The organism is Pseudomonas sp. zjy_15, assembly GCF_043101865.1.
In the GTDB taxonomy this organism is placed as follows: Bacteria; Pseudomonadota; Gammaproteobacteria; order Pseudomonadales; family Pseudomonadaceae; genus Aquipseudomonas; species Aquipseudomonas putida_Y.
The window spans coordinates 56100-163605 of record NZ_JBICII010000083.1 but is presented as its reverse complement, the minus strand read 5'-3'; the positions used below and the strand labels follow the sequence as shown (position 1 = coordinate 163605).

At 60.0% G+C, this 107506-nt stretch carries 128 protein-coding genes, 1 tRNA gene and 1 pseudogene (2 of these 130 only partly in view); 70 read left to right on the top strand and 60 right to left on the bottom strand.

What is annotated here, in order from left to right; genetic code table 11:
• The 9 genes from thrS to ACF8EF_RS15565 form a co-directional block, all read left to right on the top strand.
• Positions 1 to 1248 carry the 3' portion of a threonine--tRNA ligase gene (gene thrS / locus ACF8EF_RS15605; RefSeq protein WP_176683835.1) on the top strand. The gene continues 675 nt to the left of window position 1, outside the view, so the window shows 1248 of its 1923 coding nt (coding positions 676-1923); the start codon falls outside the window, past its left edge; it ends in the stop codon at positions 1246 to 1248.
• Positions 1248 to 1799 carry a translation initiation factor IF-3 gene (gene infC, locus ACF8EF_RS15600; protein WP_012052879.1) on the top strand — a complete coding sequence of 184 codons (552 nt, stop codon included), beginning with the start codon at positions 1248 to 1250 and terminating at the stop codon, positions 1797 to 1799. The genes thrS and infC overlap by 1 nt, the downstream gene beginning before the upstream one ends.
• Positions 1800 to 1859: 60 nt before the next feature.
• The gene (gene rpmI, locus ACF8EF_RS15595; protein WP_003250667.1) at positions 1860 to 2054 is read left to right on the top strand and encodes a 50S ribosomal protein L35; all 195 of its coding nucleotides are present in this window, start codon (positions 1860 to 1862) and stop codon (positions 2052 to 2054) included.
• 27 nt (positions 2055 to 2081) lie between these two features.
• Positions 2082 to 2438, top strand: coding sequence for a 50S ribosomal protein L20 (gene rplT / locus ACF8EF_RS15590; RefSeq protein ID WP_003250671.1), 357 nt, complete (start codon positions 2082 to 2084; stop codon positions 2436 to 2438).
• A 109-nt stretch (positions 2439 to 2547) separates the two neighbouring features.
• Entirely contained in the window at positions 2548 to 3564 is a 1017-nt protein-coding gene (gene pheS / locus ACF8EF_RS15585) for a phenylalanine--tRNA ligase subunit alpha (protein ID WP_176683834.1), read from the top strand.
• A gap of 31 nt (positions 3565 to 3595) precedes the next feature.
• On the top strand, positions 3596 to 5977 hold the full coding sequence (gene pheT, locus ACF8EF_RS15580; RefSeq protein WP_021782769.1) for a phenylalanine--tRNA ligase subunit beta: 2382 nt from the start codon (positions 3596 to 3598) through the stop codon (positions 5975 to 5977).
• A 4-nt stretch (positions 5978 to 5981) separates the two neighbouring features.
• Positions 5982 to 6284 (top strand): integration host factor subunit alpha, encoded by a 303-nt coding sequence (gene ihfA / locus ACF8EF_RS15575; RefSeq protein ID WP_003250679.1) that lies wholly within the window; start codon positions 5982 to 5984, stop codon positions 6282 to 6284.
• Positions 6265 to 6621: a MerR family transcriptional regulator gene (locus ACF8EF_RS15570; protein WP_003250681.1), complete on the top strand. Its 357-nt coding sequence runs from the start codon at positions 6265 to 6267 to the stop codon at positions 6619 to 6621. Before ihfA ends, ACF8EF_RS15570 begins: the two co-directional genes overlap by 20 nt.
• Before the next feature lie 114 nt (positions 6622 to 6735).
• Positions 6736 to 6812: transfer RNA gene (locus ACF8EF_RS15565), tRNA-Pro, on the top strand.
• Positions 6813 to 6893: 81 nt separating this feature from the next.
• On the opposite strand, the gene ACF8EF_RS15560 is transcribed toward ACF8EF_RS15565, so the two are convergent.
• The 8 genes from ACF8EF_RS15560 to ACF8EF_RS15525 all read right to left on the bottom strand — a co-directional run bounded on the left by ACF8EF_RS15560 (position 6894) and on the right by ACF8EF_RS15525 (position 10514).
• On the bottom strand, positions 6894 to 8042 hold the full coding sequence (locus ACF8EF_RS15560) for a tyrosine-type recombinase/integrase (protein WP_230685727.1): 1149 nt from the start codon (positions 8040 to 8042) through the stop codon (positions 6894 to 6896).
• Positions 7943 to 8359, bottom strand: coding sequence for a hypothetical protein (locus tag ACF8EF_RS15555; RefSeq protein ID WP_232905549.1), 417 nt, complete (start codon positions 8357 to 8359; stop codon positions 7943 to 7945). The genes ACF8EF_RS15560 and ACF8EF_RS15555 overlap by 100 nt, the downstream gene beginning before the upstream one ends.
• 10 nt (positions 8360 to 8369) lie before the next feature.
• Positions 8370 to 8546: a hypothetical protein gene (locus ACF8EF_RS15550; RefSeq protein WP_392488651.1), complete on the bottom strand. Its 177-nt coding sequence runs from the start codon at positions 8544 to 8546 to the stop codon at positions 8370 to 8372.
• Between the two features lie 38 nt (positions 8547 to 8584).
• Positions 8585 to 8941, bottom strand: coding sequence for a hypothetical protein (locus ACF8EF_RS15545; protein ID WP_173890456.1), 357 nt, complete (start codon positions 8939 to 8941; stop codon positions 8585 to 8587).
• A gap of 77 nt (positions 8942 to 9018) precedes the next feature.
• On the bottom strand, positions 9019 to 9576 hold the full coding sequence (locus ACF8EF_RS15540) for a hypothetical protein (RefSeq protein WP_392513862.1): 558 nt from the start codon (positions 9574 to 9576) through the stop codon (positions 9019 to 9021).
• Entirely contained in the window at positions 9573 to 9833 is a 261-nt protein-coding gene (locus ACF8EF_RS15535) for a hypothetical protein (protein WP_392488649.1), read from the bottom strand. The genes ACF8EF_RS15540 and ACF8EF_RS15535 overlap by 4 nt, the downstream gene beginning before the upstream one ends.
• Positions 9830 to 10204, bottom strand: a complete 375-nt coding sequence (locus ACF8EF_RS15530) for a hypothetical protein (RefSeq protein WP_392488648.1) — start codon at positions 10202 to 10204, stop codon at positions 9830 to 9832. The genes ACF8EF_RS15535 and ACF8EF_RS15530 overlap by 4 nt, the downstream gene beginning before the upstream one ends.
• Before the next feature lie 76 nt (positions 10205 to 10280).
• The gene (locus ACF8EF_RS15525; protein ID WP_392488647.1) at positions 10281 to 10514 is read right to left on the bottom strand and encodes a hypothetical protein; all 234 of its coding nucleotides are present in this window, start codon (positions 10512 to 10514) and stop codon (positions 10281 to 10283) included.
• Between ACF8EF_RS15525 and ACF8EF_RS15520 the strand changes: the two genes are divergently transcribed.
• Positions 10493 to 10762: a hypothetical protein gene (locus ACF8EF_RS15520; protein ID WP_392529172.1), complete on the top strand. Its 270-nt coding sequence runs from the start codon at positions 10493 to 10495 to the stop codon at positions 10760 to 10762. The two genes, ACF8EF_RS15525 and ACF8EF_RS15520, sit on opposite strands and share 22 nt — an antisense overlap.
• On the opposite strand, the gene ACF8EF_RS15515 is transcribed toward ACF8EF_RS15520, so the two are convergent.
• Positions 10755 to 11078, bottom strand: a complete 324-nt coding sequence (locus ACF8EF_RS15515; protein WP_392529170.1) for a hypothetical protein — start codon at positions 11076 to 11078, stop codon at positions 10755 to 10757. The genes ACF8EF_RS15520 and ACF8EF_RS15515 overlap by 8 nt on opposite strands.
• 88 nt (positions 11079 to 11166) lie before the next feature.
• Between ACF8EF_RS15515 and ACF8EF_RS15510 the strand changes: the two genes are divergently transcribed.
• Positions 11167 to 11346 carry a hypothetical protein gene (locus tag ACF8EF_RS15510; RefSeq protein WP_180689905.1) on the top strand — a complete coding sequence of 60 codons (180 nt, stop codon included), beginning with the start codon at positions 11167 to 11169 and terminating at the stop codon, positions 11344 to 11346.
• Positions 11347 to 11694: 348 nt separating this feature from the next.
• Here ACF8EF_RS15510 and ACF8EF_RS15505 read toward each other — a convergent pair whose 3' ends face one another.
• Positions 11695 to 12294: a hypothetical protein gene (locus ACF8EF_RS15505; protein WP_392488644.1), complete on the bottom strand. Its 600-nt coding sequence runs from the start codon at positions 12292 to 12294 to the stop codon at positions 11695 to 11697.
• 114 nt (positions 12295 to 12408) lie between these two features.
• On the opposite strand from ACF8EF_RS15505, the gene ACF8EF_RS15500 reads away from it, so the two are divergent.
• Together ACF8EF_RS15500 and ACF8EF_RS15495 are read left to right on the top strand one after the other, a co-directional pair.
• Positions 12409 to 12627, top strand: a complete 219-nt coding sequence (locus ACF8EF_RS15500; RefSeq protein ID WP_014756154.1) for a hypothetical protein — start codon at positions 12409 to 12411, stop codon at positions 12625 to 12627.
• Between the two features lie 70 nt (positions 12628 to 12697).
• Positions 12698 to 13036 carry a hypothetical protein gene (locus ACF8EF_RS15495; RefSeq protein WP_392488642.1) on the top strand — a complete coding sequence of 113 codons (339 nt, stop codon included), beginning with the start codon at positions 12698 to 12700 and terminating at the stop codon, positions 13034 to 13036.
• Between the two features lie 36 nt (positions 13037 to 13072).
• Here the strand turns inward: ACF8EF_RS15495 and ACF8EF_RS15490 are convergent, their stop codons facing one another.
• The 5 genes from ACF8EF_RS15490 to ACF8EF_RS15470 all read right to left on the bottom strand — a co-directional run bounded on the left by ACF8EF_RS15490 (position 13073) and on the right by ACF8EF_RS15470 (position 16050).
• On the bottom strand, positions 13073 to 13453 hold the full coding sequence (locus tag ACF8EF_RS15490) for a hypothetical protein (protein ID WP_392488641.1): 381 nt from the start codon (positions 13451 to 13453) through the stop codon (positions 13073 to 13075).
• A gap of 249 nt (positions 13454 to 13702) precedes the next feature.
• Positions 13703 to 14215 carry a hypothetical protein gene (locus ACF8EF_RS15485; RefSeq protein ID WP_392488640.1) on the bottom strand — a complete coding sequence of 171 codons (513 nt, stop codon included), beginning with the start codon at positions 14213 to 14215 and terminating at the stop codon, positions 13703 to 13705.
• A 7-nt stretch (positions 14216 to 14222) separates the two neighbouring features.
• On the bottom strand, positions 14223 to 14786 hold the full coding sequence (locus tag ACF8EF_RS15480; protein WP_014859721.1) for a siphovirus Gp157 family protein: 564 nt from the start codon (positions 14784 to 14786) through the stop codon (positions 14223 to 14225).
• Positions 14783 to 15514: a hypothetical protein gene (locus tag ACF8EF_RS15475; protein WP_012053029.1), complete on the bottom strand. Its 732-nt coding sequence runs from the start codon at positions 15512 to 15514 to the stop codon at positions 14783 to 14785. Before ACF8EF_RS15475 ends, ACF8EF_RS15480 begins: the two co-directional genes overlap by 4 nt.
• Before the next feature lie 290 nt (positions 15515 to 15804).
• On the bottom strand, positions 15805 to 16050 hold the full coding sequence (locus ACF8EF_RS15470; RefSeq protein WP_392529174.1) for a hypothetical protein: 246 nt from the start codon (positions 16048 to 16050) through the stop codon (positions 15805 to 15807).
• Here ACF8EF_RS15470 and ACF8EF_RS15465 point away from each other — a divergent pair.
• The 4 genes from ACF8EF_RS15465 to ACF8EF_RS15450 all read left to right on the top strand — a co-directional run bounded on the left by ACF8EF_RS15465 (position 16049) and on the right by ACF8EF_RS15450 (position 18113).
• The gene (locus tag ACF8EF_RS15465) at positions 16049 to 16678 is read left to right on the top strand and encodes a hypothetical protein (protein WP_392529167.1); all 630 of its coding nucleotides are present in this window, start codon (positions 16049 to 16051) and stop codon (positions 16676 to 16678) included. The genes ACF8EF_RS15470 and ACF8EF_RS15465 overlap by 2 nt on opposite strands.
• Positions 16679 to 16746: 68 nt before the next feature.
• Positions 16747 to 17406, top strand: a complete 660-nt coding sequence (locus ACF8EF_RS15460; protein WP_392529166.1) for a phage tail protein — start codon at positions 16747 to 16749, stop codon at positions 17404 to 17406.
• Between the two features lie 9 nt (positions 17407 to 17415).
• On the top strand, positions 17416 to 17799 hold the full coding sequence (locus ACF8EF_RS15455; protein WP_392529164.1) for a phage tail assembly chaperone: 384 nt from the start codon (positions 17416 to 17418) through the stop codon (positions 17797 to 17799).
• A gap of 17 nt (positions 17800 to 17816) precedes the next feature.
• Entirely contained in the window at positions 17817 to 18113 is a 297-nt protein-coding gene (locus tag ACF8EF_RS15450) for a DUF1799 domain-containing protein (RefSeq protein WP_392529162.1), read from the top strand.
• A gap of 250 nt (positions 18114 to 18363) precedes the next feature.
• On the opposite strand, the gene ACF8EF_RS15445 is transcribed toward ACF8EF_RS15450, so the two are convergent.
• Positions 18364 to 18591: a hypothetical protein gene (locus ACF8EF_RS15445; protein WP_392529161.1), complete on the bottom strand. Its 228-nt coding sequence runs from the start codon at positions 18589 to 18591 to the stop codon at positions 18364 to 18366.
• A 175-nt stretch (positions 18592 to 18766) separates the two neighbouring features.
• On the opposite strand from ACF8EF_RS15445, the gene ACF8EF_RS15440 reads away from it, so the two are divergent.
• A complete protein-coding gene (locus ACF8EF_RS15440; protein WP_392529159.1) occupies positions 18767 to 19141 on the top strand; it encodes a DUF2513 domain-containing protein in 375 nt (124 codons plus the stop codon).
• 95 nt (positions 19142 to 19236) lie between these two features.
• Positions 19237 to 19665 (top strand): hypothetical protein, encoded by a 429-nt coding sequence (locus ACF8EF_RS15435; RefSeq protein ID WP_392529157.1) that lies wholly within the window; start codon positions 19237 to 19239, stop codon positions 19663 to 19665.
• A 171-nt stretch (positions 19666 to 19836) separates the two neighbouring features.
• On the opposite strand, the gene ACF8EF_RS15430 is transcribed toward ACF8EF_RS15435, so the two are convergent.
• From ACF8EF_RS15430 to ACF8EF_RS15415, 4 genes are all read right to left on the bottom strand, one after another.
• On the bottom strand, positions 19837 to 20598 hold the full coding sequence (locus tag ACF8EF_RS15430) for a hypothetical protein (RefSeq protein ID WP_392529155.1): 762 nt from the start codon (positions 20596 to 20598) through the stop codon (positions 19837 to 19839).
• 366 nt (positions 20599 to 20964) lie between these two features.
• Positions 20965 to 21444 (bottom strand): hypothetical protein, encoded by a 480-nt coding sequence (locus tag ACF8EF_RS15425; protein WP_392529153.1) that lies wholly within the window; start codon positions 21442 to 21444, stop codon positions 20965 to 20967.
• Between the two features lie 95 nt (positions 21445 to 21539).
• Positions 21540 to 21980: a hypothetical protein gene (locus ACF8EF_RS15420; RefSeq protein WP_392529151.1), complete on the bottom strand. Its 441-nt coding sequence runs from the start codon at positions 21978 to 21980 to the stop codon at positions 21540 to 21542.
• A 53-nt stretch (positions 21981 to 22033) separates the two neighbouring features.
• Positions 22034 to 22477 carry a helix-turn-helix domain-containing protein gene (locus ACF8EF_RS15415; protein ID WP_392529149.1) on the bottom strand — a complete coding sequence of 148 codons (444 nt, stop codon included), beginning with the start codon at positions 22475 to 22477 and terminating at the stop codon, positions 22034 to 22036.
• Between the two features lie 219 nt (positions 22478 to 22696).
• Here ACF8EF_RS15415 and ACF8EF_RS15410 point away from each other — a divergent pair, with 219 nt between their 5' ends.
• The 11 genes from ACF8EF_RS15410 (at position 22697) to ACF8EF_RS15360 (ending at position 30090) form a co-directional block, all read left to right on the top strand.
• On the top strand, positions 22697 to 22870 hold the full coding sequence (locus ACF8EF_RS15410) for an Arc family DNA-binding protein (RefSeq protein WP_392529147.1): 174 nt from the start codon (positions 22697 to 22699) through the stop codon (positions 22868 to 22870).
• Positions 22848 to 23819 (top strand): phage antirepressor N-terminal domain-containing protein, encoded by a 972-nt coding sequence (locus ACF8EF_RS15405; RefSeq protein ID WP_392529146.1) that lies wholly within the window; start codon positions 22848 to 22850, stop codon positions 23817 to 23819. The genes ACF8EF_RS15410 and ACF8EF_RS15405 overlap by 23 nt, the downstream gene beginning before the upstream one ends.
• 140 nt (positions 23820 to 23959) lie before the next feature.
• Positions 23960 to 24226: a hypothetical protein gene (locus tag ACF8EF_RS15400; protein WP_392529145.1), complete on the top strand. Its 267-nt coding sequence runs from the start codon at positions 23960 to 23962 to the stop codon at positions 24224 to 24226.
• Entirely contained in the window at positions 24219 to 24620 is a 402-nt protein-coding gene (locus ACF8EF_RS15395) for a hypothetical protein (protein WP_392462292.1), read from the top strand. Before ACF8EF_RS15400 ends, ACF8EF_RS15395 begins: the two co-directional genes overlap by 8 nt.
• The gene (locus ACF8EF_RS15390; RefSeq protein WP_392529144.1) at positions 24592 to 25362 is read left to right on the top strand and encodes a hypothetical protein; all 771 of its coding nucleotides are present in this window, start codon (positions 24592 to 24594) and stop codon (positions 25360 to 25362) included. Before ACF8EF_RS15395 ends, ACF8EF_RS15390 begins: the two co-directional genes overlap by 29 nt.
• On the top strand, positions 25332 to 27020 hold the full coding sequence (locus tag ACF8EF_RS15385) for a hypothetical protein (protein ID WP_392529142.1): 1689 nt from the start codon (positions 25332 to 25334) through the stop codon (positions 27018 to 27020). The genes ACF8EF_RS15390 and ACF8EF_RS15385 overlap by 31 nt, the downstream gene beginning before the upstream one ends.
• A 10-nt stretch (positions 27021 to 27030) precedes the next feature.
• A complete protein-coding gene (locus tag ACF8EF_RS15380) occupies positions 27031 to 27771 on the top strand; it encodes a hypothetical protein (RefSeq protein WP_392529141.1) in 741 nt (246 codons plus the stop codon).
• Between the two features lie 95 nt (positions 27772 to 27866).
• Entirely contained in the window at positions 27867 to 28316 is a 450-nt protein-coding gene (locus ACF8EF_RS15375) for a structural protein P5 (RefSeq protein WP_392529140.1), read from the top strand.
• Entirely contained in the window at positions 28313 to 28831 is a 519-nt protein-coding gene (locus ACF8EF_RS15370) for a DUF2514 domain-containing protein (protein WP_392529139.1), read from the top strand. The genes ACF8EF_RS15375 and ACF8EF_RS15370 overlap by 4 nt, the downstream gene beginning before the upstream one ends.
• A gap of 167 nt (positions 28832 to 28998) precedes the next feature.
• Positions 28999 to 29793, top strand: coding sequence for a DNA adenine methylase (locus ACF8EF_RS15365; RefSeq protein ID WP_392462287.1), 795 nt, complete (start codon positions 28999 to 29001; stop codon positions 29791 to 29793).
• Between the two features lie 78 nt (positions 29794 to 29871).
• Positions 29872 to 30090, top strand: coding sequence for a hypothetical protein (locus ACF8EF_RS15360; RefSeq protein WP_392462285.1), 219 nt, complete (start codon positions 29872 to 29874; stop codon positions 30088 to 30090).
• A gap of 378 nt (positions 30091 to 30468) precedes the next feature.
• Here ACF8EF_RS15360 and ACF8EF_RS15355 read toward each other — a convergent pair whose 3' ends face one another.
• Positions 30469 to 30975: an AAA family ATPase gene (locus ACF8EF_RS15355; RefSeq protein WP_392462283.1), complete on the bottom strand. Its 507-nt coding sequence runs from the start codon at positions 30973 to 30975 to the stop codon at positions 30469 to 30471.
• Positions 30976 to 31414: 439 nt separating this feature from the next.
• On the opposite strand from ACF8EF_RS15355, the gene ACF8EF_RS15350 reads away from it, so the two are divergent.
• From ACF8EF_RS15350 to ACF8EF_RS15340, 3 genes are read left to right on the top strand one after another with little or no spacing between them, the layout of a single operon-like run.
• Positions 31415 to 31843 carry a LexA family protein gene (locus tag ACF8EF_RS15350; protein WP_392462281.1) on the top strand — a complete coding sequence of 143 codons (429 nt, stop codon included), beginning with the start codon at positions 31415 to 31417 and terminating at the stop codon, positions 31841 to 31843.
• Entirely contained in the window at positions 31833 to 33107 is a 1275-nt protein-coding gene (locus tag ACF8EF_RS15345; RefSeq protein ID WP_110160055.1) for a Y-family DNA polymerase, read from the top strand. The genes ACF8EF_RS15350 and ACF8EF_RS15345 overlap by 11 nt, the downstream gene beginning before the upstream one ends.
• Positions 33101 to 33310, top strand: coding sequence for a hypothetical protein (locus ACF8EF_RS15340; RefSeq protein WP_392462279.1), 210 nt, complete (start codon positions 33101 to 33103; stop codon positions 33308 to 33310). Before ACF8EF_RS15345 ends, ACF8EF_RS15340 begins: the two co-directional genes overlap by 7 nt.
• 331 nt (positions 33311 to 33641) lie before the next feature.
• Here the strand turns inward: ACF8EF_RS15340 and ACF8EF_RS15335 are convergent, their stop codons facing one another.
• Both ACF8EF_RS15335 and ACF8EF_RS15330 read right to left on the bottom strand, forming a co-directional pair.
• Complete coding sequence (locus tag ACF8EF_RS15335) at positions 33642 to 34391, bottom strand: class I SAM-dependent methyltransferase (RefSeq protein ID WP_392529138.1); 750 nt, start codon at positions 34389 to 34391, stop codon at positions 33642 to 33644.
• Between the two features lie 527 nt (positions 34392 to 34918).
• The gene (locus tag ACF8EF_RS15330) at positions 34919 to 35383 is read right to left on the bottom strand and encodes a topoisomerase DNA-binding C4 zinc finger domain-containing protein (RefSeq protein WP_392529137.1); all 465 of its coding nucleotides are present in this window, start codon (positions 35381 to 35383) and stop codon (positions 34919 to 34921) included.
• A 612-nt stretch (positions 35384 to 35995) separates the two neighbouring features.
• Between ACF8EF_RS15330 and ACF8EF_RS15325 the strand changes: the two genes are divergently transcribed.
• Positions 35996 to 36127, top strand: a complete 132-nt coding sequence (locus tag ACF8EF_RS15325; RefSeq protein ID WP_196178041.1) for a YHYH domain-containing protein — start codon at positions 35996 to 35998, stop codon at positions 36125 to 36127.
• Positions 36128 to 36514: 387 nt separating this feature from the next.
• Here ACF8EF_RS15325 and ACF8EF_RS15320 read toward each other — a convergent pair whose 3' ends face one another.
• A complete protein-coding gene (locus ACF8EF_RS15320) occupies positions 36515 to 36715 on the bottom strand; it encodes a hypothetical protein (protein WP_392462275.1) in 201 nt (66 codons plus the stop codon).
• Between the two features lie 54 nt (positions 36716 to 36769).
• On the opposite strand from ACF8EF_RS15320, the gene ACF8EF_RS15315 reads away from it, so the two are divergent.
• Together ACF8EF_RS15315 and ACF8EF_RS15310 are read left to right on the top strand one after the other, a co-directional pair.
• Positions 36770 to 37783 carry a MerR family transcriptional regulator gene (locus ACF8EF_RS15315; RefSeq protein WP_392462273.1) on the top strand — a complete coding sequence of 338 codons (1014 nt, stop codon included), beginning with the start codon at positions 36770 to 36772 and terminating at the stop codon, positions 37781 to 37783.
• 58 nt (positions 37784 to 37841) lie between these two features.
• Positions 37842 to 38696, top strand: coding sequence for a class I SAM-dependent methyltransferase (locus tag ACF8EF_RS15310; protein ID WP_392462271.1), 855 nt, complete (start codon positions 37842 to 37844; stop codon positions 38694 to 38696).
• Positions 38697 to 39012: 316 nt separating this feature from the next.
• On the opposite strand, the gene ACF8EF_RS15305 is transcribed toward ACF8EF_RS15310, so the two are convergent.
• The 3 genes from ACF8EF_RS15305 to ACF8EF_RS15295 form a co-directional block, all read right to left on the bottom strand.
• Positions 39013 to 39276, bottom strand: a complete 264-nt coding sequence (locus tag ACF8EF_RS15305; RefSeq protein WP_392462269.1) for a hypothetical protein — start codon at positions 39274 to 39276, stop codon at positions 39013 to 39015.
• A gap of 256 nt (positions 39277 to 39532) precedes the next feature.
• A complete protein-coding gene (locus ACF8EF_RS15300) occupies positions 39533 to 40003 on the bottom strand; it encodes a DUF6998 domain-containing protein (protein ID WP_392462267.1) in 471 nt (156 codons plus the stop codon).
• A gap of 609 nt (positions 40004 to 40612) precedes the next feature.
• Positions 40613 to 41539: a LysR family transcriptional regulator gene (locus ACF8EF_RS15295; protein WP_392462265.1), complete on the bottom strand. Its 927-nt coding sequence runs from the start codon at positions 41537 to 41539 to the stop codon at positions 40613 to 40615.
• Between the two features lie 113 nt (positions 41540 to 41652).
• Here ACF8EF_RS15295 and ACF8EF_RS15290 point away from each other — a divergent pair, with 113 nt between their 5' ends.
• The 3 genes from ACF8EF_RS15290 to ACF8EF_RS15280 all read left to right on the top strand — a co-directional run bounded on the left by ACF8EF_RS15290 (position 41653) and on the right by ACF8EF_RS15280 (position 43532).
• A complete protein-coding gene (locus ACF8EF_RS15290) occupies positions 41653 to 42384 on the top strand; it encodes an SDR family NAD(P)-dependent oxidoreductase (protein ID WP_392462263.1) in 732 nt (243 codons plus the stop codon).
• Between the two features lie 69 nt (positions 42385 to 42453).
• Positions 42454 to 42663, top strand: a complete 210-nt coding sequence (locus ACF8EF_RS15285; RefSeq protein ID WP_010953438.1) for a 4-oxalocrotonate tautomerase family protein — start codon at positions 42454 to 42456, stop codon at positions 42661 to 42663.
• Between the two features lie 350 nt (positions 42664 to 43013).
• The gene (locus ACF8EF_RS15280; RefSeq protein WP_392462261.1) at positions 43014 to 43532 is read left to right on the top strand and encodes a DUF1993 family protein; all 519 of its coding nucleotides are present in this window, start codon (positions 43014 to 43016) and stop codon (positions 43530 to 43532) included.
• 120 nt (positions 43533 to 43652) lie between these two features.
• Here the strand turns inward: ACF8EF_RS15280 and ACF8EF_RS15275 are convergent, their stop codons facing one another.
• Both ACF8EF_RS15275 and ACF8EF_RS15270 read right to left on the bottom strand, forming a co-directional pair.
• On the bottom strand, positions 43653 to 44060 hold the full coding sequence (locus ACF8EF_RS15275; RefSeq protein WP_129931923.1) for a DUF3224 domain-containing protein: 408 nt from the start codon (positions 44058 to 44060) through the stop codon (positions 43653 to 43655).
• A gap of 167 nt (positions 44061 to 44227) precedes the next feature.
• Positions 44228 to 45265 (bottom strand): diguanylate cyclase, encoded by a 1038-nt coding sequence (locus tag ACF8EF_RS15270; RefSeq protein WP_392462259.1) that lies wholly within the window; start codon positions 45263 to 45265, stop codon positions 44228 to 44230.
• Positions 45266 to 45636: 371 nt separating this feature from the next.
• On the opposite strand from ACF8EF_RS15270, the gene ACF8EF_RS15265 reads away from it, so the two are divergent.
• From ACF8EF_RS15265 to ACF8EF_RS15250, 4 genes are all read left to right on the top strand, one after another.
• Positions 45637 to 46122: a DUF2165 domain-containing protein gene (locus tag ACF8EF_RS15265; protein WP_392462257.1), complete on the top strand. Its 486-nt coding sequence runs from the start codon at positions 45637 to 45639 to the stop codon at positions 46120 to 46122.
• A 45-nt stretch (positions 46123 to 46167) separates the two neighbouring features.
• Positions 46168 to 46884 (top strand): SDR family oxidoreductase, encoded by a 717-nt coding sequence (locus tag ACF8EF_RS15260; protein WP_176684700.1) that lies wholly within the window; start codon positions 46168 to 46170, stop codon positions 46882 to 46884.
• Between the two features lie 399 nt (positions 46885 to 47283).
• Positions 47284 to 48090, top strand: coding sequence for an HNH endonuclease (locus ACF8EF_RS15255; protein ID WP_392462255.1), 807 nt, complete (start codon positions 47284 to 47286; stop codon positions 48088 to 48090).
• 116 nt (positions 48091 to 48206) lie between these two features.
• On the top strand, positions 48207 to 48737 hold the full coding sequence (locus ACF8EF_RS15250; protein ID WP_392462253.1) for a GNAT family N-acetyltransferase: 531 nt from the start codon (positions 48207 to 48209) through the stop codon (positions 48735 to 48737).
• A 68-nt stretch (positions 48738 to 48805) separates the two neighbouring features.
• Here the strand turns inward: ACF8EF_RS15250 and ACF8EF_RS15245 are convergent, their stop codons facing one another.
• The 3 genes from ACF8EF_RS15245 to ACF8EF_RS15235 all read right to left on the bottom strand — a co-directional run bounded on the left by ACF8EF_RS15245 (position 48806) and on the right by ACF8EF_RS15235 (position 50128).
• Positions 48806 to 49069: a DUF3077 domain-containing protein gene (locus ACF8EF_RS15245; protein WP_003250694.1), complete on the bottom strand. Its 264-nt coding sequence runs from the start codon at positions 49067 to 49069 to the stop codon at positions 48806 to 48808.
• 150 nt (positions 49070 to 49219) lie between these two features.
• On the bottom strand, positions 49220 to 49462 hold the full coding sequence (locus ACF8EF_RS15240) for a hypothetical protein (RefSeq protein WP_041167026.1): 243 nt from the start codon (positions 49460 to 49462) through the stop codon (positions 49220 to 49222).
• 486 nt (positions 49463 to 49948) lie between these two features.
• Positions 49949 to 50128, bottom strand: a complete 180-nt coding sequence (locus tag ACF8EF_RS15235; protein WP_209969782.1) for a hypothetical protein — start codon at positions 50126 to 50128, stop codon at positions 49949 to 49951.
• Positions 50129 to 50391: 263 nt separating this feature from the next.
• On the opposite strand from ACF8EF_RS15235, the gene ACF8EF_RS15230 reads away from it, so the two are divergent.
• From ACF8EF_RS15230 to ACF8EF_RS15220, 3 genes are read left to right on the top strand one after another with little or no spacing between them, the layout of a single operon-like run.
• Positions 50392 to 50805: a thiol-disulfide oxidoreductase DCC family protein gene (locus ACF8EF_RS15230; RefSeq protein WP_176684697.1), complete on the top strand. Its 414-nt coding sequence runs from the start codon at positions 50392 to 50394 to the stop codon at positions 50803 to 50805.
• Entirely contained in the window at positions 50790 to 51350 is a 561-nt protein-coding gene (gene folE, locus ACF8EF_RS15225) for a GTP cyclohydrolase I FolE (RefSeq protein WP_176684696.1), read from the top strand. Before ACF8EF_RS15230 ends, folE begins: the two co-directional genes overlap by 16 nt.
• Before the next feature lie 35 nt (positions 51351 to 51385).
• Positions 51386 to 51844, top strand: a complete 459-nt coding sequence (locus tag ACF8EF_RS15220; protein ID WP_392462251.1) for a DUF3429 domain-containing protein — start codon at positions 51386 to 51388, stop codon at positions 51842 to 51844.
• Positions 51845 to 51962: 118 nt separating this feature from the next.
• Here ACF8EF_RS15220 and ACF8EF_RS15215 read toward each other — a convergent pair whose 3' ends face one another.
• Together ACF8EF_RS15215 and ACF8EF_RS15210 are read right to left on the bottom strand one after the other, a co-directional pair.
• Positions 51963 to 52277: a hypothetical protein gene (locus tag ACF8EF_RS15215; RefSeq protein WP_256122374.1), complete on the bottom strand. Its 315-nt coding sequence runs from the start codon at positions 52275 to 52277 to the stop codon at positions 51963 to 51965.
• Between the two features lie 138 nt (positions 52278 to 52415).
• Positions 52416 to 52691, bottom strand: a complete 276-nt coding sequence (locus ACF8EF_RS15210; RefSeq protein WP_392462250.1) for a Fic family protein — start codon at positions 52689 to 52691, stop codon at positions 52416 to 52418.
• A 46-nt stretch (positions 52692 to 52737) separates the two neighbouring features.
• Here ACF8EF_RS15210 and glsB point away from each other — a divergent pair, with 46 nt between their 5' ends.
• Entirely contained in the window at positions 52738 to 53646 is a 909-nt protein-coding gene (glsB, locus tag ACF8EF_RS15205) for a glutaminase B (RefSeq protein ID WP_014591518.1), read from the top strand.
• A gap of 66 nt (positions 53647 to 53712) precedes the next feature.
• Entirely contained in the window at positions 53713 to 54369 is a 657-nt protein-coding gene (locus tag ACF8EF_RS15200) for an HD domain-containing protein (protein WP_392462249.1), read from the top strand.
• Between the two features lie 29 nt (positions 54370 to 54398).
• On the opposite strand, the gene ACF8EF_RS15195 is transcribed toward ACF8EF_RS15200, so the two are convergent.
• Entirely contained in the window at positions 54399 to 55562 is a 1164-nt protein-coding gene (locus tag ACF8EF_RS15195) for an AAA family ATPase (RefSeq protein ID WP_176684693.1), read from the bottom strand.
• 145 nt (positions 55563 to 55707) lie between these two features.
• Here ACF8EF_RS15195 and ACF8EF_RS15190 point away from each other — a divergent pair, with 145 nt between their 5' ends.
• Entirely contained in the window at positions 55708 to 56181 is a 474-nt protein-coding gene (locus ACF8EF_RS15190) for an anti-virulence regulator CigR family protein (RefSeq protein ID WP_176684692.1), read from the top strand.
• An 80-nt stretch (positions 56182 to 56261) separates the two neighbouring features.
• Here ACF8EF_RS15190 and ACF8EF_RS15185 read toward each other — a convergent pair whose 3' ends face one another.
• The 3 genes from ACF8EF_RS15185 to ACF8EF_RS15175 form a co-directional block, all read right to left on the bottom strand.
• The gene (locus ACF8EF_RS15185; protein WP_339444008.1) at positions 56262 to 57026 is read right to left on the bottom strand and encodes a hypothetical protein; all 765 of its coding nucleotides are present in this window, start codon (positions 57024 to 57026) and stop codon (positions 56262 to 56264) included.
• 64 nt (positions 57027 to 57090) lie between these two features.
• The gene (locus tag ACF8EF_RS15180) at positions 57091 to 58368 is read right to left on the bottom strand and encodes a bifunctional O-acetylhomoserine aminocarboxypropyltransferase/cysteine synthase (protein ID WP_004575388.1); all 1278 of its coding nucleotides are present in this window, start codon (positions 58366 to 58368) and stop codon (positions 57091 to 57093) included.
• 89 nt (positions 58369 to 58457) lie between these two features.
• The gene (locus tag ACF8EF_RS15175) at positions 58458 to 59429 is read right to left on the bottom strand and encodes a GlxA family transcriptional regulator (RefSeq protein WP_392462247.1); all 972 of its coding nucleotides are present in this window, start codon (positions 59427 to 59429) and stop codon (positions 58458 to 58460) included.
• 131 nt (positions 59430 to 59560) lie between these two features.
• Between ACF8EF_RS15175 and ACF8EF_RS15170 the strand changes: the two genes are divergently transcribed.
• A complete protein-coding gene (locus ACF8EF_RS15170; RefSeq protein WP_392462246.1) occupies positions 59561 to 60202 on the top strand; it encodes an HD domain-containing protein in 642 nt (213 codons plus the stop codon).
• Between the two features lie 45 nt (positions 60203 to 60247).
• Here the strand turns inward: ACF8EF_RS15170 and ACF8EF_RS15165 are convergent, their stop codons facing one another.
• Positions 60248 to 61243 carry a 5'-nucleotidase gene (locus ACF8EF_RS15165; protein ID WP_392462244.1) on the bottom strand — a complete coding sequence of 332 codons (996 nt, stop codon included), beginning with the start codon at positions 61241 to 61243 and terminating at the stop codon, positions 60248 to 60250.
• Between the two features lie 142 nt (positions 61244 to 61385).
• Here ACF8EF_RS15165 and ACF8EF_RS15160 point away from each other — a divergent pair, with 142 nt between their 5' ends.
• Positions 61386 to 61871, top strand: a complete 486-nt coding sequence (locus ACF8EF_RS15160; RefSeq protein ID WP_392462242.1) for a hypothetical protein — start codon at positions 61386 to 61388, stop codon at positions 61869 to 61871.
• 75 nt (positions 61872 to 61946) lie between these two features.
• Here ACF8EF_RS15160 and ACF8EF_RS15155 read toward each other — a convergent pair whose 3' ends face one another.
• The gene (locus ACF8EF_RS15155) at positions 61947 to 63116 is read right to left on the bottom strand and encodes an MFS transporter (protein WP_392462240.1); all 1170 of its coding nucleotides are present in this window, start codon (positions 63114 to 63116) and stop codon (positions 61947 to 61949) included.
• A 14-nt stretch (positions 63117 to 63130) separates the two neighbouring features.
• A complete protein-coding gene (locus tag ACF8EF_RS15150) occupies positions 63131 to 64813 on the bottom strand; it encodes an amidohydrolase (protein WP_392462239.1) in 1683 nt (560 codons plus the stop codon).
• A gap of 129 nt (positions 64814 to 64942) precedes the next feature.
• On the opposite strand from ACF8EF_RS15150, the gene ACF8EF_RS15145 reads away from it, so the two are divergent.
• The gene (locus ACF8EF_RS15145) at positions 64943 to 65563 is read left to right on the top strand and encodes a TetR/AcrR family transcriptional regulator (protein ID WP_019438822.1); all 621 of its coding nucleotides are present in this window, start codon (positions 64943 to 64945) and stop codon (positions 65561 to 65563) included.
• Between the two features lie 52 nt (positions 65564 to 65615).
• On the opposite strand, the gene ACF8EF_RS15140 is transcribed toward ACF8EF_RS15145, so the two are convergent.
• On the bottom strand, positions 65616 to 66515 hold the full coding sequence (locus ACF8EF_RS15140) for a LysR family transcriptional regulator (RefSeq protein ID WP_392462237.1): 900 nt from the start codon (positions 66513 to 66515) through the stop codon (positions 65616 to 65618).
• Positions 66516 to 66609: 94 nt separating this feature from the next.
• Here ACF8EF_RS15140 and ACF8EF_RS15135 point away from each other — a divergent pair, with 94 nt between their 5' ends.
• Positions 66610 to 67785: an MFS transporter gene (locus ACF8EF_RS15135; RefSeq protein WP_392462235.1), complete on the top strand. Its 1176-nt coding sequence runs from the start codon at positions 66610 to 66612 to the stop codon at positions 67783 to 67785.
• 51 nt (positions 67786 to 67836) lie between these two features.
• Here the strand turns inward: ACF8EF_RS15135 and ACF8EF_RS15130 are convergent, their stop codons facing one another.
• A complete protein-coding gene (locus ACF8EF_RS15130) occupies positions 67837 to 68460 on the bottom strand; it encodes a glutathione S-transferase family protein (RefSeq protein WP_176684683.1) in 624 nt (207 codons plus the stop codon).
• A gap of 199 nt (positions 68461 to 68659) precedes the next feature.
• On the opposite strand from ACF8EF_RS15130, the gene ACF8EF_RS15125 reads away from it, so the two are divergent.
• A complete protein-coding gene (locus ACF8EF_RS15125) occupies positions 68660 to 68962 on the top strand; it encodes a DUF3077 domain-containing protein (RefSeq protein WP_392462233.1) in 303 nt (100 codons plus the stop codon).
• Between the two features lie 79 nt (positions 68963 to 69041).
• Positions 69042 to 69764, top strand: a complete 723-nt coding sequence (locus tag ACF8EF_RS15120) for a hypothetical protein (protein ID WP_209965283.1) — start codon at positions 69042 to 69044, stop codon at positions 69762 to 69764.
• Between the two features lie 75 nt (positions 69765 to 69839).
• On the opposite strand, the gene ACF8EF_RS15115 is transcribed toward ACF8EF_RS15120, so the two are convergent.
• The 5 genes from ACF8EF_RS15115 to ACF8EF_RS15095 all read right to left on the bottom strand — a co-directional run bounded on the left by ACF8EF_RS15115 (position 69840) and on the right by ACF8EF_RS15095 (position 74390).
• Positions 69840 to 70391: a WYL domain-containing protein gene (locus tag ACF8EF_RS15115; protein WP_392462231.1), complete on the bottom strand. Its 552-nt coding sequence runs from the start codon at positions 70389 to 70391 to the stop codon at positions 69840 to 69842.
• Positions 70392 to 70750: 359 nt separating this feature from the next.
• Complete coding sequence (locus ACF8EF_RS15110) at positions 70751 to 71383, bottom strand: BRCT domain-containing protein (protein WP_176684679.1); 633 nt, start codon at positions 71381 to 71383, stop codon at positions 70751 to 70753.
• 16 nt (positions 71384 to 71399) lie between these two features.
• Positions 71400 to 71795: a hypothetical protein gene (locus tag ACF8EF_RS15105; RefSeq protein ID WP_176684678.1), complete on the bottom strand. Its 396-nt coding sequence runs from the start codon at positions 71793 to 71795 to the stop codon at positions 71400 to 71402.
• A gap of 135 nt (positions 71796 to 71930) precedes the next feature.
• Positions 71931 to 72875 (bottom strand): RHS repeat-associated core domain-containing protein, encoded by a 945-nt coding sequence (locus tag ACF8EF_RS15100; protein WP_392462230.1) that lies wholly within the window; start codon positions 72873 to 72875, stop codon positions 71931 to 71933.
• Positions 72876 to 72965: 90 nt separating this feature from the next.
• On the bottom strand, positions 72966 to 74390 hold the full coding sequence (locus tag ACF8EF_RS15095; protein ID WP_176684677.1) for a PLP-dependent aminotransferase family protein: 1425 nt from the start codon (positions 74388 to 74390) through the stop codon (positions 72966 to 72968).
• A gap of 325 nt (positions 74391 to 74715) precedes the next feature.
• Between ACF8EF_RS15095 and ACF8EF_RS15090 the strand changes: the two genes are divergently transcribed.
• Positions 74716 to 76128, top strand: coding sequence for an amino acid permease (locus tag ACF8EF_RS15090; RefSeq protein WP_004575400.1), 1413 nt, complete (start codon positions 74716 to 74718; stop codon positions 76126 to 76128).
• 3 nt (positions 76129 to 76131) lie between these two features.
• Here ACF8EF_RS15090 and ACF8EF_RS15085 read toward each other — a convergent pair whose 3' ends face one another.
• Positions 76132 to 76311 carry a hypothetical protein gene (locus ACF8EF_RS15085; RefSeq protein WP_392462228.1) on the bottom strand — a complete coding sequence of 60 codons (180 nt, stop codon included), beginning with the start codon at positions 76309 to 76311 and terminating at the stop codon, positions 76132 to 76134.
• A 114-nt stretch (positions 76312 to 76425) separates the two neighbouring features.
• Between ACF8EF_RS15085 and tam the strand changes: the two genes are divergently transcribed.
• Positions 76426 to 77202, top strand: coding sequence for a trans-aconitate 2-methyltransferase (gene tam / locus ACF8EF_RS15080; protein WP_021783153.1), 777 nt, complete (start codon positions 76426 to 76428; stop codon positions 77200 to 77202).
• On the opposite strand, the gene ACF8EF_RS15075 is transcribed toward tam, so the two are convergent.
• Both ACF8EF_RS15075 and ACF8EF_RS15070 read right to left on the bottom strand, forming a co-directional pair.
• Positions 77192 to 77563, bottom strand: coding sequence for a DUF2784 domain-containing protein (locus ACF8EF_RS15075; protein ID WP_209965292.1), 372 nt, complete (start codon positions 77561 to 77563; stop codon positions 77192 to 77194). The genes tam and ACF8EF_RS15075 overlap by 11 nt on opposite strands.
• Positions 77564 to 77715: 152 nt before the next feature.
• Positions 77716 to 78585: a LysR substrate-binding domain-containing protein gene (locus ACF8EF_RS15070; protein WP_020193277.1), complete on the bottom strand. Its 870-nt coding sequence runs from the start codon at positions 78583 to 78585 to the stop codon at positions 77716 to 77718.
• 243 nt (positions 78586 to 78828) lie between these two features.
• Here ACF8EF_RS15070 and ACF8EF_RS15065 point away from each other — a divergent pair, with 243 nt between their 5' ends.
• The 5 genes from ACF8EF_RS15065 to ACF8EF_RS15045 all read left to right on the top strand — a co-directional run bounded on the left by ACF8EF_RS15065 (position 78829) and on the right by ACF8EF_RS15045 (position 85007).
• Positions 78829 to 80145, top strand: a complete 1317-nt coding sequence (locus ACF8EF_RS15065) for an MFS transporter (protein WP_392462226.1) — start codon at positions 78829 to 78831, stop codon at positions 80143 to 80145.
• 14 nt (positions 80146 to 80159) lie between these two features.
• A complete protein-coding gene (locus ACF8EF_RS15060; RefSeq protein WP_176684674.1) occupies positions 80160 to 81551 on the top strand; it encodes an FAD-dependent oxidoreductase in 1392 nt (463 codons plus the stop codon).
• A gap of 97 nt (positions 81552 to 81648) precedes the next feature.
• Positions 81649 to 82362 carry a YebC/PmpR family DNA-binding transcriptional regulator gene (locus ACF8EF_RS15055; protein WP_004575404.1) on the top strand — a complete coding sequence of 238 codons (714 nt, stop codon included), beginning with the start codon at positions 81649 to 81651 and terminating at the stop codon, positions 82360 to 82362.
• Between the two features lie 137 nt (positions 82363 to 82499).
• Positions 82500 to 83444 (top strand): LysR family transcriptional regulator, encoded by a 945-nt coding sequence (locus tag ACF8EF_RS15050; protein ID WP_129931941.1) that lies wholly within the window; start codon positions 82500 to 82502, stop codon positions 83442 to 83444.
• A 150-nt stretch (positions 83445 to 83594) separates the two neighbouring features.
• Positions 83595 to 85007 (top strand): DOPA decarboxylase, encoded by a 1413-nt coding sequence (locus ACF8EF_RS15045; protein WP_176684673.1) that lies wholly within the window; start codon positions 83595 to 83597, stop codon positions 85005 to 85007.
• Positions 85008 to 85074: 67 nt separating this feature from the next.
• On the opposite strand, the gene ACF8EF_RS15040 is transcribed toward ACF8EF_RS15045, so the two are convergent.
• Positions 85075 to 86448, bottom strand: a complete 1374-nt coding sequence (locus ACF8EF_RS15040) for an MFS transporter (protein ID WP_176684672.1) — start codon at positions 86446 to 86448, stop codon at positions 85075 to 85077.
• 289 nt (positions 86449 to 86737) lie between these two features.
• Between ACF8EF_RS15040 and quiC the strand changes: the two genes are divergently transcribed.
• Positions 86738 to 88645 carry a 3-dehydroshikimate dehydratase QuiC gene (gene quiC, locus ACF8EF_RS15035; RefSeq protein ID WP_252459962.1) on the top strand — a complete coding sequence of 636 codons (1908 nt, stop codon included), beginning with the start codon at positions 86738 to 86740 and terminating at the stop codon, positions 88643 to 88645.
• A 65-nt stretch (positions 88646 to 88710) separates the two neighbouring features.
• On the opposite strand, the gene ACF8EF_RS15030 is transcribed toward quiC, so the two are convergent.
• Genes ACF8EF_RS15030 through ACF8EF_RS15020 form a run of 3 tightly spaced genes read right to left on the bottom strand, consistent with a single transcriptional unit; the run spans position 88711 to position 91624 of the window.
• Positions 88711 to 89379 (bottom strand): bifunctional 2-polyprenyl-6-hydroxyphenol methylase/3-demethylubiquinol 3-O-methyltransferase UbiG, encoded by a 669-nt coding sequence (locus ACF8EF_RS15030; protein ID WP_176684670.1) that lies wholly within the window; start codon positions 89377 to 89379, stop codon positions 88711 to 88713.
• Positions 89380 to 89390: 11 nt separating this feature from the next.
• Positions 89391 to 90743 (bottom strand): chromate efflux transporter, encoded by a 1353-nt coding sequence (gene chrA, locus ACF8EF_RS15025; protein ID WP_176684669.1) that lies wholly within the window; start codon positions 90741 to 90743, stop codon positions 89391 to 89393.
• A 17-nt stretch (positions 90744 to 90760) separates the two neighbouring features.
• Complete coding sequence (locus ACF8EF_RS15020; protein WP_176684668.1) at positions 90761 to 91624, bottom strand: sensor domain-containing diguanylate cyclase; 864 nt, start codon at positions 91622 to 91624, stop codon at positions 90761 to 90763.
• Positions 91625 to 91824: 200 nt separating this feature from the next.
• Between ACF8EF_RS15020 and ACF8EF_RS15015 the strand changes: the two genes are divergently transcribed.
• Positions 91825 to 92310 (top strand): isochorismatase family protein, encoded by a 486-nt coding sequence (locus ACF8EF_RS15015; RefSeq protein WP_020190308.1) that lies wholly within the window; start codon positions 91825 to 91827, stop codon positions 92308 to 92310.
• A gap of 26 nt (positions 92311 to 92336) precedes the next feature.
• On the opposite strand, the pseudogene ACF8EF_RS15010 reads toward ACF8EF_RS15015, so the two are convergent.
• A pseudogene (locus ACF8EF_RS15010) lies at positions 92337 to 94105 on the bottom strand (AMP-binding protein).
• Positions 94106 to 94311: 206 nt separating this feature from the next.
• A complete protein-coding gene (locus ACF8EF_RS15005) occupies positions 94312 to 95010 on the bottom strand; it encodes a pirin family protein (RefSeq protein ID WP_392462224.1) in 699 nt (232 codons plus the stop codon).
• 185 nt (positions 95011 to 95195) lie between these two features.
• Between ACF8EF_RS15005 and ACF8EF_RS15000 the strand changes: the two genes are divergently transcribed.
• On the top strand, positions 95196 to 97700 hold the full coding sequence (locus ACF8EF_RS15000; RefSeq protein WP_339443994.1) for a UvrD-helicase domain-containing protein: 2505 nt from the start codon (positions 95196 to 95198) through the stop codon (positions 97698 to 97700).
• Positions 97701 to 97707: 7 nt separating this feature from the next.
• Here the strand turns inward: ACF8EF_RS15000 and ACF8EF_RS14995 are convergent, their stop codons facing one another.
• Entirely contained in the window at positions 97708 to 102597 is a 4890-nt protein-coding gene (locus ACF8EF_RS14995) for an NEL-type E3 ubiquitin ligase domain-containing protein (protein ID WP_392462222.1), read from the bottom strand.
• Positions 102598 to 102779: 182 nt separating this feature from the next.
• On the opposite strand from ACF8EF_RS14995, the gene ACF8EF_RS14990 reads away from it, so the two are divergent.
• Entirely contained in the window at positions 102780 to 103706 is a 927-nt protein-coding gene (locus ACF8EF_RS14990) for an alpha/beta fold hydrolase (protein ID WP_176684665.1), read from the top strand.
• Positions 103707 to 103782: 76 nt separating this feature from the next.
• Positions 103783 to 104202: a VOC family protein gene (locus tag ACF8EF_RS14985; protein ID WP_176684664.1), complete on the top strand. Its 420-nt coding sequence runs from the start codon at positions 103783 to 103785 to the stop codon at positions 104200 to 104202.
• Positions 104203 to 104353: 151 nt separating this feature from the next.
• Here ACF8EF_RS14985 and ACF8EF_RS14980 read toward each other — a convergent pair whose 3' ends face one another.
• Positions 104354 to 104923: a hypothetical protein gene (locus ACF8EF_RS14980; RefSeq protein ID WP_176684663.1), complete on the bottom strand. Its 570-nt coding sequence runs from the start codon at positions 104921 to 104923 to the stop codon at positions 104354 to 104356.
• 369 nt (positions 104924 to 105292) lie between these two features.
• Here ACF8EF_RS14980 and ACF8EF_RS14975 point away from each other — a divergent pair, with 369 nt between their 5' ends.
• Entirely contained in the window at positions 105293 to 106204 is a 912-nt protein-coding gene (locus tag ACF8EF_RS14975) for a LysR family transcriptional regulator (protein WP_176684662.1), read from the top strand.
• A 45-nt stretch (positions 106205 to 106249) separates the two neighbouring features.
• On the opposite strand, the gene ACF8EF_RS14970 is transcribed toward ACF8EF_RS14975, so the two are convergent.
• Positions 106250 to 106723, bottom strand: a complete 474-nt coding sequence (locus ACF8EF_RS14970; RefSeq protein WP_176684661.1) for a YMGG-like glycine zipper-containing protein — start codon at positions 106721 to 106723, stop codon at positions 106250 to 106252.
• A 150-nt stretch (positions 106724 to 106873) separates the two neighbouring features.
• On the opposite strand from ACF8EF_RS14970, the gene ACF8EF_RS14965 reads away from it, so the two are divergent.
• Both ACF8EF_RS14965 and ACF8EF_RS14960 read left to right on the top strand, forming a co-directional pair.
• On the top strand, positions 106874 to 107470 hold the full coding sequence (locus ACF8EF_RS14965) for a paraquat-inducible protein A (protein WP_014860839.1): 597 nt from the start codon (positions 106874 to 106876) through the stop codon (positions 107468 to 107470).
• On the top strand, positions 107467 to 107506 hold the start of the coding sequence (locus tag ACF8EF_RS14960; protein ID WP_176684660.1) for a paraquat-inducible protein A. It continues 590 nt past the right edge of the window; only the first 40 of its 630 coding nucleotides appear in the window; the start codon lies at positions 107467 to 107469; the stop codon falls past the right edge of the window. Before ACF8EF_RS14965 ends, ACF8EF_RS14960 begins: the two co-directional genes overlap by 4 nt.

Below are 107506 nucleotides of genomic sequence, written 5' to 3'. Positions count from 1 at the left end.
AAGCAGCTGGCTGCGTACATCCAGCGCATCGAAGAAGCCGAAAAACGCGATCACCGCAAGATCGGCAAGCAACTCGACCTGTTCCACCTGCAGGAAGAAGCCCCGGGCATGGTGTTCTGGCACGCCAACGGCTGGACCGTCTACCAGGTACTCGAGCAGTACATGCGTGGCGTGCAGCGCGAAAACGGCTACCAGGAAATCAAGACCCCGCAGGTTGTCGACCGCATCCTGTGGGAGCGTTCCGGCCACTGGTCCAACTATGCCGAAAACATGTTCACCACTTCGTCGGAAAGCCGTGACTACGCGGTAAAGCCGATGAACTGCCCGTGCCACGTGCAGGTGTTCAACCAGGGCCTGAAAAGCTACCGCGACCTGCCGCTGCGTCTGGCCGAGTTCGGTGCCTGCCACCGTAACGAGCCGTCCGGCGCACTGCACGGCATCATGCGCGTGCGTGGCTTCGTACAGGACGATGCGCACATTTTCTGCACCGAAGATCAGGTGAAGAAAGAAGCCGCCGACTTCATCAAGCTGACCCTGGACGTGTACAAGGACTTCGGTTTCAGCGACATCGCCATGAAACTGTCCACTCGTCCGGCCAAGCGTGTCGGTTCCGAAGAGTTGTGGGACCGTGCTGAAACTGCGCTGGCCGACGCCCTGAACGAATCCGGCCTCGAGTGGGAGTACCAGCCAGGCGAGGGCGCCTTCTACGGCCCGAAAATCGAGTTCACCCTGCGCGACTGCCTCGGCCGTAACTGGCAGTGCGGTACCCTGCAGTACGACCCGAACCTGCCAGAGCGTCTGGATGCCAGCTATATTGCCGAAGATAACAGCCGAGTACGCCCGGTCATGCTGCACCGCGCCATCCTCGGTTCGTTCGAGCGCTTCATCGGCATGCTGATCGAGCACTACGCTGGCGTGTTCCCGGCGTGGCTGGCCCCAACCCAGGCGGTGATCATGAACATCACCGACAAACAGGCCGATTTTGCCCTCGAGGTTGAGAAATCTCTGAACGGAAGCGGTTTCCGTGCCAAGTCGGACTTGAGAAATGAGAAGATCGGCTTTAAAATCCGCGAGCATACTTTGCTCAAGGTCCCGTACCTTTTGGTTATAGGGGACCGCGAAGTCGAAACGCAAACCGTCGCTGTGCGTACTCGCGAAGGTGCAGACCTGGGCTCCATGCCCGTCGCCCAATTCGCTGAGCTGCTGACACAAGCGGTTTCCCGGCGTGGTCGCCAAGAATCGGAGTAATGACTATTAAGCGTGAAATGAGAAACGATAAGCGTGCTGTACCGAAGGCCCCGATCAACGAGAATATCTCGGCCCGCGAGGTTCGGTTAATTGGCGCAGACGGCGAGCAGGTTGGCATCGTCTCGATTGATGAAGCGCTGCGTATCGCTGATGAAGCGAAGCTGGACCTGGTAGAAATCTCTGCAGACGCGGTACCGCCCGTCTGCAAGGTCATGGACTACGGCAAGCACCTCTTCGAGAAGAAGAAGCAGGCTAACGAAGCCAAGAAAAACCAGAAGCAGATCCAGATCAAAGAAATCAAGTTTCGTCCAGGGACGGAGGATGGGGATTACCAGGTAAAACTACGCAACCTGGTACGTTTCCTTACCGATGGGGACAAGGCCAAGATCTCTCTGAGATTCCGTGGTCGTGAGATGGCCCACCAGGAGCTGGGCATGGAGCTGTTGAAGCGGGTCGAAGCCGACCTCGCCGAATACGGCACCGTTGAGCAGCATCCGAAGATGGAAGGACGCCAGCTTATGATGGTCATCGCCCCCAAGAAAAAGAAGTAATCTCCCGGGCACGGCAGGCCTGATGATTATGTGTAATTTTATCGAATGCGGAGTTCCAACATGCCAAAAATGAAAACCAAGAGCGGTGCTGCGAAGCGCTTCCTGAAGACAGCTTCGGGCTTCAAGCACAAGCACGCTTTCAAGAGCCACATCCTGACCAAAATGTCGACCAAGCGTAAGCGTCAACTGCGCGGTGCCAGCTTGCTGCACCCGTCCGACGTCGCAAAAGTCGAGCGCATGCTGCGCGTTCGTTAATTCTGGTTAAGATAGAGGAAGTTACTCATGGCTCGTGTTAAGCGCGGCGTTATCGCTCGTAAGCGTCACAAAAAAATTCTGAAACTGGCTAAAGGTTACTACGGTGCACGTTCGCGCGTATTCCGTGTAGCCAAGCAAGCGGTCATCAAGGCAGGCCAATACGCCTACCGCGACCGTCGCCAGAAGAAGCGTCAGTTCCGCGCACTGTGGATCGCTCGTATCAACGCCGGTGCCCGCACCAACGGTCTGTCCTACAGCCGTCTGATTGCTGGCCTGAAAAAGGCTTCGATCGAAATCGACCGTAAGGTTCTGGCTGATCTGGCAGTGAACGAAAAAGCGGCGTTTGCTGCGATTGTCGAGAAAGCTAAAGCCGTTCTGGCTTAAGTACCCGCGACAATCACCCGGCGGTGCTAGCGCTGCCGGGCATTGAACGTCATCGATAGGGGAAGAGCCTTCAAAGCTCTTCCCCTATTTTCGTATCTGGAGTCTGTACATGGAAAACCTGGATGCGCTGGTCTCCCAAGCCCTAGAGGCCGTGGAACGCGCTGAAGACATCAACGCCCTGGAACAGATCCGGGTTAATTATCTCGGCAAGAAGGGCGAGCTGACCCAGGTGATGAAGACCCTGGGCAACCTGCCAGCCGAAGAGCGGCCGAAAGTCGGCGCGCTGATCAATGACGCCAAAGAGCGCGTCACCGTTGTGCTCAATGCCCGCAAGGCAGCCTTTGAAGAAGCGGAGCTCAGCGCTCGCCTGGCTGCCGAATGCATTGACGTCACCCTGCCAGGCCGCGGCCAGGCCACCGGTGGCCTGCACCCGATCACCCGTACACTCGAGCGCATCGAGCAGTTCTTCACCCACATTGGCTACGGCATTGCCGAAGGCCCAGAGGTGGAAGACGACTACCACAACTTCGAAGCGCTCAACATCCCTGGCCACCACCCGGCGCGGGCGATGCACGACACCTTCTACTTCAATGCCAACATGCTGCTGCGTACCCACACCTCGCCGGTGCAGGTGCGGACCATGGAGTCCACCCAGCCGCCCATCCGCATTGTGTGTCCGGGCCGCGTATACCGCTGCGACTCGGATATCACCCACTCGCCGATGTTCCACCAGGTCGAAGGCCTGCTGGTCGATCGCGATATCAACTTCGCCGACCTCAAGGGCACCATCGAAGAATTCCTGCGCGTATTCTTCGAGAAAGAACTGGCGGTCCGTTTCCGCCCATCGTTCTTCCCCTTCACCGAGCCGTCTGCAGAAGTCGACATCCAGTGCGTGATGTGTTCCGGCAACGGCTGCCGCGTGTGCAAGCAAACCGGCTGGCTGGAAGTGATGGGCTGCGGCATGGTGCACCCGAACGTGTTGCGCATGTCCGGCATCGACCCAGAAGAGTTCCAGGGCTTCGCCTTCGGCATGGGTGCCGAGCGCCTGGCCATGCTGCGTTATGGCGTCAACGATTTGCGTCTGTTCTTCGACAACGACCTGCGGTTCCTAGCCCAATTCCGCTAGGCCCAATCGACGCAACTTTCAGGAGAACAGCATGAAATTCAGTGAACAGTGGCTGCGCGGTTGGGTCAACCCGCAAGTCTCCCGTGACGAACTGGTCGCCCGCCTGTCCATGGCCGGCCTCGAAGTTGACAGCGTTACCCCCGCTGCCGGCCAGTTCAGCGGCATCGTCGTGGGCGAAATTCTCGCCACCGAGCAACACCCGGACGCCGACAAGCTGCGCGTGTGCCAGGTAAGCAGCGGCCAGGAAACCTTCCAGGTTGTGTGCGGCGCCCCTAACGCCCGCCCAGGCATCAAGATCCCGTTCGCCATGATCGGTGCCGAACTGCCAGGCGACTTCAAGATCAAGAAGGCCAAGCTGCGCGGTGTCGAGTCCTTCGGCATGCTGTGCTCGGCTGCCGAACTGCAGATCAGCGAAGAAAACGACGGCCTGCTGGAACTGGCTGCCGACGCTCCGGTTGGCGAAGACATTCGCACGTACCTGAGCCTGGATGATGCCAGCATCGAAATCGGCCTGACCCCGAACCGCGGCGACTGCCTGTCCATCGCCGGCCTGGCCCGCGACGTCAGCGCCCTCTACGACACCCCGGTCACCCGCCCGGTGGTGCCAGCCGTAGCGGCCGCCCATGACGAAGTGCGCCCGGTCGAAGTCAGCGCCCCGGCTGCCTGCCCGCGCTACCTGGGCCGCGTTATCCGTAACGTCGACCTGAGCAAGCCAACCCCACTGTGGATGGTGGAGCGCCTGCGCCGCAGCGACGTTCGCAGCATCGACGCCGCCGTCGACGTCACCAACTACGTGATGCTCGAACTCGGCCAGCCGATGCACGCCTTCGACCTGGCAGAAATCAACGGCGGCATCCGCGTGCGCATGGCCGAAGAGGGCGAAAAGCTCGTCCTGCTCGACGGCCAGGAAGTTGCCCTGCGTGCCGACACCCTGGTCATCGCCGACCACACCCGCGCCTTGGCCATCGCCGGCGTCATGGGTGGCGAGCACAGCGGTGTGAATACCGAAAAAACCCGCGACCTGTTCCTGGAAAGCGCCTTCTTCGAGCCGATTTCCGTTGCCGGCAAAGCCCGTTCCTACGGCCTGCACACCGATGCCTCGCACCGCTACGAGCGCGGCGTCGACTCGCAACTGGCCCGCGAAGCCATGGAGCGCGCCACGCAGTTGCTGCTGGACATCGTTGGCGGCGAAGCCGGCCCTGTGGTCGAAGCGGTCAGCGAACAGCACCTGCCACAAGTAGCCCCGGTTACCCTGCGCGCCGAACGCATCACCCAGATGCTTGGCATGGAAATGGACCCAGCCCAGGTCGAGCAGTTGCTCAACGCCCTCGAGCTGACCACGACCAAGAGCGGGGAAGGGCAGTGGACCGTCAGCGTACCAAGCCACCGCTTCGACATCAGCCTGGAAGTGGACCTGATCGAAGAGCTGGCCCGCCTGTACGGCTACAACAACCTGCCGGTTCGTTACCCGCAAGCCCGCCTGGCCCCACAGGGTAAGCCGGAAACCCGCGGTGACCTGCCGACCCTGCGCCGCCTGCTGGTTGCCCGCGGCTACCAGGAAGCCATCACCTACAGCTTCATCGACCCGAAACTGTTCGAACTGTTCAGCCCGGGCGTAGAGCCGCTGCTGCTGGCCAACCCCATCTCCAGCGACATGGCCGCCATGCGCGCCTCGCTGTGGCCGGGTCTGGTCAAGGCACTGCAGCACAACCTGAACCGCCAGCAAGACCGCGTGCGCCTGTTCGAAAGCGGCCTGCGCTTCGTCGGCCAGCTGGGTGACCTGCAGCAGCAGCCAATGATTGCCGGCGTCATCACCGGCAGCCGCCTGCCAGAAGGCTGGGCCAACGGCCGCGACGGCGTCGATTTCTTCGACGTGAAAGCCGACGTGGAAGCCCTGCTGGGTTACTCCGGCGCCCTGAGCGACTTCACCTTCAGCGCCGGCAAACACCCAGCCCTGCACCCGGGCCAGACCGCTGCCATCGAGCGCGACGGCAAGCTGGTCGGCTACCTCGGCGCCATCCACCCGGAGCTGGCCAAAGCCCTGGGCCTTGACCGCCCGGTGTTCCTGTTCGAGCTGGTGCTGGGCGACGTGGTCGAAGGCCGCCTGCCGAAATTCAGCGAACTGTCCAAGTTCCCGGAAACCCGTCGTGACCTGGCTTTGATCGCAGGACGTGATGTGGCTTCTAGCGCGGTGCTTGAATTAATTCGTGACAATGCAGGCGAATGGCTCACAGACCTCAGGCTGTTTGATGTGTACCAAGGTAAAGGCATTGATCCTGATAGAAAAAGCCTTGCCGTCGGCTTGACCTGGCAGCATCCATCGCGCACTCTTAACGACGATGAGGTGAACACTACCCTGCAAAACATCCTCACCTCGCTCGAACAAAGGTTGAACACCACGTTAAGGAAATAACGGCATGGGTGCTCTGACGAAAGCTGAGATGGCCGAAAGGCTGTACGAGGAGCTGGGGCTTAACAAGCGTGAGGCCAAGGAGCTGGTCGAGCTGTTTTTCGAAGAAATTCGGCACGCACTTGAAGAGAACGAGCAGGTCAAGCTGTCCGGTTTCGGCAACTTCGACCTTCGCGACAAACGCCAGCGGCCGGGCCGTAACCCCAAGACAGGGGAAGAGATCCCGATCACCGCACGGCGCGTCGTCACCTTTCGTCCAGGGCAGAAGTTGAAGGCCCGGGTTGAGGCCTATGCTGGAACCAAGCCATAACGACGAACTGCCCCCCATACCGGGCAAACGCTACTTCACCATTGGTGAAGTGAGCGAGTTGTGTGCCGTAAAGCCACACGTGCTGCGGTATTGGGAGCAGGAGTTCGACCAGTTGAACCCTGTGAAGCGGCGGGGGAACCGGCGGTATTACCAGCGCCAGGATGTGCTGATGATCCGCCAGATTCGTGCGCTGCTGTATGATCAGGGGTTCACCATTGGCGGGGCTCGGTTGAGGCTCTCCAGTGATGAGGCTAAGGATGAATCCAGCCAGTACAAGCAACTGATTCGGCAGATGATTGTTGAGTTGGAGGATGTGTTGGTGGTGTTGAAGAAGTAAGCCGGGTTTCTGATGAATGGAAAATTTTTTGAGAAAAAGCTTTCATTTATCAGAGGGTTAGGGTACATTCTTCAACGTTCTCGGCAAGATTGAGAACATGCTTCAAAGCCCAGTCGGGGCGTAGCGCAGCCCGGTAGCGCACTTGCATGGGGTGCAAGGGGTCGAGTGTTCGAATCACTCCGTCCCGACCATATATTTCAACGACTTAGCCACCTTCGGGTGGCTTTTTCGTTTCTGGGCATAGTGACTTTTCGAGTGACTTCGCCTTTTCATCACCCAATTCTCCTCTTCAGTATTGTCAGCACAGGTCCGCGTGAATCTGTGGCCGATACCTTGTTTGCTGCCTCGATCAGTTGACCGATCTCCGCGCCGGAGTAGTGACTGGTCACGCTGCCGTTCTTGTGACCCAGAAGCGACTTGCGATCTTCTTCTGAAACACCGGCTGCCTTCAGGCGCCTGCCGAAGGTATGCTTAAGGTCGTGAATCCTGATAGAAGCGAACCCAGGGTGTGCCGGCCGTAGATGCTGCTCCTGCCAGAGCTTTGCCGCGCGCACCCGCGCTTTCTTCCAGGCCGAATCGTTCATCCTGTGCATCGCGGTGCCGTTGTAGGGGAACACCCATTCCCGTGAAAGCCCGCGCTGCTTCTCTATGATCGACCTGGCCACGTCGTTCAGCACTACCAGACGCTCGTCCCGGTTCTTGACCCCGGAGTTCTCATGCCTGCCGCCGAACTCGGCCGGTATGAGGAACACACTGGTGCCCAGCTCTGGCACCGAGATCTCCCAATCCCACCTCAGTTTGCAGACCTCCTGCTCGCGGCAGCCCGTGTTTACCTTGAACAGGGCCATCCGCTGCAAATGGTCTGGCAATTCACCGAAGAGAACCGATTGCTCCTCCCATGACATGGGGTAGGGCTTTCGGCTCGCCTTCTTCTCTTCCAGCTTGGTTAGCAGCGGCACGCTGTCCAGCCACGGCCGGCGCTCCTCGTCCCGCCATTTCCTGCACGCCAGCGATAGAACACGGATCGCTCGCTCGATTGCGATGTTAACTGTCCTGTTGCTCACTCCCTTTTTCACCTTCCCATCCGGTAGCACTACATCGGCCTTCCTGTCGCGAATGAACGGGGCCAGGGCCTCATCATCGATATGCGTCAGCGGCAGGTGGCCGATATAGTCGTCCAGCTGGTTCAGGTACAGCGCAGTGATCCTGAATGAGGGCTGATCCTTGTGCTCGACCAAGTATTTGGCCGCTGCGGCGCTGAACGTCTTGATCTCGCGCACGCCATAGACTTTGCGCAGGCGCATCTTCTCCAGTAAATGGATCAGGTATTGCTCTGCTTCTTCCCGGTCACAAGTGCCAGTGCTCTCTTGAATTCGCTCTCCCCTGTAGATTTTGTCGATTTTCCAGATGCCGCTCGGCATTTTCTGGAGGCCTGTGATTGCCTTTTTGGCCATGGATTCTCCTTGGAGGTCACGGCCAGACGCTCGCTGCGAGGCCGATTGTTGTCTTGATCGGCGGCCTTTTCAACGGCCATCGCCTCGATGTACGCGTCGACCCAGGCGTCCAGCTCAAGTCGATCAAACCCAATGCCTTGCTTTCCAATCGGAAATTCGCGCACGAATGGGCGGACGGTGTTCTTGAATTCGTCTCTGCACATGCCGAGATATCCGGGCGCATCACCGGCCCGGATGATTCTCGGCAGCAAGCCTGGCTGCACTGCAGCAGTGGCGTTTGCCATGTGGGCCTCCTCAGGCCGTGAAGTGGTGCCCGAGCTTCGCCGCCCGGGCGGCTTCCTCGGTGCGGAACATAAGCTGGGTTCTGCTGGTGCTGCCCCAGCTGTCGTATTCAACGTCGACCCACCAGTGGCCGAACTTGCGGTACGGCTCGCCGAGGATCTTCGTGACGTAGCAGTCGATCAGGTTCATGGAAGGTCTCCACGCCGCCGATGGCGGCTGGTTGGTGGTCAGGCTGCTTTCTGTGAGTGCGCAGCGTCACGCCGGCGGCAGATTTGCACCTGCAGTCGATAGGCTCGGAAACGGCGGCCGTCACCTGGTGAAACCTCCGGAGCCAGGTTGGCCAAATCCTCTTCCAGCATGCCGAAGTAGTACAGGTGCTCTCCGTCACCCATCCACTCTGGTTGGGCTGTCGCCCAATCGCGGGCCTGAACGCACGGAAGGCAGGTCTTGAAGCTTTCCATCGAGCCTTCCCAGCAGCCAGCCACCAGCTGGTACCGTTGCCCAGGATCGATGTGCCCGCGGCATTCGCAGCAGGTATGGCGCTTCCGGGCCACGGGCTCGGTCGTGGTCTGAAAATCAGACATGGTTGCTCCTCGCCCGCGCATGTCGGCGGGCTTGAGTAGTAGGGGGAGGGGTTAGGGCATGTACATCAGGGGCAGGATCATGGCTCCACCTGCTTGCGGTAGCCGGCGTCGTACAGCGTCAATCCCATTTTGATCTGCCCGGGAGTTGGGGATTCATGCCCGGCGTCCAGGCACATTTGTCGCGCAGCCCGCTGACGCTCTTCCTCCGCCCGTTGCTCAGGAGAGCTGAGCGGCCGGAAATCGTACTCGCTGAGATGGCCGCAGTTTTCTTCGCCGCCCTCGCGATAAGTGACCAAAAACAGCTGTGCGCCCATGGCGGTGATGGTCACTTCCTGAAATCCAGGCCGAGCCCAATCTTCTGTGGAGCGCTTGTTCTTCATTTCGATCTTCTGGCCAATAGGCGGAAGACCTTCGCCATCCCAGCGCGCCGGCCGCGGCGTGATGTACTGGACCTGGCCCTGCGTGAAGTTATGCCGGTGATCGCCGGTGCCGCCGCTGTAGGGATAAGCGCGATCCTCGGCGCCGACCACGGCGTACTGGTCCATGTTGATCCACACCTCGGTGATGCCGTGATGGGCAACCAGGCCGTGGCCGTCTGCCCACTCAGGCGCATTGCTCCAATCGATCTTGCTCACAGCTGATACCTCTCATCAATCCAGCGCCCAGGCGCCAGTGCGGGTGTAGGTTCGGGTTGTGTTTCGTGCGGGGAGAGCTGGCGCTGCTGGTCGGCAACTTGCGGCATCCAGACCTTCACGCAGCTGATGGCCAGGCCGTTCAGTTCGTAACAGACGACGCCGCGCGGCTTGTCTTCGAAGGAGCGAACATTGGCTGGCAGATCCCCCGCGCTGGCGCCGGTGGCCAGCAGCAGGAGGCAGAGGGCGAGGCGGGTCATGACCTGCCCCCAATGGATGCAGCCGCCTCTACGATCGCCCGTCGGGTGGCGCGGAAAGAATCATCGCCGTGGTAGATATCGAATTCGCCGAAGCGCTCGGCATCCACGACCGTGTACGGGTCGGTGTCGCCGTCGAACGGCTCGACGATGTGGATCTGGATACCCAGGCGATCGGCACGGCCCATGATTACGGCCAAGCGCAGTGCATCGCCATCGTTGATCAGCGGGTTCCAGTGAGCACGCACACCCGACTGACCCTTCAGGCGGAAAGGCCACTTTGGATCGCGGCAGGTGCATGGCTCGATTTCAAGGCGTGCTGCCTTGGCGGCCAGCTTGAGCAGTTCGAGGTCGCGTTCGTCTACTTCGGACACGGTCGTTCCTTGGCCGCCATATCGCGGCAGTGAATAGAGGGGAGAGGGGTTACAGCGTAGGAGTACAGATGTTCTCTTACGAGGCGGAGTCTACCGAGCGCATGTAGGCAGCCATGTCGCCCATCTGCTCGACGATGGCGTGTTCCTCGGCCGCTATGGCCTTGGTTATGCTGCTCTGGCGCTTATGGCACCTCCGGCAATCGACCTTGGCCCAGTCGCCTGACAGCTCGGAGGATTCCCCTAGCCAGGTTCCGCAGGGCGCTTGCTCAACGTCTTCCAGGTCGGTGGATGGTGCGAAGTGCGTTTTCACGGCGCTGGCTCCGGCTCTGCGCTGGCGGATATGGCGCAGCATTCAGCCTCAAGCGCTTCATGCTCTGGGGCGGTAAGCGCGCCGCTGCGCACGACCTTGATGAGCTGGTCGCGCAGGCTTTCAATCTCTGCACGCTGATCGCATACCACCTTCCAGTGCTTGGCGATGCCTTGGCGCAGCCGCTCAACCTCGCCAGGATCGGCGCGGACATAGAGTGGGGAAACTTCATATTCGAAACCGTCAACTAGGCAACCGCTGGCATCGGGGCTCGCCGTTGCGGCTGGCTGTCTCGAAGTCGACGATCTTGTACCAAGGCGCGTCTTCCGGCTGGCCGTACACCCGGCACCACTCCATCCAAACGATATTGACGCCCCAGTGCTTGGCCATGGCGTCGATGAAGACCAGCGTCTCCTCGCGCTCCTTGCCGGTATTTTGGAAGAAGGCGTGCACATCTGCCGGGAGCTTGCCGCCGTGGGCCTCAAGGATTTTCCAGAGCATGTGCCCGCTGGTGCGGCCACCACTGACGCCGATCTGCGCCGGGCCAGTTATCTGGTAGGGGTTCATGGCAATCTCCATTGCAGGCGACGCCCTCGCCGGGGTGGCGTTACAGGGCGAAGTGGTTTATTGATTCAACCTCAATTCAGGAGGCTGTATGGATACAAACAAGCTGCTCAAATTGCTGATCGTCACCAACTTGGTCACGCTGTTGCTCGCTGGGGCGTCCGCATACTTCGCCATGGAGGCAAGGGACTCGGCAGATGACGCCTACTCGGCGGCCGAGTCGGCAAGCAACTACGCAAGCAATGTGGAAGACATCCTCAACAGCCGCTGAGTCAGCAGTGACACGCTGGGTAGGCGTCATCGTTGAATAGGGGAAGGCGCTGGCGGGCGGCGCCGTCTGGGTGAATGTGGCAGGCAGGTGATATGCTTCGCCGCTTACCAAACAAGGAGAGTGGTATGCGGTTTAGAGAAAGGTTCGGAACCATGCAGGAATGGCTCACACCGAAGCGTTTGCGCCGTATCGGCTTTGCGCTGTTGGCGATATGGGGTGGCCTATCTGCGATGTATCCAGGCCAGCACCTTGCCTGGCTGGTTGTGCTCGCGTCATGCATTTTGGCGTCGGCGTACATCCCAAACCCTATCAGGAAGCGCTGAGGCTCTGGCGGGCAGCGCCGGAGGGTCAGGCGGCGTATCGAGTCCGTAGTGCGGCGGCGATACGAGGATCCGACTGCGTCTCGGCGTAGGCAATTGCAATCCGGTGCTTGTGCTCTCGCCACGCCTGGTGCGCTTCGGAGGCGCTGGCGTGATAGCCGAGAAACTCGTGACGACCGGTGAAGGGGTTCCTGCACTGAGCCACGAACCTCTGTCGCGCCTTGTGCCAGGAAACTCCGATTGGCAGGTCGCCCCGTATCGCCTGGCTATCGACCATGAATCGGTTCAGGTCAGGCGGGATAAATGCACAAGTGTTCGGTGAATACACCTTGTTGCCTGGCACAAGCAGATCTTTGTCCAGGTGCTTGCCTTCATGATCTTGCGTGGACATCCATGCCTTGAATGACGAAAAGATGAACCAGTCGCTGGACGCCGAGCAGTCGTGATAGGTGGGGTTTCTGATCTGAAACTTCTCGCTGTAGCAGCGCTCCAGCATTCCAGTCCATGCCTTGTAGAACGGGCAGGTCCATACGGATCGTCGACGTCCGCCTACCGTTTCGGTAAGGCAGACCTGGTAGTCGGCATCGTTTGCTCCGACACCATAAACCAGCTTCAGAGCTTTGCTCATCGCGATCTCCTGATTTGTGTCGGCAGCGTCATGCCTCCGAGGAGCCGGATGCGGCATGGTGTCAAAATGGGGCGATAGGGTAGGATTGCAGGGTCTTTTCAAGGATGAATCGCAGTGAAGAAGCTCAAAGACCTAGAGGCCGCAGCAACCCGCTACCTGAGCAGATATTCCCGCAAGCAGTTTTTCTCAGTGTTCGTTGTTATCACTGCGGCCAACTACTGGCTTGCCTACAACGTCGACGGGTACAAGTCGATATGGCTGGCAATGATCGGAGGTTGGTTTTTCGGCATGACCTTTGCGCCGTTCCACTCCCAAAACAACTCGCCAAACTGACCCTTTGCCATGGTGGCAATTTGGTTTGGGATGGGGTATTACGGGTGACCGGCATGGGGCCGGATGCGAGGTGAGTATGGAAATCTATAGGCAGGGAGCTAATCGGAAGTCTGGCTGGAGCGTAATTCGCTCAAAAAAACCTGCATCCATCGCCATCAACACTGATGCAAAGGACGTATTTTTCGCAGGGCTCAATATCAGGAAGACGAGGGGCTTTGATGGTGATGGTGAATATGATCACGAGATACGGCTTTCAATCCAAGAGGTCGCGATATTCTTGGAGGCCCTTGCTAGCCGAGGTATCGAGAATCACCAGGGCGAATTAAGGGAAGGTCTCAAGAGTTCAGCCGGAGCCCTAAATCGACTGTTGATGGTTGCCAGTGGCCTTGAAATCAAAATCGCGAAGTAGCCAGCCCGCTAGAGTATTTTGGTCAAATCCCCTCACTTACGTTTCAGAGCCTCTCAAGGTGTCGCACACCAGTAATAGAACGCCAGCGTCGTCAGGGTCGTCGCCCAGCATCAGGTCTGGCGCGCGCAGCTCGCGGCTGATGCGGAACTGATCGAGCCGCCGCGCCACAAAATCCGACACAACGATTTCGTGGCGCGGCGCACTGAGGAAGTGGAGGGCCGCTTCAGGCCCTAATTCATGGATGCGGTGGATGAGCAGGGTCATGGCTTCGCCGTTTTCCTCGACGCTGGCCCAGGCCTTTATCTCGGCTAGTGCCTGTCTAGTCCCTGGTCGAACCTTCAAGCGCAGGTCTTCTTCCTGCAACCGTGCGGATTTGGCGCGGCGCTTCTCGTCGCGCTCCTTGGGTGACATCGCCATACGGCACCTCCATGATTCCGCTGGGCGGGATGTGTATGTGCAGCTGGCGGCGACGCTGCTGCGTTAGCTTCTGGATGCGTCTCATGGGTGGCACACCTCAATGGGCGTTTTCTTCGTCGAGCCAGACGGCATAACCACCAGTAGACGCTTGTTTCCTCGGTATACGCCCCAAGGCTGACCAGTGGATCTGGCCATGGCCGCCGCGTACTTCACGGCGGGCACAGGCTGAGACATGGTGGCGATCATGGCCTACCCCCGATTCCGCTGGAGCGGGAAGTCAATGTCGAACTCGGCAATGATGCGCGCGAACCTGCAGTTACCGATGCCCAGCTCCAAAGTCACGCCCCACCGGGACATGCCGGTATCACGCAGGGCAACGATCTTGTCGGCGAGATCACGATCCTCCTGGCTCGGTTCGGCTTTTGCCTTCGCCGGTGTGGCCGGCTTCGGCGGGCTGAAGAACCTGAATCCTCCCCGCGCCGCTACGCCCCAGAGAGCGGTCTTGGTTTCGCCCAGGAGCTTTGCAACCTCGCCACAGGTCATGGTCTTGGCGAGCTCTTCTACCTGAGCTGTGCGTGCCTTGGCGCGGCTTTTACGCTCGCCGCCGCGCTCCTGCTTGACTGGGGTGACCCGCTTTGGCGTCGGCTCAGGGTGATGGCGCTGCCGGAAGGGCACGTACTGGAAGCCCTCAAGCACAATGATCTGCCCGCCAGACGCGAAGAAGGCCGCTTTGGCGGCCTCCAGGTCGATTGATTGGTTCATGCTGACCTCACTTGATGCGGATTGAGCTCTCGCCGCGCTCCAAATGCGCCCAGGCTGGCTCAGGTATCAGTTCGTGTTCGCAGTCTTCGCCGGCGGCCATGCGCTTGCGGACGGCTTCGTTGTGCTCGCGATCGGCCTTGAGCTTTGCGGCGATGGCGTTCTTGTCCGGCGCGATCTTGGTTTGCACTGACGTCAGGTCGTCCGGCACCGCCTGCTCGTTGTCGACGATGACCCGCTCCTTGCCGGCGACCAGACTGATGGTGAACAGCGGGCGCTTGATCGACTTGATGTTGGCTGCATCCATATTGCGCCGCAGGTAGTCGGTGATCGCGGTCACGCTGTTGGCCTTGATGCGCTTTAGCTCGCTCAGGCGTTCGATTTCAGCGTCGATCGCACCGATGTCACCCTCGATGTTCCGACGCAGCATGACGATGTTGTCGGCCTTCACCTCGAACTCGCCCTGGATGCCGGCCATGGTGTCCTGAATGGCTTGCTTGAGGCCTTCGTCGTCGGTGTCACACATGGCTGCCAGTTCGGCCATCTGGCCGGTGAGTGCGTAGAGTTGAGTCATGCTGCAGCCTCCTGCGGATTCCCTGCTTCGAGTTTCTTCAGTTCAAGCGAGATCCGTGCGGCTCCTTTCTCGTCCTTGCGGCCGATGAGCTTGCGCACGGCATGGTCGTGGATTTTCTTGCGTTCATGCGGCGTTACCGCCTTCTGCATGGTCTCGATCGTTTCCTTGATGAAGTCCAGGCGCTCCTGTTGCTGGCGTTCAATCTCGGCCTGGCGGTCTTCGGCCTGCTCGATCGCCTGCTCGGCCTGCAGCTGCTGCACGTAGTTCACATCGTCGAACATGCCCAGGAACACGTCAGCGCTGAAGCCGAGCATGGAGAGGGCTTTCTTGATGGCGTCGGTCAGCGACTTCTTCGGCGCCTCGCCGTCGGTGGTGGTGCCGTACTTCGACTTGTAGAGATACTGCGTGCAGCCGTACTGCTCGATCTCGCCGCGCTGGCCATCCAGAACGAACCAGAACTTGATCTTGATCGTGTGGTTCAGTTCGAAGCCGAGGCTGATGCGCTTATCGCCTTCGCCGCTGAACATCTCGGCGCCCTTGTCGAAGCGCTCTTCAACCACGTTCCAGCCAAAGCCGATGCCAGCCGGACCGAAAACCTCGGTGGCCTTCATGATCATCGCGGTGCCGTTCAGGCTAGTGATCTGCTGGCCGCCGACCTTGGCGTCCTTGGTGAATCGGGTGTCGGTCGTTTGGACCTTCTCCCAGATGCTCATGTTGGTAGTGGACATTAGAAAACCTCGCGCCAGGCCGGCGCCGTCAGTTGGGATAGGGAAATGCCAGGTCACCCAGGCACGGAGGTACGCTCCAGGCCCTGGCTGCGGTGGATGGTTGCGCGCTCTCGCCGCTTACGCTCCGGGTAGGTCCGGTTATCCCCTGAGGGCCCGCCGGGCTCGGGTGCGTGTGATTCAGGAAGTGATGCTGCCGGCCAGGGCGCTGGCAAGCATGAAGAAGGTGCAGGCGAAGAGCATGGAGAAGGAGCCGCGCCAAGCTGCGATGCGGCGGGCCCGCTGGTAGGAGGTCACGCCCGAACCTCATAGCCGAAGGTGACGCCCTGCTTGGGCCGCATCCGGCGCTGGAACACTACATCGCGGCGCGCCATCAGCTCAGCGATGCCGTCGTCGATCCAAGTGGATTCCGCGTCGGCTACTTCGCTCACCGCCGGCGGCATCCGGTTGTCGTACTCAAACTGTGCTGCTCGAAGTGCGCCCAACCGACCCGCGCCACAAAATGCAAACCACGATTTCGTGGCGCGATCGATTTCCATGTCCAGCCTGGAGCTTGTCGACTTCATCAATTCGCAGCGCGAGGAAGGGGAGGCTGTTCTTGACCATGCCGACCTGATGAAGAAGGTGTCTAAGGTGCTGAAAAAAGATGCCGGAAGATTTTCCGACATCTACCTCGACTCAATGAATCGTCGCCAGAAGTGCTACCGCTTCCCGAAGCGGGAGGCGTGCTTGATGGCGATGTCCTACAGCTACGAGCTGCAGGCCAATGCGACCCCCTTTGAAACACGCGTGCGTGACCTCTACCGGCGCCATGCGGACGAGTTCACGCCGACAATGACAGCCCTGGTCAAGATGAAGACCAGAGGTGGTGAGCAAGAGGTGCGGGTTTTCAGTCTTCGTGGCGCTCACCTACTTGGGATGTTCGCCCGCACCGAGCGTGCGAAGGCCTTCAGGCGCAAAGTGCTCGATGTTCTGGACGAGCAATCTCGTCAAGGGCAGTCGCTTGGTGCCGAGTTCCAGCGAACATTGCTCGAATACAGCGGCAAGCAGGCTGTGGCAAGCCTTTGCGGAAAAGGCCTGCGCCAATGGCAGCGACAGAAGCCTCCACTTGAAGCAAAGCTGAGCGACTTGGCGTCGCAGTTGCAGCCATCACTTCCACTTCACTGACACCACCCTGACGAACGAAAGCCCGCCCAGTGCGGGCTTCGTCGTTTCTAACCAAGAGGAAACACACCATGGCCGCACGCTTCCCGCTGCCAAACGGCGCAGTGCTGGAGATCGCACGCGTCATCGGCGCTGCCGTCCCATTCACCGCGCTGACCAACGCCAAGCCACCGGTGGCCACCGCTGCAGGTCACAGCATCCAGAACGGCGATGTTCTGCTGGTCAACTCTGGCTGGGCGCTGATCAACGACCGCGCCGTAAAAGCAGCCAGTGTCGCCGCCGATACCTTCTCGCTGGGCGGCCTGGACACCAGTAACGTGGAGCGCTTCACCGCTGGCGCCGGCGTTGGCTCCGTGCTTCCCGTCTCTGACTGGGTGCAGATCTCCAAGGTCACCTCGTTCACCTCCTCGGGTGGTGAGCAGCAATATGCGACCGTTGGCTACTTGGAAGATGACGATGACAAGCAGTTTCCGACTAACCGGAACCCAACCAGCTTGTCGATTGTGGTCGAGGACCAGCCCACTGCTGCGTACGTTGAGGCCGTGGAAGGTTACGACGCGTCGAAGGAACTGGCGGTGATCCGCATGAAGCTCCGCAACGGTGACCAGATCCTGTACCCGGGCTATGTCAGCATCACCCCCGACCCGACCATGGAGCGGAACAACGTCATGACCCGAACCATCAGCGTCGGCCTCTCGGCTCGTTCGCTGCGTTACCTGGCCGGCGCGTAAGGAGCACTCATGGCAAAGATCAAAATTGCTCAGAACCCAACGTTTAGCGCCGAGGTGAAGATCCCACGCGTGGGCAGCGACCCGGTTGCGGTGGAGTTCACGTTCCGCTACTTCGATCGCACCACCCTGGCCAAGCTGTACGACGGCTGGAACCAAGCCTTCGAAGCGCACGCCGAAAAGTGCAAGACCGAAGGCGCAAGCCTCGAGCAGTTCACTGCCGGCCAGGTACAGCTGCAGGCCGATCAGATCAAGGCCGTCACCGCTGGCTGGGGCTTTGACGACAAGTTTACGGATCAGGCCATTCTCAACTTGGTGACCACTTGTGTTGGCGCCCCGCAGGCGGTGCTGGACGCCTACCAGGAAGCCTACAACCCGGCCCGCCTGGGAAACTGAAGGCGGCGGCACGGGCTTTGTACGAGCAGGGCCCGTCCGCCGAGCAGTTGGCTTTCCTCGGCCTGACCTTGGACGACATGGAAACCGAGGCGGTGGAGGTCTGGCCTGACGCATGGCCTGCCTTCTGCCTGTTCGAAGCGCTCGGCACGCAATGGCGCCTGGGGCCGGGCGGGCCCTCTGGGCTCGATTACGCTGCCATTCCTGGGACCGCCAAGATGATTGGTCTGACGAGCCGCGAGCTGTCCGAAACCTTTGATGACGTGCGCGTCATGGAGAGCGAAGCGCTGACGGTGATGGCCGAGGCAGCGGACTAGTGGAGACCATCAGGAATCAACGTGTTCGGCGGGCCTGGCTCGACCGGACGCGCCTTGTGTTGCGTCATGGGGACGCGAAGTGAAGCGGCAAGCCCGCAGGAGGAAATAATGAAAACAAAGCTGATCAATAAGCCGGTGGTTACGGAGGCTCAGGTTTACGTTTTGGCGGGCGAAGGTCGTGGTTTGAGCGATCGCCCAGTCCAATGATCGTAGGACTGAGCATTCTTCAGTCCTACGATCTACTTCTCAATTATCTATGCTGATCAAACACCCGAGTAATGCGGTCAATATCTGGCTTTGTTGGGCCGTGCTGAGGCATTGACTTAGCTACTTCGATAGCCACAGCCTTGGCGGCTTCAACCGCAGCAGTCCCCTGCGATGCCTTTAACTGTTGCAGCAAGCCAGCCAATACGCAGCTGATAGTCTGCAGGTCGTTGCCATGGGCGTTGATGGCGTCAATAACTCTTTGATCTGTCATGTAGCTTCCTTGGTAGCGGCAGCCCGGTCCGTAGGCTTTCCGGCAACGGACCGGGGCGGTTCGTTGGAGGCACAACGCTACTACGGCGAGGACTTGGCTGGTTACTGGCTTTTCGTCCAGGGTGGAGGGGGGACAGTTTGACTGTTACAGTCACGCGTTTTGAGGTCGCTTTTCAATGAAGCTGGATAAGGAGCTTGTGCGAGACGTTCTTCTGGCTGTGGAGGCTCACGACGAACCGGATCGCTGGTTGGCGATTAAGATTCCTGGGAAATCAGACATCGAGGTTTCCTACCACATCATGTTGCTGGCTGAAGCCGGCATGCTGAAGGCGGACGATGTAGGTAGCCATGATGGTTTCGAGTGGGTACCCACTCGCCTAACCTACAAAGGTCATGAATTCCTTGAGACCGTTCGTGATCCGGAAATTTGGCGTAGGACTAAGGAAGGGGCTGAGAAAGCGGGAATAGCTGGCCTTGGAATGCTCGTCGAACTCGGTAAGGCCTATGGCAAACAGCTGCTTAAAGAGCGCCTTGGCATCGATCTTCCTTGAACGACGAGACTAGCCACGCGCTGGGCTTTTTGCATCTGACAGCCAGTGGTTGGTGCTTGTGATATCGTTTTGCCTCTAAGCAGTGGAGGCGTTCGATGAAAGTCAAAAATTGGGACGGCTGGGAGCCCGAGTGGCTGAAGCTCGTAGATCATTATCAGAGCGCTCCGGCAGTACCTGGTGTATACATCATCTGTGCAGACCGTGCTATCGCGCGAGCGGTGGGCATTGACGATAACGGTATTTTGACCGTCGGAGAGTCGGACAACCTCAAGCGCCGTCTTGCAGCATTCATTCGATGTGCTCGTACGAAAGGCGCTACCGGCCACATGGCGGGATGGCGGTTCAGCTTCGCGTCGTTCGAAAAAATGTTCCCACTGGACACGCTTTGGGTCAGCTGGTATCCCACCGTCGACAAAGCAGCGGCTTACGCGAAGGAAGGCGAGATGCTGGGCCTGTATCTGGCAGAGCACTATGAACTACCCCCGTTGAACTACAAGTTCAACTGGTCTCCTCAGGAACAGTGATTTATAAGCCCAGCCCGCGCTGGGCTTTTGCATCTAATTGTATTCTATAAGTCCGAGCCATCATCCTGACTATTTAGCCGGACCTTCGCATCACTGGGGGCATGAAGTGTTCCAGCGTGATGTTTGAAATGTCGAATTGAGTATCAGTTTCAGTCGCTATGGAAGAAACTTTCACTTATCGTCATTGGACGCTGGAAAGTCGGCGGACTGGCTTGCTGGCGGCAGTTGAAGGCTTTTAGAAAGATTTGCGCTAGATTCGATCTGTAGACTGATGCTCTTAACTGTTACTTTATCGCTTTCGTGTTTTGTGGAAAATGCTGCGTATGCGCATAGCCCGATGAAGCATGCGGAAATAAACACAATGCCTGTTATTGTTATTATGGTGGCTATTTTCCTTATTTTCTGGTATCCGGGCTCGCCCTTCTTTACTAAGTCCCAAGTGGTTTTCAATAAAGGTGCGGCAGCCTCCTTGACCTTTTGAGAATGGTCCATTGCTGCTCTGTATTTTCTTTTATTGAACAGTTTTTTGGCTTTTGTAAGTGCCGCCATGAGCTTGGCTTCGTCGGAGTTTGGGTGGTCTGATATGTGTTTCGGGTTAAGCCTCAATTGTATTTTTGAAAGGTTCTCGGCGACGCGTGCATACGCATCTTTAGTTTCTTTGAACCATTCTCTCCCTAGGTCTTCTTCAGATTTCTCATCTGATTCATGCTTGTCAAACAATCGAGAACCCTGAACTCGTGAAAGTTCTTGTACTGCGGAGGTGTACTCGGAAATTTCGTCTCTTAGGCCGTTTATCCAGTCCAGGCGGAATTCGGATACTTTGTTTTCTTTTGAGCTTACTAAGTTTAAATAAGAGAAAAATCCTGCGATAAAGGCGGCGGTTATCACTCCAAAGGCTACAAATACTGTTGGTGGTATAGAGGTTATATCCATTTAGCGACCCGAAAGATTGTTCAATGATAGCGGCTAGCTGCGCGCCATCATTATGCCATCTTTTGCGCAAGGCCGAAGACTGTAAATTTATCCAATAGAAGCCTGGCGCTTGGCCGAGTTTCAAATAGGCTGACGCAGCTCAAGGAGCATCTCATCGTGCAGCTCTCTCGTGGCTGGGTAGACCATGCAGCGTTCAAGAAAGATTTTTTCATGCTTCTGAATGAGGCAAGGTGCCTAGGCTCGACCGATATTGTCACGGTCCTACCGCTCTGAGTGTCAGTCACTTCCAAGTGGTAACGCCGAATCAACCTGTCGTCTCGCTTGGTGACTCCGAGGCATTTGAAGGTGATGGTGGGGTCGGTCATGTTATTCCAGTGGAAGCAGGTGTTTCAGTAGGTCGGCAAAGGCCCAAAGCAACGTCCCGATTGAGGCAATAAAAAACTGGTGTTTTTTAATTTTTTCAGACGTTGTTTTTTTTGCTAGCTCTTTAACTTCTTTAACTCGTCGCCTAAGCTCCTTGAGTGTGACTTCATCGATTTGGTCTTCGTTGAGGTTGGGGTGAATTCCATACTTGTACGGTTTTTTTCTGACTTGGCTTGATACGGTTTCTAAATTTATTGATTCAGCAATTGCCATGGCTTTGTTTATAATGTTTTCTGGTAGGCCAGTTAACTCAAATAGCATGGCAAGGCAGACTAGAAAGGCTCCAAATCTGGCAAGCCACAGCCAGTCCTTATACCAGATGCTAAGTGCGGTACCGCTTAAAAGCACAGCAATTAGAATCGAGTAGGTAGCTACTAACTGACTTCTAGGGATTTTAAATGCTTTCTTTGCTATTTTATCCATTGATAGGGTTATTTCGCTTTTAATCTGGGGTTCTACGATTGTGTTAAGGTCCGTCGCAAGGCATGGCTCAGGCTCTTTACTTGGTTTCGGGCATGCTACTGCCAGGCATCATGCTCTTCGCACCAGTCGTGGAGGATGATGATCTGCTCCAGCTCGTACGAAGCGCGGAAGAGGTCACCCGCCTGTCCCTTGCCTGAGAAGTCTCCCAGTGAGTTCATGACGGCGCAGTTCAGCAGGAACTCGTGCGCCATATCGTTTCGATAGGCAACAACACTCTCCAGCAGAGCAATGAAGTCTTTCCTCACACCTTTAGCATCAAGCTCATTTTTCGTACGTCCGAGAGTCCAGCGCTCCATGGCTTCAAGTGGTGCCTGATACCGTCGATGGAGCAGTCCTTTGAGGCCAAACTCAAGCAGCTGCGCTTTGCCCATGTACATCGCATATTGCTCAAGGAAACTGAGTCCTTTCTGTTCATCCAGTTTTGCGAACACCTTCTCTTGAATTTCTTTTTTCGATAGCGGTTGGGGATCGCTCATGATCGTCCTTGGAGATGCATGAAATTATGGACCGGAGTTTGGTTGGGCTGGGCTTACTCGCCGTCATCCGGCTCCCGGCTGTCCTTGATCTGGCGCTTCAGGCTGGCGGCGAATTCGGGGCTTTCTTTGATCATTCGCAGCCCCCAAGCGATGGTTTCAGACAGAATCTCGCCCACAGGTTTACCTGATTCGCGGGCCGCCTCCTGCATTTGATCGAATGTTTTGCGGTCGAGCGAAATCGGCATCTCATCGCCGTCGGGGCTCTCGAGAATGATGGGGACGCTATCTGGTTCGGGTTCGTGTCCCTGCAGCTCATCGACGCTCACGTCCAGTGCCTTTGCGAGGCGCATGAGTATCTTCAGACGCGGAGAGGACTGTCCCGATTCATACTTGGAGATCATGGACCACGCTACTCCAGCCGAAGAGCCGAGCTGACGCTGTGTCAGACCCCTCTTAGCACGCAGGTGCGCGAGGGTTTCTGCGAATGTGCCTTTCATTCATTCCAGCCTTACTAGTGCCTTACGTATGCGTTTCTTACGGTCTTGCTGCCTTACGGTCTTGCTGCCTTACGGTCTTGCTATGTCCGAGGATGTTTCATCCTCGGACAAGAGGGTACGCCGCTAGAAACGTACAATGCAACAAACGAAACATTGTTGTTGACAGACGACACAAATGAATCGAAACTACACAAACGACACATCAGCAAGGAGCTTGGGATGCACGCTATAAAAGAGAAGAAAGTGGTGGGTGTGCGGCTACTGGATCAGATGCGCGAGACCCTTGTGCGCAGCGCTGAGCATAACGGCCGGAGCCTGAGCGGAGAGATTGTCTTCCGGCTCAGAAAATCTCTGGAGCAGGAGATGCAGGATGAGCAAAAGCAGCGGGCATGAAAAAGCCCCAAGCGTTGCAGCGCTTAGGGCTTCGAGAAACGAGATCAACTTCGAGGAAGAAATCGTCATGGGCGATATTAGCACAGCTGCATCCAGTGTCATCCCGTTCCGCTCAGCAAAGCTTCTGCTCGTTGAGCGCGACGGTCAGCCATTCATTCCAATGAAGCCAGTGGTGGAAGGCATGGGCCTGGATTGGAAGAGCCAGCATGCAAAGCTTCAAGGCGGCCGGTTCAATTCAGTTATGGTGATGATCACCACAACTGGTGCCGATGGTAAGCAATACGAAATGGCATGCCTCCCTCTGCGTAAGCTCGCTGGCTGGTTGATGTCGATTCATGCAAGCAAGGTTCGCCCCGAGCTGCGTGATGGCGTGATCGACTACCAGAACGAATGCGACGACGCACTATGGTCCTACTGGAATGAAGGTCGCGCGGTGAATCATCGCGAGAAGAACCAACGGATGACCCTGCTCGGTCAGACCATTGGCACCGATGGATTCCACATGCTCGGCGCAATTGTTAAGGGCAAGGTAGCGGCCCTGCCTGTCCCCATTCAGCGGCGCGCTACAGCAAAGATCTGGTCCCAGGTGCATGCTGCCTTCGGCGTTCGATCAGCCGCAGACATTCCTGCCGAGCACCTGGATGGCGCTCGAAACTTCATTGCCGCTTATGCGGTGGTTGAAGGTGAGTTCGTACCGAGGCGCGAACAGGTCCAAATCGTGGGCGGCCCGCAAAAGCGCTATCTGGTCTCGTTCGATCACAAGGGCGAGCAGCGTGTCGAAGAGGTAGCTGACGATGCCTGCGTGCTGTCGACACGCGACCTCATCAAGGGCATGGTCATGTCACCAGGCGATATCCCCGTATCGACCCCGGATATGTTCGAGTTTCTGATGGCGGCAGTTGTGAACCTTCGCGGTCGATTCGAGTACATGGCACGTAAGGTTGGTTAGTGGTCGCGCCTATGGTGCGATATGGATCTTAGCGGCATCGAGAGGGCACCTTCGGGTGCCTTTTCTTTTGGCCGGCGCTACTCAGTTTTGCGCTGAAACGACGCGATGGTAGATTGCCCTCATCAACAAGGAGGGTGGGCATGAAGCGTTTGGCATTGGTGGCGCTGGCTGGGCTGGTCCTGGTTGGCGGAGGGCAGAAAGTACTGGCAGTAACGATCAATGATTCGATCGATAGATTTTCTGGAGTGAGGACAATTTCTTGGGAGCCAATTCCCTCGAGAGCGGAAGAATTCGTGCTGACGAGCTCTCTGTACAAGGGCAAGGAGGCTAAGGTGTCCAGGCTTAGCGTCGAACTCCTAACCTACGCCCACTCGCAGCAGTACGAATCCTGTACGTGTGATGTTTGACAGCTACTTGGCCGCCACCTACGAGGATGGCGGGCGCGGTCCTGCGCGCTTCGATTGCTGGGGAATGGCCAGAGCGGTGCGTCATGAGGTGTACGGCCTGCGGCTGCTACCGAGCTGGGGCTATGTCCGAAACACCATGCCCATGGAGTTCACCCGAGCGGTCAACCATGAAGCCGCTGGCATGGAGCGGTGCGAGCCGGAGGTCGGCGCTATCGCCTGCGTCTGGCGGGGCGATATCTGCATCCACGTTGCGCTGATCGTTGAGGCCGAAGGCCGGCTGCATGGCCTGGAGATGAAGCCCTCCGGGGCGACCATCAAGCCGCTTCGGCGATTTAAAGACCAGTACCTGAAAGTGAGTTATCACCGTGATCGAATTCTACCCGAGCAAGCTTGAGGGCTCTCCGCTGGAGCGCCACAGAACCGACAGGGTGATGACGATCGAGGGGTGGCTGCAGAGCAACGTGCCAGGGTATGCGCCGCGCTCGGCACCGCCCATCAGCATTGAGGTGAACGGAGTTTTCATTTCACCTGACCATTGGGGCAAGGTCGAGTTTTCCCCGATGGACACGGTCCGCATCTACCCAGAGCCCAAGGGCACAGGCCTTGAGGTGGCTGTGTGGGCTGTGGTGGCTGCCGTGGTGGCGGTCGGCGTCATCATGCTCACGCAGAAGCCGCTAGCCACCCCTACGAACAAGTCGCAAAAGGGACAGAGCCTGAACTTGGCGAAGACCACCGGCAACCAGGTGAAGGTGGGGGACATAATCCGGGAGGTCGCCGGCCGCACGCGGATCTTCCCTGACTACCTGGTGCCCCCTCGGCACTACTTCGTCAACGAAACGGAGCAGTGGGTGGAGATGCTGCTGTGCGTTGGCGTGGGTGAGTTTGAGATCAACCCGACTGACGTGAAGATCGGCGACACCCCGATCGCATCGCTCGGGAGCACCGCGCGATACCGGATCTATGGCCCAGGCGAGTCGTTGGCTGATGAGCCGGCTCGGCTCTGGTGGCACAACTCCACCGAGGTTGGGTCAACCAGCACCGGCGGGGCATCTACACCAGCACTGCGCTTGGTCTCGCTGGCACGGTGTCCGGAGGGTATTTCAGCGTGTTGGCCGCTGACGCCACGGACTACCTGATCCTCTATCGAAACGAGGCCGGGGTCGCTGTAGAGAAGAAGCGCTACCCCTCATCGCAGGCGCTGTCAGAGGTGCAGGACGTGATCCGGCAGATCGAGGCGGAAGAATCCGATGCCTTCAGCTTCGAGGATGAGTTCCGGTACATCCTGATGCGCTTGCTTCGGGACGGCACACTGGATTTGCACGGCGGCCAGCTGAGGAACAATGGCGATGGCCTGGAAGTCAGCGACCCTAACGGCTTCATCGTGGCTCGTTTCGGCTCCCTGAGCAGCTTCGTGAACGGCCTGACGTTCCAGCCCACGGAAGAGGATGGTATCGAGTTCTCTGACGAGAACCGCTTCATTGTCGGTCGGATTGCGCCCGGTACCGCCTACTTTGGCTTGCCTGCGGCTCAGGGCACGCTGACACCGATTGCTGAGGCATTGCTGGATCAACAGATCCGGACCTACTTCAAGCAGGTGCTGGGCTATGGTCAGTCGCTCGCGCGCGGGTATTTTGCAAAGCCTGCCATCTCGACTGTTCAGGAATATCAGAACGTCATGATGGCCAGCGGTGTGAAATCAAGACCTGGTGACTCTGGCTATACCCCTGACACCTTTGCTCCGTTGGTTGAATCGGACTTTGGTGATGAGGGCGAAACGCCTGTGTCAGCCCTGTGTAACGGCCTGGTCCGCCGTGCCGTAGCTGATGGTGAATCAGAGGCTGACTGGATCATGGTTGGGGCCGCAACCGGCCGCGGCGGCCGGTCGGTTGAGCAGTTGTCAGCCGCCCCCCTTGGCGAAGGCTATTACGAGAAAACCATCCAAACGGTTCGCGATGGCCTGGCCGCTGCAACGAAGCTGGGTAAGACCTACTCGGTGTGGGCGTACACCTGGGATCAGGGTGAAAGCAACTACACCACCACAGTCTCCACCAAGTCCGCGTACCAATACGCCGAGTACATGATGGCGATCTTCGACGGGCTGACCCGAGAAATCGTCGGCATTACCGGCCAGAAGTTTCGCCCCTACCTCTTCACCTACCAGGTAGCGGCACACCGAAAATACGACCTCGACAACATGAGCATCGCCCTGTCGCAGTGGCGGCTGAGCAGAAAGCGGCCTGATGTTGTTCTCGCAGCGCCGGCTTACATCTTCCCGACTGTCGAGGACGTGCTGCATCTCACCAATGAGGCCTCCTGGCTGCTTGGCGAGTATCGATCGCGCGCCATGTACGAAACGATGGTTCGCCGCTCTGGAAAGTGGCGGCCGTTGGAGCCTGTTAGTGTCGATTGGAAATCTCAGGCTATCGACATCAAGTTCCATGTTCCCCGTGGGGAGCTGGTCCTGGATAACGCTCTGGCCGCGTTGACGGCGAACTTCGGCTTCGACATTCGCGAGAACGGTAGCCTGGTCACCGATCTCATCAGCTCGGTCAGCGTTACGGCTTTCGATACTGTTCGCATCTCGCTTTCGCGCGCCGCCGCCCCGGACAGCACATTGAGCTACGGGCGAGGCCGACCTACCGATCCAAAGGCATCCGGCCCAGCCACCGGTGCCCGGGGCAACCTGCGGGACACACACGGCCTGTACGACCAGGTTCAGTCCCCGCTTGGCAACACGTTCGCATTGCACAACGCCTGTGTGATGTTCGAGTTCAACCGTAGTACTGGGTTTTAAGGAGTTAACAATGGGTGTCCGATTGGTCGCAAAGGGCGTTGATGCCGAGAGCGTGGCAACTGAATACGCCGCTCCGGTTCGTCGCGGGCTTGAAGCGGTGCATTTCTTGAATACTAGCCTGACCAAGGCTGGTCGAAATTTCGCTCCCGGCAAGGGGCAAAGCAAGGTGGTGGGAGCGCCGGTACCTCAAGCGGCTTACTTGAGCTGCAAGGGCACGGTGAATCTCATCGAAACTGCCATGGCCGAATCCGAGTCCATGACCATGTTCGTCATCGCCAGAACGGCGGCCGACGGATCGGTTGCGGCCGATCGGCCCATGTTCCTGGGCAACTATCAGGGTCAGGCTGGTGATGGCGGCGCCGCCTACGGTGTGAGCATCTACCTCTCGGCACTGAACCGCATCACCGCAACTGCAGGTTATGGCTCGGACGCCGGAACCAACACCAACGTCCTGGCTGGCGTGACCAAACCGGCGGTGGCGAACCTGTGGGGCCTGTACATGATCCAGGTTACCCCTACGGCTGTTGTGATGCGCGACCTCACCAGCGGGCTGACCCAAACGACCTCGGCATCGCTGCCGCGACGGTTGGCGACTGGCAAGATCAGGATCGGTAGCGGTCAGACCAACCTTCTTGGGGCATGTGACGTTGCTGTGTTCCAAGGGCATAGCGTTGCCCTCACCGAGACGGAAATCCAGACCACCGTAGCTGACCTGCGGGCCTACGCCGCGAGACGCGGGATCACCGTCTAAGCCTGATCAGTTCACACGACCGCCTTGAGCGGTTTTTTTGCGCCTGAAATTCATGCCGCCCGCCATGCGCGGGCTTTCTTTCGTCTGGAGAAACCATGTCCACACCGCGCGGCGTTCGCAATAACAACCCGGGCAACATCGATTTCAACCCCCGCAACGCTTGGCAGGGCCAGCTTGGCTTGGAGGTGGGCGTGGCCAGCCCGCGCTTCGCCCGCTTTGACCAGGCCGAGAACGGCATTCGCGCCTTGGGCAAGCTGCTGCTCAACTACCGAGGTAAGGACGGCATGCCCGGTGTGGGTCGCCCTGGTATCGATACCCCGCTGGAGTTCATCAGCCGCTGGGCGCCGGCCAGCGAGAACAACACCCTGGCCTATGCGCAGGCCATCGCCAAGCGGCTCGGGGTCGGGGTGCGCGACTCCATCGACATTTCCAAGCGCGCCGTTCTGCGTGAGGCTGTCCTAGGCATCATCGTGCATGAGAACGGCGGTAACCCCTACAAGGCCGAGGTGATCGACGAGGGCGTACGGCGGGCCCTGGCTTCATGAGCCCGTGGGTCGGCGTCGCGGTAGGGCTGGTGCTGCTGGTCTCGCATTTGGCGGCCTATGAGCACGGTCGCTCAGTCGAGCTTGCCCAAGCGGGCCAGGCGTCTGCTACGCGCGACAGTGGCGACCGTCTCGCGGAAGTTATCGGTGAGCGAAGCGCTCGACAGGAAGAACAACGCCGCGCCAACGTGCGCGAGGAGGTGAGAGCAGATGCCTTGGAAGAACGAACGATTGCTGATGCTGGCGCTGCTGACGCCGATGCTGCTGGCCAGCGGCTGCGCAGTGAAGCCTCCCATCTCGCTGACGCCGTCAGTTGCCCCGGCACGGATACCGCCGCTATCGCCAGAGGCGAGACAGCCACCCGCGCCGCCATGGTGCTCTCCGACCTGCTCAGCCGGTCTGTCGAAACGAATCGAGAGCTGGCGCAGGCTTATGACCGAGCCAGGATCGCCGGTGAACAATGCGCCCGTGAGCATGACGCACTAGTCGCAAAGCGAGCGTCAGTAAGCGCTCACTAGTAATTCGAAGGCCTCATGCAAAGAGAGCGGCCACCGGGGATGCGTCAACATCCCTGCTGACCGCCGAACCCGCAGACCATACCTGCAAGCCCAGCCAAGGCTCCCGCTCTGTGCACAAAGCACGGCGAGCCTAGCACCTGTTCATCCATACAGTAAAGGTTTGCAAAGTGACTAACCCAATCATTCCGTGGATGGGCGGCAAGCGCCGCCTGGCCGACCGCTTGATCCCGCTTTTCCCCGCTCATGAATGCTATGTTGAGGTCTTCGCCGGTGGCGCTGCCCTCTACTTCATGCGCCCACAACCCGCTCCTGTGGAGGTCTTGAATGATCTCAACGGCGATCTGGTCAACCTGTACCGGGTAGTGCAGAACCACCTGGAGGAATTTGTCCGGCAGTTCAAATGGGCGCTGTCGTCACGGCAGATCTTCGAGTGGCAAAAGATGGCGAGACCGGAGACGCTGACCGATATCCAGCGCGCCGCCCGTTTCTTCTATCTGCAGCAGCACGCCTTCGGCGGAAAGGTTACTGGGCAGACATTCGGTACCGCCACCACCGGCCCTGCCATCAACCTACTGCGCATAGAGGAGAACCTCTCTGCAGCCTGGCAAAGACTGGCCGGTACCTACGTCGAGAACTTGTCATGGCTCGACTGCGCTGAGCGTTACGATCGACCGCACACGTTCTTCTACATGGACCCGCCTTACTGGCAGACCGCAGGCTATGGGGTCGACTTCCAGTTCGATCAATATGAGCGCATGGCCGAATTCATGCGCACCTGCAGAGGCAGGGTGATGGTGAGCATCAATGACCATCCAGACATTCGAGCAGCCTTCGACGGGTTCCACTTCGAGCGGTTAGATATCCGATACACCACCACGAACCAGCGGCATGGCCAGGCCGATGTCACTGGGGAGCTGGTGATTATGAACTGGGAGCCAGCACAGCTTGGCCAGCTGTTCTGATTGACGGGGCTGGGCGAGTTTGGGGGGGAGCTCGATGGCATACAACGAGCTAAGATGTGGTGACCTACTGATAGGAAGATGGAAGTGGTTAAGCGTACCTTCATCGGCACGGTCGAGGCCGGCGAGCCGCTAATTCAGCAGGCGATCGATGCGATCCGGGAGCTCCGAGCAGCTGAAGCTAACGGCGCGCCTGCGAAAGAGCTGGAGCGCCTGCGCCTGTTAGGTGACTCTCTCTACCATGCCGTGATCGATTTTCAGCTGATCAAAGCTGGCCAGGCGCCTGATACTATCCAGTGATGCTTTCTGCCGATGAGGTCCGCTTGTGACTGATACGTCAAGACTACTGCCTCCAGATCATCGGATGTATGCCGACGCGGTGGAGGCACTGAAGCGGTACCACCAAGCCCAAGCCGATGGCCTTTCGCCTTCGGAGGTCGAGCGGCTGCGTCTGATTGCAGAATCACAGTTCCAGGCAATCACCGACTACCAGCTTAGAGCTTTAGGTCGCCCTGGCAGCTCTCCTCACTGACCGGTTCAATCAGGTCTGGCCCTTGGTTGCGCACGTTGCCGACTGCTTTACTCACAGTGAGCCAGCGAAAATTCTGAGCGGGCCGGCATCCAGCCTCGATGAACTCCGCCGCCCGCTCAGGTATTGTGGCTGGGTCTAACCTGGCGCTACTTCTTGGATAAAAATCGTTCGGTGATCATGGCCACCGCCTGCGCAGGAGACGTCAGGGCTGTGTCTATCTTAAACGGAGCGTTTTCCCACGCCTCGTATTCATGATCCAGTACAGACTGCCAGGTTGGTGGAGTCAGCCCAGGAATATCAATCTTTCTGGTTTCTACCCGACGCTGGTGTTCATGTTTATCAGAGCAGATCACTTGGATGTTCACTAATGGAGCACCAGAGCGTGTGGCGATATCGCTCCACGCCTTTCGGCTTTCTAGTACTGGGTTAACACAGTCAACTATGACCGTGCTCCCAAAACGAAGATTGCTTAGAGCAAGCTCATTGGCGACCATGTACCCGCTCCGCCCAACGTCTTGTGCAAGAGCACCGGAGTCTCGAATAGCCTGCTCAATCGTATCGATCCGCAGATACACGGCACTTGTTCTGGTGGCAAGGTTAGATGCGATAGTCGTTTTTCCGGTGCCTGGAAGGCCGCTGAAGACAATGAGCATTCTATGTCCTTAGGTTAGTGAGTTAACCCAGTTTAGGTGGCTGCCAGTCATGCGGCAGCAACTGGTCGATTTTCACTCGCCCGCTGTGTCGGCAGCCGCGTGAGAACATCCTTCAAAAAGGCGGACACCATCGCCCTTAATTCCGGATTTCTGAAGGTGTGTTCGCTGGCCGCATACACCTATCTCCCGCCTGGCGGATAATTTGAACGCGCGTCGACGGTGACACGTTGAAACGGTTGATCGGCTCATGGTCGTAGCCGTTGATCACCACAAGGTCCAACGATAGCTGGCGCAGGTAGTGATCCATCGACTCGTATATCGAGTACCGTCCGCACATATCCCACCTCTCGCCCGTCAGAATTTTCGCCACCCAGGATTGACCGGGCGCCCGATGCCGGATTTACTGTATATGCATACAGTTTGCATTGGACCTTCCATCATGACCATCACATTTCTAGGTACGCCCACCGGCGGTACCGAACCGCTACCGCTGTACTCGTTCCAGGTCCCGGCCGGTTTCCCTTCGCCGGCTGCGGACCATCTGGAAGGCCACATTTCCCTAGATGAGCTATTCGACCTCCGCGCGCCCCATGTGTATCTGGTAAAAGTTGAAGGCGACAGCATGCAAGGTGCGGGCATCTACTCGGGCGACCTCGTCATCGTAGATCGAGGCCGTGAGGCAGAGCACGACGACGTCGTCATTGCTGCCGTTAACGGCGAGCCTGTGTGCAAGCGTTTGCATCGACGCGATGGCGTGGTGATCCTCAAGTCGGAGAATCCGGCGTATCCGCCGCGGTACATCATGGAGGGCGATGATCTCGTCGTATGGGGCGTTGTGCGTTACAGCGTTCGCGACCATGCGCAGTGATCACGTTTTCGCACTCATTGATTGCAACTCGTTTTACGCGAGCTGCGAGCGCGTATTCCGGCCTGACCTAGCCAAGACCCCGATCGTCGTACTGAGTAACAACGATGGCTGCGTGATTGCCAGGTCATACGATGCAAAGCCTTTCGTGAAGATGGGCGAACCGTATTTCCAGGCGAAGGACAAGCTACGCCGGCACGGCATCATGGCATTCAGCAGTAATTACGCGCTGTACGGCGATATGAGCGAGCGCGTCATGACGCTGATCGAGTCGATGGTGCCTGCCACTGAGATCTACAGCATCGACGAGTGCTTCGCAGATCTATCGGGTATTCAGGAAAACCTGACCCAGTTCGGTCGAAAGCTGCGGTCCAAGATTTTCCAGTGCACCGGCATCCCCGTGGGTGTTGGCATCGCCGGCACAAAGACACTTGCGAAGCTTGCCAACCACACCGCCAAACGGCTGCAGGCACAAACCGGCGGTGTGGTGGACATCACCGATCCGTTCAAGCGCGACTGGGTGCTACGGAATACCGAAGTGAAAGAGGTGTGGGGCGTAGGCCGGCGAATGACTGCCCACCTTGAAGCGATGGGCATTCATACGGCGATGGATCTGGCCAAGGCTGATGCCAGGACGTTGCGGCAGAAATTCAGTGTGGTGGTGGAGAAAACTGCCCGCGAACTGGCTGGCACGCCGTGCCTAGAGCTGGACGAGGCTGAACCCCCGAAGCAGGAAATCTGCTGCAGTCGGATGTTCGGCAAGCGGCTGACCGAGTTGGCGCCGATCAAGCAGGCGGTGGCCACTTATGTAGGCCGCGCAGCGGAAAAACTCCGGGCCCAAGGATCGGTTTGCAAACGCATGCGCGTGAGTATCCGCACCGGGATGTTTAACCCGGATGAAGCGCACCACGCTCAAGGGGCATTGGTAGAGCTGCCGTACCCCACCAGCGACACGCTGCTGATGACCAGGCTGGCGACCGACGCGGTTGGCCGGATCTTCAGGCCAGGTTTTCGGTACAGCAAGGCAGAGGTGCTTTTGATGGATCTGCGGCAACCAGGCGAATTCTCAGAGGATTTGTTCGCGCTCAAACAGTCGGTGGCATGTGACCGGCTGATGCAGGTGATGGATGGCATCAACGAGCGCTGGGGGAGGGGGACAGTGCGGGCCGCCAGCGTGCCGGCGACACCGGACTGGGGTATGAGGAGGGATATGATGAGTCAATCCTATACGACACGGATCGACCAGCTATGGACGGTCAAATGTTAAGCCTGCCGTCCGCCTGGCTGGCCGAGCTGAATGACCAGCCTGCCTTGTTTACCGATCCTGATGGCAGGGCCGCGGTGCTTGCCGAGCTCGCGATTTCCGCGCACCGACGCAGCGACGTTGACGAAGACCAGTTGGCTGACATGTTGGAGTTCACCGAGGCGGCGAGGCTGTGGGCGCTGATCGAGTATGAGGAGGTCGCTTGAGTCGCCTTTATGAATAGCTGCTATGTGGAGAAAGCACAGGGTAGCCAGTGACAGCTATCGCTCCATAGCCGCCCTTCGTGGATGTCAGCTAACGGCCAAAGCGGACTGCCCGCAGGCTTAGCAAGCTCCAGTTGAGGCGTGTGGGCAATTCAGTACATCCTTTTGCATGGGCTGGTGCAAAAGGTGCTGGTACTGAGTATTCGCATGAAAACCGCCAGACATTCGCGTCCGCCGACACCATTCAGCCACACGCAAAATCGGAAAACCGCGGAGCGATTACCTCCAATTCATATCCAGACTACCGTTCTCTTTACTTTCCCTTAAGGCCGTTTCAGCGGCGTGCTTCAATCAAGTGCCGGGTCGAGAACGCGACAAAAGGGTCGCCTTGACGCATCCGCCGATCCAACGCCAACAGAGCATCTTGGTACTTACTCGTGGAAAAGTCGGGAACCCACCACACGCACTTTCGAAGAATCCAAACGACCGCACCCACATCTTGGAATACCAAGCGGCAGCGTGCCGTACGCAGATCCATCACAGTCAATCCTGCGGCCCGAGCCGCTTCAGCTTCACTCTGCGGGTCGCGCTGATGCCGCTGCTCAGGTAACGGCCCTAGAAAGTGTTCGATCAACTCGAAGGCCGAAGCAGGCCCAACGTGCTGGGCAAAATAATGCCCGCCGGGTTGAAGGATGCGATGTATCTCAGCCCAGCATGGGTGAACCGGATGTCGTGACGTGACCAGCTCGAACGACGCACTGGCAAAAGGTAGCGCTGCATCACCCGCGGTTTCTACAACCTGCACACCGCGTACACCAAGCAGGTCACGAGCTTTCCGCACGTTAGGCGGCCAAGCTTCAGTAGCACACATTAGCGGAGGAAAGTGAGGCATCTCGTCCAGTACCTCGCCGCCGCCAGTGTCCAAGTCCAGCGCCGACTGCACATGCGCAAGTCTCTGGGCCAATAGCCGCGAATAGCCCCACGGCGGACGTTCCTCACTGGCTCGCCCCTTGAGCCAATCAAAGCCCCAGCCACTCACATCGGCCGCTTCGGCCTCTGCCACCAGCTCGTCAAAAGGTTTCATTCACTTATCAAGCTCCTGATTAATCGAGCGATTTTAACATTGATAAAGCGTGCACTCATCTGTGGGTAAGCTGGCAATCTACTCCTGATGGAGTCATCACTCAGCTGTGACGGTGACGATTACCACCTCTCTTACTGGCTCTCTGGCACACCCTACCGCTTGAATTATGGTCATGACGCTATCCAATACTGAATCGTCCATAGTTTCCTAGGCACTCTATGACCGCTTTTGGCCGTTAGCTGCCCTTCCTGAAGGGCAGCAATGGGTCGATATCGGACTGTGGGAGGAGGGGGGAAGGACTATGGAGGACGGCTCGTGGTTGGCAGACCACTTGGGTGGGGGGCTGAAGCTGTCTAAAACTGCTCGAAAGCTTCTCGACTTTACTGGGCCAAAATCGCTGAAACTGGGCGAACTGTATTAGACCGGGGCGATGCACAGGCCGCTTGTGGCGCGGCCTGAGGCTCGAATCTCACGCTACTGCTGCATTACTGGAAGAAGCATTTGGCCGGTACATGCTTGACCAAATTTCAGGTGTTTCGAATTCCTCTGCAGCGTGGGTAAGTTGAGCAGCCCAGGAAACTACGTCCCGCGTATCGGCCTTTCTTTGCCGTTCGTATACGCATTGCGCTGCCGCACTGTGGGCAAAGTCCTAATTCGCCCCATTTCTCACGAGGAGGCCTGGGAGTAGGACTAGGAATAAGCTCCTGCGATGTCGCACCCGCCAATTTTGCTGGAGCCGGTAAAGATGATTTGCCGGCGGGGGTTTCCGGTTTGCGTCCAAACAGCTTGCCATACGTCCACGCAACACCCCAAAAAGCAGCAAAGATCAACAGGATGATGAATCCGCCTGCTCCACTTCCTCGTCCACCGCGCCGTGATCTTCCGCCTCCTCGTCCGCCGCCTCTGCCACCGCCTCGAGCGGCCGCTCGTTCGCTGACCAACCCCACGATCAAGAGTAAAAGCGCGCGGCGCGAGAGCTCATTTCGATCCATCGTGAGATCCCAAGATGATATTGGCTAGGCGCCATCATCTTCGATTGGAGCCCCTCCTGCAATCTTCAAGATTCTAGAAAATTTACGGCATATCGGGGGGCAACTGGCGCATCGAAATAAGGTCAGAATCGATTCCAAAACCGAAACGGCGACCCTTGCAGTATGCGGCCTGTAGCCCTGCCGTTTCGTCTTTGTTTTGTAACCGATTTCGCAGTGCAGGCGGCATGGGTTCTGGATTCATACCACGGTCTTGAAAACCGCTGAGCAGAACCTACACTTGGACCGCACCTGTGAGGCGGCTTGATCGGCCTCTACGAACGACTGCTTTCGACCCAGGCTGTGTGAAAACGTTCGATGGGATCCGATTGGTTAGAAAACGAACAGAATTTCGCGCTCCTGCGCGAAATCTGGGTTAGCTGAATAACCAAGCCATTACAGATTTCACGTACGCTCGCGCTCTCCAGAGATCCGTTTGCGTTTACACACAGCCAGGACCCATACCAGTCATCCCTTTCATCGGCTTCGCGGCAATTACTATTGTTATGAGGATGCTCTTGGCCATATGCTCAGTAAGGCAATTTGCCACTATAACTCTAAGCATGGAGTAGCCTGATGAAAATTCTTTCCCTCGTGATCGCAGCAGTCCTGTCGTTCTCCTCGGTTGCTGCCTTCGCACACAGTGGCGGTACCGACTCCAAAGGTTGCCACACCAATCACAAAACGGGCGAGCGTCACTGCCACTAAGGCTTTTCGCTAGCCCTTCGTGCGCTGGCGTTCTTGACCCAGAAGATGCCAGCCATAGAGGCAAAGACAGCAGCGACAGCAAGTTTCGATTAGCCAGCAGCGCTATCAGGTGGCCGGGGTGGAACCAATAGTTCCAAAGCGGTCATTCGCGAACGGCTGCTTTCGACCCAGGCTGTGTGAAAACCCCCGCTGCATTTCGATGATCGCGCTCGTACGTGAAATCTGAAGAGAGATGGCGGCTCAGCAGACCCAGATTTTGCGTAGACGCGCGATTTTTAGGATGTTTTTTGAACAGCCACATCGGTCGGGAGGTTTTCACACAGCCTGGACCCGCAGCAGACATCTGAGCATGCCCCTGAGAATCTTCCCTGAACCAGTATCTGACCTTCAGGCGCCCTTCGTAGAATCAGCAGTTTTTGGCGGCAGTCGACCGATGAACATCACCTTCAGCCGATCACGACCAATGACTCGTGCCAACTCTGCAATGACGCAGTACATAAAGATCAGGGTGGTCAACAGGATCTGAATCGCCCAGAAGCGTGGCCAGTTCATCGACGACCATAAAGAAGGCAGGGCTATGGGCTGCACGCTGCTCCATGGTTCGTATAATACGCCGCTCACATATTCGGGAAATTAGTGTAGATGGAAATACCAGCACTCTATCAGGTAGGGACTCTAGCGCGCCGCTGCAATGTAACCATTAGAACCCTCCATCACTATGATGCAATAGGTCTCATCAAGCCAGTTGCACGCACGAAGGCCGGGTATCGTCTCTACGCTGGGTCGGCAGTTGAGCAAATCAACGCAATCCAAACACTCCGAGAGACAGGACTATCGCTGGAGAGCATCAAACGTCTCCTGAGCACTACTAGCCAGCAGAGCATAGAAGCCATTTCAGTCCAGCTCTCTCGGATTGATGAAGATATGGCGTTGATGAAACAACGTAGAGAGAAGCTGTCTGTTCTTGCCGCTGGGCTGACCGCGGGCATCGTTAACGATCGCTTGCCCTGGCCGAACGCCGTAACACTACTAGAACACTATCGCAAAGAGTTCACGGAAGCTGAGCTACTGAGAATTCTTGGCCGCTGGGCCCTTGCTCGAAACTTGTTCGAAGGCCTGATAGAAGAGCTACGGGTGGTAATGACGCAGGGTTTGGACTACCACAAGCCGAAAGTCCAGCGTTTGGCCGCACGCTGGATGGATGCAGCAATGCTATGGATGGATGGAGACATTGAGGTGGCAAGGCGCTGGAGCAATCTGCATGAAAAGGAACATCGTCAGCCTGACCACGTCGGACTGGACACTAACCTGCTTGCCTACATCACTCCAGCCATAGAGTTGCGCATGTTTGCATTGCGACGTCATCTAACCGAGGAAGACATTCTTAGCCTGGATAAAAGACTCGCCAAGGAGTGGGGTCAATTCGGTCGCCGCGCCGACCAGTTGCGCAAGGCCGGGGACTCAGCAAGTCCGCTGGAAATCGACGGCCTCATAACGCAATACCACTCACTTGTGAACAAGATGACTAGAGGCGATTACGCACTCGCCAGAAAGCTCCAGATGGCCTACCGCTGTGAGCCTATCTTGCAGATCGGGCATCCGGTCCCTCCACGCGTTCGTGAATGGCTTGGCAAGCACCTTCAGAAATATGCTTGACCCTCACGCCAAGGGGAGGCTTTACAGTGTTCGCGAAACCACTCACCGGAGCACTACTGTGACCTCGAAGGATCTCCCCAACCGCCCCTCCTCAGCGCTACGCGTGGCAATGGCGCGTGCCGTCCATCAATTACTGGACGACCCGGTCGTTTTTGACGATCCTTATGCGTTCGAGGTGTTGCCTTTACCCGTCCAAAGCATGCTGCAAAAAGATCCGTTTCAGTTCAATGAGCCCGTGATGCGTTCTTTGCGGGCAGCCGTTGTTGCACGTAGCCGCTATAGCGAGGACTTGCTATTGAACTCCAAGAATGTGGACCTTCGGCAATATGTGATTCTTGGGGCTGGACTCGACACCTATGCGCTACGTAACGAGCATGAGAGCCTGATCGTGTTCGAGGTAGACCTTCCCGCTACCCAAGAGCAAAAAAGAAAAGCAATAGGCGCATTAAGTTCAGGCGCCAACTCGATACGGTATGTTCCGTGTGACCTGCGAAAAGACTCATTGCTACCATGCCTGATTGAACACGGGCTGGAAGCGCAACAACCCGTCTTTGTTGCATGGCTTGGCGTGACCCCATATCTCAGTAGAGAACGGATCGTCGAAACGCTAGAGTCGTTGGCCTCCTTGCCTGAGGGAAGCCAAATAGTTTTCGATTATCGGGTCTCACCAGAGCTACTTCCTCCAATTGAACGAGCAATTGAAAGTCATGCTGCGAATCTGTTTGCTCAAATGGGAGAGCCATGGCTCTCAAGTTTTGACCCAGGGGAAATGAGCTCTCTACTAAGCTCAGTCGGTTTCACCTTAAGGGAGAATATAGATTCTAGCGCAATCAATCACCGATACTTCGCACGCCGTAAAGACGGTCTACAGGCGACCGGGGCGGGTTTCCGTCTGCTTCACGCGGTGCGCTAACTACTCACGTCTCAAACATTGAAGCATTACCGCTTCTCGGTAATGATGCCTTAAGACAACGGCTTTGCCTCACTTTCTTTATGCCAAGTGTGGACGGACCGTGGTTGGCAGAGCACCTGGGTGGGGCTGAAGCTGTCTAAAACTGCTCGAAAGCTCCTCGGCTTTACTGGGCCGAAATCGCTGAAACTGGCCGAACTGTATTAGATAGGGACGATGCACAGGCCGCTTGTGACGCGGCCTGACGCTTAAATCGCACACTACTGCTGCATTACTGTAAGCTGCTGCGGCGGGCACGTTTCCCGCCCCAGCTGAGGAGCTATTGGTTCCAATTATCCTGAAGCCATTTCAAAATGGCCGCACGGCCTTGGACACTACCTGGAAGTTTCGTTTTGATCAGGCGTTCTGCTTTCAACGCTTGGTCTTTGTCTTTGCATACGCTGTTGATGAAATGTAGCACCTCGTACCCCTCATCTCGGTCAACCTTGTCTCTGTCAAGCTTGCCGGTGTACTGCGCGTTGTCGCCCTTGTCAGCTGTCCATCTGTACTGATACTTCAAGTCGCTGCGGTTAATCGCTCCCATTCCTATCTCCTTGGTGAGGTGTGTAGCTGCACAGTGCCGCTATCGAGCGTGCCTCGGAAAACAGTAGGCTGCAACAGCAAAAAATGCCATTTTTCGATTCCAAAACTCACCGCTAGGCCCTTGCTGAATGCGGCCTGTAGCAGTGCCGTTTCGTCTTGGTTTTGGAATCGAATTTGCCCCTGATGCCGCATGGATTGGGCGCTTATACTACGGTCTTGAAAACCGCTGACTAACGGCTAACGCATCAGTATGTATATCAGTTGGGTAGGGAGATTTCTGTCGGGGCAGAGGATTTAAAGGTAGCCATTAGTCGCCGGGCCTTGGAAATGTCCAGTTCATAATTGCCGCTGGGCTCATAGTACCTGGCCGCAGATACTGCTTCTGCGACTGGGCCGTAGTAAACCGTGGTGAGCATCCCTTCCTGGTATTGGACGATCATCAGGTCATCTGCTTTATGGATCGTTGACTTCCCGATTGGTACGAACCCGCTTTTTTGCGCTGTGGTTTTCACGCTTACTTTCCGGCCAGCACTGCAGATCACGTCGAAGCCATGTTGGTTTGTGAGGTGGGCGAGTGTCCCGCCGATCTGTAGTGCGCAATAGAACTCCCCGAGTCGCCCCAGGAGGTGGCGAACCTCCGTAGCATTGACACCAAATTCGGAGGTTTCTAGACGAATCAATTCATAGTACTTGTCGAAAAGCTGCTGTATGCGGTCTAGGGAGATCATTTCGTGTTGGCGCCAGGATTGGTGAGCGGTTTTCGATTGCGACCCGAGGTGGGTTTGAGGTGGCCAGAGTTATACAGCTCTCACGCTGCTGAGCGACAGTTTAGGAGTGCGGGCGTTGGCTATTTCCTCGATCCTGGTCCGCGAGATGGTGCGCAAAACCACCCCCTGCAAGCCGCATTCTACCGTTTGCAAAACGCTCGTAAACACTATTTTTGGACCCTTCGGTTCGGCATAAATTATGATTTAAATCATAGGCTTATGTGACTTTGAAGCGCTGCATGGGGTGCAAGGGGTCGAGTGTTCGAATCACTCCGTCCCGACCATATATTCAATGACTTAGGCCATTTCCGAAAGGAGTGGCCTTTTTCATGTGCGTGACTTTTGCGTCACTTCTCAGGGTTTTGCGCCTGCCGGCACTGTGCTTGCAACAGCTCGACCCGTACCTGAGCGACCTAGCCCTTGCGCGTAGCAGCGTGAGGCCATCCATGCACCGGCTCGGCCCGGTGCTGGGCCGACATGTGCTAAACCGCACATCGGCCCAAGGCCAACTACAGGCTGGCCCATCGGCGCCGCATCCACGATGGCACTGATACAGAGTGATACGTCCCCTCAGCTGCCAGCGGCCCAGTGGCGCCGCTTGTCCATGATGAAGTCGACGAAGGCTCGCAGGCGCAACGGCATGTGTCGGCCTTGGGGATACAGCAGGGTAAACGGCTGCGAGCGGCCCGCGAAGGGCCGCAGCACCTCGACCAGCGAGCCCTCGGCAAGCTCGCGCTCGACGATGAAGCGGTAGGTCTGGAACAGTCCCGCGCCGTGCTTGGCCAAGGTCACGCCACCGAGCACGTCGTCCGAGCAGACGTAGCCGCCCTCGGTGAGGACTTCCCGCTCGCGGCCCTCCTCGTCGAACAGCCAGGCGATGCGCCGACCGCTGCTGGGCAGTTCGAACTGGATGCAGTCATGCCGCGCCAGTTCTTCAAGGCTCTGCGGCTCGCCCGCGTGTTCCAAGTAATCTGGAGTGGCCACCACCACCAGCCGGGCGTCTTCCAGCGGCCGGGCGATCAGGGTCGAATCCGGCTGTGCACGCACGCGGATGGCCAGGTCGTAGCCCTCGCCGACAAAGTCGATGTTGCGGTTGCCCAGGTGGATGTCGACCTGCACCTTCGGGTAGCGCCGGCGAAACTCGGGCAGCAGCGGCAGGATGCGGTGGTGCCCGTAGGTCGTGGGCAGGCTGATGCGCAGTGTGCCCGAAGGCTCCTGCTGCTGCCCGGTCACCACCCGTTCGGCCTCCACCAGCTGGGTCAGCGCCTGACGACACTGTTCGTAGTAGCCTCGCCCACCCTCGGTCAGGCGGATGCTGCGGGTGGTACGGACGAACAGTCTGGAGCCCAAGCGCTCTTCCAGGCGGCTGATCGAGCGACTGACCGCTGCCGGCGTCACGCCCGCCGCGAGACCGGCCGCGGTGAAGCTGCCCAGCTCCGCCGCCAGACAGAACAGCTCGATGCTGCCGAGTAGGACGTCGTCGAAATGCCGCTGCATTGATTACACCATGTATCAACTGAAGTTCTCGCTGCCATATTTATCCTTGTCTGAAGCAAAAATATAGTCCTCCCAACGGCGCACTTCGGCGCCACCTGATTGGGAGAAATGACATGAGCAACAGCAAAACGGTAGTGATCACCGGCGCCTCCAGCGGCATCGGCTTCGGCCTGGCCAAGGCTTTCCTCGCCAGTGGCTTCAATGTGGTCGGCAATGCCCGCTCCGCCGGACGCCTCGCCGAGGCCAAGGCACAACTGGACAGCCCCGCCTTCATCGGCGTGGCCGGCGACATCGCCAAGCCTGAGACCGCCCGCCGCCTGATTCAGGCCAGCATCGACGCCTTCGGCCAGGTCGACGTGTTGGTCAACAACGCTGGCTTCTTCCTGCCCAAACCCTTCATCGAATACAGCCCGGAAGACATCCAAGGCATGCTGGAGACCAACCTCAAGGGCGTGGTCTACGCCTCCCAGGCCGCCGCCGCGCACATGATCGAGCGGCGCCAGGGTCACATCATCAACATCACCGCTGCCGTGGCGCTGCAACCCAACATTGCCGTGCCCGCCGCCCTGCCGGTGCTGATCAAGGGGGGCCTCAACCAGGTCACCCGCGTCCTGGCGCTGGAGCTGTCGTCGCACAACATCCAGGTTAACGCGGTGGCTCCCGGCATCATCGAGACGCCGATGCACGATCCGGCCAGCTTCGACTTCCTAAACGGCCTGCAACCGGCCGGACACATCGGCCGCGTCAGCGACATTGCCGACGCCGTGCTTTACCTGGCCAACGCCGGGTTCACCACGGGCGTGGTGTTGCCGGTCGACGGCGGTATGAGTGTCGGCAAATGGTAATAGGCTGAACGTAACGGGGAGGCATCCCGCCTCCTTGCCCTGATTTCCCCACCCCATAGGAGTAATACCATGCCCTTCGTCAGCGTCCGCATCACTCGCGACGGCGTCACTCGTGATCAGAAAGCCCAGGTCATCAAGGAAATCACCGAGACCTTGCAGCGAGTGCTCGGAAAGAAACCTGAGCTCACCCATATCGTGATCGAGGAGGTCGACACCGATAACTGGGGCTACGCCGGCATGACCACCACCGAGTACCGCAGCAAAGAAACTCAGGGATGAGTTCCGAACTGCCCCGGCGGCGCGAATCAGCGCCTCCAGGGCGGCCTTGGCTCGACACGCTTGCGAAGGAGAACCCACTTGGAGACCGGGGTGAGCAATACATCCAGGCCCGTGACGAAGGCGGTATTGGTGATGCTGGTGTGTTGAAGCCCGACGGACTGGAAGATATTACCCAAGCACAAGGCTACTGGCGTCGGTCGCTGGCTCAGATCGCTATGTCAAAGAACTGGGTCCAGAAAATATGCTGTTGGCGGGGGAGATGCAGTTGTCTGCTAGGATTTAGCACACTGGCCAGAGTAATGAATGTTGATCGCTTGTATCCATGTCGAATAACTGCTTAGGGAAGAGATATGTCCATCCATGCAATCACCGTCCCCTGTTTCGCCCAAATGTTACGGACCCTATCGGCACTGTTGTCCAAGGGAGAGTCCTGCGCGCTTGAAGGGGGCTACGATCCGATAATCTTGCTTGAGTCTCGGCTAGCATCTGACATGCACAATCTTTCTCGGCAGGTCCAATACGCGTGCGTCCAAGCACAGGAGGCGGTTCAGCGGCTTACACATCAGCCGCTTGAGACGCTCTCGCCGCCAGAGGACATTGCATCGGCGAAGGCTCTGATTGAGCGGACGTTACGATTACTGGAAACTGCTGATGCCGCAGCGATAGATGCCGCAGCAGACCTCAAGATCGCAATCGAGCTACCCAATAACATCACATTTGATATGACTGGCAGTGAGTACGCAGTCAATTGGGTTATACCACAGTTCTACTTTCATCTAGTCACGGCCTATAACATTCTGCGTCACAACGGCGTTCCGCTCGGGAAGGCCGATTACGTGCAGCACATGTTCGCCTATCTGCGACAGTAAACCCTGCGCGAGGCGGGCGCTCGCCACTGGTGGCGGTCGCGGTTTGCTGGTCCAGCGATGTGGACGCCATTCCCGCCCCTGAGTGCAACAAGGGGCGGTGATCAGTAGAAAGCGAGCTCATCAGGTTAACTGGTAATTCAGCCGAATGCGATGCGTACCCTCACTATCAATTGAGATCTCCCCGGATCCAGAGATTCCTTTCAATTCATTTGTACCACTACCTGCGACGATGCAAAAAAACTCGTCGTTACGCTCCGAGCCCATTGTTGATGCGGAGTGGACAAAATTGAAAGTGCCCGTTCGCCCATTCACCGTACCTTTGAAGCTCTCCATCGCGATGTAGGTGCCTATCTTGGTGGCGTGGTCAAATGCTGCGGTGAAGAACGTTAAGGATTCACCCTGTATATCCCCGACGTAGGTTTTTTCCATGGTGCTGACAGTCACTGGCAAGGCCGTTGTGATCTCGACAGGAGGGTTAATGCCTGTAGGTTTAAAATTTTTTGGCGAAAAGATTGCTAGCGCTTCCATTCAAATCCGACCTTTTCCATAAGTTTGGGTGATTAGTCTACTGTAATCGCCACAATCCGCTCGAAGAAAGTCAGGCCGACCATCGAACGTTCGCTTAGCGAGCGCCTGTCCAGATGAGGCGCTCTCGTATAGGGAGTCTCGCCCCATGTTACCGAGTCTCAACTTCCTCAGGATAACGCTGGTACATAGACAACTTGGTCACGCCCCCCGTGTTTGGCCGCATAGAGACCGCCGTCAGCGCGCTTTATTGCATCATCAATCTGCTCACCCTGGGTGAGCAGGGCGCATCCGATGCTCATGGTCATCTTCCGAGGGCCGTCGGGTAACAGAAACGGCGCGCTGCCGATTGACTGACGCAAGCGCTCCGCAATCTGCGTTAATTCTTGGCTGTCTTTAACCCGTAGCAGGGCCACGAATTCCTCTCCTCCCTGGCGTACCAGCAGGTCATCTGGCCGAAGCGTAGCCCGCAGTCGGCGGGCGCACTCGCAGAGCACTTTATCGCCGGCATCGTGGCCATGCTCGTCATTGACCGATTTGAAACGGTCGAGGTCTGCGTATACGGCACCTAGCTGTAAACCTCGCTCCTCAGCCAAACGAAGCTCTCGGTTCTGAAATGCTGCCAACGCCCCGCGGTTCCATAGTTGTGTCAAAGGATCAAGCAAAGCCCTGCGCTGCCCGCGATCCATTTCAACACGCAGAGCGCGATTGACCTGAGCTAGGCTCCGCAGTTGCAAATAACCCTCGGTGAGCGTGGCTAAGTCCCGAAAATTAGCCTGTTGCGCTTCGCTGAGCTTCCGCGGCCGAGGATCGAACATGCACAGGGTGCCGATGGCTTTGCCATTTGAGGCACGTAACGGGTGGCCCGCATAGAACCGGATATAGGGTGGGTTCAGCACGAGGGGATTGTCCTCGAAGCGTGTATCGCACCTGGCGTCGGAAACCATCAAGGTATCTTCACCGAGAATCGCGTAGCCGCAAAAAGACACATTACGCTTCGTCTCGCTTACCTCGATGCCGATTCGAGCCTTGAACCACTGCCGATCCTGATCGATTAGGCTGATCAGAACGGTCTCCACCTGGGCTAGTTCTTGGGTGAGTCGTACCAAGGTATCAAGATAATGCTCGGCCGGCGTATCGACCAAGTCCATGTCATCAAGTGTGCGCTGACGAAGTGCTTCATCAGAGGGTAGGGGACAAGCTGGCATATCTGTTACTCCACTCCTTGGTTCGTTTTTTCACAAATGCGGATAGAAAACTCTCAAGCATCTTGACCAATGCCGCACACGCTCGGCGCCTTCAGGCCAGACCAGCCGGAATAGAGAGCATAGCAAACCGGTTGGCTCTATCCCGGATCCTCCAGTGGGTATACCTGCGGCGTTGATCGGCGCGGCTCGGTCGGTCGCCCAAGACCTCGACAAACTTCTCAGACCTACAGACGGCTTGAACGAACGGTTGAGGCTGTCGCCCCAGGCAGCCTTATTGGAAAACCGGTATTGACCTCGAGTTAAGTCAAGGTTTTAGAGTGGCGTCCGGACGCTCTCGCTGCTTTCGGAAGCGAACTCACAAAGGACCCGGAATGGACACTCCGACTTCACTGCTGATTTTCCAGATCACCTGCTGCATTGGCTTGAGCCTGTGGCTGAGTATCAGCCTGATCAACAACTTGCATTCCTTTGCCAGCTCAGCCGGGGCGATCGGGGAGACCATGTCGATGGCGCCGCTGGCCCAACCTCCCGCAATCAGCCTCCCTCTGCTGGTGAGAGCGATGACCTCTCACGCCATCCATCGCTTGGCCTTGTCGATCATAGTGCTGACACAGGCAGCCGCCGCTCTCGCGGCCTGGGTCGGGTGCTATGAACTGCTGCTTGGCGCCGGCTTGGAGGTGGCGCGGCCCTGGTTGAACCTGGCCTTGAGCGCAGCGCTCGGGTTCCTGCTTGCGATGCTGCTGGGCGGGATATGGTTCGGCTACTGGATCCGCCAGGAAGGGTTGCAACTGACCCATCTGCTGTTGATGGTCTGGATCCTGCTGCACTTCGTCGTACTGAATGTCCGCTGGAGTTGAACGGCCCAGGAAAGCTTGGAGCATTTCAGTTAAAAGGAGCAACAGATGAAGATGATGATCGTAGGCGCTGGCAGAGGGTTGGGCCGGGCTTTGCTCGAAGGGCTCGGCAAGCCAGGGGACACGCTGATCGGCGTATCACGCAAACAGCCGTCAGACCTGGCCCTTGCCCCGGGCATCGACCTGCAGTGGGTCGATGCCGACCTTGCCAAGCCAACGGCGGCTGTAGCACAGATCGCGGATCGGGCACCTGCCGATCTGGATGTCCTGATCTACAACGTTGGCATCTGGGAAGAACACGCCTTCAGCGAGCACTATGCATTCCTTGACGACAGCGACGAATCGATCACCAGGCTGGTCGAGGTGAACATCACGGCCACGCTGCTTCTGCTCAAGCGCCTGGTGCCCAAGTTGCTTGGTGCGTCCCGGCCGCAGTTGATCCTCACCGGTTCGACTTCAGCTCTTCGCCAGAGTGGGCGCCCGGAGGTAGCATTCGGCGCCTCAAAGTTCGCTCTCAACGGCATGGCTGATGCGCTGCGCGAAGGTTTCAGGGATGACAACCTGGCGGTGACCGTGCTCCAACTGGGTTATCTCAATACCGACGACTCCCTGAACACGCCATTGGCACAAGCCGCAGCACGTGGCGAGCGGCGCCAGGTACCGGTGCATGATGTGGTCACCATGGTCGACGCGCTGTTGCGCTTGTCCGGGGCATCGTTCGTACGGGAGCTGATCTTGCCGGCTATCGGTGATGAGCGCTTCTGACGCCAAAGCTGCCATCAGCCCTCAAGTTCACTGGCTGTGCTGCCGTCGGTACTCGCCCGGTGTCATGCCTCTTCAGGCTCGAAGCGCGCAAGAAAGAAATGGAATTCATAAACCCAACCAGAAACGCAATTTCCCATGGGGACAGGTTTGAGCGAAACGGTCTGTAGCCGTGCCGTTTCGTCCTTTTTTTGAATCGATTACGTCACTGAAACTGCATGGATTGGACGCTTGTACCACTGTCTTGAAACCGTTGTGCTACGCAAAACCACCCCTGCAGAGAATTCGCTTGAGCGGTTAGGGCGACTGTGATTACGCCGGAATGTTGTCCTTTTTCCACTGCGCTGTAGGAAAATTCCTCTTTTTTGATAGGCTTCTGCCGTCAGTCGAGAGGAAAATGGAATGCCCGTCGTCATCGTTGAAAACGATACATCACAGTGGGAAGACCAGACAGGCGCTGTCTATCACTTCCCCAAGCGTTACCAAACCTTGCTCGCTCAGGGAACCGAGGTTGTTTACTACAAAGGGCGTATCAAAGATAAAGCCTTTGCCTCGGTCCGTCTGTGTGCCAATCCGCACTATTTTGGCAAGGCACGTATAGGCAAGGTCTACGCAGATAGCAGTAGTAATAAGGGTGATCTTTTTGCTTTGATTGAAAATTTCATTCCATTTGAAAGCGCTGTTCCCGCCAAAATCGACGGCGCGTACATGGAGACTATCCCCGGCAGCCGCGCGAGTAACTACTGGCGTGACGGGGTTCGGCTCATTTCTCAGTCTGATTACGACGCTATCTTAAGCCACGCGAAGCTTTTAGATCCGCGGTTGGATACTGCTCTACCGCAGTCAGAGGACGATCCGATTACACTTGAATCGGCTAATGAAGGCAGCAAGACAAGCTACTTTGGAGCCCGATACGAACGCCGGAAAGATCTTAGGATGAAGGCCATCGCTATTCACGGTCTTGACTGCAAAGCATGCGGTTTTGATTTCGAGCAGGCTTACGGCGAACATGCAAAGGGCTTCATTCACGTTCATCACGTAGTACCTATTTCGAAATTTGGTGGAGAACAGGCTGTGAATCCTGAGACAGACCTCGTGACGTTATGTGCCAACTGTCATGCGGTAGTCCACCGCAAGCGCGACATGACCCTCAGTGTCGATGAGCTGAAAGGCATGTTACGCGGACGATGGGTCATCGAGCCTCAGTAGGCATAGACATCTAAGCGTACCGGGTATATAGCCTAGCTACAGCGCTCAATCCAATAATATGAGTATCTTCTGACACGCCAATAGCTCTCGCTGAAGCAATACACAATGGAGGTGGTATGCTCTTTGTTCGCCCTGTAGCAGCATCTGATTGGCGATCTTATCGGGATCTACGTCTGCGGGCCCTACGTGACTCTCATGAGGCGTTCGCGAGTACTCACGAGCGCGAATCAGTCCGGGACGACGATGATTGGCGAGCCCGCGTATCAGCCGTCGCTAGCTCCAGCACTGCCCAAGCTTTCTTCGCTCATTGGAATAATGAGGCGTGTGGCTTGGTGTGGTGCAAGGCATCCGACGTTGAGCTAGGCGTTGTCGAGATTTTCCAGATGTGGGTTACGCCTGATGCACGTGGGATCGGAGTTGGGAGTGCCTTGCTTGAGAGAGCTATCAAATGGGCTGAAGATCACGGTGCGGCACGTGTTCGTCTGGGTGTGACGATTGCAGATAGCCCGGCGATGAACTTGTACAAAGCGAGCGGATTTCATGCAGTTGGCGCGCCGGAGCCTTTGCGTGAAGGTTCGGCTTTGATGTCGCAATCGATGGAACTGAATCTTGGACCGCGTCCAGCGAGAAAAGAGGCAAGGAGCTAGGTCGTTGGGTCGCCTTCAAAATCGGGAGTCGCATAGGTCTTGAAGGCACCCAGTCAATGATGAGTCATTCAGCGCATCATGCCCAGTTCAGCATCATCCATCAGTGCCTTGGCCAACGCGCAAAGGTAGTGCGAAGCCCAGATCAACTGAGGTTTGTCTTCCATCAATCCATCCAGGGTCATGTCCCGTGCATAGCCCATCAGCTCCGAAGCCTGTTCACGGGCACTCTGGCAAGGTATGCCGGCTTCGATACGGAAGAGGGGATGGGTCTGGTTTTCACCTTGGTAGAAGGTGGTTTTGCCGACGGTGAATTTGGTTTCTTCTGTGGACATTGTTCAGTTTCCCCAAGATTGCTTCAGCCTGTACGGGCCTATTCGCGGGTGAACCGCTCCTACAGGAGCACGGCAGTCTTCAAGGCTGAGGGAGTGCCTGGGAGGGGGTATCCGCAGAGAGGCCGGCCCAGGCAGTACATCAGCGACACGTCAATGCATAGTCCGAGGCTCACTGGGCATCTGCACTTGGGCTATTGCGGACTCGAGCAAAGCTCTCAAGGTCTCCAGTTCATGCATCGAGGTCATCATCAGAATCGACGCGGGTGACTTGGGCTGCAGCAGCATTGCCTGATGCACGACGGTCGCTGCGCATAACGCATAGTCCGTAGCCTGAATCAGGGTGTCTTCCAGGGAAAGAACGTTGTGCGGTGGATCAGGTACTATTTTCAGCATAAACCCTCTCAGTGCCTTACAGGGCTGCCGCAGTACCGCTGTCAAACGGAAGGGTGGCAGCTGTTTGTGGGTTGACAGACCGGGGGCACTGAGAATCCCGGCGCACACGAAGGTGCCCCACGCACAGCTGCCATAACTGGCATTGCACATGCTCTCAGTGAACCACGGTCTGTCAAAACCGTGCCGCCAATGGGTAGCGACAGGCCGAGACTAGGGCTGACTATTTCCATGTGCAACGAAAATCAGGCGCGAGGAGTATCTTTGGGAAATGGCCTACAAGGAAGGGGTTATTTCTGATTTTTCGACCCGCTCCCGTTCCTCAAAAACCTAAACAGGAAACAGGCGGGCAAAAGAAAGCCCGCCGAGGCGGGCAAAGTACTATCACGTAGGGATAGCTTCATCCTGCCCAAGCCACTGTGAAAATTGGGTGAAAGAAAAGTCCCCATAACGTGATCACCCACTGACGTTAGCAATGCCTCGCGCCCTTTAAAGCTGGGCTTTCTGCCGCTGGTGGCGCTGAAAGCGGGTAACCGCGATCTGGACGATAGCTGCCACGAGGCACAGCAGGCCGACTTTCCAGCTGCCCTCCAGGCCGTAATGCTCGGCGATCTTCCCAGTGATGATGACGCTAACGAAGATAGCGAAAGGCAGAATCAGTTTGTTCATCAGGTCTTCCAGCAGGCTGCAAAGGGCTCGAGTGAATACGCAGTTCACCCAGCGGAATGCCGCGATCTTAGCAAATCCGATTCCGGCTTTGTGGTAAGGCCTGCATGTGCAGCCCCCGGGCGAGCAGTACTCGCGGCAGGCATTGTTTGTATCAAAATGCCGGTCCGCCTGGCTGCCGTCGCCGAAAGCTGTCACGCCCATTGCGAATTTCCGTGTTTCAGCTAACTTGTACAAAAAACCTGTACAAGAATGAGGCTTTGTACATGTATTGCCAGTGGCCCTTCACGCTGTACTTTGACGGCGCCTGCCCCTTGTGCGCTCGGGAGATCGCCTTCCTGCGCAGGAAATCGACCGGGGGAAAGCTCATCCTGGTTGACATCAGTGCTGATGATTTCGATGCAGGGGCGTTGGGCTTGGCAGTCGAGCAACTGAGGTCGTGCCTGCATGGAAGGTTCGCGAGCGGGCACTGGGTTACAGGCTTGGATGCCACCTTGTGGAGTTGGCGTGCTGCGGATGTGGGCCTGTGGGTCGCGCCACTGGCCTGGCGTCCGCTACGTCCCCTGTTTTCGGTTCTTTACAGGCTGTTCTGTCGATTGAGGCCACACTTGGCCTGGCTACCACATCCCGATGGCGGGCACCGTTGTAGCGGTGAGGAGTCCAAATGTCACATTCGTTAGCCGAGCACTTTCATGAAATCCTCGTCGGCATTGGTGAGAACCCGCAGCGCGAAGGGCTTCTGGACACACCCCGGCGTGCGGCAAAAGCGATGCAGTACTTGTGCAACGGGTATGCCCAGGATCTTCACGAGGTCGTAAACGGTGCTCTGTTCGAGAGTGAAAACGATGAAATGATTGTGGTGCGTGACATTGAGCTCTACTCATTGTGCGAACACCACATGCTGCCGTTCATTGGCAAGGCTCATGTCGCGTACCTGCCAACAGGGCGCGTGTTAGGGCTTTCCAAGGTTGCACGCGTGGTGGATATGTTCGCCCGTCGTTTACAGATACAGGAAAACCTCACGCGGCAAATTGCGTATGCCGTGCAGGAAGTCACGGATGCCGCAGGGGTAGCGGTCGTGATCGAAGCCAAGCATATGTGCATGATGATGCGCGGTATAGAGAAGCAGAACTCGGTGATGATTTCATCCGTGATGTTAGGTGCATTTCGCGACGCACCCTCGACGCGACACGAATTCCTGAACCTCATTGGACGACACAATTGACACCCGGTCCTGAACCGTCGCGAAGGGGCGCCCAGATGAATACCGATGCTACTGCGATATCTCCAAGCCGCTTCGCTGTCCTGGGTTACGGCGGTCTGCTGCCGTTTATTGGTTTGACGCTGCTCATCCTTTTTTGGGCTGAGTATCGAGCGTTTTTCTCGATGATGCTGGTTGGCTATGGCGCGGTGATATTGAGCTTCGTCGGTGCCCTGCACTGGGGGTTTGCCATGACGTTGCAGGGTTTGCCCGCGAAGCAGCGTCAAGAGCGACTGGTGTGGAGCGTTATACCGGCCCTGATCGGTTGGGTTGGCACGTTGCTGCCTGTGCCATTGGGATGTCTGGTGTTGACCTTTGGTTTTATCGGCCATCTTTGGCAGGATCGCAAACTGGCGCAAGCGATGCCTGGGTGGTATCTGCCGATGCGCGTGCATCTCACAGCTGTCGCGAGCCTCTGTTTGCTGCTCAGTGCGCTCGCCGTATTCATTGTTTTTTGAAACCCCAATCCACGCTTCGATCCGTTCTACCCTGCCAGGGTGAGCGCTACGGATAACCCAGTCGCGGGGCTGCGCGGCTTGCTTTTCGTTCCATGAATAGACGCTCTCCCACTCAACACTATGCATCCGTCTGTGTCTCTGCTCCCTGATGCGCTTGAGCGGCTGAGCGCTGGGCGGCAAGCACTTGTTGCGCGGTCAGCTCGATGTAGTCGAACACCGCCTCGGGGACCCTGTACAGGTACTGCTTACGCCGATTGTTTGACACGCTCCCGCCATTGCTCAGGCACATCATGACCAAGTTTGCGAGGTCGCTGCCGCGAACATCGAATCGCTCATCAACGGCCCTGTAGACGGCGTCATAGTTTTCCAGAAAGGCCGTCTCATCGCGCAGCTCGACCTCCAGCGCAGGTGAATACAACGCACTGCGTGGCATCCCAGAATCGGCAGATCGCGTCAGCTCCGATGAACTCAAATGTAAACTGCTCGTGATCGATCCATTGCACTTGCCAGTATTCTCGCACGGGCCCGGAATATCCCTGAAGTGTCTCCAGATACAGGCGTTCTTCGCGTTTCATGGCAACTGAAACAGGAAGCAACAGGCCGTTTTCAAGCGCCCGTTCCCATCCATGAACGGGTGGAGGAACACGAACCCGAATGAAATGATGCTTGCCGCCATCACGGCCGACAGATTGCCTTGAGGATTATCATCGGTGCGGCGCGTGGCCGGCCCTCGCAGCTTTTTACAGCTGCCTTCAAGGCCATAACGCACGGCGATCTTCCTGGCGATGATGACGCTGACGGTGATTTGTTTCTGAATGTGTGATCTCTCCCGCTCAATTTTCGTCAAGAAGACTGCCCCTCGCCGTCGTCTGGGGATTGATACAGGGCCTTCCATGCAAACGCTGTTGAACGAGATTCTCGAAGAAGTACGTCCCTTGATCGGCAAGGGCAAAGTCGCTGACTACATTCCCGCGCTGGCTGACGTGCCGGCGAACCAGTTGGGCATCGCTGTCTATGGCAACGATGGCAGTTACCACTGCGCAGGCGATGCGCAGGTGCCATTCTCGGTGCAGAGCATTTCCAAGGTGTTCAGCCTGGTTCAGGCCATTGGCCATTCGGGTGAAGCCATTTGGGAGCGGTTGGGGCATGAGCCTTCGGGGCAGCCGTTCAACTCATTGGTGCAGCTGGAGTTCGAGCGTGGGCGGCCGCGTAACCCGTTCATCAATGCCGGGGCATTGGTGATCTGCGATATCAATCAGTCGCGCTTCGCGGCCCCCACGTTGTCGATGCGCGATTTTGTCCGACGGCTTTCAGGCAACCCTCACATCTCGATCAATACCCGGGTCGCTGATTCGGAATATCAGTTTCGCGCGCGCAACGCTGCCATGGCGTACCTGATGCAGTCATTTGGCAACTTCCATAACGAGGTCGAGACGGTGCTGCGCAGTTACTTCAGTTACTGCGCACTGCAAATGAACTGCCTGGACCTGGCGCGGGCCTTCTGCTTCCTGGCCAATGATGGGTTCTGCAAGCACAGCGGTGAGCAGATCCTGACGCGGCGCCAGACCCAACAAGTGAACTCGATCATGGCCACCAGCGGGCTGTATGACGAGGCGGGGAATTTCGCCTTCAGGGTGGGTTTGCCTGGCAAGAGTGGCGTGGGTGGCGGTATCGTGGCGATCGTGCCGGGTCAATTCACCGTATGCGTGTGGTCGCCAGAGCTGAATGCGGCGGGCAACTCCCTGGCCGGGATGGCGGCGCTTGAGCTGCTGAGTTCACGAATCGGATGGTCGGTGTTCTGATCTGCGAACTCAGGGGGCATCAGGCGTCGCCCTGGCGAGGCACACCGGAAATGGAACCTATCGAAGATGACCCGCGAAGCGTTTGCCCCTTATCAGTCTCTTGCCACTGACTTGCTGAAGTATCTGCCGTCCGACCAGAGTGATGGCTCCCACGACTTGGCCCATATTCATCGCGTGTGGGTCAATGCGCAGCGGATCCAGCGGGTAGAGGGTGGCGACCTTGAAATCTTGCTTGCGGCGACGGTGCTGCACGACTGTGTGGCAGTGGAAAAGCATTCGCCGTTACGTGGGCAGGCCTCGACGTTGTCGGCGAACAAGGCTGCATCAGCCCTTGCAGAGATGGGCTGGCCGAGTGGGCGTGTTGAGCAGGTAGTGCATGCGATCAAAACCCACAGTTACTCGGCGGGGTTCGAACCGCTGACACGTGAGGCCTGCATCCTTCAGGACAGTGACCGGCTTGACGCCATAGGCGCGGTGGGTATTGCCCGGTGTTTTTACGTCTCCGGGCGAATGGGGTCGGCGCTCTATGACTTCGAGAATCCTGCCGCGCAGCAGAGGGCGTACCAGGACGGGGCGTATGCCATCGAGCACTTCCAGACCAAACTGCTCAAGCTCGCCTCGGGCTTTAAAACCCAAGAAGGGGCTCGCCTCGCTGCCGAGCGTCATACCCGGCTTGAAACCTTTCTTACTCAGTTCATGGACGAGATTACCGGGGCAGGTTAGTCATGCCGGGTTCGTACCGTCACTTGAATTCAGTCAGCCCAGCGCCACAGCGGCTCATCCAGCAACCCAACCCCCCGCAGCTGGGTTTGCCCTTGTATTTTTTCCAGCTCTAGCACATTGCACCCGTCACAGGCTGCCAGCGCGTTGATTAATGGCGCACTGTGCGATACCACCCAAACCTGGCTACGGCGTGATGCACGAATGATCAGCCGCGCCAAGGCCGGGAGCAGGTCCGCGTGCAGACTGGTTTCCGGTTCGTTCAAGACCATCAGCGATGGCGGCCGTGGTGTGAGCAGGGCGGCCATCAGCAGAAGATAGCGCAGGGTGCCGTCCGACAATTCAGCACCCTCGAGCGGGCGCAAAAGCCCGTGCTGGTGCAGCCTTACACTGAACAGCCCGCCAGGTGGCGCATTGATCTCCAGACGGCTGCCGGGAAACGCGTCATTCAGCGCCTCCACCAGATCCTCCACATCGCCAATTTCGATAATGGTCTGCAACGCCGAGGCCAGGTTGCGCCCGTCGTGATGCAGCACCGGCGAGCGAGTGCCCAGTTGGGGTTGACGGCAAGGCGCATCACGGTCAATCCGGAAGTGATCATAAAACCGCCAGCTATTGATGAATGCGCGCAGGTCACCGATTTCCGGTGCCTGGCGGGGCCGGCCGACGATGTTGAAGAAGCTCTCGCCGCTGTCAGCATGCTGATCGAGCACCGCCCAGCTGTTGCCCTCGCGGGCCCGCACCAGGGCGTTCTTGCGCTCGACCAGCAAGGAAGAGGGCCGATAGGCGCCAGCGCCCCAGATGGCCTCGCACTTTATTTCGGGGTCGAGCATGAACGCGGTCGGATACGGCAGGGGAATTGGCAGGCCGAGGGTGATGGCAAACCCGAAGTCCTCGGTGGCAAAGCCCAGGCGCAGGCGCCTGGCTTCGCTCGGATGCTGGCCTTGGATGGGCACTTCGCCGCGCCGCATTCGTGCGCTGGTTTCCGGGCCGGCCCACCAGGTCGAATCCAGCCCGCCTTCACGGGCGAGGGCTTCGACCACACCGCCCTGTGCGGTTTCGGCCAGCAGGCGCAGTGCCTTGTACAGGTTGGATTTGCCGCTGCCATTGGCGCCGGTCACCAGGTTGAGTTGGCCCAGCGGCAGCACCAGGTGGTTGATCGAGCGGTAGTTGCCGATGGCGAGGGTAGTGAGCATGCAGTGCTTCCCAGCGTGGACCAGGCGACCGATTGTGGCCGAAGCGTGCCTGCCTTGTCAGCCTCTCTGCTGAGGCTGTTGCAAGTGAAGCAGGCGTGCGCACCGTCTATAGTGTGAGGCAACCTCTCGCGCAAAGGATGCTCACATGGCCAGATCAACAATCATGACAGCCGTTGTCACCTCATTGGCGGTGGCCTTGGCCTCTGGCCCGGCGCTCGCCGACCCGGGTAACGGCAAAGGCCAGGGCCAAGGTCAGGGGCACGGCAAGGGCCAGGCTCAGCATGCCCAGGGCCAGGGCAATCCGGGCGGCCACAAGCAGAGCGCCGGCGGCAATAACTGGCACGGCGGCCCGTCCATCGACCGTGGCGATGTACTGGGCATCCTCGGTGGCCACCGCAACTACTGGAGTCCGGGCCCGGCATTGCCTCCCGGCATTCAGAAGAACCTGGCCCGCGGCAAGCCTCTGCCGCCCGGTATCGCCAAGAAACTGGATGGCCGTCTGTTGGGGCAGTTGCCTCACTATGACGGGTATGAATGGATGCAGGCAGGCGCAGATCTGATACTGGTCGCCGTGGCGACCGGTATCATCTATGAGGTGTTGAACGGGGCGTTCGACTAAGGCCCGGGTGCGAGCAGTCCGCCCGGTCCCTGCAGGCGCTGGCGTGCCTGCGATGGGCTGCGCAGCAGCCCAATGGTCTATCAACGCCGTCGCAACACGGCGGCCAGTCCAATGGTCAGCACCACAGCGCACAGCATGGCCAGCCCGATGGTCACGCCAACGCCCCACGTTTCCAGCAGCCCCGCCAATACCAGATAGAACGCAATCACCCCCACCGCGCCGATCGCATTCCCCCGCACCATCGCCGCCATCCCGGCTCGCCCGCCCTGCACATGGGCGAACACCACCAGCGGCCAGGCAATCACCGGAATCGGCGCCAGCATCCCGCTGGTGGCCGGGCCCAGCCAGCTGGCCAGGCTCGTTGTGATCATCAGCAGGGAAGTGGCAGATACCATGCGCAACGGGATTTCCCAGTGCCGGTGCCGGGGGCGGGCCAAGGTATCAGGCTTGGGCTCGCGGCCGCTGGCGCGGATCAGCACGCCGATCAGCACCAACGCCACTGCAATCGACAGGTACAGGCTGCCCCAGTGGGTAAAGGCATAGGCGGCCAGGCCATAGAACAGCAACGCCAGCAGTACGGCCACGGCGATGCCGAGTGTGCGCGTGGTCAGCAGGTAGACGGTGTAGGTGGCCTGCACCGCCGCCAGGCCGCCCAGTGCGCCGGGCAATGCGCCTAGGGCGAAGGCCGTGCCCTGTTCCAGGCACAGGAAGGTCATCACCAGCGCCGAGGTGATCGGCAGGCCGGACAGCAATCCGCCTAGCAGGCCGCCCCAGCGCCGGGAGGCGAGGGAGATGGCCCACATCAGCAGGGGGGTGATGGTGAGTTTCAGGTAAAACAGGGTCATTGCGGGTGCATCCAGGCTTGATGAAGGTGCGCCCGCCTTCGACATTGGGTCGGGCGCGGGTGAATCAGCCGCGGCTGGCCTCCAAGGCCTGGGCCAGGTCGGCGATGATGTCGTCACTGTGTTCGATGCCGATTGACAGGCGCACCATGTCCCGTGGCACGCCGGCCTTCTCCAGTTCCTCGTCGTTGAGCTGACGATGGGTAGTGGAAGCGGGATGGCAGGCCAGTGACTTGGCGTCGCCGATGTTCACCAGGCGTACCACCAGCTGCAACGCGTCGATGAAGCGCGCGCCAGCCGCCTGGCCACCCTTGATACCGAACGACAGGATCGACGCCGGCTTGCCGCCGGTGTAGCGCTGGGCCAGTTCATGTTCGGGGTGGTCGGGCAGCCCGGCGAACTTCACCCAGGCCACCTGCTCGTGGGCTTGCAGGTAATGGGCGACCTTCAGCGCGTTCTCGGTATGGCGCTCCATGCGCAGGGCCAGGGTTTCCAGGCCTTGCAGGATCAGGAAGGCGTTGAACGGCGACAGCGCGGCGCCGGTGTTGCGCAAGGGCACCACACGGCAGCGGCCGATGAAGGCGGCAGGCCCGAAAGCTTCGGTGTAGGTGACGCCGTGGTAGGACGGGTCGGGGGTGTTGAGCAGGGCGAAGCGTTCCTTGTTCTCGGCCCAGGGGAATTTGCCGGAGTCGATGACGATGCCGCCGATGCTGGTGCCGTGGCCGCCGATGTACTTGGTCAGCGAGTGCACGACGATGTCGGCGCCGTGCTCGAACGGCCGGCACAGCACCGGGGTGGCCACGGTGTTGTCGACGATCAGCGGCACCCCGTGGCGGTGGGCGGCTTCGGCCAGCGCGGCGATATCGACGATATTGCCGGCGGGGTTGCCGATGGACTCGCAGAATACCGCTTTGGTACGCGCGTCGATCAGCGCTTCGAGGGCGGCGATATCGTCATGGGCCGCGAAGCGGGTGTGGATACCCATGCGTGGCAGGGTGTGCGCCAGCAGGTTGTAGGTGCCACCGTACAGCTTGGCCACCGAGACGATATTGTCGCCGGCTTCGGCGACGGTCTGGATGGCGTAGGTGATAGCCGCCATGCCCGAGGCTACGGCCAGCGCGCCAACCCCGCCTTCCAGGGCGGCCATGCGCTGCTCGAGCACGTCGTTGGTGGGGTTCATGATGCGTGAGTAGATGTTGCCGGCAACCTTCAGGTCAAACAGGTCGGCGCCGTGCTGGGTGTCATCGAAGGCGAAGGAGGTGGTCTGGTAGATCGGTACGGCCACCGCCTTGGTGGTCGGGTCGGGGCTGAAGCCCGCATGGATGGCAAGCGTTTCCAGCTTCATGCAATCGTTCCTTGAGCGTGGGTGGAAGCGCTCGAGCATGCGGCGGCGAGCAGGCGTGGGTCAAGGGTGTCGCTCTGGCGCGACAGCACTCACCTTGGCCGCCCAAACCGCTTGCGATACTCAGCCGGCGTCACCCCCACATGCTTCACAAACGTTCGCCGCAACGTGTCGGCATTGGCAAACCCACACAGCGCGGCCACTTGCTTTGGCGCCTCCCGCCCAGTTTCCAGTCGCGCCCGTGCGGCACTCACACGTGCCAACTCCACCCAGGCTGCCGGTGTCATGCCTACATCGTGTTGAAATACCCGTGCAAAATGCCTGGGGCTGAGCCCAACCCTTGCAGCCAGGGAGGCAATCCCATGGTCCAGTGCCGGGTTGGCGGCCACGTACCGCTGCAATTCTTGTAGCGCCGAGCGCCCGACAGGTGACGTGCCGCCTTGGCGGCTGAACTGCAGTTGCCCGCCAGGCCGTTTGAAGTACATCACCAGCTGTCCCGCTACCTGTTTGGCAACGTTACCCCCAAGGTCCTCTTCCACAAGGGACAGGGCCAGATCCAGGCCAGCCGTCACCCCGGCGGCAGTACGCAGTTTGCCGTCGTGCACCTGAATGGCATCGGCGTCCACTTGCACCCGGGGATAACGCTCGGCCAGCGTTTGCACCACGGACCAGTGGGTGGTCGCGCGGCGATCATCCAGCAACCCCGCAGCTGCCAGGGCAAATGCCCCGGTGCATACCGAGCCGTAGCGGCGGCAAGTACCAGCGCGCAGGCGCAGCCAATCAAGAATGCCCGGGCGCAGGTACTGGTCAGCGGCATGTGGCGTGCCGGCAACCAGCAAGGTGTCGATGGCTCCCAGCGCTTCCCCGATCCAGCCGTCAGCGACCAACCGAGTGCCGGAAGAGCTGACCAGCGGCCCTGGCTCGCAAGCCAGCAGCAGCAGGCGATAGGCGACACGACCGGCTTGGCGGTTAGCCTCGGCGAAAACATCGAGCGGGCCGCTGGCATCCAGCAGTTGTACGCCGGGCATGGCCAGAATGGCGACGGTCATGGGAGGAGGGGGCATGATGGCTCCAGGCAGTTTACAGCAAGTCCGTTATTCATCGACATTGGCAGTATATGGCGTTACAAGTCAATTGAGGACATTGGCGCGCAGCCGCAAACTGAGCGCGTCATCAACCCACCCAAGGAGCGACCATGTCCTCATCCATCGCCGGTATCCAGGTGCCTGACAGCGCCATGGCCCGGGAAATCACAGAACTTGTGCGCGACACGGCTTCACCACTGCTCTTCCACCATTCCAGCCGGGTTTTCTATTTTGCTGCCCTTGCCGGGCAGCGGTTAGGGCTGCGTTATGACAGCGAACTGCTTTACGCGGGTTGTATGTTCCATGACATGGGGGTGACCCATGAGCACAGTAGCGAATGCTGCCGCTTCGAGGTTGATGGCGCCAACGCAGCGCGTGATTTCCTACAGTGTCGTGGCGTGGACGAGCGCGATGTCGAACGCGTGTGGACAGCGATCGCGCTGCATACCACGCCGGGAATTCCAGAGCACATGCACCCCCTGATAGCCCTGGTAACGGCGGGGGTAGAGACCGATGTGCTGGGGCTGCATCACGAGGGGCTGGGTAATGCCGCACGGGATGCGGTGGTGCAAGCTCACCCGCGTGGGAGGGATTTCAAGGAGGCCATCATCCAGGCGTTTTACGAGGGGATCCGGCATAAGCCGCAGACCACCTTTGGTAATGTGAAGGCGGATGTCATCGCGGACAAAGAGCCGGCCTTTCGGCCGGGGAATTTCTGCAGCATCATTCGTCAGTCTTGTTGGGCAAGCTGAACAGCGAGCCCGCAGACTGCAGCACCCGCTCGCCGGCGAGGCGCTTTATGGCGTGCATGGTAATGCGCAGGTTGGCAGTTGTTCCCGCTCCAGGTCTGGTGCCTGAGGCGAGCGCACTCTGTTCGCCACCCCAAACGGTACATGCACCATCGGCAGGTTCCCCGCTGGCGATTGCAAGTGCGTGCGCTGGTCGTCGAAAAACACATGCGGTTTCAAGATCGACAACACCCTGGGCTTATCCATACCGCCTAGAAAAAAGCACTCATCCGGCGAAACGCCCCAGTCCTTCAAGGTCGTCACTACCCGCTCATGCGAGGGCGCGTTGCGCGCCGTGACGATGGCAATACGCAGGATCCGCTGGTACGTCGGGTCTTCGGCCAGCTTGTGGTCCTCCAGCATGCGTATCCGCGAGAGCTTGCGGTAAAGGTCTGCCAAGGGCCCCGGCGAATGCGGGGTGCCCTTGTGCATGCGCTCGTGTTCCTGAAAGTCGTCCAGGTTGTCGTTGCGCTTGTACACACTCTCTGCCTCGTCGTCGGCAATCACGCCATCGAAGTCGAAGGCCACCCGCAGCTCGGTGTCGATTTCATCATCGTAGATGCGCGTAGGCAGCACACGCCCGGCAGGGTAGTTGGCGTCGATGGCCTTTTGTACATCTTCCTCGTTGGCACTGAGGAACAGCGAAGCATTGAACGCCGGGATGTACTCGTAGGGCGAGCGGCCTGACATGAATGCCGCACGGGTGATGTCCAGCTGATAGTGGCTGATGGAGCGGAACACCCGCAGGCCGGTTTCCGGCGAGTTGCGGGAGAGCAGCACCACTTCCACCGGCAACTGGTCGGGGAACGCCTTGTTGATGCTCAGGAAGCGGCGAATGAACGGCAGCGCCACCCCCCTGGGAAACGGCTCGTCCAGGTTCTGTTCCTGGTGTTGGCGGTACGCCTCGACACCTTGTGTCTGGTAGATGTCATCGGAGACGGAGAGGTCGAACAGCGCACTCGAGGCAACGCCGATGACCAGTTTTTCTTCAATGGGGTAGGGCATGAAGCGGCTCCTGCGAGTGGCTTGAAGGCAAGTGTACGCGCACGCTCTGACGAAAGCCGTCAATTGCACGACTCATCAGTGGATTAGATGATGTCATTTTGATAGCTTCCCGCCCCTTACCGCAGTATCCGGATAGTGATTGATGAACCAGCTACATGAACACGGCACCCTGGCTCCGCTTGCCGAGGCGAATGGGAACAGGATGCACGAGCCCCACCTTGAGGCGGACGCTTCGACCCTGCGGGCCACCGAACACGAAGCACTGCAGGCCAGTATCGAGGCGCTGAACAAAAAGCTGGTGGCAAGCACCCTGGCCCGTGTGCAGAAGGAAGGGGCGATCCACAAGAGCCTTGAGCAGTACCAGCAGCAACTGGCCGCCAGCAACCAGGTTCGGGAGGGGCTGTCCATCACGGTGACCACGGCGCTGAAGAAGCTCGTACTGGCAACCAGCGCCCAGGCAGACCGCATGGACAGTGTGGAGGCACGGTTGACCGGCCTGGCCAAGCACCAATGTGGATGCGCGTCGCAGTCAGCGCCCGGTTGGCCAGCGTATCTGGAACGTCATGCCGTGTCGTTGGTCGCCTTGGCCGTGGCGGTCTTTACGCTGGGGCTGCACCTGCTGCGATAGTGCGACCTGAAGGTGACGCCGAGCCGGCATGAATAGCTAAAGGTCAAGATGTAGTCGTTGCGCGTATCTACCGGCTCATGCGCTCCTTCGACCATGCTCGCGAACTGCCCGCCGATGAACCACGCCGGCCACGCACTTCAGCACATACCCCAACACCACCGCCGCCCCTGCACTGGCAAAGATCATTTCCCGCCCGGCACTCTGTTGCTGCAAGGCCACTAACGCCGGCGCTGCCGCCGCGGCCCCCAGTTGCAGCGCACTGACCCAGGGCGTCAACGTGCCGCGTGGATCATTGGTGGCAATTGCCCCCATGTAGTAGGTTAGCGCCAGCACCCAGCCGAAGTTCATCAGAAACAGAGCCATGCACAGCTGATCGGCATCATGCGTATAGCGCGCCAGCAGGGTGATTGACACCAGTACTACCAGCGAGCCCAGGCCGATCATCGGGCCACGGCTCACCCGTGCGCCCAGCAGGCTGGGCAGGGCGCCGCCAGGCAAGCCACCCAGTATTCCCAGCCCGAACGCCCAGCCCACATCCACTGCGTCGATGCCACGTTCGCGCGCCAACTGTTCGACAAACCCCCACAACGAATAGATGGCCAGCTGCAGGAACAGCATCCCCAGCAGGGCGTAGTGCCCGATAATCGCCGAGCCGCCGCTTGGTTGTGCCAGGCGCACTGGCGTTGCATGCTGCAGCCGTACCGGAATGAACAACGCAGCCACAGCGATCAGCACGAACCAGAAACCCAGTGATGCAATCGCCGTGCGGTGACCGAACTGCTCTGCCAGTTGTGGCAGGCACGTCGCGTACAGGGCAAAGACAGCGGTTTGAATCAGCAGCGACAGGCCGTACGAGCGATCCTGGCCCGGCAGCCGGCCGAGCCCGCTGATCGACCCGGCATACAGCAGACCCGCAGCGATACCACAGGCAAAACGGCACAGAATCAACGTCGTCAAAGTGTCCAGCGCAGCGCTGAGGACGTTCAACATCAGCGCTGCAAAGGCTGCCGCCAGGTACAGCCCACGGCCACCCGGGTGACGCCTGGGTATCGACAGCAGCAGGCAACCGAGCAGTGTTCCGCTCATTTCACTGGAAAGTACCCAGCCCTGTTGGCTCAGGTCCAGATGCAACCGCTCGGCCAGCAGGCCGATGAAGATGGGTTGTACGCCAATGATGATCAGCGCCGTGGCGGCGATGTAGATCAGCGCAGCACGCAGAAGCAGGGTGTTGTTATTGTTGTGCATGGTCGGGTCCGGGGTCAGGCGCGGGGCAGGGTACCTGCATCGTGGGTGATACGGCCGTTCATCACGGTCAGCGCTACTTCGGTATTGCCGATCTGGTAGCGGTCCAGTTCGAACAGGTCCTGCTCCAGCACGATGATGTCGGCACGCTTGCCAACGGTGATCGAGCCGATTTCACGTTCCAGGCCCAGTTGGTAGGCACCGTTGAGCGTATAGGCGGCAATCAGTTGCGGGATACTCAGGCGCTCGTCGGCATCGGGCATCACAGGGGCGTCGGGTTCGCCACTGAGCTGGCGGGTGTGGCCCGATTCGATGTGTTCCACCGGCTTGTGCTGGCATCGGCATTGGCAGACCAGGCCGTCCATGCCGATGGACACGGTCACACCCTGGTCGATGAAGCTGCGGAATTTGTACATCGACGCCCAGCGTGGGTAGCCATAGGCCTGCTGGATGGCCTCGGCGTAGGCGTCGACCACGCCCCACTGCAACTGGGTGTTGGCCATGACGCCGATGCGGCGAAAGCGCGGGATGTCGTCGGGGTGGGTGAGGAAGGCGTGAGTGATGACGTGGCGACGGTCGCGGGGCGGGTTGCTGGAGAACGTGCGCTCGAACACGTCCAGCGCCATGCGCACGGCGGCATCGCCCACTGCATGCACCATCACGTCGATACCGAGGGCGTCGGCCTTGCGCACATGGCCCTCGAACACTTCCTCGGGCATCGTCGTCGAACCGCAGCTATGTGGCTTGTCGCAATAGGGCTCGAGCAGGAATGCGGTGTGGTTCAGCTCGGTCCCGTCCAGCATCAGCTTGAGGGTCTGCGCCTTGACCAGCGGCGAGTCGTAGCGTTCGCGCAGGGCTTGCAGCCGAGTGACCGGGTCGTCCTCGGTGCCCATGTTGATGTAGCTGCCGACCACCCGCAGTTTCAGGCGCTCTTCACGCTCCAGTTGCTGAAGGGTTTCATACAGCAGCGACTGGTCGCCGGCGGGGTCGAGGAAACCGGCATCGAATACTGTGGTAATCCCGGCCGCCACCAGTTTCTCCTGCCAGAAGGGGATCGAGCGCAGGTACAGGTCGATGCCTGTCGGCAGGTAGCCGGCTTCGCTCAGGCGTTGCATCAGTAGCGAATAGGCGGCGCAGTCAATGATCACGCCTGTGGGCTCGCCGGTGATCGGGTCCTTTTCGAACCAGCTGGCGCCTTCTTCTACCGCCGGGGTGTTGCGGTCGATGCCGGCAGCGTTCAGGGCGAAGCTGTTGACCCACATGGTGTGATAGTCGGTGGACAGCAGGCACACGGGCTTGTCCGGACAGATGGCATCCAGTACTTCGCGGCGCAACATGTGCCCAGGCATCAACGGCTGGATCCAGCCCATGCCGGTAATGGCTTTTTCAGAGGGGTTGGCCTCGACGTAGGCCTTGAGCAGGGCCAGCACCTGTTGTGGGTCTGTGTGGTTGACCAGCGCCTGAAAGGCAAAGGCGGTAGAGGAAAAGTGCCAGTGAGACTCGACGAAGCCCGGCAGCACCAGTTTGCCGCCGGCATCCAGCAGCCGCGTGGCAGGGCCGGCGTACGCCATGACGCTGCCGTGGTCGCCCACGCAAACGATGCGTTCGCCGCAGATGGCCACCGCCTCGGCCCAGGGCCTGTGCGGGTCGACCGTGTAGATGCGGGCATTGTGGATAACGAGGTCTGCGGCGGTGGACATGGCAACTCCCGGGGTCAGAATAGAGCATTAGTTTTGAGTTGATTAAAACCTTTAGTCAATAAAATATTTATACGGCATAGCTTTGCGTTATGCTGGGCGCCGACGTGTACGGATCGAAAAGGTGTAAACGTGAGCGGATTGCGCGAGCAGCAGAAGGCGATGCGTCGTGAAACCATCAGCCGAACGGCGCTAGGCCTGTTTGAAACGCAGGGTTACCAGACCACCACCATGGAGCAGATCGCGCGCCTGGCCGCAGTGTCGGTGCCCACGGTGTTTGCCTACTTCGGCAGCAAGCAGGAGATTTTGCTGGAGAAGCTCCGCGAGGCCGACCACCGGGCGGTGACCGAAGCCCGGCGGCGCCTGCCGGAATTCGACGATGCGCTGGAGGCCCTGTGCTGTTACGAAGCGCACTTGACCGATTACGCATTCGAGGTGCTGCCTGCACCGCTCTGGCGCGAGATATTGCCGCCGTTGCTACCGTTGCTGGGGGCTGAGCAGCAGGGCGTGCCGGATGCCTACAGGCGGGTCAATGACGCGCTGGTCAACGAGTTGAAGTGCCTGCTACAGGACTTGTGCGACAGCGGCAGGCTGGCGGCTGGGCTGGACGTGGGCTATGCGGCGTTCCTGATCAACGACTACGGGCACCTTCAGTTGCTGCGCCTTTGCAGCCGCGAGCCGCTGGACATGGCGGCACACCGGGCGGATGTGCGGCGGTTCATGGGCTTTATCCTGGCCGGCATGCAAGCGTGATGAGACTGATCAGGGCGCGCGTGGGCGGCCCTGTCGCGACACGAGGCCGGCCCTACAGGCCGCCAGATAGCTGCTCCACCAGAAAATCCACAAACACCCGCACCCGCGCCGGCATCGCCGGGCCGCCGACGAACACCGCATGAATCGGTTCCCGATCACCAGGGTTGTAAGCCTCCAGCAACGGCACCAGTTGCCCGTTGGCCAGGTCATCGGCCACGGTAAAGGTGCCGATACGCGTCACACCGGCGCCCAGCCTGGCCAACTGCGCCAGCGCCTCGCCACTGCTGCATTCGATATTCCCTTTAACCTTCAGTGAGAACGTATGCCCGTCGCGGTGAAACGGCCAGTCGGGCATCGCGCGGCGGAAGTTGAAGCGCAGGCAGTTGTGCCGGGCCAGGTCTTCAGGTGCAAGCGGGGTACCGTAGCGTTGCAGGTATTCAGGCGAGGCCACCACTACCTGGCCGGTCTCGCCAATGGCGCGAGCGCTCAACGAGCTGTCCGGCAGGTGACCGAAGCGCAGCGCCACGTCGGCCTGGCCGCTGAGAATGTCGGCCACCTCGTCACTGAGGGTCAGGTCAACCAGCACTTGCGGGTAGCGTGCGCTGAAGGCCGCCAGCAGCGGCACTACGGTCAACCGGGCATGGCCCAGCGCAGCGCTGACCCGCAAGCGCCCGCGTGGTACGCCTTGGTCAGTGATGGCTTCTTCCACTTCGAGCATGTCCGCCAGCACCCGCCGTGCGCCGCGCAGGTAGGCCTCTCCCTCGGGGGTGAGGGTGAGCGCCCGGGTCGTGCGCAGCAGCAGGCGGGTACCCAGGCGCTGTTCGGTGCGGGCGAGAATGCGGCTGACCGCCGAGGGAGTCAGGCCCAGCGCCCGGGCGGCAGCAGACAGGCTGCCCTCTTGCGCCACCTTGGCAAAAACCTCCATCTCTCCGGATCTGCCACTGAAGTCCATTTGTGCCTCTCAAGCAAAGGTGGTTCGCAAAAATGCAGTCTAGTGCGCGTTTGAAACGGATCGTAGCATTTGCGGCATAGATAAGGAGCTTGCCATGCGTATCAATCCACCGCTTGTCGCACTCGCCATCGGTGCCTTCGGCATCGGCGTTACAGAGTTCGCCCCCATGGGGATGTTGCCCAGTATCGCTACCGACCTTGGCGTTTCCATTCCTGCTGCCGGGCTGCTGGTCAGCGCCTATGCCATCGGCGTGCTGATCGGCGCGCCGCTGATGACCCTGGCCACGGTGAAGATCCCGCGCCGTTACCTGCTGATCGGGCTGATGGCCATTTTCACCTTGGGCAACCTGATGTCGGCCCTGGCCAGCGACTACGCCAGCCTGCTGGTGGCCCGCGTGGTCACTTCACTCAACCACGGCGCCTTCTTCGGCATCGGCTCGATCGTCGCGGCCAGTGTGGTGCCGCCGGCGAAGCGCGCCGGGGCCGTGGCTGCAATGTTCATGGGTTTGACCCTGGCCACCATCGGCGGAGTGCCGTTGGCGACCTGGTTGGGTGAAATGCTGGGTTGGCGCACGGCGTTCTGGGGTATTGCCGGGCTTGGCCTGGTGGCGATGACCACACTCTGGTACGCACTGCCCAATGTTGCGTCGCCCAAGGGCGAGGGTGCCATGGCCGAGATCCGTGTGCTGGGCCGCAGGCCGGTTCTGGCGGCATTGTTGCTGACCGTGGTGGGTTCCAGCGCCATGTTCACGGTGTTCACCTACATTGCGCCGATCCTGCAGCATGAAGCGGCGGCGTCCACCCCTTTCGTGACGGCCATGCTGGTGCTGTTCGGTGTCGGCCTGACCTTGGGCAACGTGTGGGGCGGCAAGGCGGCGGACCGCTCGATCGATCGCACCCTGATCCTGTCACTGGCTGGGCTGATTGCCGTGCTGCTGGTGTTTCCGCTGGTACTGGATTGGCCGCTGCCGACCGCCCTGGCGATCCTGGTCTGGGGGGCGGCCAGCTTTGCCCTGGTGCCGCCGCTGCAAATGCGGGTAATGGAAGCGGCCAAGGATGCGCCCAACCTGGCCTCGGCAGTCAACATCGGCGCGTTCAATCTGGGCAATGCGATCGGTGCGGCGCTGGGCGGCGCGGTGATCAACGCGGGGCTGGGCTACCCGGCGATTTCCCTGGCGGGGGCTGCGATGGCGGCGCTGGGGCTGGGGCTGGTGCTGCTGTTTGCCTGGCGGGGGCGAGGGGGGGTAGCTGCGCGGCAGGTTGCGCTGTAACAGGCCGGGACCTTGGGGCGCTTTGCGCCCCTCGATACCCCCTTGCGGGTATTACGGGGTACCGTTTCGGCCATGCAAGTGATAGGCAGGGCGCTCGCTCAGGCGCTCGTAATAATCGCGCACAGCGGGCAGGTGCGGGTGCTCGAACGGCGTTTCGAACCAGCGGTTGACCGACAGGCCGATAGGGATGTCGGCCAGGGTGAACTGGCTGCCGGCCACATAGGCACCGGTGCTGGCCAGTTGGCGGTCGAGGATGTGCATGTAACGCGACCACTCGGCACAACCGGCAGCAAGGGCCTGCGGGTCCTGGTGAGCGGGCGAATGCCTGACCAGCGACATGAACGCATAGCTCCATGAGCGGTTCAGGTCCGAGGCCTGCCAGTCTATCCACTGGTCGATCCTGGCCCGCGCCTGGGCTTCGCCGGGATAGAACGCGGTGGCGCCGTAGCGGTTGGCCAGGTAGCGGATGATGCTGTTGGATTCCCACAAGGTGAAGTCACCGTCCTGGATCACCGGGATCATGGCGTTGGGGTTCAACGCGAGAAACTCGGCGCTGTCAGTGGCCTTGAAGCCGGAGCCCCAGTCTTCGCGCTCGAACGCGATCTCGAATTCGGCGCAGGCCCACATGACTTTTCGCACATTGATGGAAGAGGCTCTTCCCAGTATTCGCAGCATGGTGTTCGTCCTTGTGTGGGGGAGGTTGATCGTCCGCCACTGCCGGGGGGCTGGTCAAGGGGGCTGAGCAGCGGCACGGCGCTCCCTGTGCAGGGTTCTTGTAGTCCATTTCCTAAAGTGACCCTTTCCACGCCTTTGTCGTTGAAATGGGGCTGGCAGCGGCCTAGCCTCGGCACGCGCCTAACCTTGAGGAATGGACATGGACAGCGAAACGCTGAAAAACAGCAGCAAGCCCACTGTCGTGCGTGCAGCGAGCCGCTTTGGCAATAGCGATGCCGAACTGGTGCAAATGAAACCGCAACTGCCAATACGCACCGCACTGATGGAGGCATCGGGCATCATGGGCTGTATCACCGAAATCACCCGCAAGGCCATCGACAGGCCAGACGACCGCCAGGTGATGATGAAGGCCACGTACTACCTGGCAGGGATGGCCAAGTCACTGATCGACGGCCAGTTGCTGCAGATGCGTCAGTCGCGCGAAGGCGAGGGCGAAGCCTAGCCAGGCTTGCTTGGGGGGCGCGAACTTGGCACCCTTGGGCGGTTTTTATCGTCTGTAACACGACAGAAGGAAGCATGCATTGAGCTGGGACAAGGTGGGGAAGCTTCTCGTCGCCGTGCTGATCGGCCTGATGGTCCTGTTGGCCGCCTACGCGTTGCTCAGGGGCAATCCACGCCTTGAGGCGTCACTGACCTATGCCTACCTCACTTACCCCAGCCAGTTCAGCGAGCGAATCAGCAAGGCCAGCGAGCAGCTGAAGTACGAGCAGTTGCAGGGGCAAATCAACGGTATCGCTCAAGGCCAGCTGAGCCATGATCAGGTCGAGCGGCTCATCGAAATGGCACAGGCACCTTATGCTCATTTGTTCGCCAAGCCTTTCGAGGCCGGGCTGGTCGACCACCGTACCGGCCTGCTGATCGAACTGCACAACAGTGGTGATGCACAGGTCCGGCAGGTGAAAATCCGCCTGCCAGCCAAGGGCCTGGTGCAGGTGCGCGATGCTGCCGGCAACGACACGCTGCTGGAAACCGCCATCGCCCAGGTTGATATCCCGGCCATCGAGCCAGGTGGCACCTGCAAGGTGTGGGTGTATTTCGATGCCGACTACTCGCAGATCCGCCATGGCGGGGTCAGTATCAGCCACGCCGACGGTGAAGCCCATGTGCAGGTGTACCGCGAGGTCATCGGTTTTCCGGCCATGGTAGCCCGTTACAGCCGTGAGCTGATGATACTGCTTGGCATTCTGGCAGCCAGCGTACTGGGCTTGGCCTATGCCTGCCTGGCACGTCGTGACCCGCGGTAAAACGACCTGAGCCATTCCGGCGTCGCGTTTTGGCGATGCCGTGGCGTTTCCCGGAACCTACTGACGCCGTTTGCGCTATTCCTTACAGCTCTCTCCATCATGCAGCGCCAGGCTCTGGCGCAATTGTTCTATCATGGCCCCGCGCAGCGCCTGCGGGGCCTGGATGCGGATCGACCCCGCCTGGGACAGCAGCCAGCCCATCAGCGCGCGGTTGTCGTTGACGGTGGCCACCAGCGCGGCGCCGCCGCTAGCCTGCGGCGTCAGTTGCATATCGTCGGACAGGGGTGACTGTTCCAGGCGGCGAGCCAGTGCGTCATCGACCCAGGCACACAATACAACGTGTGTCGGGGGCGCAAGTGCGTCGGGTTGCAGCTGCTGCGCTTCGCTCAGGCTCAAGCCCGGTTGCCAGTACCAGCCATAAGGCATGCCTTTACTGTTGCACTGTAGCGGGAACAGTGCGGCGAGCTCGACCAGGTCGCGCTCGACGGTGCGTTTGCTGGTGGTATGGCCCACGGTTGTCAGGGCAGCCTGCAACTGGGTGGAGCTCATTCCCGGGTGGCGGCCGGGCAGTAACTTGAGCAGTTGCCACTGGCGGGCGATAGTATGGCGGGTCGGGTGGCTGGGCAAAGGGCTCGTCCTTGAGAGCAGGCACGAAGCCTGCTTGGATAGTGGCGTTTAGCTATTGCCAGCATACCTTTTCCCGGAATGGGATCCAAGTTCTCGGGCGTGCTCTTGGCTCGAGGCGTGTCACTCTCTTGCCACAACTACCAATCCCACAAGGGCCCGCTCCCACATGGCACGCGGACCGCTTGCGCGCTGAGTTTTCTGCGCGACTGCGCAGTCAAAGGGGCTGGGCGATGTCCCACAAAGGCCTCGTCTATCGCGTCGAAGACGAGCGTATCGTTGTAGTGATGGTATCGGTTGGCAAGTGCGAGCTTAGCGAGGTCTATCGATCTGCTCAGAAGCGGTGAACGCCATCATGGTCATCAACCAAACGCCGCGCGCTGCCAATGCGCCTCGCTTACGATCGCAATGTTCGCACCTGCTTCCCTGATTTCCACTGCTTTCTTGATCTTCGTGCCATAACTGCTGTGCAGCCACTGCTCGTTGCCAATACTGCCAATGACCAGATAGTGGATCTTCTTGCTCACCCCTGCGGCGATTGAACCCCCACGTTCGACTACCAGTGCTTCGCATGCTTTGCGAGGCCCGTAAGCCATTGTGCCGGTAAACAGGAACATGCGGCCTGCCCACTCCAGTTTGGGTTCGGGGCTATTGAGTGGCAGTGACGTGGGTGAAGAGAATGGGTTGTCGCTGCAGCGCGGCTTGCCGGTGAGCTGCTGCAATAGCTCAAGCAGCTCAGCCGACTCAGCAGCATCCAGCATATTGTCCTTGAGCATGTCGCTCAGGCGCCGGTACAACAAATTGATGACCGGATCCTCAAGATGAACGAGTTGCTGCTCCATCCATCCTTTGAGGAACTCGGCTTCTTGTTGATTGACCTGATTGTCGGCAGTCAGGCCCGCAGCGATTCCAATCAACCCATCAACCGAGCGCTGCGTGATCCGCGCTTCGTGAAAAAAGCGGCTGTTCTGAAATTCCTGGTGAAGATCGACCATTCCCTGTCCCTCGTTTCTATTCCGTCAGGATTAAAGCGTTGGCGTATTTTTCTTGGTCCGCTGTGAAGGTGGTCAGCATGCCGGTGTGATTGCAGGTCAAGGTGAGCTCTGTTCGTGTATCGATGAACAGATCTTCGCCGCGAAGGCCCTGCCATTGCGCCAGATACTTGAGCGAACCGTACTTCATCGGTTTTTTCAAGGCGCGATCATGTCCACCTTTCCAACCTAGCACCGGGAGTGCGCCGTCGACACAGTGGCGAGCAAGTTCTGGCTGAGTCAGGGCCCGCTCCCGGCCAATCTCCCAGCACCGGATCAAGCCCTCGTCGGGCCCTTTCCATGCTTCTTCCCAGGTGATCAAGGGTCGGATGGGCTGATGAATAGGGCGTCGAATGACCCCGGTAGTTCGATCCATGACTGAGATTGTCCGTAATGTTCAGTTGGATCGGATGCTACTAATTGGCCATCATTGTGTCCAGTTCTTCGCCTCTTTGATGTCCTCATGGGGGGCCATACCTACCCTGACAGAAAGGGCCGCCTTGCAGGTGTATTACGTGCGACTCCGAATGCCTGAGGCCTGTTCAACCATAGGTTGAAACCTGACAGGGGTGTAATTGAAGTCTTTGGTTTTATAGATGTTTTGTCGCAAGATTTTGATTCTTGTGTATTGTTTGTCTTGTTGTGGCTTGGGTATCGTGCTGACGGTTCCGCTATACGCTTTTACGATTGTTCGGGTTATATCTGAAAAACGTTGGCCGAACGACAGTTGCCCGTCTGGTCCAGGTTCTCCAGAGTGACAAGCGATTATGTGTATTTTTTCGTAGCGCTCAAAGCTGATTTTTTGGGTGGACAGGTGTTCGTAGAGTGCATCTGCATCCATTCCGGCGACCTTGGAGTTTTTTCCGTGCGCATAGATATTGAGCGCTTTCTTTTGCCAGAATCGTTTTCTGGACGTAAATACCGCCAAGTTGTTCTCCCTCAGCAGAACCTTGCCGCGCATATGCCCCGTCGGATCAGAGGCATTTACAGGGTCCCCCGCCAGGTAGGCGTAGCAGTTGATACCACCAGCTCCGAATGGGCTCACAGAATCAGGGCCTGCGAATCTCATCAGCATTGGGTTGTAGCCGCGATAGCCGTTACCTAATAAGTAATATGAGGTAACAGGGTCGCAGTACTCTCCCTTGAATCCCGCAAGCATGCCCCCAGCGGCATGAGAATATCCCCATGGATTGAAAACTACCGGTGCCGTGCTGTTGATGGTCAATAGCATCAAGGTCGAGCCTTTCACGTCACACGCTAGCAATTCTGTACGTTCGTTGCCCGATTGTTTATGTGCAGAGAATAGAGCATGAACGTTAGCTCGCAGAATCGAAGATGCACCGCTGTCTTGCAGGGTGGTGGTGATCTCATCATTGCTATATAGATATAACATTTCAGGGGTCCATTCCTTTGTTGTCCGGTAGTAATGGAGTCCTTTATCTGATTCAAGCGTCATGCGCTACTGGTAAAAAAGCCAGGTTGGGCCTGCCCCGTGACAGCGGCGCCCCCACAGGAAGGTGTGGCCCGAAACAGATGCGGAGCGGCCTTACATCCCACTCCGGCGCACATGCTTCACCAGCACCTTCTCCAACAACTCCCACATCGCCGGGTCCGTACTGAACGCCACGTTGAACCGCATCCACCCGGTCGCCTTGGCGTCGACCATGAACAACTGCCCAGGCCCAAGCATGATGCCTTTCTCCAGCGCATCGTCCAGCAACGCTGCACTGTCGGGAATCGCCGGATGGCGGGTCCAGATGTACATGCCTTCATCCGATTCGGTGAACAGTTCAAAGCCCAGTCGATGCAGGTGCCGGCCAACTTCCTGATGCGCCTCGGCCAGGCGCTGGCGCAGGCGCTTGAGGTGCTTGCGCCAGCGCCCGTCGATGATCGCCGCATACACCACGCGCTCCATCACCTGCGAGGTGGTCAGGCCTGAGCGCATTTTCAGGTGCAGCAGTTTTTGCATCAGCTCGGGATTGGCCAGCATGTAGCCGACCCGCACGTTGGGCGAAATGCTCTTGGAGTAGCTGCCCACGTACACCACCTGCTGCAGATGGTCGAGGCTGGCCAGGCATGGCTGTGGCTCGGCGACCATGTCGGCGTACAGGTTGTTCTCCACCAGGCGGAAGCCATGCTGGCTGGCAAGCTGCAGCAGGCGGTGCAACTGCGGTAGCGGGGTGCGCGAGCATGTCGGGCTGTGCAGGTGCGGCTGGGTGAAGAACGCCGTCGGGCGGTGGTGGGTGAGCAATTGCTCCAGCTGGTTCAGGTCGTAGCCGGCCGGTGTACGGGGTACGCCTACCAGGGTTGCGCCTTGGGTCCGCAGGATGCTCATGAGGTTCGGGTAGCCGGGGTCGTCCACCAGCACCACATCGCCTGGGCGTACCAGTGTGCGTGCGGCCAGGTCCAGGGCCTGGCTGGCGCCGTGGGTGAGCATCAGTTGTGCCGGGTTGGCGACGATCGACAGCTCTTGCTGCAGGTTCTGGGCGGTCAGCGCACGCAACTCCATCAGGCCCATGGGGTCGCCGTACCCCGACAACTCCAGCGGGCTGCCGGCCACCTGGCGCAGGCCGCGGCGCAGGCCGTCTTCGTACATCCAGTCGTTGGGCAGCCAGCCGCACCCCGGCTTATACGGCAACTGGCGGATTTCGAAGATCTGCTGCAGGTACCACTCGGAGTTGAACATTGGTCGACTGGTGTCGGCCTCGGCGTTGTGCTGCTCCAACAGGTCGCCCGCCGCACGGTTGACGAAGAACCCCGCATTGCCACGGCTCACCAGCAGCCCTTGGGCGACAAGGCGGTCGTAGGCTTCGACCACGGTGAAGGTACTCACCGAATAGCTTGCGGCAAAGGCGCGGATCGACGGGACCTTGGCGCCTGGCTTGAGGGTTTGGTTGTCGATCAGCTCGCGCAGCCCATCGATGATCTGGTTGACCAGCGGGGTAGAGGAGTCTGGATGTAATTCGAACATTCGGGGCCTTCAGGGTGCGTATCGCCTGGCGTCTGCAGGGTGTACTGCATGGGCGACCTATACAGTGCAGTGCGAGATTCATGCCACTGTGCATGGCTCTCTGCGTCGGACATTTTTACATTAGGTGTCGGATATCGCCACATAAAGCATGTTCAGTTCGCCTCAGGCAGTCGTCCTGGGGCGCGTCAGCAGGCCGCCATGGAAGGTCTGCGTGTGTTCGTTCACACCATCCTGCCCGCATTAGCACTGATGTACAGGTGAAATCGCCAGCCATCGGGGTTTCACAGTTTTCCTTGGATAAAAAGAAGCACGGGGTACACAACTGATGGACGCAACATCCACAACCACCACCGCGAAAAGCGGGCATGAGAGCAAGCTCAGTGCCTCGCTGAAGTCGCGCCACCTGACGATGATGTCTATCGCCGGGGTTATTGGCGGCGCCTTGTTTGTCGGTTCCGGCAGCGTGATCCACAGTGCCGGCCCAGCCGCTGTCCTGGCCTACCTGGCAGGCGGCATCCTGGTGGTGCTGATCATGCGCATGCTGGGTGAAATGGCGACTTCCTCGCCTGACACCGGCTCGTTCTCGACCTACGCCGACCGTGCCATTGGCCGTTGGGCCGGTTTTACCATCGGCTGGCTGTACTGGTGGTACTGGGTCATCCTCATGGCCTGGGAAGCCTATGTGGCGGGCAAGATCCTGCATGGCTTCTTCCCCGACGTTAGCGTCAACGTGTTCGTGCTGGCCACGACCCTGTTGCTGATCACCGTCAACTTCTTCAACGTCAAGCACTACGGTGAGTTCGAGTTCTGGTTCGCCTTGATCAAGGTGATTGCGATCGTCTGCTTCCTGATCGTGTGTACGGCTGCCGTGATGAACATCTGGCAGTTCGGTGAAGTGCGTGGCATCAGCCACCTCACCGCCGAAGGCTTCATGCCCAATGGCATCACCACCGTGATCGGTGCCTTGCTCGGGGTGATGTTCGCCTTCCTCGGCGCCGAAATCGTCACCATCGCCGCTTCCGAAGCCAAGGACCCGGCCGCGCAGATCGTCAAGGCGACCAACTCGGTGGTCTGGCGTGTGTGCCTGTTCTACGTCGGTTCGATCTTCCTGATCGTCTGCCTGGTACCGTGGAACGACCCGCACCTGGGTGTTTCTGGCTATGGCGCTTACCGCCGTACCCTGGAACTGCTGGGCGTGCCGTATGCCGAGCTGCTGATGAACTTCGTGGTGCTGACTTCGGTGAGCAGCTGCCTGATCTCTGGCCATTACACCGCATCGCGCATGCTGTTCTCCCTGGCCCAGCGTGGTGACGCGCCGTCGTTCTTCAAGATCACCCGCGCCGGTACCGGTGTACCGGTGTACGCGATCATGGGTTCGTGCGCCGTGGCCGTGGTGTGTGCGTTGATCAACTTCAGCGAGACCCTGCGCCCGAAAGACGTGCTGGACACCCTGATGAACACCACCGGCATGATCGCCCTGCTGGTGTACCTGGTCATCGCCTTCTCGCAACTGCGCATGCGCCGCAAGCTGATTGCCGAGGGCAAGGAAGTACGCCTGAAGATGTGGCTGTTCCCATGGCTGACCTACCTGGTGATCGCGTTCATCGTGGCTGCCCTGGTCACCATGGCCTTCATGCCTGACTACCAGATTCTGGTCATTTCCACCGGTATCGCTGCGGCGGTCGTGGTGGCGATGGGTGTGGTGCACCAGATCCGCTCTGGTAGCAAGCAGCACTAAGCGTTACTCGCGTCTGGAAACGGCCGGCTCCCTTGGGGACCCGGCCGTTTCGCGTTGTTGGGCCTGGGCTTTTTCTGCGGGCATGTGGAAGCGCTGGTTCATCCACGGTGAGCCGAGCAGGGCGGCGGCGGCGATCAGGGCCAGGATGGTGAGGGCGATGTAGGTCTTCATGGGCGTGCGCATGGAAGGACTGACTCCAAGCATAGGTGATCAGTTCCGGGGTAATCCTTTTGCAACCGTCCCTCCGGGCGACAGATGGCATATGCTAGGCACATAGCCTGCCCAAAGGAGCCGCACATGGCCTGGTCCGCCACTCAGTATTCCCTGTTCGAAGACGAACGCACGCGCGCCGTACGCGACCTGATTGCCGCCATCCCGCCACGGCCGGTGCGCCACGCCACTGACTTGGGGTGCGGCCCCGGCAACTCGACCGAGGTGCTGCTGCAACGTTACCCTGACGCCCAGGTGACGGCACTGGACAGCGACCCTGACATGATCGACAAGGCCCGTGAGCGCAAGCGGCTGTGCATCCCGCGTGTGCGCACGGTCATTGCCGACATTGCTGGCTGGACTGCCCCCGAGCCGCAGGACCTGATCCTGGCCAACGCCTCGTTGCAATGGGTACCTGACCACGCCTTGCTGTATCCGCACCTGGTGCGCCAGCTCAGCGAAGGCGCCAGCCTGGCCGTGCAGACCCCGGACAACCTCGACGAACCAGCCCACCGGCAGTTGCGCGAGATCGCAAGCCAAGGCCCCTGGGCGGCGAAGTTCGCCGACTTGCAGCTGCCGCCCCGGCACAACGCGGCGTTCTACTATGACTTGCTCAGCCCGCTGTGCGCACGGGTGGACGTATGGCGTACCACCTATCATCACCCGTTGATGGGGGGCGCCGAAGCGGTAGTGGAATGGTTCAAGGGGTCGGCGCTGCGGCCTTATCTGGCCAGGCTGGATGAGCAGGAGCAGGCCGACTTCCTGCAGATGTACCTGCAGGCCATGCAGCGCGATTATCCGCCGGCCTCTGATGGCAAGGTCCTGTTGCCCTTCCCGCGGTTGTTCGTGATCGCTACCCGCTAGGGCGGCGCCAGCGCCAGGCCACGTAGCTGTAGATGCCGAGGTTCAGCGCCAGTACGAGGGTGCCCAGCAACAGCTGGATCTGCGGGGTCAGGCCGGCGGGGTAGATCAGTGGCCAGACGTAGTGCTCGACGAAGCTGCCCTGGTAACCTGCGTCACCGGCGGCATTGCGCATGTGGTTTTCCCAAGTGGTCAGCGGGCAGCCCAGGTGCAGGCACTCCACCGCCAGGCCCCAGGCCAGGACCGGCAGGTGCAGCAACAGGGCAGGGCGCCAGCGCAGCACCAGCAGCCCGCCGAACAGCACCAGCAGGATGAAGGCCAGGTGCAGCAGCACCAGGGTGTCGGCGGCAAGGCGGTAGAGCATGGGTTGGGTGCCTGGATTGGGGTTATCCCAGCATAGTTGGGTTGCCTGATCTGGCCCCTTCGCGGGCTCGCCCGCTCCTAAAACGACACAGGTTCCGGATGCTGTGCAGGACCTGTGGGAGCGGGCGAGCCCGCGAACAGGCCAGCACAGTGCTACACCCCTTCCTCGACCATCTGCAGGAAAGTCGCCACCACCCGGCGCGTACGCTGCTCGCTCAGGCACACCAGGGTCTCGGTCAAATGCCGCTGGCAATCCACTATCGGCAACGCACACACTCGTGCATCGGCACCAAACTCTGCCGCCGATACCACGCCCACACCAATGCCTACCACCACCGCCTCTCGCGCCGCTTCCCGGCCCTCCACCTGGATCGCTGCGCGTATCCGCAACCCGGCGCGTTGCATTTCTTCCTCCAGCGTCTGCCGCGTCACCGAGCCGGGCTCGCGCAGCACCAGTGGCGTGTCATCGAGGTCGGCCAGGCTGATCGAGCCGCGGCTAGCCCATGGGTGGTGGTGGGAAACGAACGCCACCATCGGGTCACGACGCAGCGGCAGGCAATGCAGGCGCTCATCGTCGACATCCCGGCCCAGCAGGGCCAGGTCGGCCTGATAGCTGAACAGCCGCGCCAGCGATTCGTCGGTATTGCCCGTTTCGATCTTCACCTGGATCCCCGGATAGCGCTGGCAGAAGCGGGCGATCTGCGGCAGTACGTGCACCGGCGCATCCACTGCCAGCACCAGGCTGCCGGTCTGCAGCGCACGCGAGTCGTGCAGCAGTTCCTGGGCTTCGGCCTCGCAGGCGAACAGGCGCTGGCTGATGCCCAGCAGCCGCTCGCCAAGGTCGGTGAGCTGCACCGAGCGTTTGTTGCGGTGGAACAGCAAGACGCCGAAGCGCTCCTCCAGTTTGCGCACCTGGTCGGACACCGCAGGCTGGGTAAGAAACAGCTTTTCCGCAGCGCGGGTAAAGCTGCCGTGGACGGCCACCGCGTGGAAAGCCTTGAGTTGGGCGTGGGAAACCGACATGACGACCTCAGTAACAAGCTGAGCTTATTTGTGTAATACGATAAATCGATTTTATTTATCTTACAGCAACTGTTTCCATGTATTTCAGCCCGACGCTGGCACCACGAATGCCGCCAGGGCGATGGTGCCTACTCGGCGCCACCTGACCCGATGACAGCCTCGTCATCGCTGTGCGTAACACAAGAACAAGACAGGCGTTTCTTCACATTCTGCCGGCACACTTGAGCAAGAGGTCAGACTTACATGAATCATTCCCTAGCCGCGTTCAAACGCTGGCGTATCCAGATTTTCGCCATCACCTGGCTGGCCTACGCCGCCTTCTACTTCACCCGCAAAGCCTTCTCGGTGGCCAAGCTGGGCATCGCCGAAGACCCAGGCTTCATGCTCGACAAGGCCGCCATGGCCAACCTGGACGCCATCTACCTGGCCGCCTATGCCGTGGGCCAATTCACCTGGGGCATGCTTGCCGACCGCTTTGGCCCGCGCGTGGTCGTGTTGGGCGGGTTGCTGATTTCTGCGGCGGCGGCAGTCGTGATGGGCAGTTACGCAACTTTCCCGATCTTCGCTACCTGCATGCTGGTACAGGGCCTGGCGCAATCCACCGGCTGGGCCGGCTTGTGCAAGAACATCGGCAGCTTCTTCCCGGCTTCGCAGCGCGGACGGGTGCTGGGCCTGTGGAGTTCCTGCTATGCCTTCGGCGGCCTGGTGGCCTCGCCGTTCGCGGGCTGGTGGGCCTACACCCTGGTGGGTACCTGGCATGCGGCGTTCTTCTCCAGCGCGGTCGTGGTGGCGCTGGTGGCGGTGCTGTTCTTCTTCCTGCAGCGCAACAAACCCGAGGACGTCGGCTTGCCGGCGGTTGAGCCCGAGCCGCAAAGCATGGCCCCGGCCGACAACCTGTGCAGCGTTTGGGCGCCACTGCGGGAAATCCTGCGCAACCGCACGGTGTTGACCCTGGGCCTGGCGTACTTCCTGCTGAAGCCGGCGCGCTACGCCATCTTGCTGTGGGGCCCTGTGATCGTCTTCGAGCAGATGCCCTCGGTGGGCAAAGTGGGCGCGGCAATCATCCCGACTGCTTTCGAACTGGCCGGGCTGCTTGGCCCGATCATGATTGGCCTGGCCTCGGACAAATTGTTTGGCGCCCGGCGCATGCCGGCCTGCGTGATCAGCCTGGTGCTGCTGACCGTGACACTGGCGTTGTTCATGGCGGCCATGCACACCGGCAGCGTGCTGCTGGTGGTGGCCCTGCTGTTCGTTATGGGCCTGACCCTGTACGGGCCGGACTCGATGATCAGCGGCGCTGCAGCCATCGACTTCGGCACCGCCAAGGCCGGCGCCACCGCAGCAGGTTTCGTCAACGGTTGTGGGTCGGTGGGCGCGGTACTGGGCGGGTTGCTGCCGGGTTATTTCGACGGCGTCACGGTGTTCATCGTGTTCGCTGGCTGCGCGCTGTTCTCGGCGCTGGTGTTGCTGCCGCACTGGAACAGCCGGCCGGCCATCAGCCCGCAAGGCACCGACGTGGCACCGAACACCAGCATGGCAATCAAGCCAATGCGTACTTAAAGGAAAGCGAGCGAATGAGACCCTTCTGGCTGCAACAGGCCCTGGATTCGGCGCAGGAGGCGGTATGCCCGCCGCTGCAAGGCGATACCCGTTGCGATGTGTGCATTGTCGGCGGCGGCTACACCGGCCTGTGGACGGCGCTGATGCTCAAGGAGGCGGTACCGGCCCTGGATGTGGTGCTGATCGAGGCCGACATCTGCGGTGCCGGTGCCAGCGGCCGCAATGGCGGGTGTGCGTTGTCCTGGTCGGCCAAGTACTTCACCCTCGAACGCCTGTTCGGGGGGGAGGAGGCGGTGCGGCTGGTGCGCGAGTCGGAGCGCAGCATCGCAGACATCGGTGTGTTCTGCACGGCCAATGGCATCGACTGCGACTTCCGTCTGGACGGCACGCTGTACACGGCCACCAACGCAGCCCAGGTCGGTGCCACCGACGCGGTGATCGCCGCGCTGGAGCACAAGGGCATCAACTCGTTCCGCCGCTTGCCGCTGGAGCAGGTGCAGCGCCTGGCCGGTTCGGCACGGCATCTGGAAGGCTGGTTCTCGCCGGCCGCCGCCACTGTGCAGCCGGGCAAACTGGTGCGCGGCCTGCGCCGGGTGGCCTTGCAGCGCGGCGTGCGCCTCTACGAAGGCACCGCCATGACCGGCCTGGAGCACGGCGCCCCGGTGCAGGTACGCACGGCCCACGGCACGCTGCGCGCCGACCGTGTAGTGCTGGGCCTCAATGCCTGGATGGCGCGCGTCTTCCCGCAGTTCGAGCGCAGTGTGGCGATCGTTTCCAGCGACATGGTCATTACCGAACCGTGCCCCGAGCTGCTGCGCCAGATCGGCCTGGACAGCGGGATCAGCGTGCTCGACTCGCGTATTTTCGTGCACTACTACCACAACACCTCCGATGGCCGGCTGATGCTCGGCAAGGGCGGCAACACGTTTGCCTATGGCGGGCGGATGTTGCCGGTATTCGACCAGCCGTCGCCGTATCGGCGGTTGCTGCGCGAAAGCCTTGGCGGCTTTTTCCCGGCCTTGGCCGAGGTGCCACTGGCGGCCAGCTGGAACGGGCCGTCGGATCGCTCGGTGACCGGCCTGCCATTCTTCGGCCGGCTGGACGGGCAGGGCAACGTGTTCTACGGCTTCGGTTATTCCGGCAGCGGTGTTGGCCCGTGCCACATGGGCGGGCAGATTCTTTCGTCGCTGGCGCTGGGGCTGGACAACCCGTGGACCCGGTCGCCGCTGGTCAAAGGGCCGCTGGGGCTGTTCCCGCCCGAGCCGATCCGCTACCTGGGCTCGCTGATGGTGCGCAATGCCATCCGCCGCAAGGAGCAGGCCGAAGATCGTGGTGTGCGCCCGCGAAGGCTGGACGTGCGGTTGGCGCGGTTTGCCGCAGCGGCGGGTAAGGCCGATAAAGGCTGATGAGATTTCTTGTCGATCCCATGCTCGAGGGCGTATAAAATGCACCCACTTTTGGCCGGTCGCTTCCTGAACCGGCCGCTGAAACAAGAGAGTCGACATGGGCGCACAGTGGAAAGCCAAACATAGAGAAACAGCGGCCAATGCCAAAGGCAAGATCATGGGCAAGCTGTCCAAGGAAATCCAGATCGCGGCCAAGTCGGGTGCCGATCCCGACATGAACCCACGCCTGCGCCTGGCCATCGTGCAAGCCAAGAAGGCTTCGATGACCCGCGAGACCCTGGATCGGGCAATCCGCAAGGGCGCAGGCCTGGACGGTGATGCCGTGCAGTACCACGCGGTGAGTTATGAAGGTTTCGCCCCGCACCAGGTGCCGCTGATCGTCGAGTGCCTGACCGACAACATCAACCGCACCGTCGCGCAAATCCGCGTGCTGTTCCGCAAGGGCCAGCTGGGTGCCAGCGGTTCGGTAGCGTGGGACTTCAACCATGTAGGCCTGATCGAAGCCACGCCTGCGAGCGCTGACGCTGATCCGGAAATGGCCGCGATCGAAGCCGGTGCCCAGGACTTCGAGGAAGGTGAAGAAGAGGGCTCGACCCTGTTCATCACCGACACCACCGACCTGGACGCGGTACAGAAGGCCCTGCCGGAGCATGGTTTCACCGTGACCGCGGCGAAAATCGGCTACACCCCTAAAAACCCGGTAAGCGCGGCCAGCCTGAGTGCTGAGGCGTTGGCCGAGGTCGAAGCGTTTCTCGAGGCGATCGATGAGCACGATGACGTGCAGAACGTCTATGTTGGCCTGACCGAGTAATCGTCGGGGCCGCGTTGCGGCCTGTTCGCGGGCAAGCCCGCTCCCGCAGGTTTTTCACGATGCCGAACGATGTGAGAACCCTGTGAGAGCGGGCTTGCCCGCGAGAAGGCCCTTGAATTCCACCGCAGGGAGCCTGCATGAACCCCACCTTCGCCTCCCTCAGCCTCGCCCACCTGCGCACCCTCGACCACCTGTTGCAGCTTAAAAACCTCAGCCACGCGGCCGAGCGCCTGGGTGTCAGCCAATCGGCCCTGAGCCGCCAGCTGGCCCACCTGCGCGAAGCCTTCGATGATCCGTTGCTGGTGCGCCAAGGGCGTGGTTACGTGCTTAGCGAACACGCCGAAGCCCTGGTCGAGCCTTTGCGCCAGGTGCTCGAAGAACTGCACGCGCTGCGCCAGCCCGCCATCTTCGACCCGGCGCGTTGCGAGCGGCGGTTCTGCCTGGCCGCTTCGGATTATGTGGCCGAGCACATGCTGCCGCTGCTGGTGGCGGCGCTGGAGCGCGAAGCGCCAGGTGTGTCGCTGGAGTACCGCACCTGGCAGGCCGGCCAGTACGCCTTGCTGGCCAGCGGAGAAATCGACCTGGCGACCACCTTGTTCGACGAGTCGCCGCCCAACCTGCATGGACGTCTGTTGGGTGAGGACCGCGCGGTATGCCTGATGCGCCAGGATCACCCGCTGGCCGCGCAGGCCGCGCTCAGCCAGGCCGACTACCTGGCGTACAAGCATGTGCGCATTTCGGGTGGTGGCGACAAGGACAGCTTCATCGATCGGCACTTGCGTGCACAAGGCCTGCAGCGGCGGGTCAGCCTCGAAGTGCCGTTCTTCTGCGCCACGGTACAAGTGATTGCCAACAGTCAGGCCGTGGCCACGGTCCCCGAGCACATCGCCCGGCAGCTGAGCCGTTTGCATGACCTGGCCTGGCGACCACTGGGCTTCATCGACCACAGCCAGCGGTACTGGGTTGTGTGGCACCAGCGCCTGCAGGCCTCGGCCGAGCACCGCTGGTTGCGTAACCGGGTATTCGAGTTGTGGCGCCAGTCGCAGTTTGGTGTACAGGGCGGGCATGCAGGTTCGCCATAGCAGCTATGCGGGAAGCGGGGTTATTCGGCCGGGGATAGGTGCCTAGACTGGGGGCATTGTGTTGATTGTGCGGCTTCTTCGCGGCTGTAGGAGCGGGTTTACCCGCGAAAGGGCCAGCACAGGCAATGGATAACCCCCAGGAGAGCTAGCGTGACCCCCGAACAATTTCGCCAGTACGGCCACCAACTGATCGACCTGATTGCCGACTACCGCCAGACCGTGGGCGAACGCCCGGTCATGGCCCAGGTCGAGCCTGGCTACCTCAAGGCTGCCTTGCCCGCAACTGCCCCTCAACAAGGCGAACCTTTCGCGGCCATTCTCGACGACGTCAATAACCTGGTCATGCCCGGCCTGTCCCATTGGCAGCACCCGGACTTCTATGGCTATTTCCCTTCCAATGGCACCCTGTCCTCGGTGCTGGGGGACTTCCTCAGTACCGGTCTGGGCGTGCTGGGCCTGTCATGGCAATCCAGCCCGGCCCTGAGCGAACTGGAAGAAACCACCCTCGACTGGCTGCGCCAGTTGCTCGGCCTTTCTGCTCAATGGAGTGGCGTGATCCAGGACACCGCCTCGACCAGCACCCTGGTGGCGCTGATCAGTGCCCGTGAGCGCGCCACCGACTACGCCTTGGTACGCGGCGGCCTGCAGGCCGAAGCCAAGCCGTTGATCGTGTATGTCAGCGCCCACGCTCACAGCTCGGTGGACAAGGCTGCACTGCTGGCAGGTTTTGGTCGCGACAATATCCGCCTGATTCCCACCGACGAACGCTACGCCCTACGCCCAGAGGCTCTGCAGGCGGCGATCGAGCAGGACCTGGCTGCCGGCAACCAGCCCTGCGCTGTGGTTGCCACCACCGGCACCACGACGACCACTGCCCTCGACCCGCTGCGCCCGGTGGGCGAAATCGCCCAGGCCAATGGGCTGTGGTTGCACGTTGACTCGGCCATGGCCGGTTCGGCGATGATCCTGCCCGAGTGCCGCTGGATGTGGGATGGCATCGAGCTGGCCGATTCGGTGGTGGTCAACGCGCACAAATGGCTGGGTGTGGCCTTCGATTGCTCGATCTACTACGTGCGCGATCCGCAGCACCTGATCCGGGTGATGAGCACCAATCCCAGCTACCTGCAGTCGGCGGTGGATGGCGAGGTGAAGAACCTGCGCGACTGGGGGATTCCGCTGGGCCGTCGGTTCCGTGCGTTGAAGCTGTGGTTCATGTTGCGCAGCGAGGGTGTCGACGCATTGCAGGCGCGGCTGCGGCGTGACCTGGACAATGCCCAGTGGCTGGCGGGGCAGGTCGAGGCGGCGGCGGAGTGGGAAGTGCTGGCGCCAGTACAGCTGCAGACCTTGTGCATTCGCCATCGACCGGCGGGGCTTGAAGGGGAGGCGCTGGATGCGCATACCAAGGGCTGGGCTGAGCGGCTGAATGCGTCCGGGGATGCTTATGTGACGCCGGCTACACTGGACGGGCGGTGGATGGTGCGGGTTTCGATTGGTGCGCTGCCGACCGAGCGGGGGGATGTGCAGCGGCTGTGGGCACGCCTGCAGGACGTGATCAAAGGCTGAAGCCTGTACGGTACATGTGTGAGCGGGCTTGACCGCGAAGGGGCTGCAAAGCAGCCCCTGCAATCTATCAGTGACTCACTGCCTGAAAGCTACCTTTACGGCTGGCTTCATAGGCTGCCTTTTCCATCGGCTTGGCCTCTGGGTTGCCCAGGTCTTCCATCGCCAGGCGGTGGGTTTCCGGGGCAATGTAGGCCGCCAGGGCGCACACGCCGGTGATGAAGAAGGCCAGCCCACCGACTACCAGCGGAATGTTGTCCGAGCCGGGTGGGGCGACCATTGCGAACAGCGCGGGCAGCATGGCGGTGAGCATGGTGCCGATGTTCTGCGCGATGGCCATGGCCGTCACGCGGTAGCGGGTGTGGAACAGCTCAGGGTAGAAGCTTGGGAATACCGCGTTGTAACCCTGGTAAACCATGCCCCACATGACGATCGAGGCGGCGAACGCCATTGGCACGTTCTGGATGCTGATCGCATACAGGTAGACGAAGGCCAGCAGGCCTGAGCCCAGACAGCCAGCGATCATGGTCGGGCGACGGCCGATCTTGTCCGACAGGTTGCCCACGAACGGGATCACCAGCACCGCGACGATGTTACCGACCACCGGAATCCACAGGTACACACTCTTGTCGAAGCCGATGCCATACGCCGGCTGCACCGCATAGGCCGCACCGAAGATGGTGGCCACGACCGGGATCACGTTCATCAGGGCCATGAACATCACCAGCACCATGTGCTTCCAGCTGTGGCGGAAGGCTTCGCTGATGGGCGATTTGACAACCTTGTCCTGTTTCTCTTCTTGAACGAACGCTGGGGTCTCGTGCACTTCCTTACGGATGATGAAGCCGGCAATCAGCACGACGGCGCTCATCAGGAACGGAATGCGCCAGCCCCATTCGGTAAAGGCTTCGCTGGGCATGAAGTAAGCCAGTGGCAGGAACACCGCTGCCGCCAGGACCTGGCCCGCTTGCACACCTTGCAGGGTGAAACTGGCGTAGTAGCCTCTTCGGCCAAACGGCGCGTGCTCCATGATCATGGAACTGGCACCGGAAATTTCCCCGGCCACGGCAAAGCCCTGGATCAGTCGCAGCACAACCAGCAAGGCCGGTGCGAGGTAGCCGATGTCGTGGTAGGTGGGTAGCAGGCCGACAGCCATGGTCGACAGGCCCATCAGGAACATGCACAGCAGCAGGACGTTCTTGCGACCGCGGGTGTCACCCCAGTGGCCCAGAACGAAGGCGCCGACCGGGCGTGCCAGGTAGCCCACGCCATAGGTGGCCAACGAGGCAATGATCGCCATCTTCGGGTCGGTGTTGGGGAAGAAAATCTGCGGGAAAATCAGCGCAGCGGCCTGGGCGTAGATGAAGAAGTCGTAGTACTCGAGTGCCGAGCCTATCCATCCACTGGCGGTCGCTTTCTTTGCTTGCGAGCTGGAGTGAGCCATCGTTGTCTCCGTTGTTATTGTTGTTTGCGCAGGTTCCGCCAGAGGTTATGCCAAGGCAGGAGGCAACGGTCGGTGTGCCTGCGTCTGTGGTCCATGTTGACCACGGGGCCGCGGTCTAGCAATTCGCTAAAACGGGTTTTGTGCGATAATCGAACGCAAAACTAACCATTCCGTACAAAGAGATTGAAGCGTCGACTTTACCTGCGAATAATCGATCGTGCCATAGACTGTGACAGGGGTTATTTGCCCGAATGGCACCGTATTCCTCCAACAACAAGGAACTCCCGCCATGCAGCGTTCGATCGCTACCGTGTCCTTGAGCGGCACTCTGCCGGAAAAGCTCGAAGCCATCGCCGCCGCCGGTTTTGACGGCGTCGAGATCTTCGAAAACGACCTGCTCTATTACGCTGGCAGCCCGCGCCAGGTGCGCCAGATGTGCGCCGACCTGGGCATTGCCATCACCTTGTTCCAGCCTTTTCGCGACTTTGAAGGCTGCCGCCGTGACCGCCTGCAGAAAAACCTCGACCGCGCCGAACGCAAGTTCGACCTGATGCAGGAACTGGGTACCGACCTGGTGCTGGTGTGCAGCAACGTCCAGGCCGATGCCCTGGGTGACGAGCAACTGTTGGTCGACGACCTGCGCCTGCTGGGCGAACATGCCGGCAAGCGCGGCCTGCGCATTGGTTACGAAGCGCTGGCCTGGGGCCGCCACGTCAACACTTACCAGCAAGTGTGGAACCTGGTGCGCCAGGCCGACCACCCGGCACTCGGGGTGATCCTCGACAGCTTCCACACCTTGTCGCTCAAAGGTGATCCAAGCGCGATCCGCGACATCCCCGGCGACAAGATCTTCTTCGTGCAAATGGCCGATGCGCCAATCCTGGCCATGGATGTGCTGGAGTGGAGCCGGCACTTTCGCTGCTTCCCGGGGCAGGGCGAAATGGACATGGCCGGTTTCCTGGCGCCGATCCTCGCCACGGGTTACCGTGGCCCGCTGTCGCTGGAAATCTTCAATGACGGCTTCCGCGCCGCACCGACCCGGCAGAATGCTGCCGACGGCTTGCGTTCGCTGCTGTACCTTGAAGAGCAGACCCGCTTGCGCCTGGAGCAGGAAAACACGCCGATCGAACCTGGCGTACTGTTCACCCCGCCGCCGGCCAGCGCTTATGACGGCGTGGAGTTCCTGGAGTTCGCGGTCGACGAAGCCGTCGGCGCGCGCCTGGGCAACTGGTTGAAGCGCCTGGGCTTTGCCGAAGCCGGCAAGCACCGAAGCAAAGAAGTGCAACTGCTGCGCCAGGGTGATATCAACATTGTGCTGAACGCTGAACCGTACTCCTTCGGCCACAACTTCTTCGAGGCCCATGGCCCGTCGCTGTGCGCCACTGCGCTGCGGGTCAAGGACCAGCAAGCGGCCCTGAAGCGGGCCACCGCTTTCCGTGGCCAGCCGTTCCGCGGCCTGGTCGGCCCCAACGAATGCGAAGTGCCGGCCGTGCGTGCGCCCGATGGCAGCCTGCTGTACCTGGTAGAGCAGGGCACTGCCGGCCACACCCTGTACGACACCGACTTCAGCCTGGACAAGAACGCAGCCGCGACCGGCGGCCTGCGCCGCATCGACCACATGGCCCTGGCCCTGCCGGCCGAGTCGCTGGACAGCTGGGTGCTGTTCTACAAGAGTTTGTTCGACTTCGCTGCCGACGACGAAGTGGTGCTGCCCGACCCGTATGGCCTGGTCAAGAGTCGCGCGCTGCGCAGCCAGTGCGGCACCTTGCGCCTGCCACTGAATATCTCAGAAAACCGCAACACCGCCATCGCCCATGCGCTTTCAAGCTACCGTGGTTCGGGCGTGCATCACATCGCCTTCGATTGTGACGACATCTTCCGCGAAGTGGCGCGGGCCAAGCTGGCAGGGGTGCCACTGCTGGAAATCCCGCTGAACTACTACGACGACCTGGCGGCGCGTTTCGATTTCGACGACGAGTTCCTCAGCGAACTGGCGTACTACAACGTGCTGTACGACCGCGATGCTCAAGGTGGCGAGCTGTTCCACGTCTATACCGAGCCGTTCGAGGAGCGTTTCTTCTTCGAGATCATCCAGCGCAAGGCAGGGTACGCCGGTTACGGCGCTGCCAACGTCGCGGTGCGCCTGGCAGCCATGGCCAAGGCCCGCAGCGGAGCAGCGCGCAAGCCGGTGCTGTAGCCTGCCCCGGCCTGCCTTGTGGGAGCGGGGTGAACCCTGCTCCCACAGGATTGTTACGGCCCGATTCAGTGACGCTCAGCCACCATCAACAATGACTGCGGCACCGCGCTTTGCGGGTGCTGCGGCTCCTGCAAACCGACCAGTCGCAACCCTGCCATGTCCAGCGCATTCAGCCAGCTGGCCAGGGTGCGGAAATACCAAGGCATCGGTTGCCATTCCCCGGCGAACCCGGCAAAAGACTCCTCTCGCCAGCCATCCTGATAATCCCCGCCGGCCATGCTCCACGGGTGCAGGGTCTGGATCACCAGCGCACCGCCTGGCACCAGCAACGTCCGCATTGCCGACAACAGTTCAATGATGTCCTGGTGCAACAGCGCGAAGTTGGCGCAGATCAGGTCATAGTCCTTGCCCACATGCACCTTCGCCTCAGCCAGTTGCGCATAGCTGGCCAGGTGCACCTCACACGCGCCCGCAGCTCGCGCTGCATCCACCAGCGTTCTGTCGCCGTCGACACCCACCGCCTCGATACCCCGGTCGGCCAGCGCGCGCAGCAGCCAGCCCTCACCGCAGCCCAGGTCGAGCACCCGTTCGGGCTGGCGGCCAAGGATGGCCAGCAGGATGGCCTGGTCAGTGACCTGGCGACGGCTCTCGATGGCGCCGTTGCGTACGGCGTCGATCCAGGCCTGGGCGTTATGGTGCCAACTGTCTAGCAAGGCGTCTTCAGGGTTGCGCATGATCGGCTCCATCAGCGGAAAAGGTGAAGGGCGAGCCCGGCAACGGCGCAGCCGATCAACACGTGTATCACCCCGCGCTTGTAGCGGAACAGCGCCACCGCCGCCGCGAGCGCTATCACAGCCGAGGACCAGTGGAACGCGCCATCGAACCCGTCCGGCCACAGCACGTGGTAGCCGAAGAACAGCGCAAGGTTGAGTATTACGCCCACCACAGCCGCAGTTATCCCGGTCAACGGGGCGGTGAACTTCAGTTCATTGTGGGTCGATTCCACCAGCGGGCCTCCGGCGAGGATGAACAGGAACGAGGGCAGGAAGGTGAACCAGGTCACCAGCCCCGCTGCCACTGCGCCCGCGAGGAACGCCTGGTGGGCGCCGAACATCGGCTGCAGGTAGCCACCGAGGAAACCGACGAAGGCCACCACCATGATCAGCGGCCCGGGCGTGGTCTCGCCCAGTGCCAGGCCATCGATCATCTGCGTGGGCGACAGCCAGCCATAGTGACCGACAGCCCCTTGATAGACATAGGGCAGCACCGCATAGGCACCGCCGAAGGTCAGCAGCGCTGCCTTGGTGAAGAACCAGCCCATTTGCGTGAGTGTGCCGTGCCAGCCAAAGGCCGCCATCAGCAGACCCATGGGCAGAAGCCAAAGCGCCGCAACCGCCAGCAGCAAGGTCACCAGGCGGCCCCAACTGAAGCGGGCGTGCGCGGGGATCGGGGTATCGTCGTCGATCAGCGCCGGGCGCTGGCGGGTGCTGGCGGTGCTGTGGCCCCCACCGGGCGTGAACTGTGCCGGTAGCAGCCGGCCGCCGACGTAACCCAGCAGTGCGGCCGTCAGCACGATCAGCGGGAAGGGGACGTCAAGCGCGAAAATGGCCACGAACGAGGCCGCGGCAATGGCCCATAACCAGCCGTTCTTCAGCGCCCGCGTGCCAATGCGGTGGGCGGCATGCACGACGATGGCGGTCACGGCCGGCTTGATCCCTGCGAAAATCCCGGCGACCACCGGTACTTCGCTCCAGGTCAGGTACACCCACGACAGGCCGATCAGGATGAACAGCGAAGGGAGCACGAACAGAGCACCGGCAATCACCCCGCCCCAGGTGCGGTGCATCAGCCAGCCGATGTAGGTGGCCAGTTGCTGGGCCTCGGGCCCGGGCAGCAACATGCAGTAGTTGAGGGCATGCAGGAAACGCCGCTCACTGATCCAGCCGCGCCGCTCCACCAGTTCCTGGTGCATGATCGCAATCTGCCCGGCCGGGCCGCCGAAACTGATGAACCCCAGCTTCAGCCAGAACAGCAATGCCTGGGCCAAGCCGACAGAGGCGGGTGCTTGCCCGACAGTACCTTGCAGGTGTTCATCCATGCGGTGTGCCTTTGCCTTCAGCCAGTCGCAGCGCGTTGGCGCTTGATTTGGTACATGTGCCCGTCAGCATGGCGCAGTAGCATGTCGGCATCGTTGCCGTCTTCGGGAAAGCAGGCCACGCCAATACTGCAGGATGGTGCATCGATGCCGGCAAACTCGGCGTCGAGCGGTTCGGCCATGACCGCGAGAATGTGCTGTACGTGCGTGGCAATGGCCTCCGGCGACGGGCAATCGGGCAACAGCACGGTGAATTCGTCACCGCCCATCCGCGCTACCGTGCCAGCTACCCCCACGCAGCTTTCCAGGCGCCGGGCCAGTGTGCACAGTACCCGGTCACCCACGCTGTGGCCGTGGTTGTCGTTGATCTGCTTGAAGTCATTGATATCGAGGAACAGCAAGGCCAGCCTGCGGTTGTGACGCCGGGCCGCTGCCAGGGCGGTGTCCAGCCGTTCATTGAACATGGCGCGGTTGGCCAGCCGGGTCAGTGGGTCATGATGGGCGAGGAAGCGCAGTTCGTCTTCGGCCTCGCGCTGGGCGGTAACGTCCCGCGCCACGCCGATACGCGCCTGGGCCTCATCGGACCAGCAGGCCGCCCACAGTATGTGCACCACGCTGCCATCCTTGCGAAGGTAACGGTTGCAAAAGTCGTAGTGCGGCTGGCCGTTCATTACCCGCATGATCGAGGCGCGCGTGGCCGGGAGGTCGTCAGGGTGCATGTAGCGGGTGATCGGCGTGCCGATCAGTTCGCAGGCTTCGTAGCCCAGCAGCGTCTTGCAGGCATCACTGACGAACACGATCTGGTTGTCCCTGTCGACCACGAATACCGTGTCCAGCATCAGGTGGATCAGCCTGGGGTACAACGCTTGCAGGTCTACGGGCATGGCTCAGGGTGTCCGCGGCAGGGTGACCGATCATAGCCTGAAGGAATACGTCGCAGCTACGGCAGCCTTCATGGTCAGGCGTGTCAAGGTATTCGGCGCCGCGTGCGCCGGCAGTCGGTGGGGGGAGCAACGATTGGTCATCAAGCCCCGGCGCCACGCGGTATACTCCGCGCCATTTTGCATGATGGCCGGAGTACGCTATGCGCCAGGTTTTGCTCATCGTCGATGTTCAGTCCACCTTCAGCCCGCCCGAGTGGCTGGTCGATGGCTTGCGGCGGTTGTCAGCGAACATTCCCACCATAGCCTCGGTCGAATTGCACGATGAACAGGTTACGCCGTTCGAGCGTCAGCTCGGTTGGCACCCTGCGGCCGAGGACGAGAGCCTGGTCGAGGCCGACCAGGTGTTCGTCAAGCATGGTTACGGGCAAAGTGCCGAAGCTATCGAGTACATCCGGCAACTGGGTGTAGAGCGGGTGCTGGTGTGTGGGCTGCAGACCGAAACCTGCGTGCTGGCCGCCGGCTTTGCCCTGTTCGATGCAGGGCTGATGCCCACGCTGGTGACAGACATGACAATAGGGTCATCGCTGGACCGCTCGGGCAAGCTGGGGACCGACCTGTGGAAGCACCACTTCCGCCAGGTCACCACCTCGGCCGAGGTGCTGGCTGAACTGGCCGGACGAGAATAGTGCATGCGGTGGCGGGTCATCTTCGTTCAGGCAGAGGTGGCGCGTTCAGCTGGATCGGCTCCACGCGCCTGCGGGTAAACAGCAGACGTAACAGGGTATTCCAGCAATAGCTCACCAGTACCCCTCCAGCGAGTGCCAGGGACACCTCGAACAGCGGGTGCCTGAAAACATGTTCCGCCACCGACTCGAATTGGAAATGTGTCAGGTAGATATACAAGGTAGACGAAGCGATCACCGCACCTGCCCGTGCAACCAGGGCGGGTACTGGCACCGAGCGGAACCAGACAAGTGCCAGTATCGCTGGCAGGGCGATGTCGACATAGCGTGTGAACGCTTGCCAGCCAACACCGGCAACCGCCATCAGGTCCAGCTCGGCAACCACCAGCACGGCCACCGCACTGGCCACCCATTTGCGTGAGGGCGTGTCGGCATGGTGGACGGCCATGCCCAGCACCATCACCGCCAGAAAGTGCTGGGGTACCCGGTTGAGCAGGACACTGGCGTCGAATACGAACTGGTTGAGAAGTACATCCAGCGCTACCAGCGCACAGGCAGCGATGATCAGCCAGCGAAACGGGTCGTCACGCAGCACCTGGCGCACGCGCCTGATCGACAGCACCAGGCCGATGATCACGATCATCTGCACCAACACTTCGATGTACCATGTAGTCAGGCAACTGGCCGGCGAGCGCCTGGCGCAGTTCGTCAGTTCGGGTGGCCTGCTGCGCGACGCAATAGGCCACCAGCCGGGTTGATGCAGCGTCGTGGTTGGCTTGGACCACGCATTGCCCTATGTGCGGGAGACGGCTGATGGCGTTCTCGATCTCCACCAGCTCGATGCGATGACCACGGATTTTCACCTGGCTGTCAGCGCGCCCCAGAAAACTGGCGCTGCCATTGGCCAGGTAGGTGCCCAGGTCGCCAGTGCGGTAACAGCGGTCGGCCGCGTCGGCGGTGAACGGGTTGGCGATGAATCTGGCTTCGGTCAGCCCTGGGTCGCCCCAGTAACCACGCGACAGGTAGGGGCTGCGGATCAGGATTTCGCCTGTCTCGCCCTCGCTGACCAGCTGGTTGTCCGGGTTTATCACCAGCAATTGTGCATCGGCAATGCCTTTGCCCAGGGGCACCCGGGCATTGTCCATTTCCGGGTCGAGGGTGTGGAAAGCCATGGCCTGTGGGGTTTGGTGGTGCCGTAGAAGTTCACATTGACGGCATTCGGTGCGATGGCGCGGACCTGCTGGTACTGCGTGGGGCTGAGTGCATCGCCACCCCAGAACAGGTAGCGCAGCTGGTCGAGAACCTGGCGGTTCATGTGAGCGCCTGTTTCGATCAGTTTGCCCAGCGGCGGGGTGAGGTGGATCACGCTCACGCCATGCTGGTGAAGCCAGCTGGCCAGCCGTGAGGGGTCGGTCAGGGTCGACTGGGCCGGGCAGGCAATGGTCGCGCCAAGCGACAGTGGCGTGAACACGTCGCGGTATACCGGGTCGTGGCCCAGGCCGGAAAGCAGCGAAAAGGTGTCGGCCCGGGTCAAACCATGCTGGCGCACATGCCAGTCGACGAAGTGCACCAGGGTGACGATGACCACACGATCGGTGCCGCTGGCGGCGTTTTTTACCAGAAACGCGGCAATGCCCGCGCTGATCTGCTCCAGTTGGGAGTAGCTGCAGGTTATATGCTGGCCAATGATGGCAATGGCCTCCGGGCAACGGCTGGCCTGTTCGATAAAAGCGTGCTGAATGGGCTGTTCGGCACGGTATTCCAGGCACAGCGTCGGGTTCGGGCGCAGGTCCGGCATGATGATCGAGTGCTCCGCATGACCGTTGGGCTGGCTGGTAGCACAACGCTAGTGCAGGCTGGCTGATGGCGCCAATGTTTGATGGCTGCCTTGCGGTAGCCGGGGAGGCCCAAGGCCGCAAGCCAGCCCCCACAAGACCCTGCTGAACCGGGTTGTTCTATGGGGGCAGCCCTTCGCTGCTACATGGATTGTCGCAGGCTGGGTTATCAGGCCACATCCACAAGTACGATCTCGCTGTCCTCGATGGCGGTCACCCGCAGCACCTCTTCCTGCTCGATCGCCACGCCATCGCGCGCCTTGGCCCGCAGCCCGTTGACATCTACCAGCCCCTTGGCCGGCACCAGGTAACCCCGGCGTGCGGCATCGAAGCGGTACTCGGCGGTATCACCCGCCCGCAGGGTGGCAGCCACCAGGCGGGCATCGGTACGGATCTGCAGGCTGTCCTCGTCACCCGCGCGGCCGCTGGCCAGGGTCACGAAGCCTTCGCCGCGTTCGCCTTTGGGGAACGGCCGGCTACCCCACTGGGGGGCTTCACCGGTGCGCTCCGGCACGATCCAGATCTGGAAAATACGTGTGTCGATGTCTTCGAGGTTGTACTCGCTGTGCACGATGCCGGTACCGGCGCTCATCACCTGAACATCACCGGCCTCGGTGCGGCCCTTGTTGCCCAGGCTGTCCTGGTGGCTGATCGCGCCTTCACGCACATAAGTGATGATTTCCATGTCGCGGTGCGGGTGCGGCGGGAAGCCGCTGCCGGCTGCGATCAGGTCGTCGTTCCAAACCCGCAGGTTACCCCAGTGCATGCGTGCCGGGTCGTAGTACTCGGCAAACGAGAAATGGTGGTGGGCGTCAAGCCAGCCATGGTTGGCGTGGCCGAGGCTTTCGAAAGGTCGTAGTTGCAGCATGGTCGTGCTCCTCAAATCAGTGGAATGGGGCCATGATGCGCCAAAGAAACATCGAAAATAAGCGTAAATATCGGCTTAAAACAATCTGTTTGATAGATGTATTTTCTGCTGCACTTTATTCGCTTCATCGCCTAATCCACTGATCTGCAAGCATTCGCTGGCGATTTTTCGTCGATGCGGCGAACATGCCTGCTGTTTTGATTTTCAACGGAGTGACCGTGGCCCACGAGCAACCCCTGGCCCCCGCCGACCTTACCCCTCCTGCCCAGTTGCCCTGGTTTCGTCGCCTGGCCGCCCGCTTGCTGGGGCGTGGCCTGACCCGCCTGCAAGCCCAGCACCGCGACTCGTGGTTCCTCGGCCACGTCACAGGCCAGCGCACTGGCCATGCCGATGGTGTGCGTGAAGGGTTCGAGCGTGGTCGGGTGGAGGGCTATGAAGCGGGGCGCCAGGTGCTGGTGATCCGCGATACGCGCCCAGACAGCGCCGCCGTACCAGGCCAGGATGACAACTTGTTCGACGACTGGCGCCTGCCGTTGACGGCCGAGTTGAAAAAGCGCTTCAAGGCCGACGTCGCCCAGCGCCTGCCCGCCGAAGCCCAGCCCAGCGCCGCGCAATGGAAGCTGATCTTCAGTGACACCCCGTCTACCTGCGTGGTGGCAGGCGCCGGCGCAGGCAAGTCCACGTCGCTGGTGCTGCGCATTCTTTTGCTGCGTCATTACCTGGGTTACGAGCTGGATGCGATGACCGTGGTCACCTTCACCCGCGAGTCGCGCAAGGACTTCATCAAGCGCCTGCTGCAGGTGTTCGCCCTGTGGCAGATCAACCTGCAGCCTGCGCAGGCCCGCGAGCTGGTGCGCACGTTCCATTCGCGCATCCTGCCGCTGGTGCGCAGCCTGCCGGGCTTCGGCCAGGTGCGTGCATTTGAAACACTGGGCCATGAGATGCCTGCCGGGCGTGAGGCCGAGGCCGACAGCAACCCGTTCGACCTGCGCCTGAACGATGCCCAGCGCCAGCAGTTGAACCAGTGCTACAGCAGCTTGCTGGGTGAAAGCCCGCGTTTTGCCGAGCTGGTCGGGCAGTTGCGCAGCGAAGCCTTGCAACTGAAGCCGCTGGACCCGAACAACCCCGATGTGCAGAAGCGCGCACAGGTGACCCAATTGGCGGCCCAGCGCGACGAAGAACTGTGCGACGTGATCGAGGACCTGTGGTTCGCCGCTGGCGTCTGGCCGATCAAGGGTATCGAGCCCTGCCGCGAAACGGTCGACATCCGTGGCAGCCGCTTTTATGTGCATGGCCGCCTGGAAGGCCAGGGGCCTTTGGTGGTGCTGGGCTTCGACCCCGCACAAAGCGCGCAGTACCAGCGCCCCGGCGCCAAGCTGACCGTGCGTGCCGAGTGGGCGGTCAAGCGCACACTGTTGCAGGCGTTCTGCGACAGGCCACTGATCTGGCTCGACAACTACGCCATGGCCCGGCGCCTGGCGGCATCGTTGGCAGGCGATGCCGTGGCCGGCCCTGGCTTTGAGTACAAGGTCAAGGGCGAACTGGCCCCGGCGCCGCTGCTGGATGCGTTCGTCAGTGCGGCCAATTTCATCGAAAACCTTGGGTTGGAGGTGAACAATGCGGTGGCGGCGATGAGCTTCCCGTCTGGCGATAGCGATGCACTGTTCTTCGAGGCCCTGGCGCTGTACTGGAAGGCCCTGGAAGCGCACCTGCTGGACCAGTCGCCGCCGGTGATGAGCTACAACCGCATGTTCGCCCTGTTTGGCGAGAACAACCCGGAAAACCTGCACCTGCTGCCCGATCCGTTGCTGCGGCCGCTGGCGCACCTGCTGATCGACGAATTTCAGGACGTGTCGCCGCAGATCGTCAGCTGGTTGCGTGCCAGCCTTGCTGAAATACGACGCCGCGGCCCGGCCATGCATACCGGCCGCCATGCCCAGCATTCGTCGTTGCTGTGCGTGGGGGACGACTGGCAATCGATCTACGGCTGGCGTGGCAGTTCGCCCAAGTATTTCATGGAGTTCACCAAGGCGTTCCCGTCGCCGGCCAACACGCGGGTGATGCTGGTCGACAACTACCGCTGCCAGCAACAGGTGATCGATGCGGCCGAACATCTGGTCAAAGGCACCCCGGCGATTGCCGGCAAGAAAGCCCGAGCCAGTGGCCCGGCGGCCGAGTTGCCCGGCTCGCCGGTCAAGGTGTTCGACCGTGACGAGGCTGCGTTGGGCGAAACGCTTGTCGAGCACTACCAGCGGGGTGAGACGGTCATGATGCTGTACCGCAAGGGCAGTGACCGGGCCTTGATGAACGAGCACCTGCAAAGCGTGTTGCACGCCGACGCGGCGCTACCGGCCGAGCAGCGCCGGCTGCGTCAGCTGACCTATCACAGCGCCAAGGGTTTGCAGGCCGATGCGGTGTTCATGCTGGGTGACTGCCAGTACCTGACCAGCTCACCCTACAAGAACCAGGTATACCGCCAGGCCGGGCTGGGCAAGGCAGGTGATGCCCAACCGTTCGATTCGGCACAGAAGGAAGAAGTGCAGCGCTTGGCGTACGTGGCGGTGACCCGTGCAGTGCGGCACTGCTACTGGCATGTGGAGGCCGCCAGCGGTGACGCCGCAGCGGCTCCACGGGCGTCCAGCCAGGTCGATGGCAAGCAGGCCTTCTTCGAAGACCTGCGCGGGCAGTGAGTGGGGTTTAGCGGCCGATTGTTTGCGTCTGACGGGTGAGACTGGTCAGCAGACCGGTTTCAACCTGCTGCTGCTCGGCAGTCAGCGCGTCCACGCCCTGGCGATACTGCTGCTCGTTGATCACGACGCGACGCAGAACGCCTTGAGCATCCACGGGGCTTTCAGGCATCACCCTGGCCAAGGCTCGGAGCACAGAGCTGTCTAGGGACGTTACCGGGTCGGCGGTTTCATCCAGGCAGTAATAGAGATAATCAAGGCCTGGCCGCCAGAAGTCGGTGATCAGGCTGAACTGTGCCGCATGCTCTCGTTTCAAGTACTCGACCCAGCCCGGCTGCTGGTTCAGCCATTGCTCCCGGGCGGTGGCATCCCTGTCCAGGGAAAGGACCGCAGCTTGCACCCTTTCGATGACTGTATCGTTGATTCTGGCCGTATGGCGGTACAGCATGCCTCGGCTCGGCTCAGGGTAGTCCAGCGCGCTGGCCAAGGACTGGCGCAGGGCCAAGCGTACCTCGACATCGTCCACCAGCCCCGTTTGAAGTTCGCTGTCTGGAAAGGCTGAGGGGTCGTCGAGCTCATCATAGGGGGGGAGGTTTTCATCGAAGACCCCATCGAGCAGCGCCTGTTTGCGCAAGGACCTTCTCCAGCTGATGCGGTCGGCCAGTTGATTGACCTGACTGCGTCGATACAGCTTGCCATACAGGCTCAGTAGATCAGCCGGTCGACTACCGGCGACGGCTGCCGCTTCATGGGCAAGCACTTCTAACTCCAAGGCACTGAACGCGTCGGCACCTGCGTCGCCACAGGTTGGCGGGAATTCGCCGGCCACGATGGCGAGGCGCTCACGCAGCGCGGTGTCGTGGGCCGCGTCATCCAGCAGCTTCCAGACGCGTGCCCTCAGGGCCTCGCCATCACGCTGCGCTTCTGCTGACTGGGCAAGACGTTCGAGTACGCCCAGCAGCGCTGCGTTTTCACCTTGGTCGAACAGGTCGCTCCACAGTTGCTCCTCGGCACTGCTCGCCTCGCCACGGAAAATGCCTTGCCACAGTGGCACGTCTTCTGCGTGCTCGAATACGTTGACGCCGCTACTGCCCAAGCGTGCACGTGTCTGGGCTTCCAGGGTGTTGTAGTTGAACAGCCAGCGGCGCTCCGGCAAGTGCGCGGCGACATCGCGGGCAAACGGGGTACGCAGCACGCCAGGCAGGTCTGGCAGGGTACGAATGCGGTTGGACGAAAGGTTCAGATAGCGCAGTTGGTACTGGGGCTGGCTCATCAGGACTGTCAGGCTGTCAGGCCACTGCTGCAGTTCGCAACGCTCAAGTTCCAGGTGGACAAGACGCGCCATGAAGCGCAGGTCGGGCGCCAGTCGCAGTGGGTTGCCTGACAGGTGCAGTACTGTGGGGTGGATCATGTCCTGAAACTGGGCGGCAAGGCTTTCGTCCAGGGTGATTTGATTGTGGCCCAGGCCGAGGGCATCCAGGGGCAAGCGCGTCAGGAAGCCCAAACTGGTGGTATCGAGTTGCAGCCGGTTACGGCTGAGCCACAGTAGCCGCAGGCCGGGCATTGCCGCGATGGCCTGTTGGGCGCTGGGTGAAAGGGTGGTCAAGCCATTGTCAGTCAGGCCCAGCTCGCGCAGCCGCGGTGCTGACCTGAGCGCCTCGAACAATGTTTCGGCATCGATGTCCGGGTTGCCGACGATTTCCAGGATTTCCAGGTTAGGGAAGTTTGCCAGGAAGCTGCCCTCCAGGTGCCGCATCTGCAGCCCCTCGAGCCTGAGATTACGGATATGCGGCATGCGTGCAGTGAAAGCGGGTAGCGCTTCGAGTTGCATACGGTCCAGTACCAGTGTTTCGGCTTGCACGCCGCCTTCACGGCGCGAAGCACTCATCAGTCGCTCGGTGCATTGCTGGCGATCAAAGCGCTCTTCAAGGGTGCGGGCGGTGCTTACCCAGCGGTTGAGATCCCGGTTGAGGGTACGCTGCTCGACTTCCAGCTGGTTGATCGCGCTACCCAGGTCGCCTCCTCGAGCCAGTTCGGCTTGCAGCCCACTGATTTGCTCGCTGCTGAGTTCAGGGTAGAGCGCCCGCAGTCGACGTGCAGCTGGCAAGGCTCGTCCTTGCAAGCCACGGCCGCTAAGGGGATAGCCCAGCTGGCCGTTGGCCAATCGCAAAGGGGAGCGGAACCTGGGGTTGATGGGCTGTTGTCCAAGCAGTGAGGCACAGTGCTGGCGATCTCCAAGGGCGAGTTGCAGCAACCGGGCCGGGTCAGCCTGCGGGTGCGCGGCTTGCAGCGCCTGTTTGATGCGTAGACTGTCGTCGTTGGCCAGGCTGGGCCTGAACAGGCCGAGGAGGGCGCGGTCAAGCCGTGCTCGAGCTTGCAGAAGGCGTGCTTCCTCGGCAATGCGAAGCGGTACCCGCCCGTTTGTCAGGCGTTCCCGTTCGCCGTTGCTGATGTTGGCAAGCAATTCTTCAAGCGCGCTGTCCGGCAACCCGGGAAACTGCCGGGCGAGGGTTTGTGCGATTGGCGGGCGTGTGGGACGGCGTCTTTGGTGCAGGCTCTCGAACAGCGCCTCGCGATGCTGTTCCAGATGTTGCGCGAGCTTGTTGTTCAGTGCGGACGCTCGGCGCTCGGTCGGTGTGTCACCGAGCAATTGCTCAATGGCTTCTTCATCCATTTGATCCAGCACGGTCTGGCTCAACTGACCATTGTCCAGATCGGTACGGGTAACTTCGATTTCCACCTGGCCCAGCGTGTCAGGAGGGCCGTAGCGCACCGATTCGCCCCAGGGCTCTGGCCCTTGGTAAACCTTCAGCACCTTCCCCTCGGGCCACCCCGGCAGGCGCAGCAACTCGGGCAAGGCAAAGTTCTTGTACGCAGCCAGCGGCAACCCATGGCGTACACAGTTGATGATCTGTTGTGTCTGATTGTCCAGTTGCAACCGCTGCAGCGTGTCGAGCAACAAGGCGGGTGGACGCAGGCCCGCTGCCTGGGCGCGTCGCAGTACGTCTGGATCGGTACCGGTACTGCGCATGGCATGGTCCAGTTCGCTGTCGTCCAGGCCTGCGCCATGGCTGCCGAGGCGGCGCGCGAGCTGTTCGCGGTCCCATTCCAGAGGCTGTTCATGGGCCAGTTGCCAGCGGGCATCACCGTGATGCAGCAAGCGCGGGGCATAGGCCTGCGCATCCTCGGGGTGGCGCACGCGCCACTGCTGATCAGCGTCCTGAAACACCTCGTACAGGGTTCCATCCAGCTTCAGGTAGGTCTTCCCGTCGACGTGCATATGGCCGAGCAAATCGGGTTGAGCCCCCTGAGGAATAGCCACCGTGCTCGCATAGGGTTTCATGTCGGGGTGCCAGAGCACTTCCTTGTCTTCATGCCACACACTCTTCAAAGCATCTACAAAGCCAGAGGCCTGGACAACCCTGGCGCCTGCTGCAAAGCCGGCAATTACCCCCGCGTTGATGGCCAACGATTCCAGCTGTGCCAGTGCCTGCCGGGTATCACCTTCTTCCCAGGCCTCGAACCCGGTGAAAACAGAGCTCATCAGGTCGTAAGCAAAAACGCCTAGCATGACCGTGTTCAGCCCCGGCACGAAGAACGCGGCGACATTCAGCACGTTCATCCCCAGGTCGAACCAGTACTTCAGACGCTCGTGGCGGGCGTTGGCGTCGACTTCGGCGGTAGGCACGGCAATGGTTTTTGCGTCGGCCTTCATGCGCGCAAGGTGTGCGTTGTACAAGGTCGTCCAAGGGTCGGTTCTGATTGGCGAGAGCGTGAAAGGGATCACTGGCATGATTCGGGGTTTGCGTATGCCCGCTTCATCCTCTTCGAACAGCGCGATTTCCAGCTTTCCGGCGAGTTCTTTTTGCCTGTCCTTGTAGGCGAAATGCACCAAGGCTCGACGAAACTCGCTTTGCAATAGTCGACTGCGCAGGTGCTTGCCCGCTTCCTGACGAGAAGCGAACTCCCTTACCGGGTGCTCGCTGTCGCCAGGGATATACACGATGCAGGGGTTCTTGCGATAAGGGTTGTCTGGCCCGATGAACAGTACTTCGTGGACGGGGATATCGAACAGGTTGAAGTTCCAGCACTGCAACGCCTCGTTTTCATAGGTGGGCTGAGGCTTGCCGTCGCACAGTTGCGCAAGCGCATCGAGCCCGGCCTTGCTCAGCAGGCCTTTGAGCTGGGCGATCAATGCCTGGACCCTCAAGGCCTCACGGTTTGCAGCAATCGACAGGCGCTGGATTTCAGCGCGGTTGGCGCCTTCATGGGTTGCAAGCAGGTGGTCTTGATAGCGTTTGCCAAGGTCCAGCGCCCGACAGTGCCTGACGAAGTCCGCCACCGTCAGGCCTGCCAGGGGGGTGTCGCTGCCTGCGGCGTTGGTGAGCCTGCTGTAGGGGCCGACTTCGTCCAGCCCCTCGAAGTTGTGCAGGGCAGCTTCCAGCAAGCTGCGTGTTTGCGGCTGGCCTGCCGGGCGAGTAGCCAGCACATCCGCTTCCACGTTAGGGACCAAAGGTGTTTCCACATCGGGAACGCCGACCCAGATGTTGGCATCTGACTCAAAGGGCTGGAACACATACTGCGCCCTGTCTACAGGCACATTCACCTTCAACCGCTCGGTCAGCAGAGGGCTGCAGAACGCAATGATGTCCTTGAACTCGCCCAGCGCCTGTTTGACTTGCGCCAGCCGTTTGTTGCGCGCTTGCAACGCGTTGTGCAATCGCTCACGCGTTGGCTCATCTGCAGTGGCATACCACGAGTAAGGCGTGCCATCGTCATCCAGAAATTCCTTGTGCAGGCCCTGCACCACTTTGCGCGTATGCTTGGGATGGAGCGCCTTGCTCCAGTTCGGTAATGATCGGGTTATCTGGCTTTGATGTAAGGGTGTCGGGGTTGTCATGGTAACCATCTCTTTTGTGGGGGAGACAGTCCACGCTGATCAAGGCGTCGGTGTGCGGTAGATAGTTGTTTGGCAGCGGTCGGTCCTGCGCATGTGCGGGTCGGTGAGGGGCTGGCAGCGAGGGAGGATCTGCGAGAGGGTGGGGCAGGTCATGGTGCAGGCCTCAGCCAAGGAGAATTGCAATGCGTTCGCTGTGCAGCCCGAAAGACCACCTGCTAGACCTCGATGGTATTGAAATAGCGGTCCGTACCTGGGGGGAAGAAGACGGTATTCCCATATTGGCCTTGCATGGCTGGCTGGATAACGCGGCCTCGTTCGAGCGGCTGGCGCCGATGCTGGACGGCTGCTTCGTGGTAGCCCCCGACCTGATCGGCCATGGCCGTTCTGGCCATCGTCGCCACGACAGTGGCTATTACCTGTGGGAGCATGCCGAAGACATGCTGGCGGTGACCGACAGCCTGGGCCTGGCGCAATTTCATGTGCTGGCCCATGGCATGGGTACCGGTATAGCGTCGCTGCTGGCGGCCATGACCAGTGGCATTGCCAGCATGACCTTCCTCGACGGCATGGGTGCACCGTTCACGGTTGCCGAGGATGACCGCGTGCAGCACCTGGCGCGGGCCTACCGGCTCAAGCGTATGGTACAGCGCAGCCAGTTGCCGGGTTTTACCGAGCCGGATGTCGGTCGCTTCGATGACCTGGACACCGCCCTGGCGCAACGCCGCGAGCGGCTGGACACCGAACTGTCGGAAGATGCCGCTCGGCTGCTGGCGCTGCGCGACCTGCTTCAACTGGGCGATGGCTATTGCTGGCGCCACGACCCGCGGCTGGTGTTGCCCGAGCCCATGCCACTGACCGAGCGCGAAGCCTGCGACCTGCTCAGCCAGATCCGCTGCCCGTTGTACCTGCTGTTCGGCCGCCAGGGAGCATTCACCGGCGAGGCTTTCACCCGGCGTCAGGCCGCCTTGCCCAGCCAGGCGAAAGTCTCCTGGCACCCAGGCGGGCACCACTTCCATCTGGATGCGCCGGACCGGGCGCTGGTCGACCAACTGCTGCGAATCCTGACGCGCCATGAAGGGGGCGTACTGCAACGCTTGGTGAATGAGTAGCTGATTCTGGTCACGCCGCGGGAACCTGCGCTATGGTGGCGAACGTTTTCGCAAACACGCCACAAGGAGTCCCGGCATGCGACCTTTCACCATCAAGCACATCGACCACCTTGTGTTGCGGGTCCGCGACCTGTCGCGCAGTGTTGCCTTTTACACCGAGCTGCTCGGCTGCACGGTCAGCCGCGTGCGCGAGGATCTGGGCATGGTGCACCTGGCCACGGGCACCGCAATGATCGACCTGGTGACCCTGGATGGCCCGCTGGGGCAGCCAGGCGGAGCTGCACCGGGGGTGGAAGGGCGCAACCTGCACCATTTCTGCCTGCGCATCGAGCCGTTCGACGAGGCCGCGTTGACGGCCTATCTGGAAGCCGCCGGGGTAAAGGTGGAGCCTGCAGAGAAGCGGTATGGTGCCGAAGGCGAGGGGCTTTCGCTGTACTGCTACGACCCGGATGGTAATCAGGTCGAGTTGAAGGGGCCAGTAGTGCCTGGCGGGTGAAGTGGCGTTTGCCATGGTGGCAGCGACCGGGGATATCAATCACACCTGAAGGTCGAGTTCGGCTGTGCTGGCCTCTTCGCGGGTGAACCCGCTTCTACACAGCTTTCGAAGCCTGTGAAGCAACCGCGAAGAGGCCAGCACAGGCGATCAATCAGTCGAAGTAGCCACGTAGCCCGAATGCATACCCGGTATCCACAGCTGTCGCCTCACCCCGGCTCCAGCGCTTCTTCAACACGAACTCGAACGCCGGCTCGTACAACCCGTCGCGCACCAGTGCCCCCGCCAACACCTCCACGTCATACCAGCCATTGTCCAACTCGATGATCGGCCGTCCTGGCACTTGGTAACGCCCCATCAGGTCACCCAGGGTCTTGGGCGTGAAGTGCTGCAGGATGCGCCAGGTGTACAGCATCAGTGCACCGTGCTCGATCCGCAGCACATAGCCATTGCGCCGGTGCTTCAGGCGGCTGCCGGCCTCGCGCAGGGCTGGTGTGTGGTTGTCGAGGGTGAACAGGATGCGGTAGGGCAGGTTGTCGACACCGGCCAGCGGCAGCACAATACCTTCGCGCACCGCTTGGTCGCCGCTGTCACCGTGAGTGAACGCGTGCGCCAGGTCGTCGGGCAGTTGATGGTCTTGCTTGAAACGCTCAAGCAACTGGATATCGCCGAGCAGAAAGTAGTCGACCAGGTCGTTGAGCACTTCGCTGAATTCGTGGCGCATCTGTTTTCCTTGTGGGTGCGCATTGGGGTAAGGGCAACCGGCTAGAGCTTCTGGGTAATCTGGATCAGGTACGCAAGGGTAGAGCACCAGAGCCTTGGCTTGATCGTCGACGAGGATACTGGTGACCACGATCTTGTAAGCGCACACCGTTTACCTGAGGCCGATGACTATCAGTAAAGACGTTCGGGCATTTTTGACCAGTGGCTGCATTGCCACTGAGGCCCGTTAACCGGGTACCAGCAGCCCCTAAGAAAAACCTGTTCAAGGCATAGGTAAATCCTTTGGCTCTCAGCGCCCGCTCAGCGATAGCCAAGGGTAAAGTGTGAGGCATGACCCAGCCTGCCCAGACCAGCGTCAGAGAGGTACCCTGTGGCTGCCTATACCTTGCGACAACTGAAGTACTTCGTCACCACCGTGGAAGCGGGTAGTGTGGCCGAAGCGTCACGCCAGCTGTACATCGCCCAGCCCTCCATCTCTACGGCCATCAAGAGCCTGGAGGAAAGTTTCGGTGTGCAGTTGTTCATCCGCCACCACGCCCAAGGCGTGTCATTGACGCCCAGCGGCAAACGCTTCTATGCCAAGACCAAGTCGCTGCTGCAGATGGCCCATGAGTTCGAACAGAACGCCCTGGCCGACAACGATACCGTCGCCGGGCAAATCGACATTGGCTGTTTCGAGACCGTGGCGCCACTTTACCTGCCGCGCCTGATCGCCGGCTTTCGCCAGCGCTACCCGGGTGTGGACATTCGCCTGCGCGACGGTGAACAGCAGGACCTGATCCAGGGCCTGACCGCCGGTACCTTCGACCTGGCGTTTCTCTATGACCACGACCTGGACGGCACCATCGAGGCCGAACCGCTGATGCCGCCGCAGAAGCCCTATGTGCTGTTACCAGAGAACCACCGCTTTGCCGGCCAGGCCCAGGTCTCGCTGCGGGACCTGTGCCCGGAGCCGATGATCCTGCTGGACGTGGCCCCTAGCCGCACCTACTTCGTCAGCTTGTTCAACGAGATGGGCCTGGCACCGAACATCGTCTTCAGTTCGCCGTCGATCGAGATGGTGCGCGGTATGGTCGGTCAGGGTTTTGGCTTTTCGTTGCTGGTTACCCGCCCGCACTCGGAATACACCTATGACGGCCAGCGTCTGGCGATGCTCGACATTGCCGAGCCGGTGGCGCTGTCGGGTCTGGCTGCGGCGCGGTTGAAGCGAGTCCAGCTGACCAAGCCGGCGCAGTTGTTCGTGGAGTTTTGCCGGGAAGAGCTGGCCAAGTTCCTGAACTGAGCACGCCATGCCACCCCGGCAGGAGTGGCATGGCGTGGCGATTGCTCAGGGGTTGACCTGATAGCCGCGCCCCTGCAGGCAACCGCTGTAGGCACTGGCATGGGCCTGGGTTTTTGCCTCGTCCTGGCCGCGCCGGTCCTGGCGCCGCTCCTGACGTTGGCGCATGCCACCGACCGCGGCCCCGGCGGCGGCCACTTCGCCGGCACGGTTCTGCCGGTATTGCTGCTTGGCATCGTCACCCACCCGGTCATACACCTCGTCATGCTGATTGCCGCGCACTTGCGCGCCTGCAGCACCGGCGGCGGCACCCACAGCCGCACCGCGAACGCGGCCACCGACATGTGGGTCGCTGGACGTCGCCACGCCATTTGCGGCATTGGTGGCGACGGTATTGCAATCGTTGATATCCAGTTGCATCTGCTGGCTGCTCTGGCCCTTGAGCGGCACCACCGACTGTGCCTGGGCGGTCGATGCTGCGCACAGCAACACCACCAGGTAACTCCACGTGAACGTACGCATGGCACACCTCCACCGGGCGGAAAGCCCGCCTCACAGGATAGTTCGCCTTTGACGCTGTGATGGAAGTTTTGCCCAGATGGTCTACACCGGATATCAGACGCCGTTCCGATTAGCCTCTTGGCCTGATCCAAGGCTACCTGTGGGCAAACCATGAGCCAGACGCAAGATCTGATCATCTGCGAGTATTGCGACACGGTGTACCACCGTGCACCGCTGCTCAAACATCAACGTGCCCTTTGCCAGCGCTGTGGCGGTGTGCTGTACCGGCACAGGTCACTGACCATCGAGCAGCGGCTGGCATTGAGTGTGACGGGCGGTGTCCTGCTGGTGTTCGCCAACTATTACCCGGTGATGACCATCGGCATGCAGGGGCTGACCCACTCGGCCACATTGTGGGACGCCGTGCAGATCCTCAGTCACGGCAGTATCACCTTCATCGCCTTGGTGATGGCGCTGTCGATCATTTTTGCGCCGCTGCTGCAAATTGCCCTGTTGTGCTGGGTGTTGAGTTTTGCTCTTGCCGGCCAGCGTGCGCCCGGCTTTGCCCTGTGCATGCGTGGCCTGGAAAGCCTGAGGCCCTGGAGCATGCTGGAGGTGTGTCTGCTGGGAGCGATGGTGGCGGTGATCAAGCTGGCGGGGCTGCTCGATGTGATCCCCGGTATCGGCCTGCTGGCCTTGGCCGCACTGAGCATGTTGATCATCCACATTGCCGGCAAGGACATCCGCGACTTGTGGGAACAGGTATGACTACTCCGGCCAATGCGCACGACCTTGGCCTGTGTC

Coding starts and splice junctions, on each gene's coding strand:
- pheT (WP_021782769.1), top strand. CDS start 3,596: ATGAAATTCAGTGAACAGTGGCTGCGCGGTTGGGTCAACCCGCAAGTC.
- ACF8EF_RS15505 (WP_392488644.1), bottom strand. CDS start 12,294: ATGAGCAAAGCTCTGAAGCTGGTTTATGGTGTCGGAGCAAACGATGCC.
- folE (WP_176684696.1), top strand. CDS start 50,790: ATGTCACATTCGTTAGCCGAGCACTTTCATGAAATCCTCGTCGGCATT.
- ACF8EF_RS15400 (WP_392529145.1), top strand. CDS start 23,960: ATGAAGCGTTTGGCATTGGTGGCGCTGGCTGGGCTGGTCCTGGTTGGC.
- tam (WP_021783153.1), top strand. CDS start 76,426: ATGGCCTGGTCCGCCACTCAGTATTCCCTGTTCGAAGACGAACGCACG.
- ACF8EF_RS15370 (WP_392529139.1), top strand. CDS start 28,313: ATGAGCCCGTGGGTCGGCGTCGCGGTAGGGCTGGTGCTGCTGGTCTCG.
- ACF8EF_RS15005 (WP_392462224.1), bottom strand. CDS start 95,010: ATGCTGCAACTACGACCTTTCGAAAGCCTCGGCCACGCCAACCATGGC.
- ACF8EF_RS15030 (WP_176684670.1), bottom strand. CDS start 89,379: ATGCGCAACCCTGAAGACGCCTTGCTAGACAGTTGGCACCATAACGCC.
- ACF8EF_RS15285 (WP_010953438.1), top strand. CDS start 42,454: ATGCCCTTCGTCAGCGTCCGCATCACTCGCGACGGCGTCACTCGTGAT.
- ACF8EF_RS15265 (WP_392462257.1), top strand. CDS start 45,637: ATGGACACTCCGACTTCACTGCTGATTTTCCAGATCACCTGCTGCATT.
- ACF8EF_RS15510 (WP_180689905.1), top strand. CDS start 11,167: ATGGATACAAACAAGCTGCTCAAATTGCTGATCGTCACCAACTTGGTC.
- ACF8EF_RS15270 (WP_392462259.1), bottom strand. CDS start 45,265: ATGCCAGCTTGTCCCCTACCCTCTGATGAAGCACTTCGTCAGCGCACA.
- ACF8EF_RS15410 (WP_392529147.1), top strand. CDS start 22,697: ATGCACGCTATAAAAGAGAAGAAAGTGGTGGGTGTGCGGCTACTGGAT.
- ACF8EF_RS15180 (WP_004575388.1), bottom strand. CDS start 58,368: ATGAAGCTGGAAACGCTTGCCATCCATGCGGGCTTCAGCCCCGACCCG.
- chrA (WP_176684669.1), bottom strand. CDS start 90,743: ATGGATGAACACCTGCAAGGTACTGTCGGGCAAGCACCCGCCTCTGTC.
- ACF8EF_RS15200 (WP_392462249.1), top strand. CDS start 53,713: ATGACCCGCGAAGCGTTTGCCCCTTATCAGTCTCTTGCCACTGACTTG.
- ACF8EF_RS15295 (WP_392462265.1), bottom strand. CDS start 41,539: ATGCAGCGGCATTTCGACGACGTCCTACTCGGCAGCATCGAGCTGTTC.
- ACF8EF_RS15055 (WP_004575404.1), top strand. CDS start 81,649: ATGGGCGCACAGTGGAAAGCCAAACATAGAGAAACAGCGGCCAATGCC.
- ACF8EF_RS15085 (WP_392462228.1), bottom strand. CDS start 76,311: ATGCGCACGCCCATGAAGACCTACATCGCCCTCACCATCCTGGCCCTG.
- ACF8EF_RS15325 (WP_196178041.1), top strand. CDS start 35,996: ATGAAAATTCTTTCCCTCGTGATCGCAGCAGTCCTGTCGTTCTCCTCG.
- ACF8EF_RS15290 (WP_392462263.1), top strand. CDS start 41,653: ATGAGCAACAGCAAAACGGTAGTGATCACCGGCGCCTCCAGCGGCATC.
- ACF8EF_RS15425 (WP_392529153.1), bottom strand. CDS start 21,444: ATGGATAAAATAGCAAAGAAAGCATTTAAAATCCCTAGAAGTCAGTTA.
- ACF8EF_RS14965 (WP_014860839.1), top strand. CDS start 106,874: ATGAGCCAGACGCAAGATCTGATCATCTGCGAGTATTGCGACACGGTG.
- ACF8EF_RS15150 (WP_392462239.1), bottom strand. CDS start 64,813: ATGTCCACCGCCGCAGACCTCGTTATCCACAATGCCCGCATCTACACG.
- infC (WP_012052879.1), top strand. CDS start 1,248: ATGACTATTAAGCGTGAAATGAGAAACGATAAGCGTGCTGTACCGAAG.
- ACF8EF_RS15560 (WP_230685727.1), bottom strand. CDS start 8,042: ATGCCGAGCGGCATCTGGAAAATCGACAAAATCTACAGGGGAGAGCGA.
- ACF8EF_RS15075 (WP_209965292.1), bottom strand. CDS start 77,563: ATGCTCTACCGCCTTGCCGCCGACACCCTGGTGCTGCTGCACCTGGCC.
- ACF8EF_RS15100 (WP_392462230.1), bottom strand. CDS start 72,875: ATGACGCTTGAATCAGATAAAGGACTCCATTACTACCGGACAACAAAG.
- ACF8EF_RS15470 (WP_392529174.1), bottom strand. CDS start 16,050: ATGGAAATCGATCGCGCCACGAAATCGTGGTTTGCATTTTGTGGCGCG.
- ACF8EF_RS15165 (WP_392462244.1), bottom strand. CDS start 61,243: ATGCCCTACCCCATTGAAGAAAAACTGGTCATCGGCGTTGCCTCGAGT.
- ACF8EF_RS15125 (WP_392462233.1), top strand. CDS start 68,660: ATGGACAGCGAAACGCTGAAAAACAGCAGCAAGCCCACTGTCGTGCGT.
- rplT (WP_003250671.1), top strand. CDS start 2,082: ATGGCTCGTGTTAAGCGCGGCGTTATCGCTCGTAAGCGTCACAAAAAA.
- ACF8EF_RS15415 (WP_392529149.1), bottom strand. CDS start 22,477: ATGAAAGGCACATTCGCAGAAACCCTCGCGCACCTGCGTGCTAAGAGG.
- ACF8EF_RS15280 (WP_392462261.1), top strand. CDS start 43,014: ATGTCCATCCATGCAATCACCGTCCCCTGTTTCGCCCAAATGTTACGG.
- ACF8EF_RS15330 (WP_392529137.1), bottom strand. CDS start 35,383: ATGGATCGAAATGAGCTCTCGCGCCGCGCGCTTTTACTCTTGATCGTG.
- ihfA (WP_003250679.1), top strand. CDS start 5,982: ATGGGTGCTCTGACGAAAGCTGAGATGGCCGAAAGGCTGTACGAGGAG.
- ACF8EF_RS15480 (WP_014859721.1), bottom strand. CDS start 14,786: ATGACTCAACTCTACGCACTCACCGGCCAGATGGCCGAACTGGCAGCC.
- ACF8EF_RS15455 (WP_392529164.1), top strand. CDS start 17,416: ATGGCAAAGATCAAAATTGCTCAGAACCCAACGTTTAGCGCCGAGGTG.
- ACF8EF_RS15485 (WP_392488640.1), bottom strand. CDS start 14,215: ATGAACCAATCAATCGACCTGGAGGCCGCCAAAGCGGCCTTCTTCGCG.
- ACF8EF_RS15015 (WP_020190308.1), top strand. CDS start 91,825: ATGCGCCAGGTTTTGCTCATCGTCGATGTTCAGTCCACCTTCAGCCCG.
- ACF8EF_RS15435 (WP_392529157.1), top strand. CDS start 19,237: ATGAAAGTCAAAAATTGGGACGGCTGGGAGCCCGAGTGGCTGAAGCTC.
- ACF8EF_RS15300 (WP_392462267.1), bottom strand. CDS start 40,003: ATGATCTCCCTAGACCGCATACAGCAGCTTTTCGACAAGTACTATGAA.
- ACF8EF_RS15515 (WP_392529170.1), bottom strand. CDS start 11,078: ATGAACCCCTACCAGATAACTGGCCCGGCGCAGATCGGCGTCAGTGGT.
- ACF8EF_RS15345 (WP_110160055.1), top strand. CDS start 31,833: ATGCGCAGTGATCACGTTTTCGCACTCATTGATTGCAACTCGTTTTAC.
- ACF8EF_RS15040 (WP_176684672.1), bottom strand. CDS start 86,448: ATGGCTCACTCCAGCTCGCAAGCAAAGAAAGCGACCGCCAGTGGATGG.
- ACF8EF_RS15245 (WP_003250694.1), bottom strand. CDS start 49,069: ATGTCCACAGAAGAAACCAAATTCACCGTCGGCAAAACCACCTTCTAC.
- ACF8EF_RS15475 (WP_012053029.1), bottom strand. CDS start 15,514: ATGTCCACTACCAACATGAGCATCTGGGAGAAGGTCCAAACGACCGAC.
- ACF8EF_RS15570 (WP_003250681.1), top strand. CDS start 6,265: ATGCTGGAACCAAGCCATAACGACGAACTGCCCCCCATACCGGGCAAA.
- ACF8EF_RS14995 (WP_392462222.1), bottom strand. CDS start 102,597: ATGACAACCCCGACACCCTTACATCAAAGCCAGATAACCCGATCATTA.
- ACF8EF_RS15220 (WP_392462251.1), top strand. CDS start 51,386: ATGAATACCGATGCTACTGCGATATCTCCAAGCCGCTTCGCTGTCCTG.
- ACF8EF_RS15230 (WP_176684697.1), top strand. CDS start 50,392: ATGTATTGCCAGTGGCCCTTCACGCTGTACTTTGACGGCGCCTGCCCC.
- ACF8EF_RS15140 (WP_392462237.1), bottom strand. CDS start 66,515: ATGGACTTCAGTGGCAGATCCGGAGAGATGGAGGTTTTTGCCAAGGTG.
- ACF8EF_RS15235 (WP_209969782.1), bottom strand. CDS start 50,128: ATGAACAAACTGATTCTGCCTTTCGCTATCTTCGTTAGCGTCATCATC.
- ACF8EF_RS15095 (WP_176684677.1), bottom strand. CDS start 74,390: ATGTTCGAATTACATCCAGACTCCTCTACCCCGCTGGTCAACCAGATC.
- ACF8EF_RS15000 (WP_339443994.1), top strand. CDS start 95,196: ATGCCTGCTGTTTTGATTTTCAACGGAGTGACCGTGGCCCACGAGCAA.
- ACF8EF_RS15255 (WP_392462255.1), top strand. CDS start 47,284: ATGCCCGTCGTCATCGTTGAAAACGATACATCACAGTGGGAAGACCAG.
- ACF8EF_RS15430 (WP_392529155.1), bottom strand. CDS start 20,598: ATGGATATAACCTCTATACCACCAACAGTATTTGTAGCCTTTGGAGTG.
- ACF8EF_RS15375 (WP_392529140.1), top strand. CDS start 27,867: ATGTCCACACCGCGCGGCGTTCGCAATAACAACCCGGGCAACATCGAT.
- ACF8EF_RS15020 (WP_176684668.1), bottom strand. CDS start 91,624: ATGCCCGTAGACCTGCAAGCGTTGTACCCCAGGCTGATCCACCTGATG.
- ACF8EF_RS15420 (WP_392529151.1), bottom strand. CDS start 21,980: ATGAGCGATCCCCAACCGCTATCGAAAAAAGAAATTCAAGAGAAGGTG.
- ACF8EF_RS15305 (WP_392462269.1), bottom strand. CDS start 39,276: ATGGGAGCGATTAACCGCAGCGACTTGAAGTATCAGTACAGATGGACA.
- ACF8EF_RS15195 (WP_176684693.1), bottom strand. CDS start 55,562: ATGCTCACTACCCTCGCCATCGGCAACTACCGCTCGATCAACCACCTG.
- ACF8EF_RS15240 (WP_041167026.1), bottom strand. CDS start 49,462: ATGCTGAAAATAGTACCTGATCCACCGCACAACGTTCTTTCCCTGGAA.
- quiC (WP_252459962.1), top strand. CDS start 86,738: ATGCAGCGTTCGATCGCTACCGTGTCCTTGAGCGGCACTCTGCCGGAA.
- pheS (WP_176683834.1), top strand. CDS start 2,548: ATGGAAAACCTGGATGCGCTGGTCTCCCAAGCCCTAGAGGCCGTGGAA.
- ACF8EF_RS15275 (WP_129931923.1), bottom strand. CDS start 44,060: ATGGAAGCGCTAGCAATCTTTTCGCCAAAAAATTTTAAACCTACAGGC.
- ACF8EF_RS15535 (WP_392488649.1), bottom strand. CDS start 9,833: ATGACCCGCCTCGCCCTCTGCCTCCTGCTGCTGGCCACCGGCGCCAGC.
- ACF8EF_RS14985 (WP_176684664.1), top strand. CDS start 103,783: ATGCGACCTTTCACCATCAAGCACATCGACCACCTTGTGTTGCGGGTC.
- ACF8EF_RS15175 (WP_392462247.1), bottom strand. CDS start 59,429: ATGCCCCCTCCTCCCATGACCGTCGCCATTCTGGCCATGCCCGGCGTA.
- ACF8EF_RS15355 (WP_392462283.1), bottom strand. CDS start 30,975: ATGCTCATTGTCTTCAGCGGCCTTCCAGGCACCGGAAAAACGACTATC.
- ACF8EF_RS14990 (WP_176684665.1), top strand. CDS start 102,780: ATGCGTTCGCTGTGCAGCCCGAAAGACCACCTGCTAGACCTCGATGGT.
- ACF8EF_RS15160 (WP_392462242.1), top strand. CDS start 61,386: ATGAACCAGCTACATGAACACGGCACCCTGGCTCCGCTTGCCGAGGCG.
- ACF8EF_RS15260 (WP_176684700.1), top strand. CDS start 46,168: ATGAAGATGATGATCGTAGGCGCTGGCAGAGGGTTGGGCCGGGCTTTG.
- ACF8EF_RS15335 (WP_392529138.1), bottom strand. CDS start 34,391: ATGAAACCTTTTGACGAGCTGGTGGCAGAGGCCGAAGCGGCCGATGTG.
- ACF8EF_RS15465 (WP_392529167.1), top strand. CDS start 16,049: ATGTCCAGCCTGGAGCTTGTCGACTTCATCAATTCGCAGCGCGAGGAA.
- ACF8EF_RS15215 (WP_256122374.1), bottom strand. CDS start 52,277: ATGCCACGCAGTGCGTTGTATTCACCTGCGCTGGAGGTCGAGCTGCGC.
- ACF8EF_RS15520 (WP_392529172.1), top strand. CDS start 10,493: ATGGTGCGAAGTGCGTTTTCACGGCGCTGGCTCCGGCTCTGCGCTGGC.
- ACF8EF_RS15440 (WP_392529159.1), top strand. CDS start 18,767: ATGAAGCTGGATAAGGAGCTTGTGCGAGACGTTCTTCTGGCTGTGGAG.
- ACF8EF_RS15405 (WP_392529146.1), top strand. CDS start 22,848: ATGAGCAAAAGCAGCGGGCATGAAAAAGCCCCAAGCGTTGCAGCGCTT.
- ACF8EF_RS15550 (WP_392488651.1), bottom strand. CDS start 8,546: ATGAACCTGATCGACTGCTACGTCACGAAGATCCTCGGCGAGCCGTAC.
- ACF8EF_RS15110 (WP_176684679.1), bottom strand. CDS start 71,383: ATGGTCGATCTTCACCAGGAATTTCAGAACAGCCGCTTTTTTCACGAA.
- ACF8EF_RS15105 (WP_176684678.1), bottom strand. CDS start 71,795: ATGGATCGAACTACCGGGGTCATTCGACGCCCTATTCATCAGCCCATC.
- ACF8EF_RS14980 (WP_176684663.1), bottom strand. CDS start 104,923: ATGCGCCACGAATTCAGCGAAGTGCTCAACGACCTGGTCGACTACTTT.
- ACF8EF_RS15170 (WP_392462246.1), top strand. CDS start 59,561: ATGTCCTCATCCATCGCCGGTATCCAGGTGCCTGACAGCGCCATGGCC.
- ACF8EF_RS15155 (WP_392462240.1), bottom strand. CDS start 63,116: ATGCACAACAATAACAACACCCTGCTTCTGCGTGCTGCGCTGATCTAC.
- ACF8EF_RS14970 (WP_176684661.1), bottom strand. CDS start 106,723: ATGCGTACGTTCACGTGGAGTTACCTGGTGGTGTTGCTGTGCGCAGCA.
- ACF8EF_RS15315 (WP_392462273.1), top strand. CDS start 36,770: ATGGAAATACCAGCACTCTATCAGGTAGGGACTCTAGCGCGCCGCTGC.
- ACF8EF_RS15340 (WP_392462279.1), top strand. CDS start 33,101: ATGTTAAGCCTGCCGTCCGCCTGGCTGGCCGAGCTGAATGACCAGCCT.
- ACF8EF_RS15130 (WP_176684683.1), bottom strand. CDS start 68,460: ATGCTGCGAATACTGGGAAGAGCCTCTTCCATCAATGTGCGAAAAGTC.
- ACF8EF_RS15395 (WP_392462292.1), top strand. CDS start 24,219: ATGTTTGACAGCTACTTGGCCGCCACCTACGAGGATGGCGGGCGCGGT.
- ACF8EF_RS15250 (WP_392462253.1), top strand. CDS start 48,207: ATGCTCTTTGTTCGCCCTGTAGCAGCATCTGATTGGCGATCTTATCGG.
- ACF8EF_RS15460 (WP_392529166.1), top strand. CDS start 16,747: ATGGCCGCACGCTTCCCGCTGCCAAACGGCGCAGTGCTGGAGATCGCA.
- ACF8EF_RS15545 (WP_173890456.1), bottom strand. CDS start 8,941: ATGTCTGATTTTCAGACCACGACCGAGCCCGTGGCCCGGAAGCGCCAT.
- rpmI (WP_003250667.1), top strand. CDS start 1,860: ATGCCAAAAATGAAAACCAAGAGCGGTGCTGCGAAGCGCTTCCTGAAG.
- ACF8EF_RS15490 (WP_392488641.1), bottom strand. CDS start 13,453: ATGGCGATGTCACCCAAGGAGCGCGACGAGAAGCGCCGCGCCAAATCC.
- ACF8EF_RS15555 (WP_232905549.1), bottom strand. CDS start 8,359: ATGGCAAACGCCACTGCTGCAGTGCAGCCAGGCTTGCTGCCGAGAATC.
- ACF8EF_RS15445 (WP_392529161.1), bottom strand. CDS start 18,591: ATGACAGATCAAAGAGTTATTGACGCCATCAACGCCCATGGCAACGAC.
- ACF8EF_RS15190 (WP_176684692.1), top strand. CDS start 55,708: ATGGCCAGATCAACAATCATGACAGCCGTTGTCACCTCATTGGCGGTG.
- ACF8EF_RS15360 (WP_392462285.1), top strand. CDS start 29,872: ATGGAAGTGGTTAAGCGTACCTTCATCGGCACGGTCGAGGCCGGCGAG.
- ACF8EF_RS15070 (WP_020193277.1), bottom strand. CDS start 78,585: ATGTCGGTTTCCCACGCCCAACTCAAGGCTTTCCACGCGGTGGCCGTC.
- ACF8EF_RS15090 (WP_004575400.1), top strand. CDS start 74,716: ATGGACGCAACATCCACAACCACCACCGCGAAAAGCGGGCATGAGAGC.
- ACF8EF_RS15065 (WP_392462226.1), top strand. CDS start 78,829: ATGAATCATTCCCTAGCCGCGTTCAAACGCTGGCGTATCCAGATTTTC.
- ACF8EF_RS15350 (WP_392462281.1), top strand. CDS start 31,415: ATGACCATCACATTTCTAGGTACGCCCACCGGCGGTACCGAACCGCTA.
- ACF8EF_RS15060 (WP_176684674.1), top strand. CDS start 80,160: ATGAGACCCTTCTGGCTGCAACAGGCCCTGGATTCGGCGCAGGAGGCG.
- ACF8EF_RS15135 (WP_392462235.1), top strand. CDS start 66,610: ATGCGTATCAATCCACCGCTTGTCGCACTCGCCATCGGTGCCTTCGGC.
- glsB (WP_014591518.1), top strand. CDS start 52,738: ATGCAAACGCTGTTGAACGAGATTCTCGAAGAAGTACGTCCCTTGATC.
- ACF8EF_RS15185 (WP_339444008.1), bottom strand. CDS start 57,026: ATGACCCTGTTTTACCTGAAACTCACCATCACCCCCCTGCTGATGTGG.
- ACF8EF_RS15380 (WP_392529141.1), top strand. CDS start 27,031: ATGGGTGTCCGATTGGTCGCAAAGGGCGTTGATGCCGAGAGCGTGGCA.
- ACF8EF_RS15050 (WP_129931941.1), top strand. CDS start 82,500: ATGAACCCCACCTTCGCCTCCCTCAGCCTCGCCCACCTGCGCACCCTC.